The sequence below is a fragment of the Oceanobacillus sp. E9 genome (genome assembly GCF_001741975.1).
Taxonomy (GTDB): domain Bacteria; phylum Bacillota; class Bacilli; order Bacillales; family Amphibacillaceae; genus Oceanobacillus; species Oceanobacillus kimchii.
Genome location: NZ_LSNA01000005.1, coordinates 346030 through 461372 on the forward strand (window position 1 = coordinate 346030; position 115343 = coordinate 461372).

Annotated in this window: 123 protein-coding genes, 6 tRNA genes and 1 riboswitch (1 of these 130 running past the window's edge); of the genes, 107 read left to right on the forward strand and 22 right to left on the reverse strand. The window is 34.0% G+C overall.

The window, feature by feature from the left end; all coding sequences use genetic code 11:
• Positions 1–288 precede the first annotated feature (288 nt).
• The 11 genes from AQ616_RS05340 to AQ616_RS05390 all read left to right on the forward strand — a co-directional run bounded on the left by AQ616_RS05340 (position 289) and on the right by AQ616_RS05390 (position 8944).
• On the forward strand, positions 289–804 hold the full coding sequence (locus tag AQ616_RS05340; protein WP_017797103.1) for a YqeG family HAD IIIA-type phosphatase: 516 nt from the start codon (positions 289–291) through the stop codon (positions 802–804).
• Positions 805–806: 2 nt separating this feature from the next.
• Positions 807–1907: a ribosome biogenesis GTPase YqeH gene (yqeH, locus tag AQ616_RS05345; protein WP_017797102.1), complete on the forward strand. Its 1101-nt coding sequence runs from the start codon at positions 807–809 to the stop codon at positions 1905–1907.
• A gap of 20 nt (positions 1908–1927) precedes the next feature.
• Positions 1928–2758 (forward strand): shikimate dehydrogenase, encoded by an 831-nt coding sequence (gene aroE, locus AQ616_RS05350; RefSeq protein ID WP_069685230.1) that lies wholly within the window; start codon positions 1928–1930, stop codon positions 2756–2758.
• A gap of 2 nt (positions 2759–2760) precedes the next feature.
• Entirely contained in the window at positions 2761–3051 is a 291-nt protein-coding gene (gene yhbY / locus AQ616_RS05355; protein WP_017797100.1) for a ribosome assembly RNA-binding protein YhbY, read from the forward strand.
• Positions 3052–3075: 24 nt separating this feature from the next.
• Positions 3076–3651, forward strand: coding sequence for a nicotinate-nucleotide adenylyltransferase (locus AQ616_RS05360; RefSeq protein ID WP_069685231.1), 576 nt, complete (start codon positions 3076–3078; stop codon positions 3649–3651).
• Positions 3632–4204 carry a bis(5'-nucleosyl)-tetraphosphatase (symmetrical) YqeK gene (yqeK, locus tag AQ616_RS05365; protein ID WP_017797098.1) on the forward strand — a complete coding sequence of 191 codons (573 nt, stop codon included), beginning with the start codon at positions 3632–3634 and terminating at the stop codon, positions 4202–4204. The genes AQ616_RS05360 and yqeK overlap by 20 nt, the downstream gene beginning before the upstream one ends.
• The gene (gene rsfS, locus AQ616_RS05370; RefSeq protein ID WP_017797097.1) at positions 4205–4561 is read left to right on the forward strand and encodes a ribosome silencing factor; all 357 of its coding nucleotides are present in this window, start codon (positions 4205–4207) and stop codon (positions 4559–4561) included.
• Positions 4562–4564: 3 nt separating this feature from the next.
• On the forward strand, positions 4565–5317 hold the full coding sequence (locus AQ616_RS05375) for a class I SAM-dependent DNA methyltransferase (RefSeq protein WP_069685232.1): 753 nt from the start codon (positions 4565–4567) through the stop codon (positions 5315–5317).
• A 105-nt stretch (positions 5318–5422) separates the two neighbouring features.
• Positions 5423–6019 (forward strand): helix-hairpin-helix domain-containing protein, encoded by a 597-nt coding sequence (locus tag AQ616_RS05380; protein WP_017797095.1) that lies wholly within the window; start codon positions 5423–5425, stop codon positions 6017–6019.
• Between the two features lie 47 nt (positions 6020–6066).
• Entirely contained in the window at positions 6067–6627 is a 561-nt protein-coding gene (locus AQ616_RS05385; protein ID WP_017797094.1) for a ComE operon protein 2, read from the forward strand.
• 10 nt (positions 6628–6637) lie between these two features.
• On the forward strand, positions 6638–8944 hold the full coding sequence (locus AQ616_RS05390) for a DNA internalization-related competence protein ComEC/Rec2 (protein ID WP_069685233.1): 2307 nt from the start codon (positions 6638–6640) through the stop codon (positions 8942–8944).
• Between the two features lie 71 nt (positions 8945–9015).
• On the opposite strand, the gene AQ616_RS19150 is transcribed toward AQ616_RS05390, so the two are convergent.
• Positions 9016–9150 carry a YqzM family protein gene (locus AQ616_RS19150; RefSeq protein WP_017797092.1) on the reverse strand — a complete coding sequence of 45 codons (135 nt, stop codon included), beginning with the start codon at positions 9148–9150 and terminating at the stop codon, positions 9016–9018.
• Positions 9151–9478: 328 nt separating this feature from the next.
• On the opposite strand from AQ616_RS19150, the gene holA reads away from it, so the two are divergent.
• On the forward strand, positions 9479–10489 hold the full coding sequence (gene holA, locus AQ616_RS05395; RefSeq protein ID WP_069685234.1) for a DNA polymerase III subunit delta: 1011 nt from the start codon (positions 9479–9481) through the stop codon (positions 10487–10489).
• 72 nt (positions 10490–10561) lie between these two features.
• Here the strand turns inward: holA and rpsT are convergent, their stop codons facing one another.
• Positions 10562–10822 (reverse strand): 30S ribosomal protein S20, encoded by a 261-nt coding sequence (gene rpsT, locus AQ616_RS05400; protein ID WP_017797090.1) that lies wholly within the window; start codon positions 10820–10822, stop codon positions 10562–10564.
• A 216-nt stretch (positions 10823–11038) separates the two neighbouring features.
• Between rpsT and gpr the strand changes: the two genes are divergently transcribed.
• From gpr to AQ616_RS05590, 39 genes are all read left to right on the forward strand, one after another.
• Positions 11039–12142: a GPR endopeptidase gene (gene gpr / locus AQ616_RS05405; protein ID WP_017797089.1), complete on the forward strand. Its 1104-nt coding sequence runs from the start codon at positions 11039–11041 to the stop codon at positions 12140–12142.
• A gap of 104 nt (positions 12143–12246) precedes the next feature.
• Positions 12247–13401: a stage II sporulation protein P gene (locus tag AQ616_RS05410; RefSeq protein ID WP_026133785.1), complete on the forward strand. Its 1155-nt coding sequence runs from the start codon at positions 12247–12249 to the stop codon at positions 13399–13401.
• A gap of 11 nt (positions 13402–13412) precedes the next feature.
• Positions 13413–13715, forward strand: a complete 303-nt coding sequence (locus tag AQ616_RS05415; protein WP_069685235.1) for a hypothetical protein — start codon at positions 13413–13415, stop codon at positions 13713–13715.
• 130 nt (positions 13716–13845) lie between these two features.
• Entirely contained in the window at positions 13846–15654 is a 1809-nt protein-coding gene (gene lepA, locus AQ616_RS05420) for a translation elongation factor 4 (protein WP_017797086.1), read from the forward strand.
• Positions 15655–15746: 92 nt separating this feature from the next.
• The gene (gene hemW / locus AQ616_RS05425) at positions 15747–16919 is read left to right on the forward strand and encodes a radical SAM family heme chaperone HemW (RefSeq protein ID WP_069685236.1); all 1173 of its coding nucleotides are present in this window, start codon (positions 15747–15749) and stop codon (positions 16917–16919) included.
• 85 nt (positions 16920–17004) lie between these two features.
• On the forward strand, positions 17005–18036 hold the full coding sequence (hrcA, locus tag AQ616_RS05430; RefSeq protein ID WP_069685237.1) for a heat-inducible transcriptional repressor HrcA: 1032 nt from the start codon (positions 17005–17007) through the stop codon (positions 18034–18036).
• 88 nt (positions 18037–18124) lie between these two features.
• The gene (grpE, locus tag AQ616_RS05435; protein WP_017797083.1) at positions 18125–18703 is read left to right on the forward strand and encodes a nucleotide exchange factor GrpE; all 579 of its coding nucleotides are present in this window, start codon (positions 18125–18127) and stop codon (positions 18701–18703) included.
• Positions 18704–18737: 34 nt separating this feature from the next.
• The gene (dnaK, locus tag AQ616_RS05440; RefSeq protein ID WP_017797082.1) at positions 18738–20576 is read left to right on the forward strand and encodes a molecular chaperone DnaK; all 1839 of its coding nucleotides are present in this window, start codon (positions 18738–18740) and stop codon (positions 20574–20576) included.
• A 148-nt stretch (positions 20577–20724) separates the two neighbouring features.
• Positions 20725–21852 carry a molecular chaperone DnaJ gene (dnaJ, locus tag AQ616_RS05445; protein ID WP_017797081.1) on the forward strand — a complete coding sequence of 376 codons (1128 nt, stop codon included), beginning with the start codon at positions 20725–20727 and terminating at the stop codon, positions 21850–21852.
• Between the two features lie 60 nt (positions 21853–21912).
• The gene (gene prmA, locus AQ616_RS05450; RefSeq protein ID WP_069685238.1) at positions 21913–22860 is read left to right on the forward strand and encodes a 50S ribosomal protein L11 methyltransferase; all 948 of its coding nucleotides are present in this window, start codon (positions 21913–21915) and stop codon (positions 22858–22860) included.
• 8 nt (positions 22861–22868) lie between these two features.
• Positions 22869–23636, forward strand: a complete 768-nt coding sequence (locus AQ616_RS05455; RefSeq protein ID WP_017797079.1) for a 16S rRNA (uracil(1498)-N(3))-methyltransferase — start codon at positions 22869–22871, stop codon at positions 23634–23636.
• On the forward strand, positions 23633–24985 hold the full coding sequence (mtaB, locus tag AQ616_RS05460; RefSeq protein WP_017797078.1) for a tRNA (N(6)-L-threonylcarbamoyladenosine(37)-C(2))-methylthiotransferase MtaB: 1353 nt from the start codon (positions 23633–23635) through the stop codon (positions 24983–24985). The genes AQ616_RS05455 and mtaB overlap by 4 nt, the downstream gene beginning before the upstream one ends.
• 23 nt (positions 24986–25008) lie before the next feature.
• Entirely contained in the window at positions 25009–25674 is a 666-nt protein-coding gene (gene deoC, locus AQ616_RS05465) for a deoxyribose-phosphate aldolase (RefSeq protein ID WP_069685239.1), read from the forward strand.
• 150 nt (positions 25675–25824) lie between these two features.
• Positions 25825–26001: a 30S ribosomal protein S21 gene (gene rpsU / locus AQ616_RS05470; protein ID WP_010650937.1), complete on the forward strand. Its 177-nt coding sequence runs from the start codon at positions 25825–25827 to the stop codon at positions 25999–26001.
• A 15-nt stretch (positions 26002–26016) separates the two neighbouring features.
• Positions 26017–26463, forward strand: a complete 447-nt coding sequence (locus AQ616_RS05475) for a GatB/YqeY domain-containing protein (RefSeq protein WP_017797076.1) — start codon at positions 26017–26019, stop codon at positions 26461–26463.
• A 200-nt stretch (positions 26464–26663) separates the two neighbouring features.
• Positions 26664–28004, forward strand: coding sequence for an NfeD family protein (locus AQ616_RS05480; protein ID WP_069685240.1), 1341 nt, complete (start codon positions 26664–26666; stop codon positions 28002–28004).
• Positions 28005–28015: 11 nt separating this feature from the next.
• Positions 28016–29008 carry a flotillin-like protein FloA gene (floA, locus tag AQ616_RS05485; RefSeq protein ID WP_017797074.1) on the forward strand — a complete coding sequence of 331 codons (993 nt, stop codon included), beginning with the start codon at positions 28016–28018 and terminating at the stop codon, positions 29006–29008.
• Positions 29009–29044: 36 nt separating this feature from the next.
• Entirely contained in the window at positions 29045–29539 is a 495-nt protein-coding gene (locus tag AQ616_RS05490; protein ID WP_017797073.1) for a hypothetical protein, read from the forward strand.
• 343 nt (positions 29540–29882) lie between these two features.
• Positions 29883–30164 carry a sporulation protein YqfC gene (gene yqfC, locus AQ616_RS05495; RefSeq protein ID WP_017797072.1) on the forward strand — a complete coding sequence of 94 codons (282 nt, stop codon included), beginning with the start codon at positions 29883–29885 and terminating at the stop codon, positions 30162–30164.
• A 21-nt stretch (positions 30165–30185) separates the two neighbouring features.
• On the forward strand, positions 30186–31409 hold the full coding sequence (gene yqfD / locus AQ616_RS05500; protein ID WP_069685241.1) for a sporulation protein YqfD: 1224 nt from the start codon (positions 30186–30188) through the stop codon (positions 31407–31409).
• A 2-nt stretch (positions 31410–31411) separates the two neighbouring features.
• A complete protein-coding gene (locus AQ616_RS05505; protein ID WP_017797070.1) occupies positions 31412–32365 on the forward strand; it encodes a PhoH family protein in 954 nt (317 codons plus the stop codon).
• 64 nt (positions 32366–32429) lie between these two features.
• Entirely contained in the window at positions 32430–34562 is a 2133-nt protein-coding gene (locus AQ616_RS05510; RefSeq protein ID WP_069685242.1) for an HD family phosphohydrolase, read from the forward strand.
• Complete coding sequence (gene ybeY / locus AQ616_RS05515) at positions 34562–35026, forward strand: rRNA maturation RNase YbeY (protein ID WP_017797068.1); 465 nt, start codon at positions 34562–34564, stop codon at positions 35024–35026. Before AQ616_RS05510 ends, ybeY begins: the two co-directional genes overlap by 1 nt.
• The gene (locus AQ616_RS05520) at positions 35016–35378 is read left to right on the forward strand and encodes a diacylglycerol kinase family protein (protein WP_069685243.1); all 363 of its coding nucleotides are present in this window, start codon (positions 35016–35018) and stop codon (positions 35376–35378) included. Before ybeY ends, AQ616_RS05520 begins: the two co-directional genes overlap by 11 nt.
• A gap of 294 nt (positions 35379–35672) precedes the next feature.
• On the forward strand, positions 35673–36575 hold the full coding sequence (gene era, locus AQ616_RS05525) for a GTPase Era (protein ID WP_017797066.1): 903 nt from the start codon (positions 35673–35675) through the stop codon (positions 36573–36575).
• Between the two features lie 98 nt (positions 36576–36673).
• Positions 36674–36820 (forward strand): YqzL family protein, encoded by a 147-nt coding sequence (locus tag AQ616_RS19155; protein WP_017797065.1) that lies wholly within the window; start codon positions 36674–36676, stop codon positions 36818–36820.
• Between the two features lie 31 nt (positions 36821–36851).
• Positions 36852–37622 (forward strand): DNA repair protein RecO, encoded by a 771-nt coding sequence (recO, locus tag AQ616_RS05530; RefSeq protein ID WP_069685244.1) that lies wholly within the window; start codon positions 36852–36854, stop codon positions 37620–37622.
• 352 nt (positions 37623–37974) lie between these two features.
• Positions 37975–38856: a glycine--tRNA ligase subunit alpha gene (gene glyQ / locus AQ616_RS05535; RefSeq protein WP_069685245.1), complete on the forward strand. Its 882-nt coding sequence runs from the start codon at positions 37975–37977 to the stop codon at positions 38854–38856.
• Between the two features lies 1 nt (position 38857).
• On the forward strand, positions 38858–40936 hold the full coding sequence (gene glyS / locus AQ616_RS05540; protein ID WP_069685246.1) for a glycine--tRNA ligase subunit beta: 2079 nt from the start codon (positions 38858–38860) through the stop codon (positions 40934–40936).
• 109 nt (positions 40937–41045) lie between these two features.
• Positions 41046–41675: a transcriptional regulator CcpN gene (gene ccpN / locus AQ616_RS05545; protein ID WP_017797061.1), complete on the forward strand. Its 630-nt coding sequence runs from the start codon at positions 41046–41048 to the stop codon at positions 41673–41675.
• A 33-nt stretch (positions 41676–41708) separates the two neighbouring features.
• A complete protein-coding gene (locus AQ616_RS05550; RefSeq protein WP_069685247.1) occupies positions 41709–42524 on the forward strand; it encodes a pyruvate, water dikinase regulatory protein in 816 nt (271 codons plus the stop codon).
• Between the two features lie 346 nt (positions 42525–42870).
• Positions 42871–44685, forward strand: coding sequence for a DNA primase (dnaG, locus tag AQ616_RS05555; protein WP_017797059.1), 1815 nt, complete (start codon positions 42871–42873; stop codon positions 44683–44685).
• 30 nt (positions 44686–44715) lie between these two features.
• A complete protein-coding gene (rpoD, locus tag AQ616_RS05560) occupies positions 44716–45849 on the forward strand; it encodes an RNA polymerase sigma factor RpoD (protein WP_017797058.1) in 1134 nt (377 codons plus the stop codon).
• Between the two features lie 285 nt (positions 45850–46134).
• On the forward strand, positions 46135–46644 hold the full coding sequence (locus AQ616_RS05565) for a hypothetical protein (RefSeq protein WP_017797057.1): 510 nt from the start codon (positions 46135–46137) through the stop codon (positions 46642–46644).
• A gap of 88 nt (positions 46645–46732) precedes the next feature.
• The gene (gene cccA / locus AQ616_RS05570; protein WP_017797056.1) at positions 46733–47122 is read left to right on the forward strand and encodes a cytochrome c550; all 390 of its coding nucleotides are present in this window, start codon (positions 46733–46735) and stop codon (positions 47120–47122) included.
• Positions 47123–47197: 75 nt separating this feature from the next.
• Positions 47198–47935: a tRNA (adenine(22)-N(1))-methyltransferase gene (locus AQ616_RS05575; protein WP_017797055.1), complete on the forward strand. Its 738-nt coding sequence runs from the start codon at positions 47198–47200 to the stop codon at positions 47933–47935.
• The gene (locus AQ616_RS05580; RefSeq protein WP_069685248.1) at positions 47907–49025 is read left to right on the forward strand and encodes a Nif3-like dinuclear metal center hexameric protein; all 1119 of its coding nucleotides are present in this window, start codon (positions 47907–47909) and stop codon (positions 49023–49025) included. The genes AQ616_RS05575 and AQ616_RS05580 overlap by 29 nt, the downstream gene beginning before the upstream one ends.
• A gap of 27 nt (positions 49026–49052) precedes the next feature.
• Entirely contained in the window at positions 49053–50351 is a 1299-nt protein-coding gene (locus tag AQ616_RS05585; RefSeq protein WP_069685356.1) for a DEAD/DEAH box helicase, read from the forward strand.
• A 24-nt stretch (positions 50352–50375) separates the two neighbouring features.
• The gene (locus AQ616_RS05590) at positions 50376–51269 is read left to right on the forward strand and encodes a deoxyribonuclease IV (protein WP_017797052.1); all 894 of its coding nucleotides are present in this window, start codon (positions 50376–50378) and stop codon (positions 51267–51269) included.
• A gap of 41 nt (positions 51270–51310) precedes the next feature.
• Here AQ616_RS05590 and AQ616_RS05595 read toward each other — a convergent pair whose 3' ends face one another.
• A complete protein-coding gene (locus AQ616_RS05595) occupies positions 51311–51595 on the reverse strand; it encodes a DUF2624 domain-containing protein (RefSeq protein WP_017797051.1) in 285 nt (94 codons plus the stop codon).
• 160 nt (positions 51596–51755) lie between these two features.
• On the opposite strand from AQ616_RS05595, the gene AQ616_RS05600 reads away from it, so the two are divergent.
• Complete coding sequence (locus AQ616_RS05600; RefSeq protein WP_017797050.1) at positions 51756–52124, forward strand: hypothetical protein; 369 nt, start codon at positions 51756–51758, stop codon at positions 52122–52124.
• A gap of 148 nt (positions 52125–52272) precedes the next feature.
• On the opposite strand, the gene AQ616_RS05605 is transcribed toward AQ616_RS05600, so the two are convergent.
• On the reverse strand, positions 52273–52596 hold the full coding sequence (locus AQ616_RS05605; RefSeq protein WP_017797049.1) for a hypothetical protein: 324 nt from the start codon (positions 52594–52596) through the stop codon (positions 52273–52275).
• 80 nt (positions 52597–52676) lie between these two features.
• Here AQ616_RS05605 and AQ616_RS05610 point away from each other — a divergent pair, with 80 nt between their 5' ends.
• The 13 genes from AQ616_RS05610 to phoU all read left to right on the forward strand — a co-directional run bounded on the left by AQ616_RS05610 (position 52677) and on the right by phoU (position 62617).
• Positions 52677–53315, forward strand: coding sequence for an NfeD family protein (locus AQ616_RS05610; RefSeq protein ID WP_017797048.1), 639 nt, complete (start codon positions 52677–52679; stop codon positions 53313–53315).
• Between the two features lie 328 nt (positions 53316–53643).
• Positions 53644–55269 carry a Na/Pi cotransporter family protein gene (locus AQ616_RS05615; RefSeq protein WP_069685249.1) on the forward strand — a complete coding sequence of 542 codons (1626 nt, stop codon included), beginning with the start codon at positions 53644–53646 and terminating at the stop codon, positions 55267–55269.
• A 590-nt stretch (positions 55270–55859) separates the two neighbouring features.
• A complete protein-coding gene (locus tag AQ616_RS05620; protein WP_069685250.1) occupies positions 55860–56195 on the forward strand; it encodes an SCP2 sterol-binding domain-containing protein in 336 nt (111 codons plus the stop codon).
• Between the two features lie 592 nt (positions 56196–56787).
• Positions 56788–56862, forward strand: a tRNA-Asn gene (locus tag AQ616_RS05625).
• Between the two features lies 1 nt (position 56863).
• Positions 56864–56940 (forward strand) — tRNA-Met (locus tag AQ616_RS05630).
• 11 nt (positions 56941–56951) lie between these two features.
• Positions 56952–57027: transfer RNA gene (locus AQ616_RS05635), tRNA-His, on the forward strand.
• A 19-nt stretch (positions 57028–57046) separates the two neighbouring features.
• Positions 57047–57123 (forward strand) — tRNA-Ile (locus AQ616_RS05640).
• 12 nt (positions 57124–57135) lie between these two features.
• Positions 57136–57228 (forward strand) — tRNA-Ser (locus tag AQ616_RS05645).
• Positions 57229–57456: 228 nt separating this feature from the next.
• Positions 57457–57529: transfer RNA gene (locus AQ616_RS05650), tRNA-Phe, on the forward strand.
• Between the two features lie 169 nt (positions 57530–57698).
• Positions 57699–58310, forward strand: a complete 612-nt coding sequence (gene sodA / locus AQ616_RS05655; RefSeq protein ID WP_069685251.1) for a superoxide dismutase SodA — start codon at positions 57699–57701, stop codon at positions 58308–58310.
• Positions 58311–58416: 106 nt separating this feature from the next.
• Positions 58417–59691, forward strand: a complete 1275-nt coding sequence (locus AQ616_RS05660; protein ID WP_069685252.1) for an MFS transporter — start codon at positions 58417–58419, stop codon at positions 59689–59691.
• A 58-nt stretch (positions 59692–59749) separates the two neighbouring features.
• The gene (locus AQ616_RS05665) at positions 59750–61831 is read left to right on the forward strand and encodes a peptidoglycan D,D-transpeptidase FtsI family protein (protein ID WP_069685253.1); all 2082 of its coding nucleotides are present in this window, start codon (positions 59750–59752) and stop codon (positions 61829–61831) included.
• A gap of 129 nt (positions 61832–61960) precedes the next feature.
• Positions 61961–62617, forward strand: coding sequence for a phosphate signaling complex protein PhoU (gene phoU / locus AQ616_RS05670; protein ID WP_069685254.1), 657 nt, complete (start codon positions 61961–61963; stop codon positions 62615–62617).
• A gap of 23 nt (positions 62618–62640) precedes the next feature.
• Here the strand turns inward: phoU and AQ616_RS19860 are convergent, their stop codons facing one another.
• Positions 62641–63198 (reverse strand): endolytic transglycosylase MltG, encoded by a 558-nt coding sequence (locus AQ616_RS19860; protein WP_240490469.1) that lies wholly within the window; start codon positions 63196–63198, stop codon positions 62641–62643.
• A gap of 12 nt (positions 63199–63210) precedes the next feature.
• Positions 63211–63441 carry a hypothetical protein gene (locus tag AQ616_RS05680; protein WP_017797040.1) on the reverse strand — a complete coding sequence of 77 codons (231 nt, stop codon included), beginning with the start codon at positions 63439–63441 and terminating at the stop codon, positions 63211–63213.
• 230 nt (positions 63442–63671) lie between these two features.
• Between AQ616_RS05680 and rpmG the strand changes: the two genes are divergently transcribed.
• The 3 genes from rpmG (at position 63672) to AQ616_RS05695 (ending at position 66373) form a co-directional block, all read left to right on the forward strand.
• Positions 63672–63821 carry a 50S ribosomal protein L33 gene (gene rpmG / locus AQ616_RS05685; RefSeq protein WP_017797039.1) on the forward strand — a complete coding sequence of 50 codons (150 nt, stop codon included), beginning with the start codon at positions 63672–63674 and terminating at the stop codon, positions 63819–63821.
• A gap of 62 nt (positions 63822–63883) precedes the next feature.
• Positions 63884–64459 (forward strand): 5-formyltetrahydrofolate cyclo-ligase, encoded by a 576-nt coding sequence (locus AQ616_RS05690; protein WP_017797038.1) that lies wholly within the window; start codon positions 63884–63886, stop codon positions 64457–64459.
• A gap of 357 nt (positions 64460–64816) precedes the next feature.
• Positions 64817–66373: a rhomboid family protein gene (locus AQ616_RS05695; protein ID WP_069685255.1), complete on the forward strand. Its 1557-nt coding sequence runs from the start codon at positions 64817–64819 to the stop codon at positions 66371–66373.
• Here the strand turns inward: AQ616_RS05695 and AQ616_RS05700 are convergent, their stop codons facing one another.
• A complete protein-coding gene (locus tag AQ616_RS05700; RefSeq protein WP_017797035.1) occupies positions 66374–67237 on the reverse strand; it encodes a hypothetical protein in 864 nt (287 codons plus the stop codon). It lies immediately after the preceding gene.
• A gap of 129 nt (positions 67238–67366) precedes the next feature.
• Here AQ616_RS05700 and AQ616_RS05705 point away from each other — a divergent pair, with 129 nt between their 5' ends.
• The 4 genes from AQ616_RS05705 (at position 67367) to AQ616_RS05720 (ending at position 72239) form a co-directional block, all read left to right on the forward strand.
• Complete coding sequence (locus AQ616_RS05705; protein ID WP_017797034.1) at positions 67367–68824, forward strand: spore germination protein; 1458 nt, start codon at positions 67367–67369, stop codon at positions 68822–68824.
• Positions 68825–68895: 71 nt separating this feature from the next.
• The gene (locus AQ616_RS05710) at positions 68896–69099 is read left to right on the forward strand and encodes a YqgQ family protein (RefSeq protein ID WP_017797033.1); all 204 of its coding nucleotides are present in this window, start codon (positions 68896–68898) and stop codon (positions 69097–69099) included.
• The gene (locus tag AQ616_RS05715) at positions 69099–70076 is read left to right on the forward strand and encodes an ROK family glucokinase (RefSeq protein ID WP_069685256.1); all 978 of its coding nucleotides are present in this window, start codon (positions 69099–69101) and stop codon (positions 70074–70076) included. The genes AQ616_RS05710 and AQ616_RS05715 overlap by 1 nt, the downstream gene beginning before the upstream one ends.
• 216 nt (positions 70077–70292) lie before the next feature.
• Entirely contained in the window at positions 70293–72239 is a 1947-nt protein-coding gene (locus tag AQ616_RS05720; protein WP_069685257.1) for an LTA synthase family protein, read from the forward strand.
• 254 nt (positions 72240–72493) lie between these two features.
• Here AQ616_RS05720 and AQ616_RS05725 read toward each other — a convergent pair whose 3' ends face one another.
• Positions 72494–72676: a DUF2759 family protein gene (locus AQ616_RS05725; RefSeq protein WP_017797030.1), complete on the reverse strand. Its 183-nt coding sequence runs from the start codon at positions 72674–72676 to the stop codon at positions 72494–72496.
• Between the two features lie 146 nt (positions 72677–72822).
• Here AQ616_RS05725 and AQ616_RS05730 point away from each other — a divergent pair, with 146 nt between their 5' ends.
• Positions 72823–73446 carry an MBL fold metallo-hydrolase gene (locus AQ616_RS05730; protein ID WP_069685258.1) on the forward strand — a complete coding sequence of 208 codons (624 nt, stop codon included), beginning with the start codon at positions 72823–72825 and terminating at the stop codon, positions 73444–73446.
• A gap of 45 nt (positions 73447–73491) precedes the next feature.
• Here AQ616_RS05730 and AQ616_RS05735 read toward each other — a convergent pair whose 3' ends face one another.
• The 8 genes from AQ616_RS05735 to comGA all read right to left on the reverse strand — a co-directional run bounded on the left by AQ616_RS05735 (position 73492) and on the right by comGA (position 77679).
• On the reverse strand, positions 73492–73734 hold the full coding sequence (locus tag AQ616_RS05735; RefSeq protein WP_011066312.1) for a DUF2626 domain-containing protein: 243 nt from the start codon (positions 73732–73734) through the stop codon (positions 73492–73494).
• Between the two features lie 124 nt (positions 73735–73858).
• Positions 73859–74230, reverse strand: a complete 372-nt coding sequence (locus AQ616_RS05740) for a competence type IV pilus minor pilin ComGG (RefSeq protein ID WP_069685259.1) — start codon at positions 74228–74230, stop codon at positions 73859–73861.
• A complete protein-coding gene (locus AQ616_RS05745; RefSeq protein WP_017797027.1) occupies positions 74205–74627 on the reverse strand; it encodes a ComGF family competence protein in 423 nt (140 codons plus the stop codon). The genes AQ616_RS05740 and AQ616_RS05745 overlap by 26 nt, the downstream gene beginning before the upstream one ends.
• Positions 74608–74949 (reverse strand): type IV pilus modification PilV family protein, encoded by a 342-nt coding sequence (locus AQ616_RS05750; RefSeq protein WP_017797026.1) that lies wholly within the window; start codon positions 74947–74949, stop codon positions 74608–74610. Before AQ616_RS05750 ends, AQ616_RS05745 begins: the two co-directional genes overlap by 20 nt.
• The gene (gene comGD, locus AQ616_RS05755) at positions 74936–75364 is read right to left on the reverse strand and encodes a competence type IV pilus minor pilin ComGD (protein WP_017797025.1); all 429 of its coding nucleotides are present in this window, start codon (positions 75362–75364) and stop codon (positions 74936–74938) included. Before comGD ends, AQ616_RS05750 begins: the two co-directional genes overlap by 14 nt.
• Complete coding sequence (comGC, locus tag AQ616_RS05760) at positions 75354–75656, reverse strand: competence type IV pilus major pilin ComGC (protein ID WP_017797024.1); 303 nt, start codon at positions 75654–75656, stop codon at positions 75354–75356. Before comGC ends, comGD begins: the two co-directional genes overlap by 11 nt.
• Before the next feature lie 12 nt (positions 75657–75668).
• Positions 75669–76709 (reverse strand): competence type IV pilus assembly protein ComGB, encoded by a 1041-nt coding sequence (gene comGB / locus AQ616_RS05765; protein ID WP_069685260.1) that lies wholly within the window; start codon positions 76707–76709, stop codon positions 75669–75671.
• Positions 76672–77679 carry a competence type IV pilus ATPase ComGA gene (gene comGA / locus AQ616_RS05770; RefSeq protein WP_069685261.1) on the reverse strand — a complete coding sequence of 336 codons (1008 nt, stop codon included), beginning with the start codon at positions 77677–77679 and terminating at the stop codon, positions 76672–76674. Before comGA ends, comGB begins: the two co-directional genes overlap by 38 nt.
• 140 nt (positions 77680–77819) lie before the next feature.
• Here comGA and AQ616_RS05775 point away from each other — a divergent pair, with 140 nt between their 5' ends.
• Positions 77820–78005: a YqzE family protein gene (locus tag AQ616_RS05775; RefSeq protein ID WP_017797021.1), complete on the forward strand. Its 186-nt coding sequence runs from the start codon at positions 77820–77822 to the stop codon at positions 78003–78005.
• Positions 78006–78017: 12 nt separating this feature from the next.
• Here the strand turns inward: AQ616_RS05775 and AQ616_RS05780 are convergent, their stop codons facing one another.
• A complete protein-coding gene (locus AQ616_RS05780) occupies positions 78018–78800 on the reverse strand; it encodes a YqhG family protein (RefSeq protein WP_069685262.1) in 783 nt (260 codons plus the stop codon).
• On the reverse strand, positions 78787–80457 hold the full coding sequence (locus AQ616_RS05785; RefSeq protein WP_017797019.1) for a DEAD/DEAH box helicase: 1671 nt from the start codon (positions 80455–80457) through the stop codon (positions 78787–78789). The genes AQ616_RS05780 and AQ616_RS05785 overlap by 14 nt, the downstream gene beginning before the upstream one ends.
• A gap of 138 nt (positions 80458–80595) precedes the next feature.
• Positions 80596–80687, forward strand: a riboswitch (glycine riboswitch).
• Positions 80688–80858: 171 nt separating this feature from the next.
• On the opposite strand from AQ616_RS05785, the gene gcvT reads away from it, so the two are divergent.
• From gcvT to gcvPB, 3 genes are read left to right on the forward strand one after another with little or no spacing between them, the layout of a single operon-like run.
• The gene (gene gcvT, locus AQ616_RS05790) at positions 80859–81974 is read left to right on the forward strand and encodes a glycine cleavage system aminomethyltransferase GcvT (RefSeq protein ID WP_026133778.1); all 1116 of its coding nucleotides are present in this window, start codon (positions 80859–80861) and stop codon (positions 81972–81974) included.
• A gap of 16 nt (positions 81975–81990) precedes the next feature.
• Positions 81991–83340, forward strand: coding sequence for an aminomethyl-transferring glycine dehydrogenase subunit GcvPA (gcvPA, locus tag AQ616_RS05795; RefSeq protein ID WP_069685263.1), 1350 nt, complete (start codon positions 81991–81993; stop codon positions 83338–83340).
• On the forward strand, positions 83333–84790 hold the full coding sequence (gene gcvPB, locus AQ616_RS05800; protein ID WP_017797016.1) for an aminomethyl-transferring glycine dehydrogenase subunit GcvPB: 1458 nt from the start codon (positions 83333–83335) through the stop codon (positions 84788–84790). Before gcvPA ends, gcvPB begins: the two co-directional genes overlap by 8 nt.
• Before the next feature lie 407 nt (positions 84791–85197).
• Here the strand turns inward: gcvPB and AQ616_RS05805 are convergent, their stop codons facing one another.
• Positions 85198–85572 carry a rhodanese-like domain-containing protein gene (locus tag AQ616_RS05805; RefSeq protein WP_017797015.1) on the reverse strand — a complete coding sequence of 125 codons (375 nt, stop codon included), beginning with the start codon at positions 85570–85572 and terminating at the stop codon, positions 85198–85200.
• 378 nt (positions 85573–85950) lie between these two features.
• Here AQ616_RS05805 and mntR point away from each other — a divergent pair, with 378 nt between their 5' ends.
• Entirely contained in the window at positions 85951–86394 is a 444-nt protein-coding gene (gene mntR, locus AQ616_RS05810) for a transcriptional regulator MntR (RefSeq protein WP_017797014.1), read from the forward strand.
• Between the two features lie 162 nt (positions 86395–86556).
• Entirely contained in the window at positions 86557–87447 is an 891-nt protein-coding gene (locus AQ616_RS05815; RefSeq protein WP_017797013.1) for a patatin-like phospholipase family protein, read from the forward strand.
• Positions 87448–87469: 22 nt separating this feature from the next.
• Here AQ616_RS05815 and AQ616_RS05820 read toward each other — a convergent pair whose 3' ends face one another.
• Positions 87470–87832: an SA1362 family protein gene (locus tag AQ616_RS05820; protein WP_017797012.1), complete on the reverse strand. Its 363-nt coding sequence runs from the start codon at positions 87830–87832 to the stop codon at positions 87470–87472.
• Between the two features lie 314 nt (positions 87833–88146).
• Between AQ616_RS05820 and AQ616_RS05825 the strand changes: the two genes are divergently transcribed.
• From AQ616_RS05825 to spo0A, 26 genes are all read left to right on the forward strand, one after another.
• Positions 88147–88662 carry a YqhR family membrane protein gene (locus AQ616_RS05825; protein ID WP_017797011.1) on the forward strand — a complete coding sequence of 172 codons (516 nt, stop codon included), beginning with the start codon at positions 88147–88149 and terminating at the stop codon, positions 88660–88662.
• A 78-nt stretch (positions 88663–88740) separates the two neighbouring features.
• Complete coding sequence (locus tag AQ616_RS05830; protein ID WP_017797010.1) at positions 88741–89802, forward strand: M24 family metallopeptidase; 1062 nt, start codon at positions 88741–88743, stop codon at positions 89800–89802.
• A 25-nt stretch (positions 89803–89827) separates the two neighbouring features.
• Positions 89828–90385, forward strand: a complete 558-nt coding sequence (gene efp / locus AQ616_RS05835; protein WP_017797009.1) for an elongation factor P — start codon at positions 89828–89830, stop codon at positions 90383–90385.
• Positions 90386–90533: 148 nt separating this feature from the next.
• Complete coding sequence (spoIIIAA, locus tag AQ616_RS05840; protein ID WP_069685264.1) at positions 90534–91517, forward strand: stage III sporulation protein AA; 984 nt, start codon at positions 90534–90536, stop codon at positions 91515–91517.
• Positions 91462–91974: a stage III sporulation protein SpoIIIAB gene (gene spoIIIAB, locus AQ616_RS05845; RefSeq protein WP_069685265.1), complete on the forward strand. Its 513-nt coding sequence runs from the start codon at positions 91462–91464 to the stop codon at positions 91972–91974. The genes spoIIIAA and spoIIIAB overlap by 56 nt, the downstream gene beginning before the upstream one ends.
• Positions 91975–92017: 43 nt before the next feature.
• Positions 92018–92218, forward strand: coding sequence for a stage III sporulation protein AC (gene spoIIIAC / locus AQ616_RS05850; RefSeq protein ID WP_017797006.1), 201 nt, complete (start codon positions 92018–92020; stop codon positions 92216–92218).
• 11 nt (positions 92219–92229) lie between these two features.
• Positions 92230–92622: a stage III sporulation protein AD gene (gene spoIIIAD, locus AQ616_RS05855; RefSeq protein WP_017797005.1), complete on the forward strand. Its 393-nt coding sequence runs from the start codon at positions 92230–92232 to the stop codon at positions 92620–92622.
• A 33-nt stretch (positions 92623–92655) separates the two neighbouring features.
• The gene (gene spoIIIAE, locus AQ616_RS05860; RefSeq protein WP_017797004.1) at positions 92656–93834 is read left to right on the forward strand and encodes a stage III sporulation protein AE; all 1179 of its coding nucleotides are present in this window, start codon (positions 92656–92658) and stop codon (positions 93832–93834) included.
• Between the two features lie 13 nt (positions 93835–93847).
• Positions 93848–94465: a stage III sporulation protein AF gene (gene spoIIIAF, locus AQ616_RS05865; protein WP_017797003.1), complete on the forward strand. Its 618-nt coding sequence runs from the start codon at positions 93848–93850 to the stop codon at positions 94463–94465.
• A complete protein-coding gene (spoIIIAG, locus tag AQ616_RS05870) occupies positions 94462–95097 on the forward strand; it encodes a stage III sporulation protein AG (protein WP_017797002.1) in 636 nt (211 codons plus the stop codon). The genes spoIIIAF and spoIIIAG overlap by 4 nt, the downstream gene beginning before the upstream one ends.
• Before the next feature lie 12 nt (positions 95098–95109).
• The gene (locus AQ616_RS05875) at positions 95110–95664 is read left to right on the forward strand and encodes a SpoIIIAH-like family protein (RefSeq protein WP_017797001.1); all 555 of its coding nucleotides are present in this window, start codon (positions 95110–95112) and stop codon (positions 95662–95664) included.
• A gap of 274 nt (positions 95665–95938) precedes the next feature.
• Positions 95939–96424, forward strand: coding sequence for an acetyl-CoA carboxylase biotin carboxyl carrier protein (gene accB / locus AQ616_RS05880; RefSeq protein WP_069685266.1), 486 nt, complete (start codon positions 95939–95941; stop codon positions 96422–96424).
• Between the two features lie 13 nt (positions 96425–96437).
• Positions 96438–97805 (forward strand): acetyl-CoA carboxylase biotin carboxylase subunit, encoded by a 1368-nt coding sequence (gene accC / locus AQ616_RS05885; RefSeq protein ID WP_017796999.1) that lies wholly within the window; start codon positions 96438–96440, stop codon positions 97803–97805.
• 12 nt (positions 97806–97817) lie between these two features.
• Entirely contained in the window at positions 97818–98207 is a 390-nt protein-coding gene (locus AQ616_RS05890; RefSeq protein WP_017796998.1) for an Asp23/Gls24 family envelope stress response protein, read from the forward strand.
• Positions 98208–98337: 130 nt separating this feature from the next.
• Complete coding sequence (glcT, locus tag AQ616_RS05895; RefSeq protein WP_069685267.1) at positions 98338–99180, forward strand: glucose PTS transporter transcription antiterminator GlcT; 843 nt, start codon at positions 98338–98340, stop codon at positions 99178–99180.
• Between the two features lie 137 nt (positions 99181–99317).
• Positions 99318–101345: a glucose-specific PTS transporter subunit IIBC gene (ptsG, locus tag AQ616_RS05900; RefSeq protein ID WP_017796996.1), complete on the forward strand. Its 2028-nt coding sequence runs from the start codon at positions 99318–99320 to the stop codon at positions 101343–101345.
• 169 nt (positions 101346–101514) lie between these two features.
• A complete protein-coding gene (gene nusB / locus AQ616_RS05905) occupies positions 101515–101895 on the forward strand; it encodes a transcription antitermination factor NusB (protein WP_017796995.1) in 381 nt (126 codons plus the stop codon).
• A 16-nt stretch (positions 101896–101911) separates the two neighbouring features.
• Entirely contained in the window at positions 101912–102769 is an 858-nt protein-coding gene (gene folD / locus AQ616_RS05910) for a bifunctional methylenetetrahydrofolate dehydrogenase/methenyltetrahydrofolate cyclohydrolase FolD (RefSeq protein ID WP_069685358.1), read from the forward strand.
• Positions 102759–104126, forward strand: coding sequence for an exodeoxyribonuclease VII large subunit (gene xseA / locus AQ616_RS05915; RefSeq protein WP_084822435.1), 1368 nt, complete (start codon positions 102759–102761; stop codon positions 104124–104126). The genes folD and xseA overlap by 11 nt, the downstream gene beginning before the upstream one ends.
• Positions 104101–104337, forward strand: a complete 237-nt coding sequence (locus tag AQ616_RS05920) for an exodeoxyribonuclease VII small subunit (protein WP_017796992.1) — start codon at positions 104101–104103, stop codon at positions 104335–104337. The genes xseA and AQ616_RS05920 overlap by 26 nt, the downstream gene beginning before the upstream one ends.
• A complete protein-coding gene (locus tag AQ616_RS05925; RefSeq protein WP_069685268.1) occupies positions 104334–105218 on the forward strand; it encodes a polyprenyl synthetase family protein in 885 nt (294 codons plus the stop codon). The genes AQ616_RS05920 and AQ616_RS05925 overlap by 4 nt, the downstream gene beginning before the upstream one ends.
• Position 105219: 1 nt before the next feature.
• On the forward strand, positions 105220–106029 hold the full coding sequence (locus tag AQ616_RS05930) for a TlyA family RNA methyltransferase (protein WP_017796990.1): 810 nt from the start codon (positions 105220–105222) through the stop codon (positions 106027–106029).
• A gap of 20 nt (positions 106030–106049) precedes the next feature.
• Positions 106050–106499, forward strand: coding sequence for a transcriptional regulator AhrC/ArgR (gene ahrC, locus AQ616_RS05935; RefSeq protein WP_011066272.1), 450 nt, complete (start codon positions 106050–106052; stop codon positions 106497–106499).
• 27 nt (positions 106500–106526) lie between these two features.
• Positions 106527–108221: a DNA repair protein RecN gene (gene recN, locus AQ616_RS05940; protein ID WP_069685269.1), complete on the forward strand. Its 1695-nt coding sequence runs from the start codon at positions 106527–106529 to the stop codon at positions 108219–108221.
• Positions 108222–108475: 254 nt separating this feature from the next.
• Entirely contained in the window at positions 108476–109681 is a 1206-nt protein-coding gene (gene spoIVB / locus AQ616_RS05945; protein ID WP_017796988.1) for a SpoIVB peptidase, read from the forward strand.
• A 252-nt stretch (positions 109682–109933) separates the two neighbouring features.
• Positions 109934–110716 (forward strand): sporulation transcription factor Spo0A, encoded by a 783-nt coding sequence (gene spo0A / locus AQ616_RS05950; RefSeq protein WP_017796987.1) that lies wholly within the window; start codon positions 109934–109936, stop codon positions 110714–110716.
• A 467-nt stretch (positions 110717–111183) separates the two neighbouring features.
• On the opposite strand, the gene AQ616_RS05955 is transcribed toward spo0A, so the two are convergent.
• Together AQ616_RS05955 and AQ616_RS05960 are read right to left on the reverse strand one after the other, a co-directional pair.
• A complete protein-coding gene (locus AQ616_RS05955) occupies positions 111184–112566 on the reverse strand; it encodes an aspartate kinase (protein WP_069685270.1) in 1383 nt (460 codons plus the stop codon).
• A gap of 89 nt (positions 112567–112655) precedes the next feature.
• Entirely contained in the window at positions 112656–112904 is a 249-nt protein-coding gene (locus tag AQ616_RS05960) for a DUF2627 family protein (RefSeq protein ID WP_017796985.1), read from the reverse strand.
• 138 nt (positions 112905–113042) lie between these two features.
• Here AQ616_RS05960 and AQ616_RS05965 point away from each other — a divergent pair, with 138 nt between their 5' ends.
• Together AQ616_RS05965 and AQ616_RS05970 are read left to right on the forward strand one after the other, a co-directional pair.
• Complete coding sequence (locus tag AQ616_RS05965) at positions 113043–115094, forward strand: sigma-54 interaction domain-containing protein (RefSeq protein ID WP_069685271.1); 2052 nt, start codon at positions 113043–113045, stop codon at positions 115092–115094.
• Positions 115095–115270: 176 nt separating this feature from the next.
• Positions 115271–115343: the 5' portion of a Leu/Phe/Val dehydrogenase gene (locus AQ616_RS05970; protein WP_069685272.1), read on the forward strand. It continues 1022 nt past the right edge of the window; only the first 73 of its 1095 coding nucleotides appear in the window; its start codon is at positions 115271–115273; the stop codon falls past the right edge of the window.

Consider the following 115343-nt stretch of genomic DNA (forward strand, 5'->3'; position numbering starts at 1 on the left):
CTACATTAGCTTGTAGATAACTTGTGTATAAAGAGATCAATAACTTCTGTAATATACGTTATATAAACTTTTATAATGTTAGTAAAGTTATCCACAGAATCGATATTAGTAATAATTTGTCGAACGATTCTTCAGATAATATTGATAATTTAGGAATGAAATTTCATCAATTTGCATAGAATTATTGTTTTTATGGTTATTGCTTTAAAAAACCTAGTAAGATGTAATAGGATTAGTTATAATGAGATATTGCATTAGTGATAAGATGGAAGAACATGAGGTGTGAAGATGTTATCTAGATTTTTACCAAATGAACACGTGAAAAGTATATTTGACTTGCAACCGACAACGTTAAAAGAACGTGGTATTAAAGGAATTATAACGGATTTAGACAATACCTTAGTTGCTTGGGATGTTAAGGATGCTACTCCTGAGATTATCAGATGGTTTCAAGAAATGCGTGAAAATGATATTAAAGTAACGATAATTTCAAATAATAACCAAGAACGAGTGCAAGTATTTTCTGAGCCATTAGAAACGCCATTTGTTTATAGTGCAAGAAAGCCATTAAGCAAAGCATTTAAGACTGTGGCTAAAGAAATGGAATTATCTAAGGAAGAAATTGTAGTTGTTGGAGATCAACTCTTAACAGATGTTTTAGGAGGAAACTTTGCAGGATTCTACACTGTTTTAGTTGTTCCTATTGTAGAGACAGATGGTAAAATTACAAGAATAAACCGTACGATTGAACGCAGAATTCTAAATTATATGCGTCGTAAAGGAAAAATTAGCTGGGAGGAATAATTTTGGAGCAATTGATTTGCCAAGGTTGTGGAGTAGAAATTCAAACTTCTGATCCGTCAGAAGCTGGTTACGCACCACAAAGTTCTTTAAATAAGGAAATAGTATTGTGTAAACGTTGTTTTCGTTTAAAACATTATAACGAAATTCAAGATGTTAATATATCTGATGATGATTTTCTACAAATGGTAAGTTCTATTCGTGATACTGACGGTCTAATCGTGCACATTATCGATATTTTTGATGTGGATGGAACATTATTAAAAAGTTTACCTAGAATAACGGGTGACAATCCAATTCTTCTTGTTGGTAACAAATTAGATTTACTTCCAAAGTCAACAAATGTAAATAAATTGAAAAGTTGGTTGCAACGAGAAGCTAGTCAGTTAGGAATAAAGGTAAAGGATATTGCTTTTATTTCTTCAATAAAAGGAACTGGGATAGATTCGTTAAAACAATTAATCGAGGCATATAGAGATAAAGAGGATGTATTTATTGTTGGCACCACAAATGTTGGTAAGTCTACATTTATCAATAAATTGATTGAACAATCAACAGGGGAAGTAAATGCAATCACTACTTCTTATTTTCCTGGTACAACATTAGGTTTTATTGAAATACCTTTGGATGATCATAATGTTTTAGTGGACACGCCGGGAATTGTAAATAAACAGCAAATGGCTCATTACATTTCAGATAAAGATATAAAGACAATCACACCTAGAAAAGAAATTAAAGCAAGAGTGTATCAATTACAGGATCAACAAACATTATTCATTGGCGGATTAGCTCGTTTAGATTTTCTAAAAGGTGATAAGCAGTCGTTCGTATGTTATTTCTCCAACGAGTTATCCATTCACCGGACGAAATTAGAAAAAGCAGATCAGCTGTATAAAGATCATTTGGGAGAGTTATTGTCTCCGCCTCATGCTGAATCCATTAATAACTTACCTGAATTTGTGGGCAAAACGTTTAAGTTAAATGATGAGAAAATGGATATTGTATTCCCGGGATTAGGGTGGATCAGTGTGCAAGGAAAAGGAGCTACTGTACAAGCTCATACTTGGAAAGGCATATCTATTACTGTTCGTAAATCACTTATATAAGTTAGTTGGAGGGGAGAACTTTGACACTATCTTTAAAATTAATTGGTTATCCAATAGAACATTCGATGTCACCATGGATTCATAATGAATTTCTAAAACGTTCAAATCTGGAAGGCTCCTATGAACTTTTTGAAATTAATCCGGATGAGAATTTTGAAAATAATATAGAAAAACTCAAAAGCACTTCTTTAACTGGTTTTAATGTTACGGTTCCATATAAGCAAAGGATAATGAATTTCTTAGATAAAGTTGATGATACCGCAAATCTTATGGGGGCAGTAAATACTGTATCTATTAAAGATGGAGAATGGGTTGGGTATAATACAGATGGACAGGGTTATTTGCGATCCTTATATGCAGCGTATCCTTTTTTGAAAGGAGTAGCAGATAAGCGTGTATTAATCCTTGGAGCTGGTGGAGCGGCAAGAGGTATTTTTCATGCTTTGGTGCAGAAAGGTTACAATAATATAAAAATAGCTAACCGAACGTTAAGCCACGCAGAATTCATTGTTGGAACAAATAAAGATGCAATAGTAATTAGTTTGGAAGAAGCTATAAACGAGTTAAATCAATTTGATTTAATTATTCAAACTTCTGCTGTCGGTATGAATGAACCACGTTCAATTATTGCATTAGATAATATTAATGAAGAAACGGTTGTAAGTGATATCGTATATCAACCGCTAGAGACTCATTTTCTGCAATTAGCAAAACAGCGAACACCTTATATTCACTATGGTCATACTATGTTGTTATATCAAGCGCAAGCGGCATTTGAAATATGGACAGGCACACATGTCAATGTATCTGATATGGATATGCAAATCGAACAAATATTGAAAGGAAGATAATAATGCTAACAGGAAAACAAAAAAGATATTTACGATCTCAAGCAAATCAACTTAAGCCTATTTTTCAAGTGGGAAAAGACGGGGTTAATGATAATATGGTTGTACAAATAGAGGAAGCACTAGAAAAAAGAGAATTAATTAAAGTAAGTGTTCTTCAAAATTGCATGGAGGACAAGAATGTAGTTGCTGAGCAAATTTCTACCTCAGCTAACGCTGAACTTGTACAAGTAATTGGAAATAATATTGTATTATATAAAGAGTCATTGGAAAATAAACAGATTAATTTACCATAACAGAAATATAGAAGGTGAATAGAATTGAGGAAAATAGGTATCCTTGGTGGCACTTTTGACCCTCCACATATTGGTCATTTATTGATAGCAGAAGAAGTTCGAAGAGCAAAACTATTAGATGAAATATGGTTTATTCCGACGAATACACCTCCCCATAAGGAGCACACGACTACAAGTGCAGGTCATCGAACATCGATGTTAAAATTAGCAATTCGTAATCACCCGTCATTTAAATTAAATGATATAGAATTAAAAAGGGAAGGGAAGTCATATACGTATGATACAATTCATGAATTAACAAAATTGTACCCTTCTGATGAATTTTATTTTATTATTGGCGGGGATATGGTAGAGTTTTTGCCTAAATGGTATCGGATAGATGAATTGATAGAAATAATTACATTTGTAGGGGTGAGCCGCCCGGGATATTCTCTGGAAACGACCTATCCTGTTCATTTTGTAGATATTCCTACTATTCATTTGTCTTCTACAATGTTACGAGAAAGATTACAAAAAAGAGAATGGATTCGATACCTACTATCTAATTCAGTAATGCAATATGTGAGGGAGCATCAGTTATATGGATTTGGACGTAATTAAACAAGATGTGAAAGATCAGTTAACCGAGCATAGATTCGCACATACGCTAAGAGTCATGGATACTGCTGTTGATTTATCAAAACGATATAATGAATCTATCCCTAATGCTAAATTAGCGGCTATTTTTCATGATTATGCAAAGTACTTTGATCAAACGATAATGAGACAAATTATTGTAGAAACTGATCTTCCTAACGACTTATTAGACTATCATCATGAATTATGGCATGGTCCGGTAGCGTCGCATATTATAAAAGAAAAATATGGAGTACAAACAAGCGATGTACGTAATGCAATCAAATATCACACAACTGGTAGAGCATGTATGTCTCAATTAGAAAAAATTATCTTTTTAGCCGATTATATTGAACCAGGAAGACAATTTCCTGGTGTGGAAGAAGTTCGGGAAGTAGCATATGAAGATTTGACTAAAGCTTGTTGGATGGCAGCTAAGAATACGACGATGTATTTAATATCAAAGAATAACACGATATATCCGGATAGCATACATGCCTATAATGATTTGCGAAATCAAATTAATGGAGGAATTTAAATGAATAAACAAGAATTAATAAAACATGTTGCAGAAGCATGCGATGATAAACGAGCAGAAAATATTATTGCATTAGATATGAATGAGGTATCTCTAGTTGCCGATTATTTTCTAATTTGTCATGGAAGCAATGAACGACAAGTTCAAGCAATTGCTAGAGCAGTTAAAGAAACTGTAGAGGAAAAGGGATTAAGCATAAAACGAATAGAAGGTTTTGATCAGGCTCGCTGGGTGTTAGTGGATATTGGAGATATTGTTTGCCATATTTTCCATAAAGATGAACGGTATTATTATAATTTAGAAAAATTATGGGGGGATGCAAATCAAATTCCACTACATTTAGGACAGGAACGCTAATTTATGGCGTATAGTAAAATGGCCACTCTTTATGATCGGCTAATGATCGATGCACCATATGATGATTGGGTAGCAGTTATTCAAGAAGTGATTAATTCATATTCTAACCGTCAAGTTAATTCTATTGTAGACTTTGGATGTGGTACGGGAGTAATTACTAGAAAACTTGCTGTTCAAGGATATGATTTAACAGGGATTGATATATCTGAGGACATGTTAGAACTTGCAAAAAAAGAGACGGATCCTTCTCTTTCCATTAGTTGGTTACACCAAGATATAACTAAATTAAATAATATTCCGTACATGGATATGGCCATCAGTTGTTGTGATGTTGTAAATTATATTGTAAATCCTAGTAATTTGGCCGAGTTTTTCAATTCTATATACCGTTCACTAAATAATAATGGACTATTTCTTTTTGACGTCCACAGTTTGTTGCATATTGAAGAAAATTATATTAACAACACTTTTGCAGATGTAACTGATGCGGCTGCTTATATTTGGTTTTGTCAACCCGGTGATCGAGAAGGAGAGATGATTCATGAATTGACTTTCTTTGAAGAGGATCAATCAGGAAAATATGAACGTTATACAGAAACGCATCATCAACGGACATTTTCAGTTGAATTTTATAAAAAATTACTTTTTAATTCTGGATTCAATAATATCCAAGTATTTGCTGATTTTTCCTTTGAAAACAAAATAAATGTAGAAGAAGGGGAAAGAATCTTTTTTTTAGCTGGAAAAAATGATTAATTTTTATGTTTTTTGTGATGTGAGTTAAAGAAGGAGATAAAAGATATTTGTCGAATTGATTATATATCTTTATAAAGTCAGTTTCAGAAGGAGGTGTAAATTCTGTTGCTAAATCTTCTGAAAAAATCCTCGTTTTTCTTGCTTGCAGGATTAGCTGTTTTCTTCTTTATAGTATTTACTAAAAAGCAAGATTCCTCTGCAGAACTCCCTATTGAGACACATGATACCGATGAACTTTTTCAAGATAATTTAAATTCTGTATCAACAAAAGATAAGGAACAGTCATTTGTAGTAGATGTAAAAGGTGCAGTTCAAAACCCTGGGGTCTACACTGTAAAACAAAATGACCGTATTCATGATGTGATTGAATTAGCGGGTGGATTTAGTGTGGATGCTGATCAGTCTCAAGTCAATCTTGCTCAACTTGTTCAAGATGAAATGATTATTGCAGTTCCAGAACAAGGTGATCAAGATACTAATATAAGTGCAGACATGGATAAGGCGAATGAAAAAATACGAATAAATTATGCTTCAGTACAAGAAATAGAACAATTACCAGGTATTGGGCCAAGTAAGGCAGAAACAATTTTTCAATATCGTGAAGAAAATGGATTGTTTCGTGAATTAGAAGATTTATTAAATATTTCTGGTATTGGTGAAAAGACGGTTGAATCATTAAAAGATTATATTCAAATTCCTTAGAGAGAAAAAGCTTTTATAGCAGTGCAATAAAAGGAGACGAGTCTAAGATGGAGAGAATTTCATGGGATCAATATTTTATGGCACAAAGCCATTTACTGTCACTACGAAGTACTTGTACAAGACTTGAAGTGGGAGCTACAATTGTCCGGGATAAGCGGATAATAGCAGGAGGATATAATGGTAGCGTTACTGGAAGTGTACATTGTACGGATGAAGGTTGTTATGTAATTGATGGCCATTGTGTCCGAACAGTTCATGCAGAAGCGAATGCATTATTACAATGTGCTAAGTTTGGGGTGCCAACTGAAGGTGCAGACGTCTACGTTACTCATTTTCCTTGTTTACAATGCACAAAGCAATTAATTCAAAGTGGGATAAAAACAGTGTATTATGCTGAGGACTATCATAATCATCCATATGCGATTGAACTGTTTGCTGAGGCAGGAGTAAAAATTGTAAAAGTCCCGTTACATCAATTGTCAATAGATGTAAATGTTCAAGAAAAAGTACAGTTTATTCAAGAGATTATCGATAAAATCGATGAAGTATCTGAGAATGATACGGAGATTTCCCTTTTTAAAGAAAAAGCAGAGCGCCTATTCAAATAGGTACATATCGATGAAAGGGTATTGGTATTATGCTGCGATAACAACAGGGGCAGCTATTCTTTATGTCAGCTCTAAAGCAGAATGGTTGCCACTGTTAATTATTCTTTGGTTAATTTGGTTAAAGGCACGTAAAGGTTTTCCTTTACTGCCATTTATAATTTCAATTATTTCATTCTGTTTTTTTACATTCTATATACCAGAGATTGAGGAAGTGGCGGAGGAGAAATTCGAACACCTATCGTCACACGTAACTGGTAGTATTGATGGATCAGCTGTTATAACGGATGAATATATGCAATTTCAGTTGGAAGGGTCACATTCTATTTCTAATACCAATTTCTTAGTTATGTACTTTTTTGACCAACCGGCACAATCACAAGCCTCATTTGTTAAGAATGGGGATTTTTTACACGGAGCTTCCTGCGTAATTCAAACCTCTCACGAATCTATAGAAAAACCATCTTCGAGTACAAATCCTGCCCAATTTAATTATCAACAATTTCTACTACAAAAAGATATTCATTATCAAATCATAATTGAAAATTTAAATCAAATACATTGTACTGATCCACAACCATTAAGTCATATATATTTGTTACGCCATCAACTTATTGATTATATGCATGGAAGATGGAGTGATAATACCGTTATGTGGTTAACCTCTATTGTATTTGGTGATGATTCTATGATGGATGAACCTACTGAAGAATTATTTCAACGATGGATTTTATCTCATATAATTGCGATCTCAGGATCAAATATCACATTAATAATTGCCATTGTGCTTCTATTACTTGTAAAAGGTAATATTGTAACAAAAGAGAGGGCACAATTACTTTTAATTTTATTTTTACCTTTATATGGTATATTAGCCGGTGGTGAACCTTCTGTTTGGAGAGCAGTTTGGATGATTACGATTTTACTTGTTATTCAAAAGTTTAAAAAGAAATTCTTGTATATAGATATTTTTAGTTTTGTGTTTTTGTCATTAATAATCTTTGATCCTTATGTTATCTATGAAGTAGGATTTCAATTTTCTTTTGCTGTCACATTTGCCATTCTCCTCTCGGCCAAGTGGGTTTCTTATTCAACATCAACTTTATGGAATATAGTGCAAATAAGTTTTGTTTCTCAAATGGCTATCCTCCCATTACAGTTGCATTATTTCTATATTTTCCAACCGCTATCGATTTTACTAAATGTCATTATTATTCCTTACTTCACTTTGTTTGTCATACCATTGATGTATATTGCTACGTTATTATCATTCTTACCGAAACAAGTGCTTTTTATTTTAGACAATTCTTTTCAATGGATTCATTCTGTTGTAGTTAATTTTCTGGTATGGGTAGATACTTATTTGTCATTTCCTTTGTTTATGAACGGGTTATCTATCACCGCAGTAATTGTTTATTATATTTTTTTCTTTCGGTTTATGTACGAACTGGAAATAAAGAGAATGAAGGTGGCGTTTTTATCAGGAGTGCTTTTTTGTCTCCCTATAATATTTGGAGCATTAAAACCTTACTTAAGCGAAGAGGGCATTGTTACGATGTTTGACATTGGACAAGGAGATGCAATATTAATCGAAACTCCATATAGACAAGATACTTTATTAGTGGATGCAGGCTCAACCTTTGATTTTGAAAGTATGGAGGCAAGTAGAAGTGTGTATAAGCAAATATTACGCCCTTATTTTTATTCAAGAGGGATAACACATTTGGATGCCATTATATTAACACATGAAGACTTGGACCATATAGGCAGCTTGGAGTATATTTTGGAAGAAGTAACTGTTGATACAATAATGGTGAGTTCGTTTTTTGATGATCAGTTAATTAAAAATATTCAAGCTTCATTTCCAAATCAAATTATTAAACGAATTGAAGCTGTTCAGACCATTAGAGGCAACTTTACTAATTTTCATGTTCTTTCTCCAACTAGTGATCATCAATCACTAAATGACAATTCATTAGTATTATATGCTGATTTGGGAGCAAAATGGCTATTTACAGGAGATATTGGAAGCGATGTAGAAAAGACGTTGATAAAGAATCATCCAGAAATGAATATTGATATTCTCAAAGTCGCACATCATGGAAGCAATACATCTAGTGACAGTGTATATATTGAAGAAATTGATCCCGATTTTGGATTGATTTCAGTTGGTAGAAATAATCGATATGGACATCCATCGGTAGAAGTAATTGAAACATTGGAATCAAAAGGTATCGATATTTTACGTACGGATTTGCATGGTGCAATTCAATATTATTTTTCAAATAATCAAGGAACATTTTTAATACATTCTCCATAAACTATCGTTGAAGAGAAAATAAAAAAGAAGAGATACTATAATCCCTTCCTTTTTACGCGATTCATCTTCAGTTATTGACCGATAAAACTAATTGCTACGCCAATTGCAAAGATTAAAAAGAAGAATAGAAATGAAAAAGTAAAACCTTTGATTGAATCAACTACATCATTTCCTTTATACTGTACATCTTTTTCAAATTCGTTCAACTTGTACCCCTCCTATTATCACAATTTAAGTATAAATGAAATACTTTAAAAAATCTACCTCATTGGAAACACATATGAAAGCCAATTTTAGCAAGAGTTAACATCTATACTTTTACTATCATCGGAAAAACTAACGATAGGTAAAAAATATCGTCAATAGGGATGGTTTCTAGAGCTTTTCCTATGGCGTTTAATATAGATGAGCTAGGAGGAGAAGACTTTCAACATAAATTTTAGCGTTTCTCCTCCTATAAAATTAAATATCACTTGCTATTCATTTCATTCCATTTTAACATATGGATATAATGTACATAGGTGTGTGAATGAAATGTCAATAATGAATATTGTAAATGATATTAAGAAATCTGTTCAACCTGTTTATCTTGCATTTGGAACGGAGTCATATTTTTTAGAAGAATTGAAACAAGCTCTAACAAAACAAGTATTAAATGGAGATAAAAGTAATTTATCGTTATATGACTTAAATGAAATTCCAATTCAAGAAGTACTAACAGATGCAGAGACGTTTCCGTTTTTTGAGGAAAAAAAACTGATTGTTGCTACCAATGCATCATTTTTAAAAGCAAAACCGGACAAGCTACCATTTGAACATAATACTTCTTATTTAGAAGAGTATGTTCAAAATCCTCCAGATTATACAGTCTTATTACTTATTGCTCCTTATGAAAAATTAGATGAACGTAAAAAGATAACAAAACACCTTAAAAACAATTCCCAACTTGTGGACTGTCAAGAAATAAAAGAACAAGATGCGAGAAAATGGCTGGATTCAATCATATCAAAAAATAAGATAACAATGGATTCTAAAGCTAAAGATATGTTAGAGGCAGAAGTTGCGAATAATATCCAGTTATTACAGAGTGAAGTAGAGAAGATGGCGTTATATGTGGGAGAGGGGGGACATGTTAGTGAGGCGGATGCTCAACGATTGATTTCTCACACTCCAACAAGCACCTCATTAGCAATGGTGGATGCAGTTATGCATGGAGATATTCAACGAGCAATGAAGATCTATAAGGATTTAGAAAAGATGAATGAAGATCCTATTGCGATGATCGCTTTATTATCTTATCAGTTCAGAATGATCCTTCGAGTAAAATTAATGAAACAAAAGGGATATACACAGTTTCAAATGCAAAAACAAATTGGAGCTCATCCATATGTCATTAAAATTGCAATGTCTAGAGAAAGAAATATTTCACAAGATAGATTAGAACAGATGATTCAGGAACTTGCTGAAACGGATAGTGTAATGAAGCAAGGGAAGATGGAAAAAAGTTTAGCGTTTGAATTATTATTAATGGAATTAGTTGTATAAGTAAAGCCGAATGAATTCATCTCTTAGAATTCATTCGGCTTTTCTAAATGGTCGTATTCGATCCATTTAGTTTTATAATGCATTTATCTGGTTTGCTAAACGAGATTTTTGACGGTTAGCAGCATTTTGATGGATGATACCTTTTTGAGCTGCTTTATCAATGTGTTTTGATGCAGATTGGAAAAGAGATTTCGCATTATCTGTATCGTTTGCTTCAACTGCTTTCTCTACACGCTTAATTTCAGTACGCATTGCAGAAAGTTGTTTGCTATTAGAAACACGTTTCTTCTCGTTAACTTCTACACGTTTAATTGCAGATTTAATATTTGCCATATTCATTCACCTCCTACAAAAGCTTCTATAGATTCCAGATTCGATTATTCAAATACTTCTATTTAAGTTCTCCATTTCTCATCAGGACAACAAGTATTGTACCAAAGCTAACGTTAGTTTTCAATAGAATTGTTGATTGTTAAAGATAAAATAAAGTATGAATTTATTAAAAAGGCTCATTCTAAGAATGGAATTATAATTTGAAAGGATGAGAAGATGGAAGAACAACAAGTCCCTTTCCAGGTTCGTACTGACTTAGCAATTGAAGCGAAGGATATGTACAGTGAATCGAAGCCTGAAGAAACAAGTGATAAAGAGATAAAAGGAGTTACATTTAAAGAAAGAACGGATAAAGATATTAAGATTTCATATGTGGATATTGATAAAGAAGGAGAAAAGATATTAGGAAAAAAACCAGGTTCCTATGTCACTATCTATGCTGATGGGGTGAAAAAACAAGATACGGATCGTCAAAGACAAGCAGCTCAAGTTTTGGCAAAAGAACTAGAAGACTTAATGAGGAAAAATAACGTTACGAAAGAAAGTACATGTTTAGTTGTTGGCTTAGGAAATTGGAATGTTACTCCGGATGCGTTAGGACCGATGACCGTAGAAAAAGTATTAGTAACGAGTCATCTTTTTCGTCTGCAATATGAGACTGTAGCACAAGGCTATCGTGATGTTGCTGCTGTTACTCCAGGAGTTATGGGAGTAACAGGTATAGAAACTAGTGATATTATCTTTGGGATAGTTGAAAAGTATAAACCTGATTTGGTAATAGCAATCGATGCATTAGCTTCTCGTTCTATTAATCGTGTAAATGAAACGATTCAACTTTCAGACACAGGAATTCATCCTGGATCTGGAATTGGAAATAAACGAAAAGAAATCAGCAAAAAAACGTTAGGTATTCCGGTGATCGCTATTGGAGTTCCCACAGTTGTTGATGCAGTTACCATTACAAGTGATACGATTGACTATGTCTTAAAACATTTTGGTAGAGAGTGGAAAGAAAAAGATGACCCATCTAAATCTTTAACTCCTGCCGGTATGTCGTTTGGAAGTAGAGAATTAACAGACGAAGATTTACCAAATATGGAAAAAAGAAAGACAGTTTTAGGAATTGTAGGGGAACTGTCAGATGAAGAAAAGCGAAAACTTATCACCGAGGTTCTTACGCCGATGGGACATAATTTAATGGTAACTCCAAAAGAAGTTGATGGATTTATGATTGATATGGCAGAGGTATTAGCTAATGGTATAAATACTGCATTACATGAAAAGGTTGATGTTGATAACTTTGCTAACTATTCTCGTTAGCTCTATTAAATACTCTATTTTTTATCATTACACGGTTCTACTTTTTAAATTCCTCTCATAGATTAAATTAAGAGTTGGATGGAAAGGTGGAGTCGTGTATTCTTATGAAAAAAAACATCAAGCCCTTTATACAAGTCTTTTCAAGGCGAAGTGGACTATACCTAGCGAGCATACTCGTATTATTTTTAATGATCGGCATCTTAACTACAGTTCAGCCGGCTTATCGCTTTTCTTCAACTATTTTGTCTGATTGGACAAGAAATATCGATGAATTGGTATTCTATAATATGTTAGGAATGGAAAATCGAGCATATAAAAGTTCCTTCCCTGATGATGAAGAGTTGCCTAAGTTATCAAATATATTCTTCCAGCTTGCAACTAATATACAACCAAGTGATCCGAGAAGTCTCCTAGGAAATGAATTACCTGGTTTTTCAATATATGACAGCCAAATTTTAATGGCGAGCGGCGATGATAATCATTTTACAAGCTTTCCTATTGAATCCAATCCTCCTTTGGAAGAAGTGTTGAAGGACCGGGAAGCTGTTGTAGAAGAAGATGTTGATGAAGAGCTTCCTCCTGAAGAAGATGTAGAGCAAACTACTGGTGATCGAGATGTTGTTTTCCTATATACAACACACAATCGAGAATCGTTTTTACCACATTTGCCAGGTGTGGAAGATCCAAACTCTGCGATGCATGCCGAAATTAATATTTCTAAAGTCAGTGAACGGCTAGGACAATCTCTAGAAAGAAAAGGTATTGGTACTTACGTCGATAAGACAGATTTTGGCCAACAACTGAATGAACAAGGGAAAAAATATCATCAGTCCTATGAAGTATCTCGAGAAGCAGTAGAAACAGCATTTTCTGGAAATAAAGATATTCAGTATGTGTTTGATTTACATCGTGATGCGTTACGTAGAGATAAAACTACAATAGAAATTGATGGAGAAAGCTATGCCAAACTGATTTTTGTTGTTGGGACAGCACATGCGAATTATGAAGAAAATATGAAGACTGCTACAGAATTAAATGCACTTATTGAAGAAAAATATCCAGGATTGAGTCGAGGTATTTATCCAAAAGATGGTTCAAATGGAAATGGAGTATATAATCAAGATGTTTCGGGTAATGCATTACTAATCGAATTTGGAGGAGTCGACAATACGATGGAAGAACTGTATCGATCCGCTGATGCGTTAGCTGAAGTATTTAGTGAATATTATTGGGATGCAGAAGAAGTGTCTAATCCTTAGGAGGCGGTAATATGCGTGGTTTAATAATATTGTTGATCATGGTTATATTTTTCCTATCCGGATTTGTATTTGGAATTCAAAAAGATGAACAAGCATCAACAGTAGAAACTACTGAAACCACTCCTGCTGTAGAAGAAACAACTGAGACTGTATCTTCGCAACCATCAATGGAACAAGAAGCAAACGTATATGAAATCGAAGAGGGACAATATTCATTAACAAATAAAACCGCTTCGGTATTAGAAGCTACGGTAAAAAAAGTGTTTGATATCATAGTTGGAATTATGTATGAAATATCCAAAATCTTTTTTTAATAAACCTATTTGTTTATTTAATAATTGAATCTGAAGGCGTCAATTGCTATAATCATCCTAGTAATTGACGTCTTATTTTAATATAGTATATATAGAAACGTGTAGGATTAAAACTAGGAGTGTGCATGAAATGGCGAACAAAAAAAGAAACGTCAGGAATTTTTCGATTATCGCTCATATAGACCATGGGAAGTCTACTTTAGCTGATCGAATACTTGAAAATACAAAAACAGTAACGAAGCGTGAAATGAAAGATCAACTATTAGATGGAATGGATTTAGAACGCGAACGTGGAATTACGATTAAATTAAACGCAGTTCAACTTGCATACACAAGTAATAAGGGAGAAGAGTTCATTTTTCACTTAATTGATACACCAGGACATGTGGATTTCACATATGAGGTCTCTCGAAGTTTAGCTGCTTGTGAAGGAGCAATTTTAGTAGTTGATGCGGCTCAAGGAATCGAAGCTCAGACATTAGCGAATGTGTATTTAGCTATGGAAAATGAGCTTGAGATTATACCTGTAATTAATAAAATCGATTTACCTAGTGCAGATACTGAAAAAGTCAAAAAAGAATTAGAAGATATACTAGGAATTGATGGTGACGATGTTATATTAGCCTCTGCAAAAGCAAATATTGGTATTGAAGAAATATTAGAACGTGTTACAGAAGTCGTACCAGAACCAGCTGGTGATGGTGAAGCACCTTTAAAAGCTTTAATTTTTGATTCTTTATATGATTCTTATCGTGGTGTTATCGCTTATGTGTGTGTGAAAGAAGGTTCAATAAAAGTTGGTGATAAGATTCAAATGATGGCGACAGGAAAAGAATTTGAAGTTAATGAAGTAGGGGTATTTACACCAAAAACGGTTCCTAAAAAAGAATTACACGTAGGAGATGTAGGATATCTGACTGCTTCTATAAAAAATGTGGGAGATTCTCGTGTAGGGGATACCATCACTCATGCAAATCGGAAAGCAGAAGAAGCTTTGCCTGGTTATCGTCGTTTAAATCCTATGGTGTTCTGTGGAATGTATCCAGTCGATTCCAATGATTATAATGACTTAAGAGAAGCTTTAGAACGTCTTGAATTAAATGATTCCTCGTTACAGTATGATCCAGAAACTTCTCAAGCATTAGGTTTTGGATATCGTTGCGGATTCTTAGGTCTATTGCATATGGAAATTATTCAAGAGCGAATTGAGCGGGAATTTGGTATTGATTTAATTACAACAGCACCAAGTGTTATTTTTGAGGTTGAAAAAACAGATGGAGAAGTATTAAATATCGATAACCCATCTGAGATGCCTGATCCTCAAGTAGTAGAACAAATACGTGAACCATATGTTGAAGCAACAATAATGGTTCCGAATGAATATGTTGGCCCAGTTATGGAGATTTCACAGAAAAAACGTGGTAATTTTATTGATATGCAATACATGGATGACATTCGAGTAAATGTCGTATACCATATACCATTATCCGAAATTGTCTTTGATTTCTTTGACCAACTAAAGTCTAATACAAAAGGATATGCTTCATTTGACTATGAATTAATTGGCTATCAACAATCGAACTTAGTTAAGATGGATATTTTATTAAATGGAGATACGATAGATGCATTATCTTTTGTTGTCCATCGTGATTTTGCATATGAGCGCGGAAAACAAATTGTAGAGAAATTAAAAGAGTTAATTCCAAGACAACAATTTGAAGTACCAGTACAAGCTGCGATAGGAAATAAAATAGTAGCGAGATCAAATATTAAAGCAGTGCGTAAAGATGTTACTGCCAAACTCTATGGTGGAGATATAACACGTAAACGTAAACTATTAGAGAAACAAAAAGAAGGAAAGAAACGAATGAAAATGGTTGGATCTGTAGAAGTACCGCAAGAGGCATTTATGGCGGTATTGAAGATGGATGATAACTAATAGTATGATAAAAAGATTTATAAATGGATATAGAGGGGACTGGTAGAATGATATCTATCAGTTTTCCTTTTTATTAGAAGGGTTGATTAATTTTGAATTCAATAAAGGCAGTATACATACACATTCCATTTTGTAAACAAATATGTCATTACTGCAATTTTGTTAAATACTTTTATATGGAAAATAAGGCTGACGATTATGTTGAAGCACTCATCCGTGAAATAGATTGCACAGTATCAGGATATAATGTTCATGTAGATACAATTTATATGGGTGGAGGCACACCTACCGCTTTAAATGTTGAACAACTCAAAAAATTATTTGGTTTTTTAGATAGAAAATTTAATTTAGGAACTTGTAAAGAGTTTACGATTGAAATAAATCCCGGTGACATCGATCAAGAAAAAGCTCATTTACTTTCTTCGTATGGAGTTAACCGTGTTTCGTTCGGTGTACAAGTAATGGACGATGACATGCTACGTAAAATCGGTAGAATGCATTCTGTGAAAGATGTATATGAAACAGTCAATCTATTAACCAAAAATGAATTCCATAATATAAGTCTGGATTTAATCTATGCATTACCAAACCAAACAGTAGAACACTTTGAACAAACATTAAATGATGCGCTTCAATTTGGATTACCACATTATTCAACCTATGCATTACAAATCGAACCGAAGACGGTATTTTATCATAAGCAGAATAAAGGTCAGTTACAACGCCCTCCAGAGGATGCAGAAGTGGAAATGTATCGCATATTGCAACGGGAGATGAAAAATCGTGGAATAGAGCAGTATGAAATAAGTAATTTTGCAAAACCTGGGTATGAAAGTAACCATAACCTTACATATTGGAATAATGATTATTATTACGGGTTTGGTGCAGGAGCTCATGGATACATTCCAGGTAAGCGAACATCAAATATTAAACCATTAGGTACGTATATCCGTTCTGCTAGTGAAGGAAGTGCAATTGACGAAATTGAAACAATCACTATTAAAGACCAAATAGAAGAAGAACTTTTCTTACAGCTACGTAAAACATCTGGAATTAGTAAAAAGATGTTTCAACAAAAATATGGAGTATCTCTCGAAAAATTATATGCAAATGAATTGCAGGTGCTATTAGAACAAGGTTTATTAAGATTGAAAGATGGGAACTACCGTTTAACGGACAGAGGAATGCTATTAGGGGATCAAGTATTCTCGAAATTCTTAATGATGCAATCTTTTGATGATAAAATTATTCAATTAGAAAGCTAAACTGTTTGACAAAGAAAAAGGGATTTGATAATTTATTTATAGAATTAGCACTCAATAATCAAGAGTGCTAACAGAGGTGATCATCATGTTAACTGAAAGGCAACTGATCATTTTACAAGTCATTATTGATGATTTTATTGAAACTGCACACCCCATTGGGTCACGTGCATTATCAAAAAAGGAATACCTTCCGTATAGTGCAGCTACTATCCGGAATGAAATGGCGGACTTAGAAGATTTAGGTTTTCTTGAAAAAACGCATACTTCATCAGGAAGAATTCCTTCAGAAAAAGGTTATCGTTATTATGTAGACCACCTTATAGGTCCAGTGATGAACCAGCATGAAGCGGGAATATTACGTAATTATACTGACGGAGAGTTTTTCGAATTTGAACAAGTAGTACAAATGACTGCAGAAGTATTATCTGAACTAACAAATTATACTTCGATAATTTTAGGGCCAGAAATGTTTGAAGCTACGCTGAAACAAATTCAAGTATTGACACTTTCTGATCATACCGCTGTAGCGATCCTAGTAACCAGCACTGGTCATGTAGAGCACCGATCTTTTGCCCTACCTAAAGGCATAGCTTCTTCGGATTTAGAAAAATTAGTGAATATTTTAAATGACCGGTTAAGAGGTGTGCCGATTATACGATTAGGTGAGGTTATTTCCAGTGAGGTTGTACAACTAATGAGACGCTATATAGTTGATTCTGAGGCTTCTTTTGATTTACTTCGAGCATTCTTTATGAACGAACATCCTGTTAAATTGTATTTTGGCGGGAAATCGAACATTCTAATGCAGCCTGAGTTTAACGATGTTGATAAAATTCGATCGTTTTATGCCTTAATAGAACAAGAAGATGAAATAGCAAATCTCTTAAAAAATACACATCATGGTATAAAAGTGTCGATTGGCAATGAAAATGAAGTAGAAGCAATCAAAGATTTAAGTCTCATAACTGCATCCTATCATGTTGGAGAAAATCTTATGGGCACAATTGCCTTATTAGGGCCAACAAGAATGGAATACAAAAAGGTGATTTCTTTAATGAAAGGAATTTCCGATGAAATGACTAACACTTTAGATAAGTGGTATAAGCGAGATTCTTAGCTAAAATTCTTTTAAAACGTCTTGGTTTTCTAATTAGTGCAATCATGATATAGTCAATGATGGAAATTGAAAGCGAGGTGCCACTCAAATGAACGATAAAAATGATCAAGTTACTTCTGACCAAGTGCAAGAAAACGAACAAGAAGTAATTGATGTAAACGAATCCGTTGATCAATCAGAAGAGAATGAAACGGAGCAACCTCAAGAAGAGGCTGTTGAAAATGATGAAATTGCAAAACTACAACAAGAAAAAGATGAAACTTACAATCGCTTAGTGCGTCTTCAAGCAGAATTTGATAACTATAAGCGAAGAACGCTAAAAGAAAGAGAGGCGGATCGTAAGTATAAATCACAAGATTTAATCACGGAACTTTTACCAGCTATGGATAACTTTGAACGAGCTTTACAGGTTGAAGTGACGGAAGAAAACAAGAGCATTATCGACGGTATAATGATGGTGTATCGCCAACTACAAGAAGCTTTAACATCGCAAGGTGTTGAGCCAATCAAAACCGAGGGTGAGGCTTTTGACCCGAATCTTCATCACGCAGTAATGCAAATTGAGGATGAAAGTGTGGAATCCAATGTAGTTGTAGAAGAATTACAAAAAGGATACCAGCTTAAAGATCGTGTTATTCGACCAGCGATGGTAAAAGTGAATAAATAATTGAAAGTTATTGCAGTTAAGGAGGAAATAAACAATGAGTAAAATTATTGGAATTGACTTAGGAACTACAAATTCATGTGTATCAGTAATGGAAGGTGGCGAAGCTGTTGTCATTCCGAACCCGGAAGGTAACCGTACTTCTCCATCTGTAGTTGCTTTTAAAAATGGTGAACGCCAAGTTGGTGAAGTAGCTAAACGACAAGCAATTACAAACCCAAACACTATTCAATCTATTAAGCGTCACATGGGTACAGACTATAAAGTTAAAATTGAAGATAAAGAATACACTCCTCAAGAGGTTTCTGCGATTATTCTTCAATACATTAAGTCTTATGCGGAAGATTACATTGGTGAAAAAGTGGAAAAAGCGGTAATCACAGTACCAGCATACTTTAATGATGCAGAGCGTCAAGCTACAAAAGATGCAGGTAAAATCGCAGGTCTTGAAGTAGAACGTATTATTAACGAACCTACTGCAGCAGCATTAGCATATGGTATTGACAAAGAAGATCAAGATCAAACAATCCTTGTGTATGACCTTGGTGGTGGTACATTTGACGTGTCTATTCTTGATATTGGTGATGGTACATTTGAAGTAGTATCTACTGCAGGTGACAATCGTCTAGGTGGAGATGATTTTGACCAAGTGATTATTGATCATATGGTACAAGAGTTTAAAAAAGAAAACGGAATTGATCTATCTCAAGATAAAATGGCTACACAGCGCTTGAAAGATGCAGCAGAAAAAGCGAAAAAAGATTTATCTGGTGTAACACAAACACAAATCTCTCTTCCGTTTATAACAGCAGGAGAAGCTGGTCCGTTACACTTAGAAATGACTATGTCCCGTGCGAAATTTGACGAGATTTCTTCAGACTTAGTTGAACGTACAATGCAACCAACTCGTAAAGCATTATCCGATGCAAGCTTATCAAAAAGCGACATTGATAAAGTAATTCTTGTTGGTGGTTCTACTCGTATCCCGGCTGTTCAAGAAGCTATTAAGAAAGAATTAGGTCAGGATCCTTCAAAAGGTGTAAATCCAGATGAAGTCGTAGCACTTGGTGCTGCAATTCAAGGTGGAGTTCTTCAAGGGGATGTAAAAGATGTATTATTACTTGATGTAACACCATTATCATTAGGTATCGAAACGATGGGGGCAGTAACTACAAAATTAATTGAACGTAATACTACTATTCCAACTAGTGCGTCTCAAACATTTTCTACTGCAGCTGATAATCAAACAGCAGTTGATATTCATGTCCTTCAAGGTGAACGTGAAATGGCTGCAGATAATAAAACACTTGGACGCTTCCAATTAACTGATATCCCACCAGCACCACGTGGTATGCCACAAATTGAAGTTAGCTTTGATATTGATGCTAATGGTATTGTTAACGTACGTGCAAAAGACCTTGGTACGAATAAAGAACAATCAATTACAATTAAATCTTCATCAGGTCTTTCTGATGAGGAAGTAGATCGTATGGTAAAAGAAGCTGAAGAAAATGCAGATGCGGATAAACAACGCCGTGAAGAAGTAGATTTAAGAAATGAAGCAGATCAACTTATCTTTACAACAGATAAAACAATCAAAGACTTAGATGATAAAGTTTCTGAAGAAGATAAACAAAAAGCAGAATCTGCTAAAGATGAATTGAAACAAGCGCTTGAGTCCGGTGATATGGAACAAGTGAAAGCGAAAAAAGAAGCATTAGAAGAGCATGTACAACAATTATCTGCTAAACTTTATGAGCAAGTACAACAAGAAGCTCAACAAGCTTCTGGTGAGCAAGGTGAAGAAAGTGGTAAACAAGATGATGATGTTGTAGACGCTGATTATTCTGAAGTAGACGATGATGATAAAAAATAATAGCTGATGAAATAAATGAAAAGTCAAAGTCAGGATTCTCTTGACTTTGACTTTTTTAGGGATTTATGGAAATAACTATTTGCTTTAGACAAATAGTTGATGATAAGATAAAACTTATGCTATAAGTGTGTCGGGAGAGTGATGTAAGGTGAGTAAACGAGATTATTATGAGATATTAGGGATTGATAAATCTGCATCTCAAGATGAAATAAAGAAAAGCTATCGTAAATTGGCTCGTAAGTACCACCCAGACGTGAATAAAGAAGAGGGTGCAGCGGATAAGTTTAAAGAAGTGAAAGAAGCTTATGAAGTACTTAGTGATGACCAAAAACGTGCTCAATATGATCAATTTGGTCATTCAGGACCTCAAAGTCAAGGCTTTGGAGGCTTTGGTGGTGGAGCACAAGACTTTGGTGGCTTCGGAGATATATTTGATATGTTCTTTGGAGGCGGAGGTCGCTCACGTGATCCAAATGCTCCACAACAAGGTAATGATTTGCAATATACAATGATTTTAAACTTTGAAGAAGCTATCTTTGGAAAAGAAACGGATATTGAAATTCCAAAAGAAGAATCTTGTGACACTTGTAATGGATCAGGTGCAAAACCAGGAACAAAACCACAAACATGTTCCCATTGCAATGGTGCTGGTCAGTTAAACCAAGAACAGAACACACCATTTGGACGTGTAGTAAATCGCAGAGTATGTAATTATTGTCAAGGTTCCGGTAAAATAATACCTGAAAAATGTAATACTTGTGGTGGTTCAGGAAAAATCCAGAAGAAGAAGAAGATTCATATCACCATTCCAGCAGGCATTGATGAAGGTCAACAAATTAGAGTAGCGGGTAAAGGCGAAGCTGGTATAAATGGTGGCCCGGCAGGAGATTTATTTGTCGTAATTAAAGTACGACCACATGATTTCTTTGTACGTGAAGGAGATCATATTTTCTGCGAATTGCCTCTGACCTATGCGCAAGCTGCTTTGGGTGATGAATTAGAGGTTCCTACGGTACATGGAAAAGTAAAAGTTAAAGTTCCTGCTGGGACACAAACTGGAAAAACTTTCAGACTTAAAGGTAAAGGTGCACCGAATGTAAGAGGTAAAGGGCATGGAGATCAGCATATTAAGATCAAAGTGATGACACCTACTAACTTATCTGAAAAACAAAAAGAACTACTTCGAGAGTTTAATGAACTTGGTGGAAATGAGTCAACTGATGAACAAGATGATAATATTTTCCAACGCTTTCGTAGAGCTTTTAAAGGAGAATAACGGTACAAAATTTTTTGTGCCGTTTACATAGATATTTTTTCCTGGACGGGTGGTAACTAAATGAAATGGTCAGAGATAAGTATTCATACAACAAATGAAGCAATTGAACCAATTTCGAATATACTACATGAAACTGGTGCAAGTGGTCTTGTTATTGAGGATCCATTAGATCTTGAGAGGATGGAGCGTGCTCAGTTTGGGGAACTTTATGACCTTGACCCCACACTATACCCTGAAGAAGGAGTACGTATAAAAGCATATCTTCCTATGAATAGCTTTTTAGGAGAAACGGTTGAAGAAATAAAACAGGCTATAAATCAATTGTTGCTCTATGACATTGATTTAGGTAAGAATGAAGTCTTGTTAAGTGAAGTTCATGAAGAAGAATGGGCAACGGCATGGAAGAAGTATTATAAACCGGTTAAAATATCGAATCGTATTACAATTACTCCCACATGGGAAGATTATACACCAGTATCTAGTGATGAATTGATTATCGAATTAGATCCTGGTATGGCTTTTGGTACGGGAACACATCCAACAACAGTTCTAAGTATTCAAGGATTAGAAGCGTATGTAAATCCAGGAGATTTAGTAATGGATGTAGGTTGTGGATCAGGTGTTTTAAGTATAGCTGCTGCCAAATTAGGGGCGGAAAAAGTGTATGCTTACGATCTTGATGAAATAGCTGTAAAAAGTACAAAATTAAACTCCAAGTTAAATCAGATTCATGAATCAGTTATGGTAAAACAAAATAACTTGCTAGAGGGTGTTCAGCAAGAGGCAGATGTCATCGTATCCAATATCTTAGCAGAAATTATCGTACGTTTTGTCGATGATGCATGGAGTAATTTAAAAGAAGGCGGATATTTTATCACTTCTGGAATTATCCAAAATAAAAAACAATTTGTAAAAGATAAATTGACGGAACAAGGATTTGAAGTTATTTCTCTAAACGAAATGGAAGACTGGGTTTCAATTGTTGCTAAGAAGCCAAGTGAAAAGTAGGTGAAGAGATGCAAAGATACTTTGTATTACAAGAAAATGTTACTCGGAACTCAATACGTATTACAGGAGATGATGTCCATCATCTACAACGAGTAATGCGATCACAAGTTGGTGAGAACATCATTTGTAATTCTGAGAACGGACAAGCTGCTTTATGTCGTATTACGATGTTAACGGATGATTATGTGGATGTAGAAGTAATAGAATGGTTAAAAGACACGAATGAATTACCGGTACATGTTACGATTGCTCAAGGGATACCAAAAGGGGATAAGTTTGATTTGATACTTCAAAAGGGTACGGAATTGGGTGCTACAGCATTTATCCCTTTCCAAGCTGAACGTTCAATAGCTATTTGGAATGATGAGAAAAAGTATCATAAAAAAGTAAAGAGATTTCAAAAAATCCTAAAGGAAGCAAGTGAGCAAAGCCATCGGAATCGGATCCCTACGTTATATCCGGTTATGAATTTAAAACAACTTTTGGATGAAGCTCCTGCTCACACTGTAAAATTATTTGCGTATGAAGAAGAAGCAAAAACAGAGAAGATGACTTCAAAGTTGGTGAACTCGCTACAAAACATTTCATCTCATGATAAAATAATTCTCTGTATTGGTCCTGAAGGCGGGTTTTCAAATGAAGAAGCAGACCAATTAATAGAAAATGATTTTATACCTATCCGCCTTGGAAAACGTATTTTACGCACAGAAACAGCCGCTTTATATGCTCTATCGAGTATTTCCTATCAATTAGAAGAATTGAGGTGTTTAACATGACCACAGTGGCTTTTCATACACTGGGCTGTAAAGTTAATCATTATGAAACAGAAGGAATCTGGAGGATGTTTAAAGAAGAAGGTTATGAAAGAGTAGACTTTGATCATAATTCGGATGTGTATGTGATTAATACTTGTACGGTTACTAATTCTGGTGATAAAAAAAGCAGACAAGTCATCCGCAGAGCGATTCGTAAAAATCCAGATGCAGTGGTCTGCGTAACTGGGTGCTATGCTCAAACTTCACCAGGTGAAATAATGGAAATCCCTGGCGTAGATATAGTAGTAGGTACGCAAGATCGTAAAAATATTTTTTCTTATATTGAAGAACACCAGAAAACAAAAGAACCTATTAATGGTGTTTCAAACATAATGAAAAATCGCGTCTTTGAAGAAATGGATGTCCCAGTTTTTACTGATCGTACGCGTGCATCATTGAAAATACAAGAAGGTTGTAACAACTTCTGCACATTTTGTATTATTCCATGGTCCAGAGGATTATTACGATCTAGAGATCCAAAGAATGTGATAGAGCAAGCTAATAAATTAGTAAAAGCAGGGTATAAAGAACTTGTTCTAACTGGTATTCATACAGCTGGATACGGAGAAGATATGAAAGACTACAATTTTGCTATGCTACTCAGAGAACTAGAAGAAGTTGAAGGATTAGAGCGAATTCGAATCAGTTCTATTGAAGCTAGTCAAATTACGGATGAAGTCATTGACGTGCTAGACAAAAGTAATAAGATTGTCCGTCATCTTCATATACCGTTGCAGTCAGGATCCGATAGTGTTCTAGCTCGAATGCGAAGAAAATATTCTACAAGTTTTTATAAAGAAAAAGTTAGTAAACTGCAAAGAGCATTACCTGGATTAGCGATTACTTCCGATGTAATTGTTGGATTTCCGGGTGAAACAGAGGAAGAATTTCAACAAACTTATTCCTTTATAAAAGAAATTGGATATGCAGAACTACACGTATTTCCATTTTCGAGAAGAACAGGAACACCAGCTGCTCGTATGGAAGATCAAGTTGAAGACACTATCAAAGAAGAACGCGTTCATCATTTAATTGCACTTTCTGACCAACTTGCGAAAGAATATGCCTCAAGATATGAAAATGAAGTATTAGAGGTTATACCAGAAGAGCGACTAGATGAGGACAAACCAAATATATTAGTTGGCTATACTGATAATTATATGAAAGTACAATTTGAAGGTACACCTGACTTAATAGGAAAAATTGTTAAAGTCAAAGTAACTAAATCAGGATATCCTATTAATCAAGGAATCTTTGTTCGAGTTATGGAACATTCAACACACAGTAAAGCAAAAGTTTATGGTGCTTAACTTATTTGAAAGGAAGAGATTTAATGGATTTAGCTAAATATATCGATCATACGCAACTAAAACCAGAAACAACAAAGGAAAGTATTGTGAAGATTGTGGAAGAGGCAAAGCAACATGAATTTGCTTCAGTTTGTGTTAATCCGCATTGGGTGTCATACTGCCATAATGAATTAAAAGATACACCAGTTAAAGTTTGTACAGTAATTGGTTTCCCATTAGGGGCAACTTCTACAGAAACAAAAATATTTGAAACTAAACAAGCTATAACGGATGGCGCTACAGAAGTCGATATGGTAATCAATGTTGGTGAATTAAAGTCAAATAATGATGAATTCGTTGAAAAAGACATTCGTGCAGTTGTAGAAGCAGCTAAAGGAAAAGCTTTAACAAAAGTAATTATCGAAACTAGTCTTTTAACAGAAGACGAAAAAGTACGAGCTTGTAAATTAGCAAAAAATGCAGAAGCTGACTACGTAAAAACTTCTACTGGATTCTCTGGCGGTGGAGCAACTGTGGAAGATATTCGCCTCATGCGCGAGACAGTAGGTCCGGAAATGGGTGTAAAAGCATCTGGTGGTGTTCGCGATCTAGAGCAAACAAAAGCTATGATTGAAGCGGGTGCGACTAGAATTGGAGCTAGCTCGGGTGTGGCAATTATTTCAGGTGAACAAGGATCACCCGACTACTAAAATCTGTACAATTCTTTGTTCCCAATTTTTAATATTAGATACAAATAACCGTTGACCTGTAAACATGTTTATATTATACTTTAAAAAGGCATGAGAGTAGATTCATGCTTGTATAAATTGGTTTTGTGCTTCGGAGGGAGGGAAATTAGCATGTCAAATACAACTCGCGTTCGTAAAAACGAGTCTCTTGAAGATGCTCTTCGTCGCTTTAAACGCAGTGTGTCAAAAAGCGGTACACTACAGGAATATCGTAAACGTGAACACTATGAAAAACCTAGTGTAAAACGTAAGAAGAAATCAGAAGCTGCTAGAAAACGTAAATTCTAAAGTAGGTGCAAGCGTATGACGTTACTTGATCGTCTGAATCAAGATATGAAGCAAGCGATGAAGAACAAAGATAAAGAAAGCCTTAGCGTTATTCGCATGGTAAAAGCTTCTATTCAGAATGAATCGATAAAACTTGGTAAAGATACACTTTCTGAGGACGAAGATTTAACAATTCTGTCTAGAGAAGTTAAACAAAGAAAAGATTCCCTCCAAGAATTCAAGAATGCTGGAAGAGAAGATTTAGTAGAAAAAATCGAAAAAGAACTGGAAATACTTAATACGTATTTACCAGAACAACTTTCAGATGATGAGTTAAGATCGATCATTCAGGAAACGATTCAAGAAGTGAATGCTACATCGATGAAGGATATGGGTAAAGTGATGGGCGCTGTTATGCCGAAAGTAAAAGGTAAAGCAGATGGCTCTCAAATAAAAACAAAAGTGCAAGAAGAATTGCGCTAATTAAAAGAGATCATCCTAAACTGGGATGATCTCTTTTTGATGAAATCTAAATAATGTTTATTCGTTGCTAAGGTCTGACTTTCTCTACTGTTCAATTGTATGGTACTATCAAGATGTACCGAATACGCGAAAAAAGATGAATCCTTTTAACTGATTGCTTCGTATTATAGGTATAGGTGATTTATAGGGGGTGATTTAAGTTGATTGGAAAGCGGATTAGATATGCTGTATACATAACTTTCATTGTGATTCTTTTCTGCATACCTTTTGCATCTGAAAATTCCGTAGATGCAGAACAAGGGGAAGGAGAAACCGTCTATATTATTCCAATAGAAAACGAAGTAGAGCGAGGTTTAGAAGCCTTCTTGAATAGAGCAACAGAAGAAGCGATGGAAAATGGTGCAGATCATATCATTTTTGAAATAGATACACCAGGAGGGAGAGTAGATTCGGCAGGTAAAATCGGTTCGCTGATTCAAAGCTTAGTTGTTCCTTCCACATCGTATATAGTTAACGAAGCACTATCAGCTGGGTCTTATATCGCGTTATTTTCTGATAATATCTACTTTAACCCACATGCTACTATGGGAGCAAGTGGGGTAATTAATCAAGATGGAACAGCTGCAGATGCAAAAGCTCAATCTGCTTGGTTAGCACAAATGAGAAGTGCTGCTGAATCACAAGGGAGAGATCCGATTTTTGCAGCAGCAATGGCAGATAGTAGCATTGACCTTCCAGAATTTGGTGCTCCGGAAGGGAAGTTTTTAACTTTAGGACCAAGTGATGCTGTAGAAGTAGGTTATGCAGAAGGAATAGTAGATGATCGAAATGAGTTACTTTCAGAACTAGAATTAAGTAATGCAAGTGTAGTAGAAGTCGAAACATCTTTTGCAGAAGAACTAGCTCGCTTTCTAACGAACCCTGTAGTAATCCCCATCCTACTATCCGTTGCGAGTCTTGGTTTAGTAGTAGAATTGTATTCACCTGGTTTTGGTGTGCCTGGAACAATGGGATTAGTTGCACTGTTATTATTTTTCTATGGACATATTGTAGCTGGTCTTGCAGGTATGGAGGCAATTATTCTTCTATTGATTGGTGTCGGTTTAATTATTGCTGAATTTTTTGTTACAAGCGGTATTCTGGGCTTTATTGGTATAGCCGCCGTAATAGGTTCTTTGTTTATGTCCGGTTACGATCTTGGTCATATGTCTCTTAGTATAGGTATAGCCTTTTTAATTGCCGTAATTGTTGGGGTAATCTTGTTTAGAAGAATTGGAATGGATAAAGGAGTTTTCCGCCATATTATACTAAGAGATAGTACTGCAACAGAGCAAGGATATGTGTCTTCCGTTAACCGAATAGAACTAGTAGGACTGGAAGGAACAGCATTAACATCGCTGCGCCCATCAGGGATTGGTCTTTTTGAAGATGAACAAATTGACGTAGTGTCAGATGGTTCATTTATAGGGAAAGGACAACATCTTAAAATCATTCGTGTAGAAGGTGTACGTGTAGTAGTAAAGGAAATCAAAAAAAATTAGGAGGCGTATAAATGGATAGTAATGTAATTTTACCAATAATAATTATAGCAGCGGTACTTATCGCTTTAGCAATTTTGTTTACATTTGTCCCAGTAGCACTTTGGATTAGTGCACTTGCTGCAGGGGTTAAGATAAGTATTTTCACTCTAATTGGGATGCGATTACGTAGAGTTGTACCTAATCGAGTAATTAACCCACTAATTAAAGCACATAAAGCAGGGTTGAATGTAAAAACAAATCAATTAGAGAGTCACTATCTTGCTGGTGGTAATGTAGACCGAGTAGTGAATGCATTAATTGCGGCACATCGTGCAAATATTGATTTGCCTTTTGAACGCGGTGCAGCTATTGACCTTGCTGGTCGTGATGTTTTAGAAGCTGTACAAATGAGCGTTAACCCAAAAGTAATTGAAACACCATTTATTGCAGGTATCGCTATGGATGGTATTGAAGTTAAGGCGCTTGCTCGTATTACAGTGCGTGCAAATATTGATCGCTTAGTCGGTGGTGCAGGTGAAGAAACAATCATTGCTCGTGTTGGTGAAGGTGTTGTAAGTACAATCGGTAGCTCCGACCATCATAAACAAGTATTAGAAAATCCAGATTCTATCTCACAAACGGTGTTAAGTAAAGGACTTGATTCTGGTACTGCATTTGAAATTCTATCTATTGATATTGCAGATGTAGATATCGGTAAGAACATTGGTGCAATCTTACAAACTGACCAAGCAGAAGCAGATAAGAATATTGCACAAGCAAAGGCGGAAGAACGACGCGCAATGGCTGTTGCACAAGAACAAGAAATGGTAGCACGTGTTCAAGAAATGCGTGCGAAAGTGGTGGAAGCAGAAGCAGATGTACCACTTGCTCTAGCTGAAGCATTACGTTCTGGAAAAATGGGTGTTATGGATTACATGAATTACCAAAACATTGATGCTGATACAGATATGCGTGATTCTATTGGTAAATTGTCTAAAGAGAACAAAGATGATGACCAACAGTAATACCTTTTCTAATTGTGGATGTAAAGGAGGGATATAATGGACTGGATTTTTGAAAACCTATTTTTAGTTTTTGTTATTATTTCAGGTATTATTGCAGTACTTGGAGATGGCAAAAAGAAAAATCAGGAAGAGCAAAAAAGAAAAACTCCACCTCAAAAACAGTCCAACTCTGCTCCTAGAACTACGCAGCGTCAACCTAGAGCAGAAAGAGAGGTTTATGCCGAACAAGAAAGACCCACTATATCAGCAGGCAATATTCAGGAACAACAGCAAGAGCAAATGAAGCGTATTGCTAATAAATATAGTGCCCAGGTACAGAATGTAGAGGATCTGGAGAAGAAAGATACTTCGACAATTTTACCTACAAACAAAAATGAAAATCAAGGTATAAGCCAGCAAGAAATGAAGCGTCGAGTTACAAGTAATCTAAGCGCAGAAGGTCTTGTAAATGGTATAATTATGTCAGAAGTTCTAGGCTCTCCAAGAGCAAAGAAACCATATCGAAGTGTGATACGTGATCGTTCACATTAGATAGGCTAATAATATTATTAATGCAAATCCCGATTATCGTTATGGATAATCGGGATTTTTTGTGTTTGATTTAGCAGAACTCCAATTAATCAGCATGTTTACATGTAACAACTCAACTTAAAGAAGACTTGACTTAACTATAAAGGATAAGTGGTTTAAACTCTCTAAATATTAATTTAAGTTTAACAAGCTTTCGTTGGAGGAAGAATATCCTTCCACTACATAAAATTTCACTTTATATGCTTTTTTCTTATTTCTTTATTTGCTAATTACATATAGTGATCGGTTCTTGTTCTTATTATTGGAGTTTTCTCATACATATCTATGTGAGGGGGGATCATCATTGGCTAAATGGCATCAGCGAATTCGTTCACTATTAATTGAACAATTCTCTCTTCCTTCTGATGTTATTCTAGAAATGCCTAGAATAACAATCATAGGGCATATTCATTTTTATATTGAAAATCATCAAGGGTTAGAGGTTTATTCCAATAACGAATTAAAATTAAAGGTAACGAATGGTTATGTACAAATTAAAGGAGATGCATTTGTATTAAAGATGATGTTACCGAAAGAAATTATGTTGGAGGGTACCATTCATGAGGTGAAATTTTTACCGGATTAACTCGTAGAATAGGAGGTTCCAATGAAACGTAATTATGGCAAGAGGATAAGAGGATATGTAACAGTTCGAGTCTCTGGCGAAAAGCCGGAGCTATTTTTCCAAAAATGTGCAAATGAAGGTATTTTAATTTGGGATGTTAAAAAGGTCTCTTCAAAAGCTTGTATTGCTAAATTAAAGTTACAAGATATTAAGAAACTAAAGCAATTACGTAGAAGAACAATATATAAAATCTCTTTTGAAGAGAGGAAAGGATTACCATTTGGATTTTCTCGATTCTTAAAAAAACGATTCTTAGTAATAGGTATTATAGGTGGAGTGTTATTTTTTTTATTTTTATCTAATTTGTTATGGTCTGTTAATATAACTGGTGTACCGAAAGAAATAGAGGAGAAAATTAAAGTACAATTAGATAGCTACGGCATTCATCCTGGTGTTTGGTTATTTTCTGTGGATACACCAAAAGATATTCAAAGGAATTTATTAGATGATGTTCCAGAATTGTTATGGGCAGGTGTTGAAATACAAGGGACAACCCTTTATTTAGAAGGGGTGGAAAAGATAATCGTTGAAGAATTAGATCCTGGTGAACCGGGAAATATTGTTGCTGCTAAAGAAGGAGTTATAACGAGGATGTATGTTTCCAATGGAGAACCAGTAAAACAAATCAATGATTATGTTAAACCAGGAGATTTACTCGTATCAGGAGATATAAGTTATGAAGAAGATCAAGACGAAGATGAAAATGAGTCAGATAAGAATAAAACCGAACCAATTGCTGCTGAAGCAGAAATATTTGCAAATACGTGGTATGAAGTTACATTAACTGTACCCTTGTCTTATAATTATGAACAGTTAACAGGTAATAATAAAAATAAATATTATATGAAAATGGGACAACTTCAATTCCCGATATGGGGATTTCGTGATCCAGATTTTAAACAAACACAAGTAGAATTAAATGAAAAACCGATCCAGTTTTTAAAATGGCAATTACCAATTTCAATTATAGAATCTGAAATAAATGAAAAACAATTACATGAAGGCGAAAGAACGAAGGAAGAAGCAATTGAAGCAGGTAAACAGCAAGCGGTAAAACAATTAGAGAACGAACTGGGTCCTGATGCGGAAATATTGTCAGAAAAAGTTTTGCATGAACGTATCGAGCATGGTAAAGTAAAATTAATCGTTTATGTTTCTGTAGAAGAAAATATAGTAAAAAATGAACCTATTCGCCAAGGAGACTGATTATGTCCGAACGCTTAACTGATTTAGATTTGCAATTAAATGGTACCAACGAAACTTTAGGTTTATTTGGTACAAATGATAAGCACCTACAACAGCTAGAAACATTGCTCGATGTGAATATTGTATCACGTGGAGAAGCTGTTAGTGTTTCTGGTTCAGAACAAGCAACACAACAAGTAAAAGAGATTCTTTTAGCAATGTTAAATGTTATCCGTAAAGGACAAACGATAACTGAACGTGACGTTGTTTACGCTGTAGAGTTGTCACGCAAAGGTAAAATCTCACAGTTTGAGACTTTATTTGAAGATGAAATAACTAAGAATTATAAAGGAAAATCAATTAGGGTAAAGACGCTTGGACAAAAAAGCTATATACAATCAATTAAAGGTAACGATTTAGTATTTGGGATTGGTCCAGCGGGAACTGGGAAAACCTATCTCGCTGTAGTAATGGCAGTACATGCATTAAAAAATGGACTAGTTAAAAAGATTATACTAACTCGTCCTGCTGTAGAAGCAGGTGAGAGTCTAGGGTTTTTGCCAGGGGATTTAAAAGAAAAAGTCGATCCTTATTTGCGACCCCTTTATGATGCACTGCATGATGTTTTTGGATCAGAACATACATTACGTCTCATTGAACGAGAAACAATAGAGATTGCCCCTCTAGCGTATATGCGAGGAAGAACATTAGATGATGCATTTGTTATATTGGATGAGGCTCAAAATACAACTCCTGCTCAAATGAAAATGTTTTTGACTCGTCTTGGTTTTGGTTCGAAAATGATAATAACAGGTGATATCACACAAATTGATTTACCAAAAGGAGTTACATCCGGACTACAAGTTGCAGAACAATTACTTTCTAAAGTTGAAGGTATATCCTTCATTCACCTCAGTCAAACTGATGTAGTTCGCCATCCACTTGTCCAAAAAATTATTGACGCATATGAAAAATGAAAATTTATACAAAAGTAAGACCCGTAAAAAGGGTCTTATTTCTATATCATTGGGGTGAGATTACGTGAAAGAAAAATGGGCAGAAAGGTACCAGTTGTTTAAACAGAAACATTCAACAATTATTATTATTCCACCAGTGATTTTATTAGGGTTATTCTTGTTTATACTGATGTGGGATAACGTACAGACAGAAACTTATGAAATCGAGAGGTTTAGTAATGCTAATCAAACGATACGATCACCAATTACAATCGAAGATGAAGGTGAGACAGAAAGAAGGACAAGAGAAGCTGTACAATCTGTACCAGATCGATATGATATCTCAGAAGAAGTAACAGAAGAGCGATTAAATTATATTACTGAATTATTTGATGCAGTTGATAAATTTTATGAAGAGCAAGTTGAAGAAGCAAATGAAGACAATGATGTACCTCCACTGACCGATCAAGACAAAGCAATTCAGTTAAAACAATTGTTATCGAATGAAATTAGCAATGAAATCAATGATCAAACTCTAATTACAATCCTTTCCCAATCAGATGAAGATTTACAACAAGCCCAAACGATCTTTATGGAGGCTCTAGAAGAAACTTTAAATAGGGGAGTACGGACTGAAAATATACAGACTGCGATAGCTAATGTAGAACAAACTGTAGAATACTCAGATTTCAATGAAGAATTAACATTAGCGCTCAATGATTTAGCTACGTTTGCAGTAACGGAGAATTCCTTTTTTGATTATGAAAAAACCTCCCAGGATAGAAAAGATGCTGCTACAACAGTTGATCCAGTTATGATACGAGCTGGAGAGGTTATCGTTCGAGAAGGTCAAACAATCACGAATGAAATCTATGAAAAATTAGACATAGTAGGTGTACTAGACTCTGAAAGAAATATTTTTCCATTATTAGGGTTGAGTTTGTTAATAGCCATTATTACAATATTTATAGCAGTTGAGTTATATCGAAATGCAAAAGAAAATGATTGGAATATGAAAAAGGTTGCAGCGGTATTATTAATCAGTGTAGTCACTGTCTTGCTAATGAAGGTCACTAGTATATATACAACGCAATCAAATCAATTATTTTTTGTAACACCAATTGCCACAGCAGCAATATTACATAAATTACTGTTACATGAGCGGATTGCAATAAAAATGGCAATATTTTATTCCATTATTGCAACAGTTATTTTTAATGGTCAAATTGCCGGGGCGTTGAATGTAGAGGTAGGGATATACTTTTTAGTCTCGCAAGTAGCAGCGGTTGGCTTACTATTTAATGTTAAAGATAGATATGCAATCCTTAAGTCTGCTTTTGGGATGTCACTTATTCATATTGCAACTATATTATTATTTATATTTTTATCGTTTGAAAAATATACATGGATGGATATTATTATTCAATCCAGTTTTGGAATAATTTCTGCATTCTTTGCTGCAGTACTAGCAATGGGAATGCTACCTTTATTTGAAAGCTTATTAGGTGTTTTATCAGATATGAAATTACTCCAATTGTCTAATCCCAATCAACCACTATTAAAAAAATTATTAACTGAAGCACCAGGCACGTATCATCATTCTGTAATGGTAGCTAATATTAGTGAAACTGCATGTGAAGCAATAGGGGCTAACGGATTATTGGCAAGAGTTGGGGCATATTATCATGATATAGGGAAAACAGTAAGGCCACAGTATTTTATTGAGAATCAGGTAGCCATGCGCAACCCTCATGATTTTATGCCACCAAAAAAAAGTGCTGATATTATTATTAGACATCCTTATGATGGTGCTGATATGTTAAAAGAGCATCGAATGCCGAAGGAAATTATCGATATTGCGAAGCAGCATCACTCTAATTCCTTACTAAAATATTTTTACATGAAAGAAAAAGAAGAAAAACCTGAAGTAGAAGAAAGTGAGTTCCGTTACCCGGGTCCAAAACCAAAACTAAAAGAGACGGCAATAATTTGCATCTGTGATTCAGTAGAAGCAGCAGTCCGTTCTTTAAAAGAACCAACTGAAGAAAAAATAGAAGCAATTGTTTCTGGTATTATCCGTGATAAAGTTGCTGATGGACAATTAAATGATAGTCCTTTAACATTAAAGGAACTTACTGTAATTCAATTTACTATTTGTGAATCATTAAAAGGAATATTTCACTCTCGAATTCAATATCCGAAAGAGGAGGAAAACTAATGCACATTGACTTTCATGATGAAACAAACTCTGTATCGGAGGATTATATTGATTTAATTCAACGATTATTGGATTTTGCAGCTAAAAAAGAAGGTGTTACTTCGGAAGCTGAATTATCCGTTAACTTTGTTGATAACAAAGAGATTCAGGTTTTAAATCGCAATTATCGTCAGAAGGATACTCCAACAGATGTTATTTCTTTTGCAATGCAAGAAAGTAATGAAGATGAGATGGAGATAATCGGAGCTGATGGACCACTCGTATTAGGAGATATTGTTATCTCCGTGGACAAAGCAAAAGAACAATCCATTGAATATGATCATAGTCTAGAAAGAGAGTTAGGATTTTTAGCAGTACATGGATTCCTACACTTATTAGGATATGACCATATGAAAGAAGAGGATGAGAAGAGAATGTTTTCTCGACAAGAAGAAATACTAGGTGAATTTGGCGTTGAAAGGTAAACGAAGAAAAATAGGTTTCCGATTTGCTTGGAATGGTCTTAAAGAAATTGCTTCGACAGAATCCAATTTCCAACTACATTTAATTTCCGCGGTAGTTGTAATATTATTTGGTATCATGATTGGTTTATCGAATGTAGAGTGGGCAGTCATTATGCTCACGATTGGACTAGTGTTAGTTACAGAGATGATTAATAGCTCCATTGAAAAAGTAATGGATTATGTTCAACCCGAAATTCATCCAGCAGTAAAACTTATTAAAGATGTTTCAGCAGGTGCAGTTTTAATAGCTGCCCTAACTGCAGTAGTAGTTGGTATCATGATATTTGCTCCAAAAATAATTGAACTTTTATAAAGAATAGTTGTGTAAGCCAAATTAAAATTGGAATAAAAGGTCTAAATCTTACATGAGGTTTGGACTTTTTTAATATTTTCAATACTCGATCGAAAAAAATCCTTAATTAATATGTAAACATGTCATGAAGCCTTAAATAATGCAACATGTATTGCTAATTTGAGTATTCGTAATAGAGTTACACTCTATCGCAAATAAAAGAAAGTTTTTAAAGGTTTTGTCGATTTAATGAAACTGAAATCATTTTATAGTATGATATAAATTAATAAAATTTAACGTCTCGGAGGATACAACATGGAAACAAATTTTAAATCAGGGTTTTTATCAATTATTGGTCGCCCTAATGTTGGTAAATCAACATTTATGAATAGAGTAATTGGTCAAAAAATTGCAATTATGAGTGATAAAGCACAGACAACAAGAAATAAAATACAAGGTGTATTTACTACAGATGATGCACAAATGATTTTTATTGATACCCCTGGAATTCATAAACCGAAACATCGACTTGGGGATTTTATGGTTCAAATTGCAGAAGATACATTAAATGAAGTTGATAGCATTTTATTTATGATAAATGCAAATGAAGGATATGGAAGAGGAGATCAATATATTATTGATTTGCTGCAAAAAGTTAATAGTCCAGTATTTCTTATTATTAATAAGATTGATTTAATTCACCCGGATAAGCTATTACCACTAATAGAAAAGTATAAGTCGCTTTATGATTTTGAAGAAATTATACCGATATCTGCTCTAGAAGGAAATAATGTCGAGCACTTAGTCGATGTCTTGAAGAATCATTTACCAGAAGGTCCTCAATATTATCCGGAAGATCAAGTTACAGATCATCCAGAACGATTTGTGATTTCTGAGTTAATTCGAGAAAAAGTATTGCATTTAACTAAAGAAGAGGTTCCTCATTCAATTGCAGTAGTAATTGAGAATATAGAGAAGAATGAGAATGAAAAGTTACTCATTCAAGCAACAATTGTGACTGAAAGAAGTTCTCAAAAAGGAATATTGATTGGAAAGCAAGGAACGATGTTGAAAAATATTGGAAAACAAGCACGAAGAGATATTGAAGCGTTACTTGGTTCTAAAGTATACCTAGAGCTATGGATTAAGGTGAAGAAAGACTGGAGAAACAGACAAAACCAACTACATGAATTTGGATTTAGAAACGACGAATATTAAACATGGAAATATTTAATACTTATGATTTGATTTAGAAAAGCCATTCTATAAATAAGTTACATTTTCAACTTAATAATTAAAGAAAGGTGGGGTTTCTTGTGGTAGATTTAACATGGAAGTTGTTTAGTCATACAGGAAACATAGAAACCTATTTATTGATGAAAGAATTAGAAAATGCAACAATGGATAATGATGGACAGGCTAAAGAATCAACAGAAGTATCTTCTACTGAAACCAATATATAGCTCATCTTGTGAAGAAAGTAAGGTGGAGCGAATGCTTGAAAAAATTGATGGAATTATTATTAAAACACAAGACTATGGAGAAACGCATAAGTTAGTCACTATTTTCAGTAATAAAATAGGTAAATTTAATGCTTTGGCAAAAGGAGCCAAAAAACCAAAAAGCAGAATGGCTGCTGTTACGCAGCCATTCATTAATGCTCGGTTTTTTGTATATATCGGTACAGGATTAAGTACGATACAACAAGGCGAAGTGCTTGATTCTTTTCGCATCGTTCGAGAAGATATTTTTAAAACAGCTTATGTATCATATATCGCAGAATTAACTGATAAACTGCTTGATTCTAAGGATAATGATCCATATTTATTTGAACAGTTTTATCAGACATTATTATGGATAAATAATCATGATGAAGTTGATATACCTATAATTATGTATGAATTAAAGTTATATAAAAAAGCAGGGTTTGCTCCTATACTTCACCAATGCAGTAGATGCGGTAAGCGAGAAAATTTAATAAGATTTTCAATTAGTGAAGGTGGTATGTTATGTCAACAATGCGCTTATTTTGATCCAGAAGCGATTACTATTTCGGGAAAACTATCTCGATTATTGTACCTCTTTAGTGAAGTAGATTTGAAGCGAATTGGAAATATCCGAATGAAAAAAGCCAATGTTCAATTGATAAGAAAGATACTATATGAGTATTATGATCAGTATGGTGGATTTTGGATTAAATCACGTAAAGTATTGGACCAATTAGATTTATTGAATGTAACGGACGGTAATTCTCCAACTGAATGAAGTTTCAATTTATGTAATTATTGACAAATATGAACCGTATAGAGTATTATTTTTACATATTTAAAAAATAAATTTTATTGCAGAGAAGAAGAAGAGTATTAAGGATTTACTATGGTTAGCGACTCTAGGATAGTGAAAGCTAGAGGATAGTACCCTTAAGAAGGAACTTTTGAGCAATGAACTATAAAGTGGCTCAGGTACCATGAGCAAGTAGGGTGGAACCGCGGTAAAACCGTCCCTATGTCTATTATAGACATAGGGACGGTTTTTCTTATAAGAAGAGAAAAAAGTGTGCGGGATGACGGTCTTTAATTCCTGTAAGTCTCGCATTATAAAATAAGGAGTTGACAATATGAATATTCAAGAAATGATTTTAACATTACAAAATCATTGGTCAGATCAAAATTGTATACTTATGCAAGCTTATGATACAGAAAAAGGTGCAGGTACGATGTCTCCAATGACATTATTAAGAAGCTTGGGCCCTGAACCTTGGAATGTCGCATATGTGGAACCATCTAGGCGGCCAGATGACGGTAGATATGGGGAAAATCCTAATCGATTATATCAACATCATCAATTCCAAGTAATAATGAAACCATCACCGGATAATATTCAAGAACTATATCTAGAGTCATTAAAAAAATTAGGGATTAACCCATTAGAACATGATATACGATTTGTGGAAGATAATTGGGAGAATCCTACATTAGGTGCAGCTGGATTAGGGTGGGAAGTATGGCTGGACGGTATGGAAATTACACAATTTACCTATTTTCAACAAATTGGTGGACTTGAAGCAAATCCCGTTACTGTAGAACTAACATATGGAGTAGAGCGTTTAGCATCGTATATTCAGGATAAAGAGAATGTATTTGATCTTGAATGGAATAATGGTGTTACCATTCGAGATATCTTTTATCAACCTGAATTTGAACATTCCACATACACTTTTAAAGAGTCGGATACGGAAATGCTTTTCAACTTGTTTTCAATGTATGAACAAGAAGCAAAGCAAACCATGGAAAAAAGACTTGTATTCCCTGCATATGATTATGTTCTTAAATGTTCACATACATTTAACTTGTTAGATGCAAAAGGAGTTATTTCAGTTACCGAAAGAACTGGTTATATTTCTAGGATTCGTAACTTAGCGAGAAGTATTTCCAAAATATATGTTTCCGAACGTGAAAAATTAGGTTTTCCGATGCTTCAAGAGAAAGGAGCTAATTAAAATGGCACGTGATGTATTAATTGAGATTGGATTAGAGGAATTACCAGCACGTTTTATTGATGATGCAGAATTACAATTATATACAAAAACAAAAAAATGGTTAGAGGAAAATCGGGTATCTTCAGACAACGTTGAATCTTATTCAACACCGAGAAGGCTAGCTGTTTTAGTGAAAAATATGGCTGAAAAACAAACATCCATTGAAGAGGATGTAAAAGGTCCAGCACTTAAAATTGCCAAAGATGAAGAAGGAAATTGGACAAAAGCAGCGCAAGGATTTACGAAAGGACAAGGATTATCAACAGATGATATTATTGTTAGAGAAGTAAAAGGCAATTCCTATATTTATGTTACAAAGCATATTGAAGGAAAATCTATTCAAGAATTATTGCCTGAATTCAAATCGATTATTGAATCCATAACTTTTGGCAAGAATATGCGCTGGGGTAATGAGACTATACGTTATGCAAGACCAATTCGTTGGTTGGTGGCTATGTATGGAGATGAAGTCATTCCATTTGAAATTGCCCATGTAGCTACAAATAATATAACGTATGGACATCGATTCTTAGGTGAAGAAGTAACATTACAGCAACCGGCTGAATATGAGAAAACACTAAAAGATAATTATGTGATTGCAAAAGCAAAAGAAAGAGAAACACTGATTGTCGAACAACTGTCAAATCTGGAAAAAGAACATGGTTTTGAAATTCCAGTGGATCAGGAGCTACTGGAAGAAGTGCGTAATTTAGTAGAATATCCTACTGCATTTGTTGGGAAATTTGAAGAAGCTTATCTAGAAATTCCTTCTGAAGTGTTAATTACTTCAATGAAAGAACATCAACGCTATTTTCCAGTTCACAAAAATGGGAAGTTACAGCCTTACTTTATAGGTGTTCGTAACGGAGATGATTATCATATTGAAACAGTTTCCAGAGGTAATGAAAAAGTATTAAGAGCTCGTTTAGCTGATGCAGAATTTTTCTATAATGAGGATCGTAAGCAATCCATCGATTTCTTCCAAGAGAAACTAACGAAAGTAGTTTTTCAAGAAAAGCTAGGTACTTATTCCGAGAAGGTAAAGAGAATGAAGCAAATTGCAGATCGCATTTCAGAAAAACTTTCCTTAGCAGTAGATGACAGAAAAAAAATTGAGCGGACAGCAGAAATTTCTAAGTTCGATTTAATGACAAATATGGTCAATGAATTCACGGAATTACAGGGAATTATTGGTGAAAAATACGCGAATCATTTTGGTGAAGATAAAGCTACGTCACAAGCTATAAAAGAACATTATCAACCCAAACATGCTAAAGATGATTTACCACAATCGGTAATCGGTTCCGTGGTTAGTGTAGCGGATAAGTTAGACACAATTGCTGGTTGCATTGCTGTTGGCTTAATACCAACCGGTTCACAGGATCCATACGGGCTTAGGAGACAAGCTGCTGGTATATTGCGGATACTACACAATGAAAAATGGAATCTTACAGTAGAAGAATTAATCGATATTGCATTAGAGGTCTTCCAAGCATCCAGTGTAACGATTAGTGAGAAAACGACCAAAGAATTAATTGAATTTTTCCGTTTGCGAACAGTATATCTAATGAAAGATGCAGGTTTAGAAGTAGACGTTATCCACGCTGTAACTGATCAAAAGATTGGAAATATATTTGTATCATTCGATAAGGCACAAGAATTATCTGGTAAACGAAATGATGAAACATTCAAACCAATCCAGGAAGCTCTCGTCCGAGTCTTAAATTTATCGAATAAAGTAGAAACAAATGAATCGATTAGTGAAGAAAAATTAGAAACAGAATCAGAGAAAAAACTTTATGCGCGTTATTTAGATGTCAAAGAAGTATACCAAAATCAACTCATGCATAATGAAACGAAACTAGCGTTAGCTACACTTGCTCAACTTTCAGCTCCAATTCATTCGTTCTTTGACAACAATATGGTGATGGCAGATGATATAAAAATACGTAATAACCGTCTTGCATTAATACAAGCACTTGCATCTCTAATCCTTCCATATGCTGATTTAAGAAAAATTGAATGGAAACAACAATTTTAGATGGAAAAATAGATGCTTGTTGGTATCATAACTGATACAATTAATGAAGGAAAAAGGTCGCAATCAAAATTAAATAGCAACAAATAGTTGCTATTTGGGTGGTGAAAAAATGGACTTAACAAAACGACAACAGCAAATAGTAGAAATCGTAAAAGCTGATGGTCCAATTACTGGGGAGCATATTGCAGACCGACTAGATTTAACTCGAGCTACCCTTCGTCCGGATTTAGCTATATTAACAATGGCGGGATTTTTAGATGCAAGACCACGAGTAGGGTATTTCTATACGGGAAAAACCGCTTCAGAGTTACTATCTGAAAAAATTAAGAAATATAAGGTGCATGAATTTCAACAGGTGCCTGTGGCAGTCAAAGAAAGTGTGTCTGTATATGATGCAATTTCAACTATGTTCTTAGAAGATGTAGGAACATTATTCGTTGTTGATGATCATGCTTGTCTTACTGGTGTATTATCAAGAAAAGATTTACTTAGAACAAGTATGGGGCACCAAGACTTAACCAGCATCCCAGTGCATATTATAATGACACGTATGCCAAACATTACAGTCTGCCGTAAAGATGATTTGTTAATTGACGCTGCTCATAAATTAATATCAAAACAAATCGATGGACTTCCGGTTGTCAAGGACAGTGATCATGGATTAGAAGTAGTAGGTAGAATAACAAAGACGACAATGACTAAGTTGTTAGTAGAACTAACTACGGATGAAAATATATAATGATTATTGATTCTTAAGAGAGGGGTAATATGGATGTCTACCCAACCAATTATTTATGTTCTTTCTGACTCTGTGGGAGAAACTGCGGAATTAGTAGTTAAAGCAGGTTTGAGTCAATTTAAAAATGGAGATTATAAAATTCAACGAGTTCCATATGTAGAGGATAAAGAAACGATAGATGAGTTTCTTATACTTGCGAAAGATACCGTTAGCATAGTAGGATTTACACTAGTTGATCCTGAATTAAGGGCATATGTAAATCAACAAGCCCAAAAATTAGAAGTAGAAGCCATCGATATTATGGGACCAACAATGGATGCAATGGGAAGAGTTTTTAATCGAACTCCCCGTTTAGAGGCAGGGTTAGTTCATAAATTGGATGAAGACTATTTCAAAAAAATAGAAGCCATCGAATTTGCTGTTAAGTACGATGATGGTAGGGATCCAAGAGGTATAGCACGCGCTGATATCATTTTGATAGGAGTATCTCGGACTTCTAAAACCCCATTATCGCAATATCTTGCTCACAAGAGAATTAAAGTTGCAAATGTACCAATTGTACCTGAAGTAGATCCCCCAGAAGAATTGATGATGGTTGATCCGAAAAAATGTATTGGTTTAAAGATTACAGCAGAAAAATTGAATAGTATTCGAAAAGAACGACTAAAGGCACTTGGACTTGGCGATCAAGCATCGTATGCGAATATGAATAGAATCGAGCAAGAACTAGCATACTTCCAATCTATTGTCGATAAAATTGGTTGTCAGGTCATTGATGTTTCTAATAAAGCTGTGGAAGAAACCGCAAATCAAATATTGCGGTTGAAACAAGAAAATAATGCATTATAAACAGTAAGATGACATTCTGTCGTAAAAGCAGAATGTTTTTCTTTTTACTAGATTATGAGGCAAAATGATAGATATCCATTAAAAAATATATTATAATAATCATTCGTGTGAGCATAACAATACAAAATCCAATTCTGAAAAGTAAAACATTAAGAAGAAAGAAGGATTCTACTACACTTTTGTAGAATCTAAAGAAAGGTAATTAGCGAAAAAAATATTATGAAAGCCTTCTGAGAGTTACTTTTAGCATTTAGAAGGTGTTTTTTTCGGAATAAGAGAAAAATATGTCGAAAACTGAAGGATTTTTTTAAGATGTCACGAATAATATTATAGTATGGTGGTAAAGATGACCAATCAAGTACCAGATGAAATCATTGAACAAGTGAAAAATGCTAATGATATTGTTGATATTATTGGAGAATATATTCAACTGAAGAAACAGGGGCGAAATTATTTTGGCCTTTGTCCGTTTCACGGGGAAAAAACACCTTCTTTTTCGGTATCTCAAGAAAAACAAATTTTTCATTGTTTTGGATGTGGAAAAGGTGGTAATGTATTCACCTTCTTGAAAGAAATAGAAAGTTTTACATTTTATGAATCGCTACAGTTCTTATCAGAGAAGCAAGGAATTGAATTGCCTCAATCATCTATTAAAAAAGAATCCTCTTTATCAGATGAGGATCAACAAGTTCTTACAGCAAATGATTGGCTTATGAAGTTATATCATCATTTACTGAAGTACACGAAAGATGGTAAAGAAGGTTATCAATATTTGAAAGAACGTGGTATAACTGATGAAGCAATGGAGGACTTTCAGATTGGCTATGCTCCGAATATAAAAGACTTTACTTTAGAGTTTCTTACCAAGAAAGGATTTAGTAAACAATTACTTGTAAAAAACGGTATTTTATCAGCACATAATGAACATGATGTAATAGACCGTTTTCGTGGGAGAGTAATATTTCCAATCCGGAATGCTATAGGGAAAACAGTTGGTTTTGTTGGGCGTGCGTTGCATGATGGTGTAGAACCAAAGTATTTAAATAGCCCTGAAGGCGGGTTGTTTCAAAAAAGTAAAATATTATTTAATTTTGATTTAGCAAAAAAGCATATCCGAAAAGAAAATGAAGTTATTTTATTTGAGGGGTCTGTTGATGTTATTAGTGCTTATCAAGCTGGTTTAAAAAATGTAGTGGCTACATTAGGTACAGCTCTGACAGAAGCCCAAGCAAAATTATTAAACCGTTACGTAGAAACAGTAATACTTTGCTATGACGGAGATGATGCAGGACTTAATGCGGCCTACAAAGCTTCTCAATTACTTCGATCGGTAGGATGTGATATAAGAATTGCAAAAATGGATCCTACTGATGATCCAGATAGTTTTATACGAAGTAATGGTATGGAGGCTTTTCAGAACCGGATTATACGAACAAGTGATACGTATATGACCTTTTATATGAGATATTTTCGCAGAGATTATAACTTAAAAGTAGAAGGAGATCGGATTGCTTATATCGAAAAAGTACTAAAAGAACTTTCGATGATTGAGAGCACCCTAGAACGGGAATATTATGTCCAAGAGTTGCATAAAGAATTTAATTTATCTCATGATTCTTTAATGACACAATTACAATCGTATCGTAATAATCAACAGGATTATAGGGATAATCAGAGGTATAACAGATATACTAATAAAAGTATTTCATCATACCAAACCAAGCTTCATCCTGCTTATATTAATGCAGAAAAAAAATTAATTGCATATATGTTGCAGGATTCGTATATTACTGAAAAGGTACAAAACGATTTAGGAGCGGCATTTAATGTTAATGATCACAAAGTAATTGCTACGCATTTATATGCTTATTATGAGGAGGGTAATCCTCCAGATATAGGATTATTTATGGAAAGATTATCCGATGATCATTTGAAGAAACAAGTTGTTGAAGCTGTGATGATGACGGATATTGCAAATAGTACAGATGAAGAAATTGATGATTACATTCGATTTATCTTAAACGAAAGTAATCAAAATGTAAGTATTAAATCCTTGAAAGAAAAGCAAAGAATTGCAGAGCAAGAAAACAATCCAATGGAAGCTGCTAAAATAGCAATGGAAATTATTGAAATTCAAAAACAGCGTAAGCACATGGACTAAAAATTATTTGATTTGGAAGGAGGGGGACTCATGGCCGAACAAAAGCCTTCGCATATGAAAGAAGAAGTAACAGAAACAACGGAAGTAACTACTTTAGAACAAGCTAAGAATAGACTTTTAGAAATTGGAAAAAAACGCGGTTCATTAGCCTATGAAGAGGTGGCAGACGGTTTATCTAATTTCGAACTTGAACCCGAACAAATGGATGAATTTTATGAGTACCTAGAAGAACAGGGTGTTGATGTGATAGGTGAGTCGGAGGATGACCCCGAAATGCAGAAAATCGCTAAAGAAGAGGAATTTAATCTTAATGATTTAAGTGTACCATTAGGCATTAAAATTAATGACCCTGTTCGAATGTACTTGAAGGAAATTGGTAGGGTAAATCTATTGTCTGCTGCGGAAGAGATCGATCTTGCTTCACGTATTGAAGAAGGCGATGAAGAAGCAAAAAGACGTCTTGCTGAAGCGAACTTACGATTAGTAGTTAGTATAGCTAAACGTTATGTTGGAAGAGGAATGTTGTTCTTGGACCTTATCCAAGAAGGAAATATGGGTCTTATCAAAGCTGTAGAAAAGTTTGATTATCGTAAAGGATTTAAATTTAGTACGTACGCAACATGGTGGATACGTCAAGCAATTACTCGTGCAATAGCTGACCAAGCAAGAACAATTAGAATACCAGTTCATATGGTTGAAACGATTAATAAGTTGATTCGGGTACAAAGGTCTTTACTTCAAGACCTTGGACGGGAACCTACTCCAGAGGAAATTGGAGAAGAAATGGAGCTAGGTCCGGATAAAGTAAGAGATATTCTTAAAATTGCTCAAGAACCAGTATCATTAGAAACACCAATTGGAGAAGAAGACGATTCTCATTTAGGAGACTTTATAGAGGATCAAGAAGCGATATCACCATCAGATCATGCGGCTTATGAATTACTAAAAGAACAATTAGAAGATGTTTTAGATACGCTGACAGATCGAGAAGAAAATGTCCTGCGATTACGATTTGGACTAGATGATGGGCGAACAAGAACATTAGAAGAAGTAGGAAAAGTCTTCGGAGTAACTCGTGAACGAATTCGACAAATAGAGGCTAAAGCACTCCGTAAGTTAAGACACCCAAGTCGAAGCAAGCGTCTTAAAGACTTTTTAGATTAAATCAAGAGGTTGGGACATAACAAAAAGTTTTGGTCAAAAGACGGATGATAGTTAGAATAAGCGAAAGAAATATACGGATACTTTTATGGGAAAAGGCTTAGGCGAGATCTTGATGTATAATCATCCGCACCAGCCGCCTTAGGATAAGCGGAGTATATTTCTAAAGCAGATTTTCAATAACCAATCATTCGGATTTATCTTTTGCATAAATACTTTTGGCCCAACCTCTATGTATATCTAAAAAATGGGGTGATCCGGATTTCAAAAGAAAAAACGAAACTTATCATGAATGAAATTAGTTATTGGAAAGAACATCGTTTATTACCCGAGAGATATTGTGATTATCTCCTTGCATTATATTCACAAGGTGGAGAAATAAAAGTAGCAGAAGGCAAACGAAAGAAACATCGAATTGCCTTTGTATATTTTAGTTTAATACTGGTAATGCTAGTAGTTGTATCAACACTTTTTATTTTTTATAATCATTCACAATTACAATTTTTATTATTAGCATTCGGATTAATTTTTAGTGGAATAGGAATTATATTTTTTCGTCCACATCAACAACTTATTTCTTTTATTGGATGGATATCGTTTTTATTGTTCTTATTACAATTATCAATATTGCTAATTCAATTATTTTTTAATCCGTTAATTGTTATTATTATGGTAAGTTTTCAATTTTTTCTATGGTATATCATAGGATATATCCTTAAAGATCGTATTTTAAGAATGGTTGGTCTAATTGCTCTTTTATCTATGTTAATTTATGTCGTTTTTTTAAATTTTCTATGATAATCCTTTAAAATTATTAGATTTTAAAGTACACTATATATAGTCTTTTATATATGCATTAAGGGGATTACATAAGGGAGGAAGCATAATGAAAAAAAACCCGGTTATACCATATGCGATTATTGCTGTTATCGGGATCCTTGCTGTAATTATTATTTCAGTAGTTGGAATTGATCAAAGACAAGCTATTCAAGACGCTGAAGAAAATGGTGGGGAAGAAACCGAGCAATCTGAAGAAGGCGGTGGAGAAACTGCTGGAGGAGATGGAGATGCAGTATTCCAAAATAATTGTGCAATGTGTCATGGATCTGATTTAGCTAGTGGATCTGCACCTGCTTTAACTGAAATCGGAAGCAAATATTCTCAAGAAGAAATTGCTCAGATTGTACAAGAAGGTATAGGGAATATGCCAGCTCAATCTCAAGTACAAGGTGAAGATTTGGAAGCATTAACGCAATGGTTAAGTGAGAAACAGTAATTATAAGTTTAAATGAATGAAAGCTTTCTGCTGAAAATCAGAAAGCTTTTCTTAATGTAGAAGGTGAATAAGGTAATGGGTAAGAGAGTTAGTTTATCAAATCGTTTAAAAAAAGTAGCATCTTATCTTCCTGAAAATGCGAACTTTGCTGATATTGGATCAGATCATGCATATTTAGCTGCATATGTTTGCCAGAACAACCCAAATGCTAAAGCAATTGCCGGGGAAGTCAATATTGGCCCTTTAGAAAGTGCGAAAGATACAATTAACGAATATGGACTGCAAAATCAAATCGATGTTCGTTTAGGAGATGGTCTAGAAGTTATTAGACCAGGGGAAATCAAACAAATTGTAATTGCAGGTATGGGTGGGTCGTTAATTACATCTATACTAAATCAGCATAAAGAAATTGCTTTAGAAGTGGATAGAATGGTGTTACAGCCTAATGTAGATGCTAAAGAATTACGCCAGTGGTTAGATGATCACAAATATCTGTTGATAATGGAAGAAATTATAGAAGAACAAGGTCATATTTATGAGATTTTAGTTGCAGGGAAGGACAAATCAATTAAATCTCCTTATAATGATCTGGAAAAAGAAAAGCAATTATACTTTGGTCCATACTTATTACAAGACAGAAATGATGCATTTATGAAAAAATGGCAGATAGAGAGAGAGAAATTAGAACGTATAGTTAAACAGATGAAGCAAGCAAAACAGATCGATCACGATAAAATTAATCTATTTACAAAAGAATTGGAATGGATGCGGGAGGTCTTAAACAATGAAAAAAACAACATGGAAACACGCTGATTTTTTTCAAGCAATGGATGTTTGGGCACCGAAACATTTAGCCTATGATTGGGATAATGTAGGTCTACAAATAGGAACTTATAACGCTATTACGAGTAGGGTTCTTATTACATTAGATGTTACTGAAAAAGTCGTAGATGAAGCAATAGAAAAGGGCATAAATTTAATTATTGCGCATCATCCACTCTTATTTCAGCCATTAAAACAAATTAATATGGATACACCTAAGGGAAGAACAGTTCAAAAACTAATAAAGAATGATATTACTGTATACGCATCTCATACGAATTTAGATGCAGCAGATGGCGGAGTTAATGATATGTTAGCTAAAGAGTTAAAACTTATTCATCCAACGCCATTAGTTTCAGTATATAATGAGAAGAATTATAAAGTAGTTATTTATGTTCCAACAAGCCACTTGGAAAAGATTCGACAAACATTCGCTGATTCTGGAGCAGGTCATATTGGAAATTATAGTCATTGTACATTCCAAAGTCCGGGGCAAGGGACATTTAAGCCATTGAATGGTACTAATCCATACATTGGGGAAGAAAATAAAATAACACATGTTGACGAATATAAAGTTGAAACAATTGTTCCTGAAAGTAAACTTTCAGATGTTATAATGTCAATTCTCCATGCGCATCCTTATGAAGAACCCGCTTATGATATTTATGCTTTAGAAAATGAAACTACAGATTTTGGAATTGGTCGTATAGGCAACTTAACAGAGCCAAGCACATTAGATTCTTTTATTCAAACGGTAAAAACTCAATTTCAGCTCGAAGGAATCCGTATTTCAGGAAATAAAGATAAAATAATTAAACGAGTAGCTATTTTAGGAGGAAGTGGCGAAAGATATGTTTCCCATGCTATGCGTCAAAAAGCAGATGTGTATATCACTGGAGATATGACTTTTCATATGGCTCAGGACGCAGCTGAAATGGGATTAACTGTTATAGATGCTGGACATTATATTGAAAAAATTATGAAATATTATACAAAACAAACGTTAGCACAAACAATGAATTTGGACAAAGATTTTATAGAGATATCTGAAATAAATACTGATCCATTTCAGTTTGTATAGATGAAGATAGGAGGTCATTACGTGGGTATGAAATTTGAAGATTTACAATTAAACCCCATTGTAAATGATGTTATTGAGCGATTAAAATTTAAAAAACCTACAGAAATTCAGGAAAAAGTTATTCCTGCTATAATAAAAGGTGATAGTGTAGTAGGACAATCTCGCACAGGATCTGGTAAAACGCATGCATTTTTATTACCTCTTTTTCACAAATTAGAAAGTGATAGAAATGAAGTTCAGTTTGTGATAACCGCACCTACTAGAGAGCTAGCAACGCAATTATATGATGAAGTAAGAAATATAATTACCCTAGCTGATAAGACGAATGAATGGAATGCAAAGTTACTAGTTGGTGGTACAGATAAACAAAAAATGACAGATAAATTAAAGACACCCCCTCATATTATCGTAGGAACACCAGGTAGAATTTTAGATCTTGTTAAAAGTGGAGCTGTGTCTATATATTCAGCAAAATCTTTTGTTGTTGATGAGGCAGACTTAATGTTAGATCTTGGATTTATTGAAGAAGTCGATCAATTATTAGTTCGATCGAAACAAGATATTCAGTTGCTTGTTTTTTCTGCAACTATTCCACAACGGTTACAGCATTTTTTCAAAAAGTATATAAATAATCCATTAATTATAAAAATTAATGAACACTTTTCACCAGAAAAAATGGAGCATAGATTAATTCGAAAAAAACATCGAAATGAAGCTGAAATTATTTGGGAAATTTCTCAGTCCATAAATCCGTACCTTACACTTATATTTACAAATGGTAAAAAACAAGCAAATGAACTTGCAGATGAATTATTAGATTATGGATTAGAAGTAGGAGTTATTCATGGAGGTTTAACCCCTAGAGAAAGAAAACGAGTTTTAAAGGAAATTCAAAATCTTAGATATCAATACGTTGTGGCTACTGATTTAGCTGCGAGAGGAATTGATATTAAAGGTGTTAGCCATGTTATAAACGCTCAAATTCCAAAAGAAGAAGCTTTTTATATTCATCGAGTTGGTAGAACTGCTAGAGCTGGTTTAGAAGGAACAGCCATAAGTATATATGATGACAATGATTTGTTATTAATTCAACGATTAGAGCAAAAAGGCTTAATATTTGAATTTGTAGAAGTGAAAAATGGAGAATGGAAAACAGATCCTTCGTGGAATGAACGACAACGTCGTCAACAAGTAGATACTTCCATCGATAAAGAGGCTTGGAAACGAGTATCTAAACAGAAAAAAGTAAAACCTGGTTATAAGAAGAAGCAAAAACGCCAACAACAAGAGATCAAACGACAATTAACTAAAAGAAAGAAAAAGTAGGGTAAGGAAAGAGGAGGAATCAAAATGGTAAAGATTGGTTCACACGTTTCAATGAATGGCAAAAAAATGTTACTAGGCTCAAGTGAAGATGCTGCTCTATATGGAGCAAATACCTTTATGATATATACAGGAGCCCCTCAAAATACAAGAAGAAAACCTATAGAAGAGTTGAATATTGAAGCAGGGAAAGAACATATGGAAGCTAATGGAATTCAAGATATTGTTGTACATGCACCATATATAATAAATATTGGTAATTCTATCAAGCCTGCGACTTTTGAGTTGGGAGTTAATTTTTTAAAAAATGAAATTGATCGTACAGAGGCATTAGGTGCTAAACAAATTGTACTTCATCCAGGAGCACACGTTGGAGAAGGTGCTGAAAAAGGAATTCCGAAAATAATTGAAGGTTTAAATGAAGTTCTTGATCCAAATAGTACTGTCCAAATAGCATTAGAAACGATGGCTGGAAAAGGTTCTGAAATAGGACGTACGTTTGAAGAATTAGCTCAAATTATTGATGGAGTAACTCACAATGACCGTCTATCTATTTGTATGGATACATGTCATATTCACGATGCGGGTTACAATGTAGTAGAAGATTTTGATGGAGTATTAGAGCATTTTGATAAGATCATTGGTATAGATAGATTAAAAGTTATCCATGTGAATGATAGTAAAAATGAGCAAGGTGCCCATAAAGACCGTCATGAAAATATTGGCTTTGGTTATATCGGCTTTGATGCTTTACACAAAGTAGTTCATCACCCACAATTATCAGATCTACCTAAGATTTTGGAAACACCATTTGTAGGTATGGATAAGAAAAATAAAAAACCTCCTTATAAACATGAAATAGAAATGTTAAAAGAAGGTAATTTTGATAATCAATTAAAAGATAAAATATTGGAAGCGTAAATTAGTGAAGTTGATTATAAATCTTTATGATCAGCTTCTTTTTAATTAAAGAGATGTCCTAATCCGTAAGATTGAATAACTTCATCCATTAAAGCTTGAGCTTGTTGCGCTGTCTGTGGATCTGTAATCGAAGATAATTCATGAAACATACGATCACGGTCACTTGCTTTAAATGGATCAGGGGAATTGGTTCTCAAATAGTTAATGATTTGTCTTGCTTGGTGTTCAGTTATGTGAAAATTATACTGTTTGCTGTAATGTAGTAACTCACCAACCGTCAAATTGCGTACTTTACTTTTAACCATTTCTTTAATAAAAAATGACATATTCTTCTCTCCTTTTCACACTCATATATAGATATGCAAAAAAATAAAAAATGACAACATTTAAGATTGGATAGATAACCACATTTTAACAGTTTCGAATAGTAACTGTCTCCATAAAATAAGGTCGTATCAAAATATACGTTGGAGGGAGGATTTTATGATGGAAGATGAAAGAAAAAATCATACAGAGGATGCACCGCATTATGGGGATGATGAACATCCTTCTTTTATTGGACATGACTTAGATAGTAAGAGAAATGAAGAATATGCACAAGAATTTACTGCTGATGATCTAAGGGATAGCGAAGTTCCAGAAGAAGACGCAAATCCAGGGACATTTTATGGTTGGGCAGGGATCGCGCTAGCCTTGATTTCATTCTTTGTTTGGCCAATAATATTAGGGTCTGCAAGTATCATCTTCGGTTTTGTAGCTAGAAGTAGAGATATAGATGTACTTGGAAATATCGCAATTGGATTAGGAGTAATTTCAATGGTGATGTCTTTATTCGTTATCCCGTTTCTTTTTTAAGGCTGTTCAATCAGCCTTATTTTTTTACTTAGAAAATGACAAAATTTGTATACTATATACAACTAATTAGCTTGACAGCCACGTCCAGCCCAAACGCTCAGAAACTAGGCGATTTCGTGAAGTCGTTCTAGTTCTTTTAATACATTTTTTACTCTTTCTCTAAAGGAAAATAATAAACATGATCTATTTTTATTTCAGTTGGTTCTGTAGTTGGATTTAAATTCCGAAATTCTTTCAGCAGTTTGTCGATTTTAATCTCTGAGGTTCTTCCTTGATGCAGGCTTTCGATTATGCTTAAAACGGTATCTCCAGGTAGTACTTTTACTGGTATGATATTAAATTGGGCATGTTGACTTCGAACACTTGGTTCTTTTGTAAAATCGTTATTATTAATATTAGTTAAATCTTGAAATATACTTATGAGAACCAATATAATTAATATGGATAATAATAATTTTTTAAAGGGATGCATAGTTGTCTTGTCTCCTTTTATGAAACCTTTTTGTACTTAGATCGTAATTATAGATAGAGAGAGGAAGGGGCGAGTAGAGTATGGATTTATTTGATGTACAATGGATTGGTTTTCTTGCGTTATTTTTAGGAACATTATTCTTATTAGGTGAAGTATTAGTAAATATGCGTGGAATATTTGGTTTATTAGGAATTGGATTTATTTCTGTTTATTTTACAGCTTATTTAGATACAGACTCAGTCTTACTTATCGTTATTGTTTATTTTATTGGTTTATTACTAATAATTATTGACGGGAAAATTGTTAATGATGGAACTCTTGCAACACTGGGTCTTGGTACAATGATTGCTGCTGTAGCGCTACCACAACCAGATTTAGCAAGTGGGTTATATGCAGTTATTGCGCTACTTTTCGGTACAGGATTATCATTGGTATTTTTAAAAGTTTTTAAACGTAGGAAAATGTGGACAAAATTAGCTCTTATGGATCAGTTAACGAAAGAAGCAGGATACAGTTCATTATCAAAAGAGTATGAAGATTTATTAGAAACAGAAGGAGAAGCACTAACAGACTTTAGACCTTCAGGTACAGTTGAGATAAATAAGAAACATTATAGTGCAGTAACCGGCGGACAATGGTTAGAAAAAGGTTCAAAAGTGAAAGTGGTAGAAGTTGATGGAACCAAAATTCGAATTGAAAAAATAGATTATAGTGAGTAGATAAGTTTTAAATCCCGAAATTAAATCTTTCTTTTTGATAAAAGAGGTTTGATTTCGGGATTTTTGTGCTACAAGTAAATGAATTATAAAAATCTGATTTTGTAGCTTTTTGTAATTGGAAATTAATTATAAATGAAAGGGCACATATAAAGAAATAATTGTACAAAAATAAGGTAACTAAAGCTGTCATTAATAATTTGTAAAGAAATGTTAAGAGTATGTAAATTTTTCAAAAGTACCTTTACAAAGAGTATAATATCATCAATAATGGATAAGGCACAAAATTCTACAAGAAAAAACATAAGCCTTAGAAGGGATGAAGTAATACGTGGATATCGATGTACAAACACTATTAATTGAATTTATCGGAGGTTTAGGAATATTCCTGCTAGGTATTAAATACATGGGTGATGGTTTACAAAAATCAGCAGGCGATCGTCTTCGAGATATTCTGGATCGCTTTACAAGCAATCCGTTTCTAGGAGTACTCGCTGGTATAATTGTTACTGTACTTATACAAAGTAGCTCCGGAACAACAGTATTAACTGTTGGGCTGGTAAATGCAGGTTTTATGACTTTAAGACAGGCTATTGGGGTAATTATGGGTGCCAATATCGGTACTACAGTAACTGCATTTATCATTGGTATTGATTTAGGTGAATATGCATTGCTTATAATGGCTCTTGGTGCTTTCTTATTATTCTTCTTTAAGAAACCAATCGTCAATGCAGCAGGACAAGCTGTATTTGGTTTTGGTTCCCTCTTCTTTGGTTTAGAATTAATGAGTAGTGGAATGTCGCCACTTCGCTCTTTAGAAGCGTTTCATGAACTTACTGTATCAATGAGCGAAACTCCAATCTTAGGAGTAGTAATTGGAACGGTATTTACATTAATTGTTCAAAGTTCATCTGCAACAATAGGGATATTACAAGGATTATATTCTGAAGGCGCAATTGAATTAGGCGCTGCTCTACCAGTATTATTTGGGGATAACATAGGAACAACAATAACTGCAATTATTGCTAGTATTGGTGCATCTGTAGCTGCAAAAAGAGCGGCATTAACTCACGTAACTTTTAATTTAATAGGAGCAACTGTCTTCTTATTACTGTTAATACCATTTACAAATTATGTTGCATTTTTACAGGATTGGCTCAATCTAAATCCAGAAATGACAATTGCTTTCGGGCATGGAAGTTTTAATATTGCTAATACAATTGTACAATTTCCATTTATAGCAGCTCTTGCCTGGTTTGTAACTAAACTTATACCTGGTGATGACACAATCATTGAATATAAACCAATGCACTTAGATCCAATATTCATCCAACAATCTTCATCTTTAGCATTGGATCAAGCAAAAGCTGAAGTTGTAAGAATGGGTAGCTATGCGCATAAAGGTCTTGAAGAAACACATTTATATGTGACAACACAAAATGAAAAGAATTCTGAGATGGCGTTGCAAGTTGAAGGTGCCTTAAATAATCTAGATAGAAAAATCACGGATTATTTAGTTGAAATTGCGTCAACATCTTTATCAGAAGTTGAAAGTGCTGAGCACACTGCTCTTATGAACACTGTACGAGACATTGAACGTATAGGTGATCATTTTGAGAATATAGTGGAATTGATTGATTACAAAATGTCAAACAAAGTAATTTTAACAGACCAAGCTATGGAAGACTTAAATAATATGTTTGATTTGACTGCTATGACAGTAAAACAGGCAATTGAATCATTAGAACTTAAAGATAGAGAAGCAGCACTAGAAGTTATTCAAAAAGAAGATCAAATTGATAAAATGGAGCGCAAATTCCGTAAAAGTCACATCATTCGTATGAATGAAGGTCTATGTAACGGATCAGCAGGTATTGTCTTTGTTGATATTATTAGTAACCTTGAAAGAATTGGCGACCATGCTGTGAATATTGCAGAGAATGTATTAGGTGAATAGGAAAATTAATTATAAAAAATCGTAGAGAGGTGAAAACTTCTCTGCGATTTTCTTTATAAATAATAAATTTACTATTAATTTTTAGGTATTACTTTTTTGTAGGCTAGTACAGGTTAAAAATGAAGACAATTTTTATTTTTTACATACTATTCATATGCAGAAAACGCGATTATTTGACCATTTTTATATAGTGAATCATCAGTTAAATGTACCAAAATAATGTCTTAAAAAATTAGTGAATGCGCTTGAATTTGATTCATTAAGAAGTGTTTCTATATAATTTATTCTTAACACTTAAGTCCATATCATCTTAAGTTATTTGGTATTAAAGCCGAATGTTTCATTGGTAGATTCCAATTGCAGACAGTTCCATTTTAGTAGGTACGGATAAGAATTAATTTTTCCTATTACTGAAACATTTCATTAGTTATTCGTTATTTAATTAAACTTGCCAATTATGAAATTGACTCATGTTAGCAATCAACTAATTTTAATTTTTTTGCCGTAACCAATAAATAATGATGTTAGATAAATTTGTCTTTTCAGATCAATCTGGTATTAGTAATATAGAAGTAAAGGAGGGTTATTAAATGGGGGAGATAGAGAAATTAGTAGAAGAATTAGAAAATCAATTAAAGATTAATCCGGAGATTGTGAATGAAATTGAAAGTGTGGTAAAAGTGTCTTTAAAAGATACAAAGGAAGAGTATATTCTCTTTCTAAAAGGAAAAAATCCTTATGTTACTCAAGAAAAAATAAATAACGTAGATTGTCTGATTCAAATAGATACAAAAGATTTCATTAAACTTGCAAACAACAAATTGAATACGACTATGGCTTATATGACGGGAAAATTAAAGGTGAAAGGTAATATCGCCATAGCACTTAAATTACAGGAAATACTTCAAAAATATAATGCATATTAATTAATGAAACAGAAAAGTTTTGATTGAAATTTTAAATAGTGTCTATGAATTTGAATAGCTTCCTTTATCACAGTCAAGCTCAAGCTCAACTAGGGAAAGTTTATTCTTCCTAGTTGATTTTGATTTGTTTCGCCATATTCTCCATGTAGTTCAGTTGTTGTAGCAAAGATTAACCTCCATCAAGTTTCAATTCTTCAAACTTAATTTACTGAACTCTTTAATCTGTGTATCAATTCTATAATTACTAAGAGTGGTTTATTAATGTATAGGAAGTATTAGGGAAGTAGAACCTGGCCTTTAACTTACGCTATTTCTACCCAATATATATAGTATAATAAACTAATATATTGAAGTAGGAAATATTCAAAATAAAAGAAATTTGACCGGGTTTAACTGAAAAAAATAAAAAAATGCATAATCTATTAAAATTTATGTTGAAATATGAAAAAAAACGTGCTATTATAAATTTTGCAGTCGAAAAACGAAATAAAAACTTTTGCAAAGACGCAAAAAAATGTTTGACAGATTTTGTTAAACATGATAAATTATATTTCGTTGCTGTTATTACATAAACAAGACTTTTAATGATTATTCCACAGTAGCTCAGTGGTAGAGCAATCGGCTGTTAACCGATCGGTCGTAGGTTCGAATCCTACCTGTGGAGCCATGGCGGTGTAGCTCAGCTGGCGAGAGCGTACGGTTCATACCCGTGAGGTCGGGGGTTCGATCCCCTCCGCCGCTACCATATAAATCATGGCGGTCGTGGCGAAGTGGTTAACGCACCGGATTGTGGCTCCGGCATTCGTGGGTTCAATCCCCACCGGTCGCCCCATGATTAAAATTAAGTAGAAGGACCCTTAGCTCAGTTGGTTAGAGCTATCGGCTCATAACCGATCGGTCGCAGGTTCGAGTCCTGCAGGGTCCACCATTTAACCAATTCGGAGGTATACCCAAGTCCGGCTGAAGGGATCGGTCTTGAAAACCGAGAGGCGGGTCAAACCGCGCGGGGGTTCGAATCCCTCTACCTCCTCCATACATATTTTACATCGATTATAGCGTGTAGCTTAGTCGGTAGAGTTACAAGTGTAACTTCTAGTGATGTAGACTTCTCTCTATAAACTTGAAGATGCAGGTGTTATCACTTAGTAAAAACAATTGTAGTGTGGAAGTGTGACTTACTGATGAAAATTTGATATAAGAACGGTATATAAATTAATATCAGAATTAGTTTAAATTAAATTAGTTAAAATTAATTTAATATGGCTTGGTAGCTCAGTCGGTAGAGCAGAGGACTGAAAATCCTTGTGTCGGCGGTTCGATTCCGTCCCGAGCCACTTTTAAAAACAAGCAAAAGCTTGTTTTTTTGTATTTGAAGATGAAATCGAATACAAAACATTGGAAATATAAAGCATATCGTTTGCAACTGCTTAAAAGCTTTGATAATCTTTTTACTATAAAGGGACATAAACCTTTACATCATTTATTTTGAGGAGGAAGATAAACATGGCAAAATTTGAATTACCTGAATTACCATATGCATATGATGCATTGGAGCCAACAATCGACAAAGAAACAATGAACATTCATCATACGAAACACCACAACACGTATGTAACTAAATTAAATGATGCATTGGAAGGACAGGCAGATCTTCAAAGTAAGTCTGTAGAAGAATTAATAAGCAATCTCGATGCAGTCCCTGAAAGTGCAAAAACTGCAGTACGCAACAACGGTGGCGGACATGCTAACCACAGTCTATTTTGGAAGTTACTATCACCAAATGGTGGCGGTGAGCCAACAGGTGAATTAGCTGATAAAATTAATGCTAAATTTGGCTCATTAGACAAATTCAAAGAAGAATTTGCAGCAGCTGCAGCAGGACGTTTCGGTTCTGGCTGGGCATGGCTAATTGTTAACAACGGAGAACTAGAAATTACAAGCACACCAAATCAAGATTCACCATTAATGGATGGTAAAACTCCAATTTTAGGACTTGATGTTTGGGAACATGCTTATTACCTTAAGTATCAAAATAAACGCCCAGAATACATTTCAGCATTCTGGAATGTAGTTAATTGGGATCAAGTAGCGAAAAACTACGAAGAAGCTAAGTAATATACAACTATAAATTAAAACACGTGAAATGAATTTCACGTGTTTTTTTTGTATAGATACGCCTCCTTCGCAAAAAATAAAGTTTGAAAAGAAGGAGTCGTTTATGATGTTCCAACAAATAAACAATTATTATCAAAAACATAAAATTGAAAATCGTGACTTAGTTATTCTTTTATTGATTGGTGGATTATATTCAGGAGGTATTTTCTTATCTAATACATTTGTTAACGTTTATATCTGGAAACAATCTGGAGAATTAATAACAATAGCTAATTATAATTTAGCTAGTTATATTTTCCAGGCACTTGCGTTTGTATGGGCAGGGAAGTTATCCAAAGCCATTGATCGCATACTTATTTTACGCGTTGGTATACTATTTCTTTGCCTATTTTTTGTTTGTGTCTTGTTTATTGGGGAGTTGGCAGCTTATTATAACTTTATACTAGGGTGCTTAATCGGTATTGGTTACGGATTTTTTTGGTTAGCATTTCATGTTATGACTTTTGAAATTACGGAGCCGGATACAAGAGATATGTTCAATGGCGTGTTCGGCATTTTAAGTTCATTTGCAGGTATGGTTGGCCCATTATTAGCAGGCTTTATCATTGCGAATATGGTAGATGATGTCGGATATAATGTAATCTTTGGAATTTCTTTTCTGTTGTTCGCTTGTGCAGTGATCGCGAGTTTTTTCATCGTAAGAAAAGGGTCAAAGGGATTATTTGCTATAAAGCATATAGCAAAAGAAAGGAAAAGAAACAAAAATTGGAAAAGGGTTTTACATTCTCATTTTTTTCAAGGATTAAGAGAAGGTATTTTTGGGTTTTATATCACAATTTGGGTGTTTCTCGTTACAAATAGTGAACTCGCCCTTGGGACGTTTAATATGTTTTTATCCGGTTTATCGATTGTCTTTTATCTAATTGCAGCAAAATATATTAAACCACATTTAAGGAAAAAATCGATATTAGTAGGTGGATTGTTATTATTTGCTTCCATATTTATCATCATTTTTGAAGTGAATTATACATTATTGATGGTATATGCTGTAGTTATAGGGGTTGCCTATCCAATCTTGAATGTACCATTTGTTTCGATGACTTTTGATGTAATTGGAAAAGCATACAAAGCTGCTGAAATGCGTGTGGAATATATAGTTATACGAGAAATCTTCTTAAATTTAGGCAGAGCATTATCGATAACTGTTTTTATACTAGGGATTATATTTTTTGAAGAAGAACAAATTATCCCAACTTTGCTGATTGTTTTTGGAGCTGGTCACCTTGTTATTTATTTCCTCATTAAAAATATCCATATAGGAACCAAAAAACCAAAAGAAATTTTAATAAAAGAGCAAATTACAGACGAAAAAAAACGTTAATTATGGTAAAATCAAACAGAGGAAAATATTGTACTAAATTATTGGGGGAGAAGAGATATTGAGTAAGGATAATAAAAAGAAACGAGCCCAACTTCCCTTTCGGATAAATATATTATTTTTTGCAATCTTTTTGTTGTTCTCTGTATTAATTTTGCAACTAGGGGTTGTACAAATTTTGAATGGGGAGGCTCACCAAGAAGAAATTGAGCGAACAAATATTGACACGACGAGTGTACCTGTTCCGAGAGGAAAAATATTAGACACAAATGGAAATGTAATTGTAGATAATAAAGCGATGTATTCTATTACTTATACGCCACCAAAAGGCGTACAAGCGAAAGATCGCTTAGAATTAGCTCAAAAGTTAGCAGAGTATATTGATATGAGTCAGGAAGACCGGTTAAAACGTATTACGGATAGAGATAAGCGGGAATATTATTATTTACTTAATCAAAAAGATGTAGACGAGAGGTTAGAGGACCTAGATACTTCCGAAATGGACAATGCAGATGTATATAACCATACATTGGATTTGATTACCGAAGAAGAAATTAGTGATTTCTCTGATGATGATATGGAAATTATCGCTATAAAAAAAGAATTGGATAAAGCTTACTCATTGACTCCACAAGTTATAAAAAATGAAGATGTTACTGCTGAAGAATATGCAACTGTTGCAGAGAATTTGGATAAATTACCAGGGATAAATGCGACCACAGATTGGGATCGAGTATATCCTTACGAGGATACCTTAACGAGTCTGTTGGGAAGTATAACAAGTCAGCAGCAAGGAATTCCAGCTGAAGATGTGCAAGCTTATTTAAGTAAAGGATATAGCCGGAACGATAGAGTAGGAAAAAGTGGTTTAGAACAGCAATATGAAGATTTCTTGAGAGGTAGAAAAGAACAGATTCAATATGAGACGAGAAAAGATGGTACGATAGTAGGAACGGAAACCGTAGTTGAAGGGCAACGAGGAAAAGACCTCGTTTTAACGATTGACATGGAATTTCAAGAAAAAGTAGACGAAATAGTATTAGAAGAATTTAAGGATGCTAAAGAAAAATATCCTGGGCCTAATCAGTACCTAACGAACGCTTTTGCAGTAGTAATGAATCCAAAAACAGGCGAGTTACTGGCAATGTCTGGCGTGAATTATGATAAAGAAAAGGGAGAATACAATGATGCCGCATTTATGGCGTTAGCAAGTGCATATGAACCAGGTTCTTCAGTGAAAGGTGCCAGTGTATTAGCAGGATATGAATCGGGTGTGATTTCACCAGGACAAGTGTTTTTTGATAATCCAATTCGAATTGCTAGTACACCAGTAAAAAAATCAGTTAGAAATTTAGGTCATGTAAACGATTATCAAGCTTTGGAAAAGTCTTCAAACGTCTACATGTTCTATATCGCTTTACGAATGATGGGAGAAAACCGACATCCATATCCAGATAACTCTAGCCTTAATGCAAGTTGGAGTGAATACAACAATGCACTAAATGATTTACAAAATTATTTTAATCAATTTGGTTTAGGTGCCTCTACGGGTATTGATTTTCCGTATGAATCTACTGGAGTTCGTTCAAATAGCGCACCCAATCCTGGTAATGTTCTGGATTTTACAATTGGACAATATGATACGTATACGACTTTACAATTAGCACAATACGTTTCAACGATTGCTAATGATGGCTATCGTGTACAACCACATTTCCTAAAGCAAGTTCATGATCCAATTGCTTCATTTGATGAATTAGGTCCAGTGTATTATACAAAAAATACGCAAGTAATGAACAGAATAGATATGAGTCAATCTGAAATTGAACGCGTACAAGAAGGTTTTAGAAGAGTATATAGTACAGGAACAGCAAGCAGTTATTTTTCAGGCACAGATTATACTGCTGCTGGGAAGACGGGTACAGCTGAAACATCCATTTATGAAGATGGGAAAAAGCTAGCTGATACTAATAGTCTTTCACTGGTTGGCTATGCACCATTTGATGAACCAGAAGTTGCGTTTGCTGTAATAGTTCCACATACTGGGGAAGGAAATGGAATAAATAATAAAATTGGCAGACGTATCCTTGATGCTTACTTCGAAGTGAAGGAAGAACAAGATGAAGAAGAAGCAGTTGATTGATAAAAAACAGTGAATCCAACATGGATTTGCTGTTTTTTTATAAATGATTACATAGAGTTTACAAACGATTAATATTCAACCTTTATAATTGGGTACATATATAAACTATTTATTATGGGAGGAACTTATATGTCAACACGAAATCAGTTCCAAGATGAGCTTCAAGAACTATATGCGGATATCCTTCATATGGCGGATTTAGTTGGTGAGGCATTGGACAAATCAATGGAATCATTAATTCAACAACAGCAAGAAATGGCAGAGAATGTTATAGCTAAAGATAATGAAATTGACAAGTTAGAACAAAGTATTAATGATAAAGCGATTTTACTTATTGCAAAACAACAACCTGTAGCAACAGACTTAAGAAGAATTGTATCTGCATTAAGGGTTATGATAGATATTGAGCGAATGGGGGATAATGCGAAGAATATCGCTAAATCAAGCATAAGGCTACTTGATAACCCTTCAAGTGTACCTCCTGATCTTTCGCATATGCACCATCAAGTCAAAAAGATGCTTCACACAGCAGTATTGGCATTTGAGCAAGAGGATATTTCGCTTGCTGGAAAGTTAGCGGAGTTGGATGATGAAGTAGATCGTGTCTATAAGCGTGTAGTTAGTGACCTGTTATACGAAACAGCTACTCGACCTGATCAAATAGAATATGTAATGCAAATGTCCTTTTGCGCAAGATACTTGGAGCGATTCGCAGACCATATCACAAATATTGGTGAAAGCATATTATATATGGTCAAAGGAGAAAGTGTGAATTTAAATAAATAGCACAGCATTTCGCTGTGCTATTTTTAATTATAGCTTGTAATTACTTCCGCTATTTCAAAATGAGACATATCGCTTGTTAATTCAAATGTGCCTGGCTTCACGTTAATTGCATAATCATTATCTTCTAAGTAGTCATTAAAGTCAGAAGCACTTTCAATAATATCTTCATTTTCTAGTATATCGCTAATTTGAGAAGAAGCCATTCCAGTTTCAATAGTAAGCTTATATTCTTTTGGAGAATCTTCTTCAGATTCTTCTTCATTGGATGAATCTTCTTCAGTTGTTTCTTCTTCCTCTTTATTATTATTTTCGGTTTCTTCTTTATTCTGTTCAGCGTCTTCATCTGATGATTCACTGTTGGTATCAGTATTTTTTTCTGAATCGTTTCCATTTACACTATAAGATATGTATTCTTCTTGGGAAAGAACCGCGTAACCTTGATCTTCTAATACAGGAATGAGTTCTTCTGCTTTAACATCTTCAATAGGTGTTTGCGAATCTTGTACTAGATAGAATACAATCAGAATAATTAAGGCACTTGTAAACAAACCAAGTGAAAAAGCTTGAATATGATGTTTCATTGATTTACTCCTTTAATTATTGATAAGATTACTATTTTCTCTTTTATGATCAGTTAAATCACTAGGTAATAGTTCTTCCTCAAGTACTTTGATTTTCTTTTTTAATTGATATGTATCTTGCATCGTTGTAATCGACATTTGTTCTAACTGTGATTCTACTTCTTCAATTCTATCATTCATAAAATAAGATAGAATGAATAGAACAATTGCAACCACGATAATAGCGATTATCGCATAAAACATTTTATTCCCTCCTTCATATTCATTAATAGTTATACCATAAAAAGACAATGGAATCATCATTATTCTACTAATTTTTATCATTACTATAATTATGGAAATAAGTTAACAGCTGATTTTCATCCATTATTGCAGTAAACAATCTTGATAATTACTGGAAAGTTTGATAATATAATTAAAGTCTGTACGATTATGTATGAAGAGGCAAGTTGAAAAGTTTGGAGGGATAAAATATGCGCGTAAATATAACTTTAGCTTGTACGGAAACGGGAGATCGTAACTATATCTCTACAAAAAACAAGCGTACAAATCCTGAACGTATTGAGCTTATGAAATACTCACCACGTCTAAAAAAACACACGTTACATCGTGAAACAAAATAATGTTAGTAAAAAACTCTTATCGTTTGGATAGGAGTTTTTCTATTATTAGAGGGTGTGTAAATATGAGAAAGCAAATATTAAGAAAAAATATGATCCAACAATTAAAAAAATTACCTGAAGATGAAAGAAACGCTATCCAGTTAAGTCAACAGCAATTATTATTTCAATCAAGTCTTTGGAAAAATGCGTTAACAATTGGAATTACAGTTTCTAAGGGATTTGAGTGGGACACAAAACAAATCATTCGGCAAGGATGGAAAGAAAATAAAATTATTGCCATTCCTAAATGTAATCCGTTTGATAAAACAATGACATATCATCAAATCACCACTTTTGAACAACTAGAAGTTGTCTACGCTGGTATAGAGGAACCTGTTATTGAACTTACAAGTCCTGTAAAAAATGAAATACTTGATTTATGTATTGTTCCAGGTATTGTATTTGATAAAAATGGTTATCGTATTGGGTTTGGTGGAGGTTATTATGATCGAATGTTACCGAGTATAAAAGCTCCCACATTGTCAATTTGTAGTGAGTTACAGATTGTCTCGTCCTTACCTAAGGAATCACATGATCTACCGGTAGATTATTTGTTAACAGAAAAGTTAATTTTTCTATGTATAAGTAAATCATTCTAGAAAAAACTATTTACATAATAGAGTTAGGAAGGAATGATTTATTAATGCGTCCTCTCATTTCGGTTGCATTATTTATATCTTTGATTTTAATCGTATTAAAGTGGAGGTATAAATTATTTAATGCGCTATTTGCCATAAGTATTATACGTAAGATAGCAGTTAGGTTAGCTATGAATTTTCCAGGTGTTCAATCAAAAATTTTTGGTGAATCAACTAGTCGCTATAATTATTAAAAACGAAGAAGATGAGTATATAGGATTTCACACTCATCTTCTTCGTTTTTTAGAATGATCCACCATGATAATCCTGTGCAAAAGATATTCCCTTTTGGTATGATAATCATGGGGAGGTTGGTGTATGTACCTAAACGATTTATATTTGGAATACCAATTAGCTTATCAACTATTTCAGCAAGGATTTGAATTAATTAATAAAAATGAGGAGACAGACGAGCTTTGGTTCGAGAGATTTCAAAACAACACTTCATTCATCATTCGGTTATTGCCTAAACGGTTTGATTGGCAAAATCAACTCAAACAAGATGTAACAAGTACATATCAACGGATTCATCAAATGAGAAAAAGCTTCAAAGGAAAACATATTGAAGCAATTACGGTTTATACATCGAGTGAAGAACCAATTGGTGATGATTGGCAAACATTAAAAAAACCGATTACTTCAAATGCAAAAAAGCCTTTTACGATGAATGTGTATTTTTTACATGAAACAGAGCGTTCTGATGAAATTGAACGTTTACGAGAAAAAACAGGTCTAGATTTATCTTTAGAAGAAATAGACGAATTGGATAATGAAGAAAAAGAAAGAAAAGTTGCTTATTTTAAACAAACTATACTTCAAGATTTTAATAACCGAATTGAAAAAAGAAGAAAAGTATTTTCAAATGGAAAACCATTATTTACATATATTTTAATAGCACTTAATATATTTTTTTTCTTACAACAAATAAATAATGGCGGAAGTGAGAACATTGATACGCTTATTGATATGGGAGCAAAATATAATCCACTAATTATGGAAGGTGAATGGTGGCGACTATTTACTTCCATGTTCCTACATATAGGTTTTGTCCATATCTTAATGAACATGGTTGCATTGTTTTATTTGGGAACAGCTATTGAAAGGATATTTGGTAGAACGCGATTTTTAGTTATTTATTTTCTTGGCGGAATAGCTGGTTCGATAGCTAGCTTTGCTACATCTATTAGTATCTCTGCCGGGGCATCTGGAGCAATATTTGGATTGTTTGGTGCCTTGCTATTCTTTGGTTTAATTTATAAAGACGTATTTAAAGATACAATGGGTATGAATATTATATTTATACTAGTATTAAACCTCGTCATTGGGTTTTCTATCCCAGAAATAGATATGGGTGCTCATCTCGGTGGTTTACTTGGCGGCTTTCTAATAGCTGCTTGTCTACATGTACCAAGTAAAAAGAATGGTAAATATCAATTAGGAGCAATTATCGCATTTATTGTTTTATGTGCCGGATTATTAATGTATGGTATTGATAATAACGCTTCTTCTCTAGAATTTAAATTAATTGAAGTAGAAGAAAAACTAACTGATAATCAATTTGAAGAAGCAATTGAAATATCTACCGATGCATTAAATGAATTAAAATCGAATAAAGATAATAAGTTGATGGCTTATTTTCTTTTCCATCGTTCGTATGCATATATACAGCAAGGTGAAATTGAATTAGCACAAGCTGATTTAGAAGAAAGTTTAGGATATGAAGAAACTATTCCTGAAGCGTACAATAATTTAACTATCATATATGCAAATAATTTTGAATTTGATAAGGCGAGAGAAGTAATCGGCGAAGGTCTAGAACGATTTCCTGATAATCAAGAATTATTAGATCTTCAGCAGGACTTATCCAATTATTAATCATTTAAGAGTAGCTTTTGGCAACCGCTGAATTAGCTGCTCTTTTTTTCCGTTTAGTTCATATAGAACAAGTAAGTGTTTTGCTTCTTTGTCGATTAAAATTAATGGTACAAAGCTGCTAAGTTTATCATTTGGTGGGTCAAGAGCAGGGATAATGTAGTTTTTATATAGTCCTTCCCACAATTGTCCAATCACTTGATCTGATTCTTGCTTAGTCATATTTGGTAATGGAGTATCTTCATATATAAATAAATTTGTTAATGGTATAGCATAATAGTTAGAGGAATTTACGTTAAAATATTGCATGAGTTGTTGCCAATGATAAATTAATTGTTGATTTGTAGTCCGATTTAAGACTTCTTCCCATTCCTTTTCGTATTCGTTAGCTGGTTCTTTAAATGAAGCAATTGGTTCAGAAGGGGAGTCAATAACATACAGTTCATCTTGAGACATATGTTGAATACTTCTTATTGTATTGTTATCAATATGGATCTCTCCCTGATGAAATGAAATACTTTCATAATGATTTGAGTCATGTCCAATAAAATTTTCTTGAATATCAATCTTATCAGTATCTTGTTGCCATTTACTGCGTACTCCTTTTAGTCTGCCATTTACGAATAATAAGGATACATCTTGTCGCATAGCTAATTCCGCATCACTTTGTGAATTTATATTCCATTGCATTTCGTATCGATTTGTATCTTCTTCTCCTATAAGTAAAACTTTTGTATCTGCATAATTAAAAGTGTGTGTATCATCTAACGGAAAAAAGCTAATTGCTTGTTTGTCTATATTGATAATATAAATTGTAGTCACAAATATTAAACCGCCTATGATTGGAAGGATATATTTTTTCCACATCTTACTCATCCTTTATCGCTTGTCTATATGTTTATATATGTTTTTAAAAAAGAATATATGAAGGATTCTAGTATAGAAATTATAGTTCGTTATAAACTAGTCATATCTTATAGTCACAGGTGGTAACGAATGAAACAGGATAAAAGACCAATTGATCATAAATTAACAAACAACGTTACATTCCTAAAAAGTTATTTAGGGGTTGAGAAAAGTTTTGATTTAATTTATTTAGATTTAAATTATGCAGGGAAAGATATGGCTATGTTCATGGTTGATGGATTTGCCAAAGATGATATATCGTTATATATCATGCAAACATTGGCTGCGCTAAAAGAACATGAACTGGATAAAGATACGTTAACCAAACTACTTAAGAGATATATCCCCTATATAGAAATTGAACCTATAGATAATATTTATCAAGCCGCTGATTTTGTATTAGCCGGAGCAACAGCTTTATTTGTAGATGGTATAGATAAGGCAATTATTATTGATTCGAGAACTTACCCTGCACGCTCCCCTGAAGAACCAGATCTAGAAAGAGTAGTTCGTGGACCAAGAGATGGATTTGTAGAAACATTAGTATTTAATACCGCATTAACAAGAAGACGAGTACGCGATCGTTCACTTCGAATGGAATATTTACAGGTAGGGCGACGGTCAAAAACTGATGTAGTCATAAGTTATATAGAAGATATTGCAGATAATAAACATATAGAAAAAATCAAATCGATATTAGAAAAAATTGACACAGATGGACTACCGATGGCAGAAAAAACAATTGAAGAGTTTTTAAGTGATCGTTATTGGAATCCTTATCCATCTGTACGATATACAGAAAGACCAGACACTGCTGCTGCACACTTATATGATGGCCATATCTTGTTAATTATTGATGGCTCACCTAGTGTTATGATAACTGCAACAACGTTTTGGAATCATTTACATCATGCGGAAGAATATCGTCAGAAACCTACTGTTGGTGCATATTTAAGAATGGTTCGTTTTTTTGCAATTTTATTTTCAATGATATTATTGCCTCTATATTATTTAATGTCTTCACATCCAGAGTTATTACCCGCTGCTTTAGAGTTTATTGGTCCAGATGATCCTGGAGTAATACCTCTACTTCTCCAATTTCTCATTGCGGAGATAGGGTTAGATATGTTAAGGATGGCTTCCATTCATACTCCATCTGCATTAGGAACGGCACTCGGATTGGTTGCAGCAATTATGATAGGTGAAGTCTCTGTCCAGGTAGGGTGGTTTACCAACGAAGTGGTTCTTTACATTGCTACTGCTGCAATTGGTTCTTATGCAACTCCTAGTTATGAGCTAAGTATGGCTAATCGAATTGTACGTATTATTTTATTATTAGCGACCGCCAGTTTTGGTGTGATTGGTTATGTAGTGGGTATAACTTGTTGGCTATTGTACATTACAAAAATGAAGACGTTTAAAATACCTTATTTTTGGCCATTTATGCCATTTTCACCAAATGCATTACGGGATGTTATCATTCGTGTGCCAGTACCGATAAAGCATCGCCGACCTGAAATATTAAACCCTAAAGACCCGGATCGTTAACTGATTCGGGTTTTCAATTGTTTAGTTCCCATTAATTAAAGCATTTGATATAATAGTGAATGGTGATTAATTTGAAAACAATGATTGATGTTCGTAATTTATTAAAACGTTTTGGTGCGTTTATTTATACTGGCGATCGACTGGGAGATTTGGAATTAATAGAACTTGAATTAGATGATTTGTATCAATATGGATTTATTACTCAACAAGAATTTCTAACGGCAAAACTTTGCATTAAAAAAGAAAAAAATAATCATTTAAAGGGGAATGGGTAGTGGACAAGCATTTATTAGTGGGTATTGATATTGGGGGAACTACGGTTAAGATAGGTTTTATATCTGAAAATGGGAAGATAGTACACAAATGGGAAGTATCTACGAATCTAGCGGATGGTGGAAGGCATATTGTCCCAGAAATCTGGTCGTCTATTGAGTCAAAAATGGAGCATTTATCCTATTCTCTATCATCGATAATTGGACTAGGTGTGGGAGCACCAGGTTTTATTGATGCAGAAAAAGGATATGTTCATGAAGCGGTTAATATCGGTTGGAAAAATGTTGCTTTAGCTGAAGCGTTTCAACAATATGCAAAAGTTCCAGTTTATGTTGAAAATGACGCGAACATTGCAGTGCTTGGTGAAAATTGGGTTGGTGCAGGAAATCAAGCAGACAATTTAATTGCTATTACATTAGGTACTGGAGTAGGCGGAGGAATCATTGCCAATGGTCGAATTTTAAATGGAGCAAATGGAATGGCAGGAGAATTAGGCCATATGATTGTGGAAGAGAATGGGGCACCTTGCAATTGCGGCAATCATGGTTGTCTAGAAACGATTACTTCTGCTACAGGTATTGTAAGACAAGCATTAGAAAAAATCATTGAAATACCTCATTCAAAATTAGCAGAAGCTTATAATAAAAATAGAGAAATTACATCTAAAGAAATTTTTGAACTAGCATCTGAAGGTGATATAGCAGCAAAATCGATTGTTGATCATACTGCTGATGTTTTAGGCAAAGTCTTAGCTAACATGGGTGTAATTATAAACCCTTCTAAAGTATTAATTGGCGGGGGAGTTTCCAAAGCTGGAGATCAGTTAATTGATGCTATACAGCAAGCTTTTGAAAAACATGCGTTACCAAGAGTGTCAGAAGCATGTTCAATTAAAACTGCTCAATTAGGAAATGACGCAGGTATTATTGGAGCAGCATATTTAGCATATTCTTCAAAAAATAGCACATTTTTCACTTGATTTTTTTTTATTTTCTACTAAAATAGTAACTTATGAGTACAGTGTAAAAAAATCTTATAAAAGTGAAACTTTAATGGCATGATATTCGTCTATATTAATAAGTATTTTATTAATTGTAGTTTACAATTGCTAAAAATGTGGAATATGATTCATAATGAGGAATTGTACTATGAAATTTAATTTAGATGAATGAGTTAAGAAACTAGGAGGAGAAATATGAAATTCTTCAAAAAACCCAAAGTGCCGTTGTATATATTAGCAGCGATACTATTTGGTCTAAAAACGTATATTGTATATAGATTTATGTTCAACATTGGAATTGACAATTCTATGCAAGAGTTAATTTTATTTATTAATCCATTTGTGTCTGCATTCTTAATATTTACGATTGCGGTGTGGTTTAATAAGACTTCAAGGCAAATGAAATATATTCGCTATATGGCATTATTTGCTTCCTTGATTGTTTGGGCGAATCTCGTATTCTATCGTCAGTTTACAGATTTTATTACGATTCCACAATTATTTATGGGAAGCAATATGGGAGATTTAGGGTCAAGTATTTTAACGCTAATCAAACCATATGATGTATTATTCTTTGCTGATGTTATTATTATTTGGATTTTAAGTAAGAAATATGAAGGTACTTTATCTGTTCAATATCCAAAGAGTGGAAAAGTAGGAGCAGTAGCATTTTCTTTAGTTCTACTTGCAGGAAACTTTTTCTTAGCAGAGATGGAACGTCCACAATTATTTACTCGTGCGTTTGATAGAGAGTATTTAGTTAAAAATATTGGTTTATTTAATTATCATGTATACGATATTGTTGTTCACTCAAAAACCGAGTCACAGCGCGTATTTGCAGATGGAAATGAAATTCCTGAAATTGAGGAGTTTATTGAGACGAATATTGATCATAAACGAAGTGAAGAAATGTTTGGCATTGCTGAAGATAAAAATGTAATTTTTATTAATGCAGAGTCACTTCAAGAGTTTGTAATTAATAATGAGGTAAATGGAGAAGAAATAACTCCTTTCTTAAACGGTTTAGCTGAAGATGAGGATACGTACTACTTTGAAAACTTCTATGAACAGACCGGCCAAGGAAACACCTCAGATTCGGAGTTCTTAGTTGAAAACTCTTTATATCCATTATCTCGTGGTGCTGTATTCTTTACGCATGGCGGAAATGAATATAATGCATTTCCAGAACTTATAAAAGAAGAAGGGTATACTTCTTCTGTATTACATGCCAATAATAAAAGCTTCTGGAATCGTGAAGGAATGTACGATAGTTTAGAAATTGACAACTTTTATGGTGAAGAAGCTTATGAGGTTTCAAATGAGAATTCAATTGGTTGGGGATTAAAAGATAAACCATTCTTTGAACAATCGATTAAGTATTTAGAGTCAATGGAACAACCTTTTTACAGTAAGTTTATAACTTTAACAAACCATTTCCCATTTGAAATGAATGAGGAAGATACGTCTATTGATAAATTTGATTCAAACTCAAATACACTTAATAATTACTTCCCAGCAGTAAGGTATATGGATGAAGCTATTGAACAGTTCTTCCAAGATCTAAAAGATAGTGGATTATATGAAGATTCTGTAATAGTGATTATGGGTGATCATATTGGAATTAGTGCAAATCATAACCGTGCGATGGCACAGTATCTAGATAAAGAGGAAATTACTCCTTATGATCAAGTACAGTTACAACGTGTTCCTTTATTTGTTCATATTCCTGGTCATGGTGAAGGAAAAGTTATGGATGAAGTAACAGGTCAAATTGACCTTAAACCAACTATGCTTAATATGTTGGGTATCGAACAAGAAAAAGATATCTCTTTTGGTAACGACATGTTTAGTGAAGATCGAAAAGATTATATAGCACTTCGTAATGGTGATTTCGTTAGTGAAGACTATATCAAAACTATGGGTGTTTGTTATGACAGAGAAACTGGTGAACCTGTAGATGATGTTATTGATGAAGAAACATCTTCTGAACAAGAAGCAGAACAACAAAAGGAACAAGTGGCGAGTGCATGTGATTCTATTCAAGAAAAAGTTGACCAAGAATTAGCTTATTCCGATTCCATTGTATATGGAGACTTATTCCGATTCGTAGATTTTGGTAAAGATCAAGCAAAAGAAGAATAATTAAAACTAACAAAAACCTAACAACAATGCGATTGTTGTTAGGTTTTTGTATTGCACGAAATTATAAAATTTGTGTGTGAATTAAACCAGCACAACCGTAAAGAGCCTAGTCGTACTTATACCCCCTAAGTGAAAGTTATCATCGGTACGTTGCTAAACTAAAGGAGGGTCTTGTGCTTTTGTTTTCATACTAATATAGACATTAAAAAACAACAATAATGCCAGAAGCAAAATGTTGTTTTTTTCCATGGTTATTATCCAATAATCTCTTTGATAATCGTAGCGATTGAAAAGAATCCAAAAGCTACAGCAGTAATAGCTGAAAATAATAGTGCAAACATGTTTTTATACTTTAGCTGACGAATAACGGAAATAACAGCTAATAAAGTGACTCCTAAAAGTAATACTCCAAGGATAATGTGATAATACGCTTCCATCTTTTATTAACCTCCTCATTCCGACCCCTTTTTTGTTGAGTCGAAAGGAATATATGTATTATTATGTAACTAACGATTATCAATTATTATTTTATAGTATTCCATCTTTTTTGTCGAGTTATTATAAAAAATAAGGAGAGAATTTTATGGAAATTATTGCTAGACCAGTGGGGATGGTACAAGCGAATTGTTATATTCTTAAAGAAGGAAGTAATGGGATAGTTGTTGATCCAGGTGGAGATGCAGAAATAATCCTGTCTATAATTAAAGAACATAACTTAGATATTAATGCTATTTTATTAACTCATGCACATTTTGATCACATTGGAGCTTTAGAACAGATTCGTCAGAAAACGAATGCACCAGTTTATTTGCATCAGGCAGAACATGAATGGTTAAGTGATCCAAATTTGAATGGTTCTTATAAATTAATCGGTCAATCTATTGTAGCAGCACCTGCAGAATTTAGTGTGGTAGAGGGTGGATTAACTATAGGAGAGTTTTCAATGCAAGTATATCATACACCAGGACATTCTCCAGGTAGTGTAAGTTATATATTTCCTGAACAACAGTTAGTAATCAGTGGTGATGTCCTGTTTCAAAAAGGAATAGGTAGAACTGATTTACCAGGAGGAGATATAGACGTGTTAGAACATTCGATTCGAGAAAAACTATATCAATTACCCGAAAAATACCAAGTTTTATCTGGTCACGGTCCAATTACAACTATACAAGCTGAAAAAGTCGGAAATCCTTTTTTTCAAGCTTGAGAACATAAGAAAAAACCACATGATTCATGTGGTTTTTTCTTTGTTTTAATGTCCAAACCCAGGTACAAGTATAAATTCGGAATACCAAGTATATCCAATTAGAAATACAGTACAATATGCACCAAATAAATACATGTACATTCGTTCGGATAGTTTTAAATAGCCTAATGTAAGGAAAAACGCCGTTTGAGCCAGGAATAGAAGTGCAGTATTCATCATGTCACCGACATAAAACATTACTGTAAAAATACCTGTCCAAAAGGCAAGAACACGAAACATACGATCCATGTCTTCCCCCTCCTTTGTAGGTAACCTTTTCATAGTTATTATATACGAGCTGGATAAGATTGTAAACGTTTCTATGAACAATTATATTTGAAGTTGTAATTAGAGTAACCTAATTGATGATTTTTTATTCATCAATTGCATAAAAATGTTCATAGGAATAAAAGGGGTCTTCCTCCAAAAAAATAGTGAAGGATAAAGAAAAAATATGTTGCTTTCTTGATTTTATCTGTACTTTAACTTGTCCATCAGGATAAGAATAATATTTAAGTTTTTGTGTATCCATAAATTCCTCTAAATCATTTTCAACGTCTACCTTGCTCATTTGAAACAATGTTTCTGACTGGAGTAGTTTTAAATGAAAATCGGTTATCTTTTTATCATGATGATTATAAATAGTCAATAGCGTTAAACTTAAGAATAGGAAGCTAATAATCCAAATAACATAAATAAATAGAAATCCTTGTTCATTATTAATAAAAACTAATTGTTTTTTCATATTGATCTCCAGAACTCGTTGTTAATATAATTTGAAATCCAAATTCTAACGGTTGGAAGTATAATTCAGCTATGTTTCTTAAATAAATTTCAAATCCTTTTCCATCTACTTGGCGTCGGATTAAATTCCCAAACTGTTCGTAGGTAACGGTTTGTTCATTTAAATCACTTGGAACAGTCAATACCAGTTTGTCATTTGTTGCCACTGCATGAAGAGAGCGAATAACATCATCACGTATAAATTGAAAAAATTGATGAACAGACAACTCTTCCTTTGCAGATGGAGTTTCTATGAAATGTAACATATAACTTATAAAAGGAAGTGTAATTAAGATAATTGTCATCATCAATAAGTGACTAATTAGCGAGAAACCTCGATTATCTTGGAGATTTACCATGCAAACAATACTCCTCTTGTCGATGTTTTATATTTACCCACTGTGCACATCCTGTGAGTATTCTTTGTTCTGTTTCAAAATCAAACGTTACTTCTGTTTGAGAGTTTTCCAATAAGAATGTAGATTTTTCGTTTTGAAGATCATTCCAGAAGTTTGATTGTAGCTTATCATGTAACTTATAAGCTATTGTACGTCTTTCTTGAAGCACGAGTTGTTCTTTCATTAGAAGAGAAAAAAGAGGAAGAAGCGATATGATAATTGTAAAAAAGAGTAAAGTAGCTATTATTACTTCAGTAAAACTAAAGCCATTAGATTTCTGCAATATAAAAACGCCCTTTCCCCAGAGGGAAAATTAATTGATATGTTTTATTGATTCCATAGACACTTATTGTTCGCGGCTGAATAACTGTGCCATTCGAATTGAAATAAATTTCTCTTTTACCAAATGTATCAATAGATAATCCTGCTGGATATGGACGAACTTCATTGGTATTCAGTCCTTCAATTATTCTGTATTCATCAGCATAAAAACGAATTAAAACACGTTCATTTTCATACATTCTTGCTCGTGATTGAATATATAGGACATCATATTTAAGTAACTCGAAAAACTGCTTCTCTTTTAATTGATTTAATTGAGTCATTTGTGAAGGTGCGAAGAAGGTTATAATAACCATTAAAATGGCTAAAGAAAATAATACTTCGATGAGCGTAAAGCCATTTTTGCTAAGAGGCATTTACTTTGCCGTTCGAATAAGTTAGTGAATTATTATTTGGACAAGTTAATTGATCTTCGGTAATAAAATCATTTTCTACTAATTCATCCAAGGAATTAGGGTGTTGTCCAGTCTCTAACAAAAATGTATCTACTTGAGCTTGAACAACACTGATCAAAGCTTCACAACCCTTAGAATGAACTTCCCCACTTTTTTCTCCTATATTAGGAATGATGAGGATTATCAATACGGAAATGACCATGAGCACAATTAACATTTCAATGAGTGTAAAACCAGCTTCTTTTTTAAACATATGATCTACTCCTTAAATTGAATTCATTATTTCAAACATTGGAGAGAGGACACTAATATAAATGAAAATAATAAAAGCTCCTACTATAATAAAAAATATAGGTTGAATATACGTAATTATCTTATTTAATTGGTAATACATTTCTTCCATAGATAATTCAGCATATACGTGTAAGTCCTTAGCAAGGGTCTTTGCGTCAACTCTAGTAGACATAATTGCTCTTAATTGTTTTTCTATAAAGTAAAAAGATGTAAGTAGACTCTCTAATGATTTTCCTCTTGCTAATTGTAAGTGCATCTGTTTTGAATAATACGTAATAATTGGTAATTTATCTTGATAAGCCATATAGGAAAGTAATGTATGAAATGACATATCTGCTTGAAGAAGGGAACTTAATTGCGTAGCAAAATGAAAAGATGTTTGTTTTCGATAGTAACTAGCAAGAAGAGGGATTTTAGAAATGATCTTTATCTTCAGGTCAGTAGATATCTTTTTTTTAAATACAGACCAATATACAAAGGCTATTAGGATGAGAAATAACACAATAAGAATAAAATAACCAGCCCATTGTAACGTGAAAAATATGAGTTGAAGAGGAGGGGAGAGGTTGCTTACAAAAAGAAATTGAAAGGATGGAAGTACTTGATTATATACGAAATATAATATAATACTAAAAGTTATAATCAGAATAAGTGGGTATCGGACTACTTGTTGAAAACGTTTCTGATAGTTTATTCGATTTTGGTATAGATGTATACTTTGCTTTATCCGACTTTCTAAATTACCATTATCTCTTACAACATAAAGATGTGTAACGATAGAATGGTGAAAATGAACGTTTTCAAGTGCTTCATCTAGATGTAATCCATTCTTCAGGTCATTCTTAATCATATCAGTAACATGTTTATATTCATCATAGAAAGAAAGTGTTTCTAGGGATTCAGAAATTGTTAATCCTTTCGATAACATTCTACTTAGAATTTGTAAAAAACGAAGTTGCTTGCTTGAAGATAGCTTATGTGACTGGATAATCTTTCTTAGATATAAAGCCATATGCAAAAGCCTTCTTTCGTAGGTATTCAAATGTAAAACGGTATTCAAGGTGACTCCGTTGATTGTATATTACTTCTGACAATTGTTCTCCCTCTAACAATTCCATAATTGCAGCTCTTCTTTGTTCCCCTCTATATTGTATCGGTAATAGCTGAATTGCTCCAATCGCTAAAAGACTTTGTTCAAGATCAATATCCTTCAATCCCATTTCTTTAAGACGAAATATAGTACCAACAGCATTCTTTGCATGTAACGTACTGAAAACGAGATGCCCTGTTAAAGCAGCCTCAAAGGCAAAATGAGCGGTCTTGCGATCACGGATCTCTCCAACCATAATAATATCCGGATCATGCCGAAGTGCTGCTTTTAATCCAGCGTGGTAGGAGATGCCTGCTTTTTCATTAATTTGAATTTGTAATACATTATCCATCTTTTTTTCAATTGGGTCCTCTAGTGTGATTGTTTGACATGGGTTTTCTGCAAGTATGGACTCTAATAGAGCGTATAAAGTCGTTGATTTACCACTTCCAGTCGGCCCTGTTAGTAAAATGATACCTGCTTGATTTGATAACCATTCTTTTTTTATGTGACGGATTTGATTTGGAAAAAGAAACAATTGCTGCTCTAACTGATGAGATTGTTGTGGGTGGATTCGTATTGCTATGCTCTCTAATAAATAGTGGGGGAGGGTAGAAATACGTAAAGAATATGTGTCCGACGTTTCTGTCCAGATAATTGTACCGTGTTGAGGTATTCTGGACTCACCAATATCCATACCAGAAATAAACTTATAATAAGTAATTAATAATCGATATTGATTTGAAGAAATCTTTCGATGTAGTGTACGTCTTCCATGAATACGAAAATAAATTTCCGTCTGTGTAGTATAAGGATAAAAATGTATGTCCGAAGATTGTAATGAGACCGCAGATTGAATGAGGGAGTCAGAAAGTTTTTTTACTTCATTCATTCATCTACCTCCTTTCTAAGAATTTCTGACTATAATATACTTTCTACATAATACGATATAATCCTGCTTGTATTTAAAAATATTTTGAATAATTGTTTATGAACTGGTCAAAATAACTAGTAAATAAAGGCGGTGTGTTTATGAATGGGAATGACTATTTACGGTATATGACGGAACAAGTAATTACTTATATCGACCTGCCAAAAGAAGAAAAACAAAAAAGAAGAAATACTCATCAAAAAAAGCAAAGTTTATATCAGAGTCGTTGGTTTGGAGTTTTACCATTTACATTTAAATTATGGTATAAAAAAAGAAATGGAAAATGATCCATTTCTTTTTTAGTGTAGGGAGTTATCTTTTAAATAAAATATACCACCGTTAATAACTTTAATTTGAATTGTTGGTTGATATCTTTTTTTTAAATCTTCCAATTCCTGCATGTAACGTTTATGTTCTAAGTTATCTTCATAAAAGTGTGTCAGCGTCTTTTTTTCTTCATTCCAAACTTCAAATGAATCTTTAGCCCAATTATGTTCTTGATTTTCAATATAAGTGGTTATTGTATCTTGAATACGTTTAAAACCACTCTGTAATTTAATTATGGGAGACATCGTAAAACAATAATCGGAAATCGATTTTTCCAATGGAATTTTCTGTAGTTTATCCATGGCATCGACAACCATTCGACCGTTTACTAACTGCAACCCCATTGATAATATTTCATCTTTTTTGTATCTACCACTATAACTAACTTTAATATTGGTAATTAACCACGGATATAAAGGAGTTTTTTCCGCTGTATGTATTACCTCGAATAATTTTGTCAGACGCTCACCTTGTTTTAATTTATTTAATATTTGATGTAAGCGAGGGCTGCCGAAATGGATCCATTCACCTTGTTCATCTTTCTTATCAGGATTAGTTATCATAGACAGTTTCATCGGCTCACCTTGACGTCCTATCTTTTTTATATAATGCCAGTAAAATGGTCGGTTCATTAGTTCTCGATCCATTTCTTCTGTTAGCTGAATGACCATTTTCCCATCTATATTTTCCTCAATCAAGCAGTTTTTTGTTTGAAAATATTCACTTAGAAAGGAATTTAAATCATGAATTGCCATACTTTTGCTCCTCCTCCATTTTGTTATCTGATGGATTCGCTTGTTCTATTATGGAAGTTAAATTGTCTAATTTAATCCTTACTTCTCCACTAGAACTTGATTCATTATATATAGATTCCATTTCAGATTCTAAACTTTTCACATTTAATTCAGCTAATATAGCATCTAAATTTCCAATTACATTCTGGAATAAATCAATTTTTTCATATAATAGGGAAAGCATATGTTCTTCGATCGTATTTTTAATCACTAAATTATATATTTGTACGTCTTTTTCTTGACCAAATCGATGAATCCTTCCTATCCGTTGCTCCAGTCGCATCGGATTCCATGGTAGATCATAGTTGATCATATTATGACAAAACTGAAGATTAATACCTTCTCCGCCAGCTTCCGTAGCTATCAATACTTGAGCGTGATCTCGGAACAACTGTTTCATCCAGTCTTTCTTTCCACGTTTAAATCCCCCACGGAATGGAACGGAAGTAATCCCGTGTTGTTGTAAAAACCACTGCAAATAATATTGCGTAGCTCTGTATTCCGTAAATACGATAACCTTCTCATCCCCTAAAGATTGAATTAATTTGACCATTTGTTCAGCTTTTATATGTTGTTCTAGGGATTCTAAATCAGAAATTATTTTTTTTAAAGGGTGTTCTACATCTTCAATATCTTTTACGAATTTTACTAATGACATATAGCATGCTTCACGAGAAGAACAAAATTCACGTAAATAGGTAATCTTTGAAAATGATGACATTCCAAATGAAAGTTGAACTAATTGATCGTATAATTGTTGGAATTCTTTTGGAAAGTCCATCCACACCGTTTCTATTTTTCTTTTGGAAGGTTGTAAAGCTGTCTCTTTCCGTGTATTTCGTATCATCACTTTTTGAACAAGTTGTTTCAAGTATGGATCTTGTTCCATTCTCTTTCTGTCTTTCCCGTATTTTTCAGTAAACGTTTGATAGTTTCCTAAATGTCCTGGCTTTAATATACTGATTAAGTTAAATAACTCGAGTAATTTATTTTGAACTGGTGTAGCAGTAAGTAATAGACAGTATTTCTTCTTTAATTCTCTTACGAATTGATAGTTTTTCGTTTTCTCGTTTTTTAACTTGTGTGCTTCATCTATGATGATTAAATCATAATCAATATCTAGAATTTCCTCACTGTTTGGAGAGCGTTTTGCAGTATCGATAGATGAAATGACTACATGGTTATCTACCCAGCTGTAGTTTTTCCGATGTGCAATAGCTGGGATAAAAAACTTATCATTTAGTTCTTTTTCCCATTGGTTTACTAATGAAGCAGGTACAAGAATTAATACTTTTGAAACTAATCCCCTTACCATGTATTCTTTTAATATTAAACCAGCTTCAATTGTTTTTCCTAATCCTACTTCATCAGCAAGTATAGCTCTTCCGTCCATTTCTTCGATAACTTGTTCGGCTGCCTCTCGTTGGTGATCTAAGATTTGAAGATGCGATAAATGATTTATAGAACGAAGCCCTTTAAACGAAGGGCTCATCGTTTGCTTTTCTGCTTCATATGCCATAGAGAAAAGTTTCCAGCTTGTTAGATTTTCTTCTCGCTGGATTGCCTCATCCAGGTCTATGATAAATTGTTCGTCTTTGTTGACTTGGATAGAATCCATATGTTATCCCCTTTTCTTGTTAATAAAATTTGGTTTTTTCTATAAAATCTATAGTATCTGTGTTATAATCCAATTGAAAATAGATTTTCCTTTATTTTGGTACTTAGTATATCCAAAATATACATATTTCATCAGCGGAAGATTACAAGGGGAGAGCTTACTATTTAAAGTAACGCCGAAGGAGCAAGTGAAGAGCGAATCTCTCAGGCAGAAAAGACTCTTGTATGACGCACCTCTGGAGAGTGTTTACGCAAGTAAACCACCCACGAAGCAAATATTCGTTCTTTTTTGAAGAATGAATATGCAACTTTCTGGTTTAAGGACAGAGATTTCTTCACTATGGAGGAGTCTCTATTTTTATGCGCTTTACTTTTCATCAAACTAAAATAGGAGTGGATGGAATGAGTGAACAAAAACGTACACCAATTTTTCCAGAATATGCATCGCATGGTGCAAAAACGATTGATTTTGGAGGATGGGATTTACCTGTACAGTTCTCAGGTATTAAACATGAACATGAAGTAACCAGAACAAAAGCAGGTCTTTTTGATGTATCTCATATGGGAGAAATTTCGGTGAAAGGACCAAAAAGCAAATCGTTTTTGCAATACGTATTAACAAATGACATTTCCAAATTGGAACCAGGTAAAGCACAATATACTATTATGTGTTATGAAAATGGTGGTACTGTTGACGATCTAATTGTTTATATGTTAGATGATGAAGAATATTTGTTAGTAGTAAATGCTGCAAACACGGAAAAGGATGCAAATTGGATAATACAGCAAAATTCGTATACGAACGATGAGGTTGTCGTTGAAAATGTATCTAATCAGTATGTTCAGCTCGCAGTACAAGGGCCAAAAGCTGAAGATATACTACAAAAATGTACAGAAGAAAATTTACAAGAAATTAAATTTTTTAGATTTAAGAATAATGTAGCTTTACGTGGAATAGAGGCAAAGGCACTTATTTCACGCACTGGGTATACAGGTGAAGATGGTTTCGAAATTTATATTGATGCTTCATCTGGAGCTGCGTTATGGAAATTGCTTCTTGAAAAAGGAGAAGCTGAGGGATTAGAACCAATTGGATTAGGTGCTCGTGATACATTACGATTTGAAGCTAATTTAGCATTATATGGGCAGGAATTATCAAAAGATATTTCTCCAATAGAGGCTGGTTTAGGATTTGCAGTAAAAGTCAATAAAGAATCGGATTTTATAGGAAAAGAAGTATTAAAAAATCAAGTAGATAATGGTATTAATCGTAAATTAGTAGGAATTGAAATGATTGATAAAGGGATTCCAAGACATGAATATGTGGTACTTAAAGACGATAAAGAGATTGGTTTTATAACTTCTGGAACCCAATCACCGACACTGAATAAAAATGTCGGATTAGCTTTAATTAATACCGATTATACAGAGATAAGTACAGAGGTTGACGTAAAAGTTCGAAAACGTATATTGAAGGCTAAAATTGTTCCAACACCATTTTATAAACGGGGAAGATAAGGGGGAGAACCAACCAATGGAATTTCGTTACTTACCGATGACTAATCTAGATAAGCGGGAAATGCTTGACGCAATTGGAATTCAATCCACGGAAGAACTTTTTTCTGACATTCCAGAACATGTTCGTTTTAAGGGTGAAATGAATCTAAAAGCCCCTATAAGTGAGTATGAACTAACAAAAGAATTAACAGAGCTTGCTAGTCGCAATATTCATACAAAAGAATACACATCATTTTTAGGAGCAGGTGTGTATGATCATTACATTCCTTCTGTAGTAGATCATGTAATTTCTCGTTCAGAGTTTTATACTGCGTATACACCATATCAGCCAGAAATATCTCAAGGGGAATTACAGGCAATCTTTGAATTTCAAACAATGATATCCGAATTAACAGGATTACCGGTTGCAAACTCTTCTATGTATGATGGAGGCACAGCCTTGGCAGAGGCAGTCAATCTTAGTGCTGCTCACACAAAAAGAAAAAAAGTACTGGTATCAAAAGCGGTTCATCCGGAATATCGTGCAGTTATTGATTCTTACACAAAAGGCCAATCAATTGAAGTTATAGAAATTGATACTGTAAATGGAATCACTGATTTAACCCAACTAGATCAAGCACTAGATGATACGATTGCTGGTGTAGTTGTTCAATACCCTAACTTTTTTGGCCAATTAGAACCTATGAAAAAAATTGAACAATTACTTGAAAACCACCAGAAAACAATGTTAATTGTCTCAAGTAATCCCTTAGCTCTTGGATATTTAACCCCTCCGGGAGAATTTGGAGCTGATATTGTAACAGGTGATACACAAGTTTTCGGCATCCCAGCGCAATTTGGTGGTCCTCATTGTGGGTATTTTGCAACTACAAAAAAACTAATGCGTAAAGTTCCAGGTCGTCTCGTAGGAGAGACAGTTGATGAAGAAGGCACAAGAGGATATGTGTTAACTTTACAAGCTCGGGAACAACATATACGACGGGATAAAGCAACATCCAATATATGTTCAAATCAAGCTCTAAATGCATTAGCTAGTTCTGTCGCAATGAGTTCAATTGGTAAGCATGGATTACGTAAATTGGCCAGCGTAAATATGCAAAAAGCAAGATATGCAAAGAAAAAAATTCTTGAAGCTGGAATAGAGGTTGCTTTCGATGGAGCTTTCTTTAATGAGTTTGTTATAAAAGTTCCAGGTTCTGTCTCAAAAATAAATAAACATTTATTAGATAAAGGTATTATTGCTGGATATGATCTTGCTAAAGATGATAAGTCATTAGAAGGATATATGTTAATAGCGGTAACAGAGGTACGAACAAAGGAAGAAATCGATCAATTTGTGAAAGAATTGGGGGATGTTCATGTCTAAGAAAGATTTTCCACTAATATTTGAGAGAAGTAAAGAAGGTAGAACCAGTTATAGTTTACCAGAGTTAGATGTTGAATCATTTGATTTAGAAGAGGAATTAGGTTCGGAATATGTACGACAGACTCCTCCAGAACTTCCTGAAGTGAGTGAACTTGATATAATACGTCATTACACTGGTTTATCAAATCGTAATTATGGAGTTGATTCCGGGTTCTATCCACTTGGTTCATGTACTATGAAATATAATCCGAAGATAAATGAAGATATCGCTAGATTAGATGGATTTAGTCATATCCATCCGTATCAAGATGTCAGCACTGTTCAAGGTGCAATGGCAATGATGTTTGATCTTCAAGAATCGTTAAAAGAGATAACTGGTATGCATGAAGTATCCTTACAGTCTGCGGCTGGAGCACAAGGTGAATGGACTGCGTTAATGATGATCCGTGCATTTCATGAGTCTAATGGAGACTATGGACGAACTAAGGTTATTGTTCCGGATTCTGCTCATGGAACAAATCCAGCTTCTGCAGCTGTTGCTGGTTTTGAAGCTGTTACAGTTAAATCGAATCAAGAAGGATTAGTAGATTTAGATGATTTAAGACAGGTAGTAGGGGACGATACAGCAGCTCTAATGTTAACAAACCCTAATACACTTGGATTGTTTGAAAAAGATATCTTGACAATGGCTGAAATAGTCCACGATGCTGGTGGTAAGCTATATTACGATGGGGCTAATCTGAATGCAATCATGGGTTATGTTCGTCCAGGAGATATGGGGTTTGATGCAGTACATTTGAATCTTCATAAAACGTTTACTGGTCCACATGGTGGTGGAGGACCTGGGTCAGGTCCAGTTGGAGTTAGTGAAGAATTAGCTTCATTTTTACCGAAACCATTGATTGTTAAAAACAAAGATAGTTATGATTTTGATGAAAATCGACCACAATCTATTGGAAGGGTTAAACCGTTCTATGGGAATTTTGGAATAAACCTACGTGCTTATACGTATATTCGGACTATGGGATCAGAAGGGCTTAAAAAGGTCAGTGAATATGCTGTATTAAATGCCAATTACATGATGAGACAGTTGGAAGGTACATTTGAACTTCCTTACCCACAACATTGCAAACATGAATTTGTCTTATCAGGTAGTAAGCAAAAGAAACTCGGGGTTAGAACATTAGACATGGCAAAACGATTATTAGACTTTGGTTATCATCCACCTACAATCTACTTCCCATTGAATGTAGAAGAAGGATTGATGGTAGAACCAACTGAAACAGAATCGAAAGAAACATTAGATGGATTTATAGATACGATGCGCACAATAGCTAAGGAAGTTGAGGAAAACCCTGAAATTGTTCAGGAAGCACCCCATGAGACAATTGTAAAGCGTATGGATGAAACAACTGCTGCTAGAAAACCTGTACTTAGATACAATCCATAAGCAGTTCTTTATTAGTGCGAGTAAAACTCTTGTTACATTAAGAATAAACCTATCAAAAGGGATTGGAACAAAAATATTCACTCAAAAGATAGATCCGAATGATTAGCTTTTGAAAACCCTCTGCAGAAATATACTTCGCTAATACAGCGGCGGCTGACGAGCCTCCGGTAGCTAAGCAATCCGGAGTCTCACCTAGGTCGTCTTCCCACAGGAGTCTCTGTATATTTCTTACGCTTTGAAGTCGTACCTGCGGAAAGCGTCGTCTGCAATGGAAATCAAACAGCGCAACATTAGGATTTTACACCAAATATATTAATTATGAATTGATTCAATGAGTTAAATTACTTCTATTAATGAAAAGTAAAAACCGAACAACATCAAATGATGGTTCGGTTTTAATCTTTCTGCTATTTTTTTGTCTTGATTTTACCCGTCCACTTTTTAAATCCACCCTTAAGCTGATAGATTTCTTTGTAGCCTTTTTTATGAAGTAATTGAGCTGCTCTTGCTGAGCGTGAACTTCCTTGGCAATATAAATAAATTGGTTTATCTTTACGCATTTCTACAAGACGTTGTTTCATTTGAGTCATTGGGATATTTCTTGCTCCTAAAATATGACCTCTATCAAATTCTTGAGGCTCTCTAACATCAATTAATTGTGCTTTTCGATATCCTTCACGAAATTGATCTTCGGTTAATACTTTTAAATAATTCTTCTGTCTATAATATCGGAATAGACTCACCGCTAATAAAACGACTAATGCTATAATTAAAATTTCCATTCTAGGTCCCCCGTAATTCTAGTCTACATTATCATTATATGGGTAGAGCGTCTATTTTTCAAAGTTTTTATTTAAAAGGAAAGAATTTGGACTTCATATCTTTTAGTAGACAGCAACGACCACGTCCTATGCAAGCGTCGAGAAACTAGAAGACTTCAGGAAATCGCACTACACCATCGGTTTGTCACCTCTCCGTGATTAACTCAATAGTCCTAAAAAATAGGATACACTCGCTATGTTTCTAACGGCCGGTCGCATTTTGTGTTTCTTGAATAAAAACTTGAGTCTGACCCAACAATCATGTATGCTCATAGTATAGAAAAGAAAAAATGTTGCCTGTGATAAAAAATATTTTCACCTATTTAAGGAGCGCGTTTTATGCCTACACCTAGTATGGAAGATTACATTGAAATAATATATAACTTAATTGAATCAAAAGGATACGCTCGTGTTTCAGCAATTGCTGAGGCCTTGGATGTTCATCCGTCTTCTGTCACAAAAATGGTACAAAAACTAGATAAGGATCAGTATCTTGATTACGAAAAGTACCGTGGTTTTGTATTAACTACTAAAGGTAAGAAAATTGGAGAACGTCTAGTATTTCGTCACGAATTATTAGAAGAGTTTTTAGAAATAATTGGAGTAAATGATGAAAATATATATGAAGATGTTGAAGGAATTGAACACCATCTAAGTTGGAACTCTATTGACCGTATTGGGGACCTTGTAAATTATTTTAAAAAAGATGATTCACGCGTAAAAGATTTAAAAAAGGTAATTAAAGAAAGTGACCAGCAAGTAAACGAGGTAACAGAAAATTAATAAATGAGAGCCGAACTTTTAGAGAGGATGTTCCTTATAATAGTTCGGTTTTTAAATTTACAGAAAAATCTGTTCGATATTATCATACTTTATACTTGTTTATTGGAATAACTCTTAACATCTGTGCTTATATATGAAGTAACAACTGTATGGAGAGATGTTATGAATATAGATGGTGTTTTTTCTGGAGGAGGAGTAAAGGCTTTTGCGTATGTAGGTGTATTAGAAACCTTTAAGGAACATCATATTGAATTCGAACGAGTTGCAGGAACATCTGCTGGAGCAATTATTGCTTCAATGATTGCAGCAAGATACTCAATGGAAGAAATTAAAGAGCTTGTAAATGAATTAGATCTTTCTTCTTTAGCAGATCCACCTTTGCTTACAAAGTTCTTACCGCTGACAAAATGGTTTTTTCTATATTTCCAGCTTGGAATTAATAAAGGAGATAAACTTGAAGCTTGGTTGATGGAGGTTTTAGAACGGAAACACATTAAAACCTTTTCTGATATTAAAGAAGGTTATTTAAAAGTTGTTGTGAGTGATTTATCCTTAGGGAAATTAGTAGTGATTCCTGATGATTTAGAAAGAGTTTATGGTATAAAGCCTGAATATTTCCCTGTTTCGAAAGCTGTACGAATGAGTGCGGGTTTCCCGTATTTCTTTATGCCCAAGAGAGTACCTGGAAGGTATAAACAAAAAAGTATTGTTGTTGATGGAGGATTACTCAGTAACTTTCCAATGTGGATTTTTGATCAACCTACAAATAAACCACTTCGGCCGTTATTAGGTGTGAAATTAACCGAAATAACACAAGAGATTGGTCCAAGAAAGATTGATAATGCAATTGGTATGTTTCAAGCTCTCTTTTCGACTATGAAACAGGCGCATGATTCTAGATATATTTCTACTAGCGACAAGAAGAATATCATTTTTGTACCTGTTGAAGGAACAGCAGCCATGAATTTCTCATTAACAGAAGAAGCGAGACAAAAATTAATTATTTCCGGAAGAAATAGTACAGAAAAATTCTTGAAAAAATGGCATGGATAACACTCAACAAAAAAAGAACCGCTCAATATGAAGCGCGGTTCTTTTTTTTCGATTTACTTCCTTCAATTACACGTAAGTGACTTGCTTTTTTTGTTCGTTTCTTTTTATGTGTTGCTTTTTTTGGTATAGGAGAAGAGGTAGAATTATATTTAGTCTTCGATTGCTTCACTGCTTGTTTATACTTTTTTCGATCTTCCGTATTTGTTGGGGAATTACGCCTAACAAAAAAGTAGTAAAGTAAACCAAAAATTGCTGCTCCGATTACAATGGTAACTAATATTCTAGAAAGGAATGAAATTGTATTCCCGAATAATTGTGAAAAAAGCCCAACGGCGGCTAATCCAATTATAATATACACCAATATAGTCATAGATTTATTTCTCATTTACACCCCTCCTAATCAATTTATACATACAGAGACTTATACATAAGTTGGTTGCAATTAATTACATTCCTTACTTAGAATTTTTCTACTCGTTTTAAGTAAGGTTAGTAAACAGATATCTTCTTTTAATGATATACCAATTTCCGATATTTGAACACGATTTGTATGATCAGATGAATCATTATTGATACTATATTCTTCCCTATACATTATTATTTATGCAATGATTGATTGTCTTTATAGTAAAGATTTTTAGTATAAAATGTGATAGTTCACCATCGATTGGCAATACTAATCGATGGAGGTGTAACTACATGAGTTCTGGGAAACAAAATCATTCCAATCAAAATGAGGATCGGCTCACATTACTTGCAAGATCGTTATTAACTGGATTTATCGGCGGTATTCTATGGAGTTTAATAGCTAGTATATTTTATTACTTTAATTTCATGGAGGTATCACCTAAATCGTTATTATTAACTTCTTGGGTTAATGCTAGTTGGACAGATAGCTGGTTAGGGAACTTTTTCACAATTATTATAGCAGGTATAGTATCTGTAGCTATTGCATTTCTTTACTATATATTGTTAAAGAAAGTCTATTCATTATGGGTAAGTATTATATTTGGAATAGCTGTATGGGCAATCGTATTCTTTGTACTTCAACCACTTTTTCCAAATGTTCCACACCTAACTGAATTATCGTTAAATACATGGGTTACAACAATATGTGTGTTTATTTTATACGGTACGTTTGTAGGTTACTCAATATCTTATAATTATGAAGACTGGCAAAAGGCAAAGCATCCTCAGTCAGAAAGCTCCCAATAATTATTCAAACTATTGATTTTGTGTTAAACTAAAATACAAAAATAGATAGTTTTCTGACTACATAGGAGGATGGGAGAATTGACTAAAGTAGAACAATTAAGAAGTCGTATGGAAGAACATAATGTTGAAGCTATAATCATTAATAGTCCGTATAACAGACGGTATATTACAGGTTTTACTGGGAGTGCGGGTACTGCTTTGATTACTGCGAATAAAGCAGTATTTATCACAGATTTTAGATATACAGAACAAGCTTCTTCTCAAGCCTCAGGTTTTGATATCGTAGAACATAAAGGTGGAATAGCAAAGGAAGTTAGTAAATTAGTTAGTGAAAATAATGTAAAAAGATTAGGGTTTGAAAAGGATTATACAACATACTCAGAGTATTTATCTTACCAAGAATCTTTTTCTGCTGAACTTGTTCCTGTAAGTGGCTGGATTGAAGAATTGCGCATGTTCAAAACACCGGATGAATTAGAAGTGATGAAAAAAGCTGCTAAAATTGCCGATGATGCATTTTCTCATATTCAAAACTATATCAAACCTGGGGTGCCTGAAATTGAGATTTCAAACGAATTGGAATTCTTTATGCGTCGTCAAGGGGCAACTTCTTCTAGTTTTGACACCATTGTAGCATCTGGACATCGATCTGCCTTGCCGCATGGTGTTGCTTCCGATAAAAAAATCGCATCTGGTGAACTTGTTACTTTAGATTTTGGTGCCTTGTATAATGGTTATTGTTCCGATATTACTCGAACGGTAGCAGTAGGAGAAATATCTGTCGAACTAAAGCAAATATATGATATAGTATTAGAGGCGAACCTTCGTGGAGTGAAAGGTACAAGACCAGGAATTACTGGTAAAGAAGCTGACAGTCTCACAAGAGATTATATTTCAGAGAAGGGTTACGGAGAGCAATTTGGACATTCTACAGGACATGGACTTGGATTAGAGGTTCATGAGAGCCCTGGATTATCTTACCGATCTGATATAATTTTAAAACCTGGAATGGTAGTCACCGTAGAACCAGGGATATACGTACAAGGACTTGGAGGTTGTCGTATCGAGGATGATATCGTGATAACCGATACAGGAAACGAGCGGTTAACTTTTGCTCCAAAAGAATTGATTCAGCTTTAATACCCATACATAGGGAGGAACAAGAATGATTTCAGTAAATGATTTTAAGACAGGACTTACAGTTGAAGTAGACAATGATATCTGGCAAGTCATCGAATTTCAACATGTGAAGCCAGGAAAAGGTGCTGCTTTTGTAAGATCTAAGCTACGCAATTTACGAAGCGGTAATATTCAAGAAAAAACGTTCCGTGCAGGTGAAAAAGTTGCCAAAGCACATATAGAAAATCGTAAAATGCAGTACCTTTATGCTTCTGGAGATGCACATGCATTTATGGATACGAATACGTATGACCAAATAGAAATCCCAGGTAAACAAATCCAAGAACAGTTAAAATTTATCAAAGAGAATATGGAAGTTTCTATCATTAGCTATGAGAATGAGATTCTAGGTGTAGATCTACCGAATAATGTTGAACTAACAGTAACGGAAACAGAACCTGGTATTAAAGGAGATACTGCGAGTGGTGGATCCAAACCCGCAACACTTGAAACAGGATTGATTGTTCAAGTTCCATTCTTTGTAAACGAGGGTGATGTATTAGTTATCAACACATCCGACGGTAAATACGTATCTAGAGCTTAAGTATATATCTTCTAAAGCCTTAAAAAGTCTTAATGACTTTTTAAGGCTTTTTTTAGTCCATATAAAACAAGGTTACTTCCAATTGGTCATATTATATCTTCTATCACATACATTTAGTATAAAGATTATGTAGAGATGAGGAAATATTATGGACAAGATCTTACGACTCTTCCCTATACATTTACAGCGCCGTATAAAAGAAAAAATTATCCATAATGAAGAAGAACTTCAAGAGATTAGAATTCGAATAGGAAGACCTATCGAATTGATATTTGATAAAGACACAAAGTGGCTTAAAGATACAATACCTCAAAAAAGTGATGGCAATTATTTATTAAATCAAATAAGTGAATACTCTCTATATCGCATGGAAGATGAACTACGATCAGGATATATAACCATAGAAGGTGGTCATAGAATTGGAATTGCTGGTAGGGTAAATACTTCAGGAAAAGGTGTCAAGGCATTACAGCATATATCCTGTTTTAATATCCGTATTGCAAAGGAAAAACGGAATGCTGCAATAGAGGTGTTTCGATATATTAACCAAAATAACTACTATTTTAATACCATGGTTATTGGTCCCCCACAATCCGGAAAAACAACAATGATTCGTGATTTAACCAGGATGATTGCAACGATAGATCAACCGATGAATAGGTCAAAAAAGGTTGGAATAGTGGATGAAAGGTCTGAAATTGCTGCGTCATTACAAGGTATTCCTCAACATGATGTAGGAACTCGGACTGATGTTATGGATGCCTGTCCAAAGGCAGAAGGAATGATGATGCTGGTCCGTTCGATGTCACCAGATATTATTGTTGTCGATGAAATCGGGACCGATCATGATGTAGATGCATTATTAGAAGCTATTCATACTGGTGTAACCATTATTTGTACCGCTCACGCCAACCAATGGGATGATTTAAATAGTCGACCATCTATGCAAAAGTTAATCGAACAGCAGGTATTTGAACGATATATTTTACTGGGAAAAGGGACAAACATTGGTAAGATACAAAAAGTTTATAATTCTGCTGGTGATGAAATTAAATTGTCAAAGAGGAGTCCTATACATGAAGTGGATTGGAGCACTGCTTTTAATCGGGACAGCAACCACCATCGGATTTGAATGGAGTAATGGACTGAAGCAACGACCAAAACATATACGACAAGTGATTAATGCTTTACAAGTATTAGAAGCAGAAATGGTATATAGTCAAGTTTCATTACAAGCTGCTTTTTTAATTATTTCCAAAAAAAGTCCTGAGCCGATTCGTTTGTTTTTTCAAGGTATGGCTGAACAAATGGATAAAATACCATTTGATTTTGATCAAATTTGGGAAAAACAAGTAAGTCTATTACTAAAAAATTCTGCATTGCAATCTAGTGATGAAGAAATCTTACTTCAATTTGGAAAATCGTTAGGACAACACGATATTGAACAACAACAAAAGCATATCCATCTAACAAAAGTTTATTTAGAAACCCAGTTGAGTGAAGCACAAGATGCTTATCAACATTATGGAAAGTTATCTAAAACACTAGGGATTCTATGTGGCCTGTTTTTAGTATTGCTATTTATTTAAGTTATCATCATATCTCGATGGGTGGGAAGAAAGGGGCAAATGCATGTTTTTAGACGCATCGATACTATTCCAAATTGCAGGGATTGGAATAATAGTAGCACTCATTCATACAATCTTGAAACAAATGGGTAAAGAAGAAATTGCTCAGTTTGCGACATTAATCGGTTTTATCATTGTCCTTGTTATTGTCGTAAATGGATTATCAGATTTATTCCAACAAATTAAATCGGTATTTTTATTCTAAGGGGCTTTCTAATGGATATACTCCAAATTGTATTATTAGGTGTTGTGGCAGCAATTCTTTACATTTTACTAAAAGAAGTTAATAAATCACTTGCATTTTTCTTAATTTTAATTACAGGGATCATTATATTTTTTTCCGTAATTCAACAAATTCAAATTATTTTCGAAACAATTCGTTCCTTAGGAAATCAGGCGAATATCCAAACGCTCTATCTGAATACGATTTTAAAAATTATTGGCATTTCATATATTGCAGAAATAGGATCACATCTTACAAAGGACGCAGGGCTAGATTCGGTATCAAAGTATATTGAACTAGCAGGGAAGATATTTATATTGTTATTAGCAGTTCCTATCATAACTACAGTTATTGAAGCAATTGTTGGCTTTTTACCAAATGTCTAAAAATATCAAGCCTGAAGGGAGCAATTGAAGTGAATGAAGTATTCAACAGGAATTCGTGTGATTCTCTTCACTATATTGTTTATGTTTATTGGACAAGCTCCTATTTCTGCTGAACCAATCCCGACTATAGAATTAAAGGATGCATTACTAGATGAAATATCAATAGAGGGGGTTCAGACCTATTGGGAGGAAATTGTCGATGAATATGGACAAGCTATACCAGATTTAGAAAAAACAAGTTTTTACGAATTTATAAAAGATATAAACTCTTTTTCTATCAAGGATATCCTTACACAATTCCTGCATTACCTTTTTCACGAGTTGATTCTAAATGGAAAATTATTAGGTAGTTTGCTTATGCTTACTTTATTTGCTGTTATTTTACAATCGATGCAATCCGCATTTGAAAAGACAACAGTTAGTCGAGTGGCCTATTTCGTTATATTCTTAGTATTAATTTTTCTAGTGTTGAATAGTTTTTATTTAGCAACCTCCTATACAAAAGAAGCGATTGATACCATGAAAGGTTTTATGATTGCACTACTACCACTTGTTTTAGGAATGATGGCTAGTTTTGGAAATGTTGTTTCGATATCCTTCTTTCATCCCATAATTATTTTTCTGATTAATTTTAGTGGTGTCTTTATTTCAGTATTTGTTTTGCCACTATTATTCTTGGCGGCGATGCTAGTTATTATTAGTGGTTTAAATGAAAATTACAAAGTTACTCATTTAGCCAATCTTTTTAAATCTGTAGCTTTAGGTACACTCGGGGTATTTCTGACTATTTTTTTAGGCGTTATTTCTGTCCAAGGAACCGCATCAGCCATTCAAGATGGGGTTGCAATGAAAACTGCAAAATTCGTTACCGGTAATTTTATTCCTGTTGTTGGTCGCACATTTACTGACGCAGCAGATACCATTTTGAGTGCATCATTAATTTTAAAAAATGCGTTAGGGATTGCTGGTCTAGTAGTTATATTATTTATTGTTGCATTTCCTGCAATAAAAGTTGCTGCTATAGCGTTAATTTATAAGATTGCTGCTGCTGTATTACAACCGATCGGCGGTGGGCCAATTGTACAAGCATTAAATACAATCAGTACGTACATCCTTTACATTCTCGCTTGTTTATTAGCCGTATCACTTATGTTTCTCTTGGCAATTGTAATTATTGTGGCGGCCAGTAACCTTACCATACTTTTACGATAGGGAGATAGAATCAATGAATATACTAATCGATTGGGTAACTCAAATTATCATATTTATTATAATAGCATCTATCATTGATTTACTTATTCCTGCAAATGATCTTAAAAAATATGTTCGTTTAGTAACCGGATTGGTATTAATTTTAATTATTTTACAACCAGTTTTTCACTTATTCAATACAGATATAGATACTGTCATATCAAGTTCTATCAGTGAAATGGAACAACAATATAATTCAACTGATTCTTTAGAAAATCAGATAGAATTTCAAAAAAATGAAATAGAAGCGAGTCAAGATGCATATATTTTAGAACAAATGGCTGTCCAATTGGAAAATGTTGCCGAGGACCCCTTAAAGGAGGAATATAACATGATGGTAGAAGACATCGAATTCCGATTTACAGAGAAGAGTGAAGTTACCTTTGAGGATCTTACAGAAGTCATTGTATTTATTAAAGAAGCTGAACAAGGGGAGGGAGCGGTGGATACAGTTGAAGATGTGGTAATTGATTCAAATTCGGAGAAAACACCTCCGAAGATGGATTTTTCGGAAATGGAGATGCTTCTTATGGAATTATGGGAAATTACTGATAAAAAAGTAACCGTTTATTGGGAGGGAGGGACATCTTGAAAAATAAAATAGATTCTTTTTTCAGGCCGAACAATGAACAAAATGATAAGGAAAATAAGGACAAGAAGCCATCTAAGAAAATTGGTTATTTAATAATATTAGGTTTAACAGGATTGTTACTGCTTTTTATAAGTAATATGTTCTCATCGAGTGAAGAACCAGAAATCAGTCAAGAACCACCAAGCGACCAATCAGAACCAACCGGAGGAGAAGAAGAAATGGCGGGGACTGATATTTCAGAATTGGAACAAGAGTTGTCTGGTCAATTGGCCACGATGCTCAACAAAATACAAGGTGTGAATGATGCTGAAGTAATGGTAAACCTTGATGCGACAAGTGAACAAATTTATGAAAAGAATCAAACGAGAGGTCAACAAACTACAGATGAGACAGATCAAAATGGTGGCTCTAGAGTAGTTGAAGATCAAACTGAAGAGAGTCAAGTAGTTTTGTTTCGTAGTGGTGATCAAGAAATACCACTACTTGTACAAACAAAACAACCAGAGGTTAGAGGAGTATTCGTTGTTGCAAAAGGGGCTGAAACACCATCTTTAAAAAATCAAGTAATAGAAGCAGTTTCACGTGTACTTGATGTTCCTACGCATAAAATTTCAGTAATGCCAAAAAATTAAGGAGGAATTTATATGTTAAAAAAACAAACTGTATGGTTATTAACAATGCTTAGTCTAATGGTTGTTCTTAGTGTTTTCTACATCTTCTCTCCAAATGGTGACGATTTAGCTTTTATTGATGATGGACAAGGTGGTTCAGAGGAAACAACTGCTCCTACAGATGGAGAGGAAAATGCTGAAATAGAAAGTACTAATAATGTTGGAAGTGATGAAGTATTTACAACTATTCGAATGGAAGTTCAAGATGAGCGAAGTAAGCAAAAGAGTCGTTTAACAGATGTAGTAGCTTCGGGATCTTCTAGTGCGGAAGAGAAAGATGAAGCATTAAAAGAAATTGATCAATTAGAAGAATTATCCTCAAAAGAGAATATTTTACAAGAACAAATACTAGGTGCAACTGGTTATGAAGATGTTCTTGTTCGCACAGATGGTGATAAAGTTCATGTACATGTAAAAGTGGAAGAACTATCAGACGAAGAAGCTGTAAATATTATGCAAATGGTTCGAGATGAATTTGGTAGGGATATTACGACTGAAGTTAATTTCCAACCTACCACAGGAGAATAATTGTAAGATTTTTAGCTCTAGCTAATCGACGGATGTTTTCTTCCGTCGTTTTTTTATGGTTATATATAATTATTTATCCGCATAAAGGACACGTGGATTCCTTCATGGCAAAGCATTTTTATTACTGATATAATTAAGTTAAATTGTTAGAAAATATAGATTTACTTGATGTTTACCCTGATTGTATCGTAATATATTAAGAGGTAATATTAGTACCTAATCGTAAAAGCTTGAACAAAAGATGTAGATAAAATACAAGCGAGGAGTGCCGGTTATGTTAAATGTAGAAGAGTTAAGGGAAATAATTAGAATGGTCGATGAATCATCTATAACAGAATTTTCATATGAAACAAATGGGACAAATATATCGATGAAAAAGTTTAGTAATCAACAACAAGTATCACAGCCAAGTCCTACTATAACAGAAGTTACTAGTCAACCAACTGTGGAGAAAGAACCGCAAATGAGAGCTGAAGAAACGAAAGAGGCAACAAAAGAATCATCAAGTGCTCAAGTAGATTATGATTATGAAATTACTTCACCGATGGTTGGTACATTTTATTCCGCTTCATCACCGGAGAAAGATGCTTTTGTGAGCAAGGGAACAAAAGTGGATCCTAGCAGTGTTGTTTGTATTGTCGAAGCAATGAAACTGTTTAATGAAATCGAAGCAGAAGTATCAGGAGAAATCGTGGAAATATTGGTTGAGAATGGAGAACTCGTTGAGTATGGACAACCATTATTCAGAGTAAAGAAGTAAGGGGATGGAATAATTGATTAAGAAGCTATTAATAGCTAATAGAGGGGAAATCGCGGTTCGTATTATTCGTGCTTGTAAAGAAATGAATATCGAAACGGTTGCCATATACTCAGAAGCCGATAGCGAATCTCTACATGTACAATTAGCCGACGAAGCATATTGTATTGGTCCAAAATTAAGTAAAGACAGCTATTTAAATATAACGAATATCATGAGTGTAGCCACATTAACAGGAGTTGATGCTATTCATCCAGGATATGGTTTTTTAGCTGAAAATGCTGATTTTGCAGAGATATGCAGAGCTTGTAATATCACTTTTGTTGGCCCTACTCCAAAAGCAATTCAACAAATGGGAATCAAAGATGTTGCAAAAGAAACAATGAAAAATGCCAATGTACCCGTTGTTCCAGGTTCAGAAGGTATTGTCGATACAATAGAAGATGCAATCGAAGTGGCTAATGATATTGGCTATCCTGTTATTATCAAAGCTACTGCTGGTGGTGGCGGAAAAGGAATTCGTGTTGCTCATAACGAAGAAGACCTTGTCAAAGGAATGGAGATAACGCAAAAAGAAGCAGAAACAGCTTTTGGAAATCCAGGAGTTTACTTGGAGAAATTCATTGAAGATTTTCGTCATGTTGAAATTCAAATACTTGCTGACACTCATGGTAATGTTGTTCATCTTGGAGAAAGAGATTGCTCAATTCAACGAAGGCTACAGAAATTAATTGAAGAATCACCTTCTCCTGCACTAAATGAATCCATTCGTGCTAAAATGGGAGAAGCATCTGTAAAAGCAGCTAAAGCAGTAGAATATGTTGGTGCTGGTACCATTGAGTATATTTTTGATAGGAAAACAAATGAGTTTTATTTTATGGAAATGAACACTAGAATACAGGTAGAGCACCCTGTAACTGAAATGGTAACGGGTATTGATTTAATTAAAGAACAAATTAATGTCGCAAATGGTGAAAAGTTATCTGTTGATCAGTCAGATATAACGATGGAAGGCTGGGCTATTGAATGTCGCATTAATGCAGAAAATCCATACCAAAACTTTATGCCATCTGCCGGTGAGATCGAAATGTATTTACCACCTGGTGGATTAGGAGTGCGGATTGATTCTGGTGCGTATAGTGGATATCGAATTCCACCATATTATGATTCGATGATTGCAAAGTTAATAACATACGCTTCAACTAGAGAAGAAGCAATTAGTAAGATGAAACGAGCATTAGATGAATTTGTTGTTGAAGGAGTCTTTACAACAATTCCTTTTCACTATCAAATTATGAATCACCCAATATTTCAAGAAGGTGATTTTAATACCAATTTCCTTACTGAATATCCGATTTTGCAAGAAACAGATGATTCCGAATAAGGAGTGAATGCAATGAGTGAACAACCATTATTAGAAGTAAGTGATCAAAATGAATTAGGGAAGGTAGAGATTGCACCTGAAGTATTAGAAGTAATTGCTGGAATAGCAGCTACGGAAATACCAGGAGTATATGCAATGAGAGGTAACTTTGCTTCAGGCGTTGCTGAACGTTTCGGAAAAAAATCACACAGTAAAGGTGTAAAAGTAGAATTAAAAGAAGACGGAGTTTCCATTGACATTTATGTTATTTTGAAATTTGGTCAACCTATTCCAAAAGTAGCGCAGGATTTACAAACGAATATTCGTCAAACCATCTTTTCTATGACAGCCATTGACTTACAAGAAATAAATGTTCATGTTGTCGGTATACACATGGAAGATGAAGTAGAAGATTCCGAGTAAATAGTCTATAAACACAGGTCATCCAAATATGACCTGTGTTTTTTATAAATAAGCTTAATAATTTTTATAAATTTCTTTCTTTTATGTTACAATTATACTTATTCAAAGATTGTTATGGGAGAAAGGTAATATGTCTGATTTTATAGTTAAGAAGCCATTGAATAATAATGTATTAATAGCTTTAGATAATTATCAAAATGAAGTGGTATTAATTGGTAGTGGTATAGGTTTTCATTATAAAAAGAATGATACTATCAAAGAAGAATTTGTTGAGAAATTATTTGTTTTACGAGATCAAGAACAACAAGATCAATACAAAAAAATAGTACCTCAGATAGATGATTATTTACTTCAAAAAATAATTGATTCCATTGATATGATTCAAAAAAGGTCTAGTGAAATATTAAATGAACAAGTCCATGTTGCTTTAACGGACCACCTTTTATTTGCAATTAATCGTTTAGAGAAAGGGATGGCAATTATAAATCCATTCTTATCTGAAACGAAAATCCTTTATCCTTTCGAATTTGAAATTGCCTCAGATATTGTTGATTTTTTAAACCAACAATTAGAGATTAGTTTACCGGATGGAGAAATTGGTTTTATTGCGTTACATGTACATAGTGCTATTTACAATAAAAAAATATCAGACGTTAATCGATACTCTCAATTAATTACACAATTAATTGATCTAATTGAGAGTAAATTAAATATTGAGATTGACCGAGCAGGTATTGAATATATCCGATTGGTTCGTCATATCCGATATACCATTGATCGATTGGTAAAAGGAGAAGTTGTACAAGAACCAAAAAAAATTGCAGAGTTACTGAAAACGGAATATCCAATATGTTATAATTTGAGCTGGAAATTAATGAAAATTATGCAACAAACAATTAAAAAACCAGTATATGAGGCAGAAGCTGTTTATTTGACGATGCATTTACAACGTCTTTATCAAAAATATGAATAGATAGATGAAGTGCTACTGATACAATGAGGCATGAGTAAATACATGCACAATCGTTAAGTTAACCAACTTAACAATTGTTTGCAATTGATGCTCATGCTTTTTTATGTTTTACCGTACTTGCTAGAGGGGCGATAAAAATGTTTAAGAAAGTATTTGGTGTATTACAAAAAATAGGAAAAGCTCTTATGTTACCAGTTGCATTGTTGCCAGTTGCTGGCTTATTACTAGGTATTGGGAATGCATTACAACAGGATACGATGTTAGAGTACCTTCCTTTTCTTCAAATGGATTGGATTCAGCTAGTTGCCACCGTAATGGAAGATGCAGGTGGTATTATCTTTGATAACTTACCATTACTATTTGCCATTGGTGTTTCTATAGGGTTAGCAAGTGATGGTGCGGCTGGATTAGCTGCATTAGTTGGTTATCTGGTTTTAAATCAAGTGATGGGATCTTGGATTGGTGTAACTTCTAAAATGATTGAATCTGATCCAAGTTTTGCTACTGTTTTAGGTATCCCAACTTTACAAACAGGAGTATTTGGTGGAATTATTGTCGGTCTGATTGCTGCATTTTGTTACAATCGATTTCACGATATTCGGATGCCATCTTTCTTAGGATTTTTTGCTGGGAAACGATTTGTTCCAATAGCTACTGCTGGAGCTTCATTTGTTATAGGCATATTGTTAATGTTTATTTGGCCCCCGGTACAAGAAGCTATGAATGGTGCCTCTTATTGGCTAATCGAAGAGGGAACGTATGTAGCAGTGTTTTTATTTGGATTAATTAAGCGATTATTAATTCCGTTTGGACTTCATCACATTTTTCATGCGCCTTTTTGGTATGAATTTGGATCTTATACGACTGAAGCAGGTAATATTGTGCGGGGGGATATGACAATTTTCTTTGCACAATTAAAAGATGGAGTGGAATTCACAGCTGGAAACTTTATGGCTGGAGAATTTCCAATTATGATGTTTGGTTTACCGGCTGCAGCTTTAGCGATGTATCATGCTGCTAAACCAGCTAAAAAGAAATTAGTTGCTGGGTTACTTATTTCAGGTGCACTTACTTCTTTCTTAACAGGAATTACAGAACCTCTTGAATTTTCATTTATGTTTGTATCACCATTATTGTTTCTGCTCCATGCAATTTTAGATGGTTTATCCTTTGTTCTAATGACTTTCTTTCATGTAAATATAGGGTATACTTTCTCAGGGGGAGCAATTGACTTTGTTCTTTTCGGTATTTTACCTGGACAGGAACCTTGGTGGATAGCAATTATACTTGGGTTAATCTTTGCGGTAATATACTATTTTCTATTCCGTTTCTTTATTAAGAAGTTTAACCTATTAACTCCAGGGAGAGAAGATTCTGATGAAAATATCTATAGTACAAGTTCTGAGAATAATGAGTTAGCATATGAAGTATTAGAAGCAATAGGTGGACTACATAATATTACGCATTTGGATGCTTGTATTACCAGATTACGCGTATCTGTTGATTCTATTGAGCAAGTTAATAAAAACAAATTAAAACAATTAGGAGCATCAGGTGTCTTAGAAGTGGGAAATAATATACAAGCAATTTTTGGACCTCGCTCCGAAACGATCAAAGGACAAATACAAGATATAGTTTTAGGTAAGACACCTCAACCAGAAGTAAATACTAGAGGTACATACGAGGAGAATGTTGGTTCAATGAATGATGAAACATTTGTATCACCATTAACTGGTCAATTGATACCAATAACGGATGTTTCTGATCCAGTGTTCTCTGGTAAAATGATGGGCGAGGGTTTTGCAATTATTCCTAAAGAAGGAACGATTGTTTCTCCTGTAGGTGGAAAAATCATTAATATTTTTCCTACCAATCATGCAATTGGTGTACAATCAAATTCAGGAAAAGAAATATTAATTCATGTCGGATTGGATACAGTAAATTTAAAAGGAAATGGATTCAATATGTTAGTTAATGAGAACCAATTTGTTGAAGCTGGACAGCCATTATTAAAAGTAAATCTAGACTATTTAGAAAAACAAGGATTTTCAACAGTAACTCCAGTTGTATTTACAAACATACATGATTCAGTATACGTAAAAATACAAGAGAAAAATGTTGAAAAAGGTCAATCCGATATTCTAACCTTCAAAAGGGTACAATAAGAGTCGTCTAAGTAAAATATCTTTTACTTACGGCTTTCTTTTTGTTCACTAAAAAATGATCGGATATGCTAAAATCGTATATATGATATGGTTGAATCCTAGCCAAGCAAAAGAGAAACGTGTTATTATTTTAACAGTATATGAAGGAATTAGAAGGAGTCAAAATAGAATGAATCGACACAAAGCAAGAGAAAAAGCTTTTCAGGTCTTATTTCAGCTAGACATTAATGAGACGGAATTAGAAGACGTAATGGAAACTCTAAAAGAAAAGGAAAGAAACGATGTGTTCTTGAGATCGTTAGTTGAGGGAGTTATACAGCATAAAATCGTAATTGATGGGAAGATCTCAGCACATTTAGAAAAATGGACAATAGATCGGATAGCTTCTGTGGAAAGAACGATACTTCGAATGGCTATTTTAGAAATAATGTACATCGACGATATTCCGCAAAATGTTTCTATTAACGAAGCAATCGAACTGGCACATACATTTGGGGATGAACAATCAGGGAAATTTGTGAATGGTGTATTATCAAAAATTATTGCATAAGGGAGAGAAAAAACCAATGACTACGTTGTTAAATGGCAAAGAATTATCTGAAGAATTAAAGCAAAAAATGAAAATAGAAGTAGATGAATTAAAAGAAAAAGGTCTGACTCCACATTTAACAGTAATATTGGTTGGAGATAACCCTGCTTCCAAATCCTATGTAAGAGGAAAAGAAAAAGCCTGTGCGGTGACGGGGATTTCTTCTAATTTAATTGAACTGCCTGATGATACTACTGAAGAGGAACTGTTAAGTATCATTGATGAACAAAATAACGACGATAGTGTTCATGGCATTTTAGTTCAGTTACCATTACCAGATCAAATGGACGAACAGAAGATTATACATGCAATTTCTCCTGCGAAAGATGTAGATGGATTTCATCCTATTAATGTTGGAAAAATGATGACGGGTGAAGATACATTTATACCATGTACTCCGTACGGTATTTTAACGATGTTGCAATCAAAAGATATCTCTCTTGAAGGAAAGCATGCTGTTATTATAGGCAGAAGTAATATTGTTGGAAAACCAATTGGATTGCTTTTACTACAGGAAAATGCAACAGTTACGTATACGCACTCACGTACAAAGAACTTGCAAGAAATTACAAAACAGGCAGACATACTAATTGTTGCGATGGGACGAGCTCATGCAATTAATGCTGATTATATTAAAAAAGATGCGGTTGTAATTGATGTAGGCATTAATCGTAAGGATGATGGAAAACTTACTGGAGACGTAGATTTTGAAAATGCAAAAGAGAAAGCATCTTTCATAACTCCTGTACCACGTGGTGTTGGTCCAATGACGATAACCATGCTATTAAAAAACACAATTAAAGCTGCAAAAGGATTGAATCACGTTGAAAGATAAATATTTGACGGTAACAGCCTTGACTAAATATGTAAAAAGGAAGATGGACTCTGATCCACATTTGCGTGATATTTGGTTACGAGGGGAAATTTCAAATTTTAAGCACCATAGTCGAGGCCACATGTATTTGACGATAAAAGATGATTCTGCTCGTGTTCAGGCGGTTATGTTTGCTTCCAGTAATCGTAAGTTACTCTTTCAACCTGAAAATGGAATGAACGTCCTTATTCGTGGTGAAATCAGTGTATTTGAAGCTTATGGTCAATATCAGTTGTATATTCATGAAATGGAGCCTGACGGAATCGGTTCATTGTATCAAGCATTTGAACAATTAAAAGCAAGCTTACATAAACAAGGATATTTTGCAGAGGAATATAAAAAATCAATTCCTCGTTATCCAAAAAGTATTGCCGTGATCACTTCTCCAACTGGTGCAGCAATCAAGGATATTCTCATAACAATGAAACGCCGTTATCCTTCTGTAAAAATAACGGTTTTTCCAGTACTTGTTCAAGGAAATCAAGCTCCAGCATCTATCGTTCGAGCCATACACCAAGCAGACGATCTATCGTACGATGTTATTATTGTTGGGAGAGGCGGAGGATCGATTGAAGAATTGTGGAGTTTTAATGAAGAGGAAGTTGCAAAAGCAATTTTTGAATCGAAAACGCCAATTATATCCGCTGTTGGACATGAAACAGATACAACGATAAGCGATTTTGTAGCTGATTTACGTGCTCCTACACCAACTGCAGCTGGAGAATTAGCAGTACCTTCCCAGATCGAACTTATGGATAAAATAGAGATACAAAAAAGGCAATTAGCACAGCAGTTAAAGCAATATATTAATCAGAACAAAACAAGACTTCGTCAATTAAGCCAAACCTATGCGTTTAAATATCCGCATCAATTAGTAAAGCAAAAGGAACAACAATTAGATTCAACCATGGATAATCTTCAACGAATAATGAAAACAAAAGTTTCTGATGACAAATTAACACATGATCACTTAAAAAAAAGACTATCCAGTCAACATCCACAAAGGGAACTTAAATTAGCTCTTGATAAATTACGTCAATTACACTCCCTTCAAAATAAGACGATGAATAATTATCTTGAACAACACTCTCAACGATTATATTCGCAAATAGATAAATTAAGTTTGGTTAACCCGTTAGAAATTATGAAAAGAGGATACGCATTACCATATGATGAAAACGGGGAGTTAATAAAATCAGTTAAAAATGTGAATATAAATGATACGATACAATTAAAGGTTGCAGATGGTGAAGTGGTTGGAAAAGTATCCGAAATTAAGGAGGCGACAGAGAATGGCAACGAAGGATTTAACGTTTGAACAAGCCATAGAAAAATTAGAAGGAATCGTTTCTAAATTAGAAGAAGGAGACGTTCCACTCGAAAAAGCTATCGAATATTATCAAGAAGGTATGAATCTTTCTAAACTTTGTAGTGAAAAGTTGAACCATGTACAAGATAAAATGGTACAAATAATGAATGAACAGGGAGAATTAGAGCCTTTTGATATACAGGAGGATCCGTCGTCGTGAATGAAAACTTACAAAGATATTTGGATGAATATCGTGACAAACTAGAACAAACATATAATGCTTATTTTTCACAATTAGATATTCCAACCAATCTAAAAGACTCCATGTTATATTCGTTAAAAGCTGGTGGAAAGCGACTAAGACCGATATTAATGTTTGCTAGTTATGAGGTTTATGGAGAAACACTGGATAAAGTTATGTCTTCAGCAGTAGCATTAGAAATGATTCATACGTACTCGCTCATTCATGATGATTTACCAGCGATGGATGATGATGATTATCGCCGAGGTAAATTAACGAATCACAAACAATTTAATGAAGCTACAGCAATACTGGCTGGAGATGCATTACTAACATATAGTTTTCAATTGATTAGTTCGGACGCACTACTCTCTTCAGATGAGAAAGTTCAATTAATACGTATTTTATCTGAAGCAAGTGGACCTGCTGGGATGGTTGCTGGTCAAATACTGGATATGGAAGCAGAAAAACAAGCTGTTTCATTAGATGAAATGGAAGAAATTCATGCATTGAAGACCGGCGAGTTAATTCGATTTGCCATTTTTGCTGGTGCATATCTTGGTGGAGCAACAGACAATCAGTTAAAACATTTAACTGATTATGCCTATTATTTAGGGCTAATATTCCAAGTACAGGATGACATCTTGGATATTACTGGAGATATATCGAAAATTGGAAAATCTGTCGGTAGCGATGAACTAAATGAAAAGAGCACGTACCCGAAACTATTAGGATTAGATGGCGCTATCGAGCAGAAAAATCAATATGTAAAAAAAGCTTTTAAAAGTCTACATTTAGCTGGGGCAGATAATTCTTTACTTACCGAATTAACAAAGTATTTCAGCGAGCGAGATCATTAAAATGAAAAAGAAAAAAAGAGCTGATGAGTTACTTGTAGAACGAGAGTTAGTAGAGGATATTGAGAAAGCGAGAAGGTCTATTATGGCTGGAGTTGTTTATACAGAAAACGATAGAATAGATAAACCGGGAACTATTATTTCTAGTGAAACCCCGTTACGTGTAAAACATAAAGATAATCCCTATGTTGGTAGGGGCGGAAAAAAGTTAGACAAGGCATTGCAGGAATTTGATGTAAATGTATCTGGTAAATTGTTTATGGATGTTGGCTCATCCACGGGAGGGTTTACGGATTGTGCATTACAACATGGCGCAGTTAAAAGCTATGCAATTGATGTTGGGTACAATCAATTAGATTGGAAGCTTCGAAATGATAACCGTGTTATTGTAATGGAACGGACAAACTTTAAAGACGTTACACCTGAGTTATTAAATGAAGGTCTTCCTAATTTTGTATCTATAGATGTTTCATTTATCTCCTTAAAGCATATATTCCCAGTCCTTAATAAGATTCTACAACCAAATAGTGATATAATTGCACTAATAAAACCACAATTCGAGGCAAAACGTGAACAAGTAGGAGAAAAAGGAATTGTTCGTGATCCAGCGATACATCATGAAGTCTTAGATAAAGTGATAGTATACGCAAGGCAGAGCGGTTTTTCTTTGTTGAATTTAACTTACTCACCTATTACGGGTACAGAAGGAAATATTGAGTTTCTGCTACATTTAGGATGGGAAAAAGAATACAATATGGATGCGTCTATATCCTACGAACATGTTATAGAAGAAGCACATATGTATTTGAGTTAAGGAACTGAGGAGGTGTAATCATGAGTAAATTACAGCGGCATATTAAAATTAGAGAACTAATCACAGAGAATATAATTGAGACACAAGATGAATTAGTCGACTCCTTAAAAGCGTTAGATTTTAATGTTACTCAAGCAACCGTATCACGCGATATTAAAGAACTACAATTAGTAAAAGTTCCTACAACAACGGGGCAATATAAATATAGTCTACCGGCAGACCAACGTTTCAATCCATTACAAAAGTTAAAACGACTTATTGTTGATACTTTTGTAAAAATTGAACATGCTAGTCATTTTATTATTCTTCACACATTACCTGGAAATGCGCATGCTGTTGGTGTATTAATTGATAATCTAGACTGGGAAGAGATTATGGGGACAATTTGTGGGGATGATACATGTTTAATCATTTGCAGAACTCCTGAACAAGCAGAAATGATTAAAAATCGCTTTATTGAAATGTTATAAGTTAGAAACAATGGGGTGGATAGAAAAGTGTTAACCGAATTATCAATTCAAGATTTTGCTATTATCGATGACATATCTATTACTTTTAATGATGGATTAACTGTATTAACAGGTGAAACTGGAGCAGGTAAATCCATTATAATTGATGCGATTCAATTGTTAGCAGGTGGGAGAGGATCGGTAGACTATGTCAGACATGGTACGAAAAAAGCAACAATTGAAGGATTGTTTTTTATTTCGAACAACCATCATCCTATATATCGTACAGGTAATGAATTTGGGATAGAAATACAAGATGAACAAGTAGTATTACAACGTATCATTACTTCTTCTGGTAAAAGTATTTGTCGTGTTAATGGCAAGTTAGTTACATTAGCAATATTACGTGAATTTGGGAAAACATTGATCGATATTCATAGCCAACACGAGACTCAGTCATTAATGGATGTTGACCATCATATTGACTTTCTAGATATGTACGATTATAAGGCAATTGAAGAGACAAAGACAGAATACAGGAAAATATATGATGCGCTTGAAACAGTAAAGCGTAAGTATCGTAAGCTAAATGATAATGAACAAGAGATGGCACAGAGACTTGATTTGTTACTATTCCAACAGCAGGAATTGGAGCAAGCACATTTACAGCCTGAAGAAGATAATGAAATAGAAGAAGAAATTCATCAGCTTGCAAATTATGAGAAACTTCATAAAGCATTAAATGATGCTTATTATGCCTTATATGGCGAACAACGTGGTCTTGATTTTGTTAAACAAGCCCAATTAGCATTGGACAGTAATCAAGATGTCGATCCTTTTATTACTGAAAAAAATGAAGAAATTGCAAACCATTTCTATGCTTTAGAGGAGTTAGCATATTCATTACGAAATCATTTAGATGAGCTTCAATATAATCCCGAACGATTAAATGAATTAGAGCAAAGAAAAGATGAATTAAATAAGTTAAAACGCAAATACGGAACGACAGTAGAAGAAATGTTAGCTTATTTAGCAAAAATTGATGAAGAAGTAGAACAGATTACAAATCGTGATACACATGTTAACGCATTAGTTGCGGAAATAGAAGAACTGGAAAAAGATGCAATGTTAGAAGCCGAACAGCTTCATCATTTACGCAAATTGGCAGCAGAAAACTTGGTAAATGAGATACATCAAGAGCTGAAAGATTTATACTTAGAGAATGCATCATTTGCGATTGATTTTGAAGATGCCGCACCACTTAAGTTAACAAAAAAAGGGTATGATAAAGTCCGTTTTTTGATTTCGACGAATGTTGGTGAACCGTTAAAAGACCTGTCTAAAGTAGCATCAGGTGGAGAATTATCGAGATTTATGCTTGCACTTAAAAAGATATTTTCGAAACATCAAGGCATTACCAGTGTTATTTTCGACGAAGTGGATACGGGAGTAAGTGGACGGGTTGCGCAAGCTATTGCTGAAAAAATGCATCAAGTATCTATAGATTCTCAAGTTTTATGTATTACTCATCTTCCCCAAGTAGCGGCAATGGCAGATACACATAAGTTTATTCGTAAAAATGAAAAAGCGAATCGAACGTATACAAGTGTTCAGGAGTTAAATGAAAGTGAACAAATCGATGAATTGAGTCGCATGATAACAGGTACCAAACTTACTGATACTGCAAAAAATCATGCAAAAGAAATGCTTGAGCTTGCTTCAAACTTTAAAGTGAAAAATTAAAATAAATAGGATAAAATCAGCCAAAAACCGGAAAATAAACTTACCGGTTTTTTTATTTTACCTCGATTAACAAATATAACTAAACTTCTTATATGCATATAGCTGATACATCAAGCTATGTAAGCTATACAACCTCTTTTACAGGAAAAGATACACATTTCACATAGGTTGTTCCAGTTTAAAGATTTGTCGATTGCAGAAATTATAAGTACATAAAAAGAACAAATCGATGGTTGAAAGAGGAGAGTGATGACGTGCAAAATAGACCAAAAAACTTCATAAAGCGATTTGTACTATTTTTAGTAACTTCCTTTATACTTTCTTCTATGTTTATTTTTCCAGAAATGACCATAGCTGATCATATAGATTCAGAACTAGTCCAGTCGACTAGTGCAACGAAAGAAATTCAAAAAATCTTCCCTTATGCTGTTCCAGCACCAAAAAAGAATAATGAGGAAGAACCAATTCGAAATTTGCAGGATGTTAAAGTAATTCCTGGGGGACAGTCAATTGGAGTTCAACTAGAAACAAAAGGAGTTCTCGTAGTTGGTCATCATTTGGTAAATGGAAATAAAGGGGATATTTCACCAGGGGAAAAAGCAAAGATTAATGTAGGTGATGTTATCGTTAAAATAAATGGTGAACAAATTAAAGAAATGAATGACATTAAATCTTATGTAGAAGAAGCAGGGAAAAGTAAAAAAATGATGGATGTTACCGTAAAAAGAGGCAAAGATACAATTGACACGAAACTTGAGCCTGTATTAGATGAAAAAGAAAAACAATACAAAATAGGGCTTTATATTAGAGATTCAGCAGCTGGTATAGGTACGATGACATTTTATGATCCGGTAAGTGGAAAGTATGGTGCATTAGGTCATGTGATCTCTGATATGGATACAAAAAAACCAATCGAAATAGAAGATGGGTCCATTGTTCATTCTTCAGTAACTTCGATTGAAAAAGGAGATAATGGAATTCCTGGAGAAAAACAGGCAAGATTTGAAGAAGCGGACCATCGAATTGGTTCCATAAAAAGAAATACAGATTATGGGATATTTGGTGTGCTAGAGAAAGAAATTGACCATGAGAAATACAACAAACCTTTTCCGGTTGCATTATCACATGAAGTAGAGGAAGGACCAGCAAAAATTTTAACAGTCATAAATGGAGAAGAAATTGAGGAATTTGATATTGAAATTGTAAGTAGTGTGCCGCAAAATAATCCATCTACAAAAGGAATGGTTATTCAAATTACAGATCCAAAATTATTAAAAGAAACAGGTGGAATTGTTCAAGGAATGAGTGGAAGTCCAATCATTCAAAATGGAAAAGTAATTGGGGCAGTAACTCATGTTTTTGTAAATGATCCAACATCAGGTTACGGTGTTCATATTGAATGGATGTTGCAAGATGCAGATATTATACCGCACCGAGATGAAAAACAAAAAGTTGCTTAAAAAATGCTTGTAGTGGTTAATCCATTACAAGTATTTTATTTTTGCTTTTAAATGAAGTACAACTACTAACAATTAAAGATTTTTCGACAACATTCTTATTTTAATATCGAATCATATCGAAAACATGAGAAAAACGAAGTATAATTGAATAAATTTAAAATAATTTAAAGTTTTTTAATTAAAAAGAGGATATTTTATACTTTTGTAGAATATGTAAATTGTGGATCAAAAGATAAAGGGAGGAAATAACTGGTGGAGAAAATTTCTGTATGTTTAGTCGATGATAACAAAGAACTTATTGAGATGATGGAAGATTATTTTACCGATCAACATGATATTGAAGTTATTGGAACTGCTTTTAATGGAAGAGATTGTATTAGTATGTTGGAGGAAAAAAATCCAGACGTATTAATATTAGATATCATCATGCCGCATATTGACGGATTAGCGGTATTAAATAGCATTAAATCGATGGATTTAGCTTCGAAGCCGAATGTAATTATGTTAACAGCATTTGGGCAAGAAGAAGTGATGAAAAAAGCAGTCGATTTAGGAGCGTCTTATTTTATTCTGAAACCATTCGATTTATCAAATTTAGCAGATCAAATTCGACAAGTTCAAGGAACGAAAATAACGTCCAGCCCGACAATATCTAAAACAACGAAAGTAGAAAAAAAGAAACAGGATCTTGAAGCAAATATCACGAATATTATTCATGAAATTGGAGTTCCTGCACATATTAAAGGTTATATGTATCTAAGAGAAGCGATTACAATGGTATATAATGACATTGAATTGCTTGGTTCTATCACAAAAGTACTCTATCCGGATATAGCAAAGAAATTTAATACTACTGCCTCACGGGTAGAAAGAGCGATTCGTCATGCTATTGAAGTAGCATGGAGTCGAGGAAATATTGATTCCATCTCTGCACTATTTGGTTACACCATTAATATTTCAAAAGCTAAACCAACCAATTCTGAATTTATTGCAATGGTGGCTGATCGGTTACGATTAGAACATAAAGTTAGCTAAGTCGTTTGTATGTTGTACATACGCACAATAGGGCGATAAACTATGTACGAAAAAGAAAAGATAAGACGTTCTTCTTAATTAGATTGACATCTGATGGAGAGGGACGTTTTGTTTTGTTAATTTTTTCTGTGCTTTGCATAAGCTTACTACATAACCAATAACTCCTAATAAATAACCAATTAAAGATCGGAAGTGAGGGGGTATGAAAGTTTATATCAAAAATAAGTTCAATTATTGTAACGATTACACAGCCGATTATCATTACTAAAGGCATTGATATAGAGCGTGTGTCATTTGTACTTTTTAATTACTCACTCTACAACCTCCTTTTAATCATTTTGGAATGGAGAAAAGCATTGACGAGAATACGGTACCTAAAAGGTGAATTATTCCCGTAGATGCTGTATCACTTTATTGCTTACTTACCCTATTAAAAATGGTGCAACAAATAAAAAAACACCACTGCATTAAACAGTGATGTTTTCTATCTTTTGGTTCACTTCAAAAAACTCATGATATAGTGATTGAATAGCTTTGTCAATATCTTCGGCATGAATTCCAAACATCATTGATACTTCTGAGGAACCTTGATTAATCATTTCAATATTTACTCCTGCTTTAGAGAATGATGAAGTAGCTCTGGCAGCGACTCCAATCGTATTTACAAGACCTTCACCCACTACCATAATAACAGCTAAGTCTCGATGAATACTAACTGTATCAACATGTAGTTCATTTTTAATACGGTCAATCACTACACGTTCTTTTTCTGGAGTAAATTTGTGGTCTCTAAATATAACAGACATATCATCTATTCCTGATGGAGCGTGTTCAAATGAAATGCCTTCATCTTCAAAAATATTGAGTAGTTTACGACCAAACCCGACCTCTCTGTTCATAAGGAATTTACTCACATAAAGACTGCAAAATCCAACATCACTCGCAATTCCTACCACACAATTGTCTCTCGCATCACGCTCTGATACGATCATTGTTCCAGGGGCATTAGGATTATTGGTGTTTTTGATACAAACGGGAATTTGTTCACGAAAAGCAGGAATTAGTGCTTCATCATGGAAAACGGAAAAGCCAGCATATGATAATTCACGCATTTCTTTATATGTTAACACATTAATTTCCTTAGGATTATTTACTATTGTTGGATTAACCGCATATACAGAATCAACATCAGTAAAATTTTCATATAGAGATGCTTTTGTTCCTGCAGCTAAGATAGAGCCAGTAATGTCCGAACCACCTCGAGAAAATGTAACGAGCTCTCCATTTTCTGCATATCCAAAGAATCCTGGAACGACAACTACTTTTTTAATATCACGTAGTTTTTTAATAATCGGAAAACTTTCAGGGAGTAATTGTGCATGGCCAGGTTCATTGCTAACAAATATACCTGCATCCTTCGGGTTCATATATGTAGCTTCGATACCTATATGTTGAAGGTACGCACTTACTATTTTTGCAGAGCTATCTTCACCAATCGCTTTAATTGCATCCATTAGTTGATCTGGAGTTAATTTCTTGTCTAAATCTTCTTTAATTGTTTGTTTAATGTCATCAAGTATACTGGAGTGTAAGTTTAAATCTTCTACTATTTCTTTGAAACGCTCTAATATAATTGTTAACGTCTTCTCACTTTGCTCGACTTGGTTTCGTTGATAGCTTGAAGCAAACTGTATTAATAGATCAGTAATTTTGACATCCTCTTTAAATCTTTTACCTGGTGCGGATACAACAACAACTTTTCTGGAGGGATCCGCCTTGATAATATTTGCTACTTTCTGAATTTGTTCTGCATTTGCTACTGAGCTTCCTCCAAACTTTGCTACTTTCATTTGTAATGATCCCCCTGTATCGAATTTATTTTATTAATATAACATATTTTATGGAAGATTAAAGTAATTTTAATGAAAAAAGACGGAAATTATCCGTCTTCTTTTGTGTCAATATACTGCTGTTGTCGTTTTTGCTTTTTCCTATCTCGATAAATAATGAATCCACCTAAGAATGCTACTCCTAATATAAATAGGATAAGTCCGACTATAAATTGAATACTACCATAGAAAAAAATTGCATAGAAATCATCAAACAACGTATCACGCATTAGTTTTATGCCAATTGCTGCGATAATACCAGGAATAAATATAACAATAATAGCTAGTAGACGTTGCATCGGTTAACTCCTTTATGTAAATACATATTCACCGTAAGTATATCAAATTCTAGAGAAAATAGAAAAAATAAAAGTTTGCTAATAAATGCAGAATATCATAAGATGTAGATATGCAAAATAATGCAAGGTGGAGAGATGATGAAACAAGTATTAATTGTTGGTGGAGGTAAAGGTGGTACTGCATTATTCAATTTACTGCAGGCAACGAGTCGAATGAGCATAAAAGCAGTTGTAGATTCAGACTTAAATGCTCCAGCTATACAACTGGCAAAAAATGCAGGTATTCCAGTAAGTGCTAATTGGAAGGATTGGATTTTTGAAGAAATTGATATTGTATTAGAAGCTACGGGTGTTGAAGAGGTATTAGATGAAATAATTGATGTACGACCGAGAAAGACCGTAGTAGTTCCGGGGGCAGTGGCTAATATAATATCTGAATTACTTTATGAGAAAGAATACCTTGTTGAGAAAGTAAAATCACAAGCCAATAGATTGGAGCTTATCTTAAATCATATTCATGATGGAATGATTGTCATTGATAAAAATGAAAAGGTAGAACTATTAAACAAACGAGCAGAGCGGATTCTAAATAAAAATGAGTCTGATTATAAAGGAAAGCATATTTTTGAACTGTTACCTTCGAGCAGGTTACCAAATGTATTGAAATCTCAAAGAAGAGAATTAAATCAAAAAACAATATTAGATAATGGAAAGAAAGTAATATCTACTCGAATCCCAATTATTAGTAAAACTGGTGACTTAGTAGGTGCTTTTGCAGTATTTAAAGATATTACAGAAGTTGTTAAGCTTGCTGAAGAAAATACAGATTTAAATGAGATCAAAACGATGCTTGAAGCAATTATAAAATCCTCGGATGAGGCAATTAGTGTAGTAGATGAAAAGGGAAATGGTTTAATCATTAATCCTGCTTATACTCGAATTACCGGATTAGCGGAAGCGGATGTTATTGGAAAACCGGCTACTGTAGATATCGCTGAAGGAGAAAGTATGCACTTGAAAGTATTAGAAACTCGGCGAGCAGTTAGAGGTGTACATATGAAAGTCGGTCCTCATAACAAAGAAGTTATCGTTAATGTTGCACCTATAATCGTACAGGGGAAAATTAAGGGTAGTGTTGGGGTTTTACATGATGTATCAGAAATACAATTATTAACAAAAGAATTAAAGCGTGCTCGGCAAATTATCCGTAATTTAGAAGCTAGATATACATTTGACGATATAATTGGAACCTCTTCGGAAATGAAGCTAGCACTGGAACAAGCAAAAGTAGGTGCGAAAACACCGGCTATTGTATTACTTCGTGGAGAATCAGGCACTGGAAAAGAATTGTTTGCTCATGCGATTCATAATGAAAGTGATCGTAAGCATAATAAATTTATTCGAGTAAATTGTGCTGCACTATCCGAATCCCTATTAGAAAGTGAGTTATTTGGGTATGAGGAAGGAGCTTTTACAGGTGCAAAAACTGGTGGAAAAAAAGGATTCTTTGAGGAGGCGAATGGCGGAAGTATTTTCCTAGATGAAATAGGTGAATTGTCATTAACCATGCAAGCCAAATTACTTCGTGTACTTCAAGAGAAAGAGGTAGTTCGTGTAGGTGGATCTACTCCTATTTCTATAGATGTACGAGTTATAGCAGCAACGAATGTAAATCTAGAAAAAGCGATTATGAATCGATCGTTTCGAGAAGATTTATATTATCGAATAAATAAGCTGCCAATAACCGTACCTGCAATAAAAGAACGAATATCAGATTTACCTGAGCTTATACAACATATCATTTATAAAATGAATAATGAATACGGAAGAGATGTCGAGAGAATATCAATGAAAGCTACTGAACAATTAATGAAGTATCATTGGCCTGGCAATGTGCGAGAATTAGAAAATGTAGTCAGTAGAGCGATGATATTTATGGATAATACAGAAAAAGTACTTGATGTGGAGCATTTACCTAATACCATTTCTAATAAACAGGAAGATGCATTTGTAAATGTAACAGCAGAAGGGGATATAGTGAAGTTACAAGATGCATTGGATATTTATGAAAAACAGTATATTAATATGGTGTTTCAACGATGCAATAAAAATAAAACGAAAACAGCAAAAGAATTACAAATTTCAGTGCGTAACTTATATTATAAGTTGGATAAGTACAATCTTGAATAATTTTTCCTGCAAAAAATTGCAGGAGTGAAATTTCTTGCGTATTTATATTGTTTTACATCCATATATACTTGATATTTTAGTTGGCATACAATTTGCTAGTTACTATTGAAAGGAGTGATGTAGACTAAGTGTACCGATTTAATCGCACTGTGAATTCACTTTTAGGAGGATTAATAATGGAAATCTTTACAAGCTTACAAAAATATGACTATGAACAATTACTTTTTTGCCAAGATAAAAACTCAGGTT

Excerpts from the sequence above, each read along its gene's own strand:
- AQ616_RS05340 (WP_017797103.1), top strand. The coding sequence starts at position 289 with ATGTTATCTAGATTTTTACCAAATGAACACGTGAAAAGTATATTTGAC.
- yhbY (WP_017797100.1), top strand. The coding sequence starts at position 2,761 with ATGCTAACAGGAAAACAAAAAAGATATTTACGATCTCAAGCAAATCAA.
- yqeK (WP_017797098.1), top strand. The coding sequence starts at position 3,632 with ATGGATTTGGACGTAATTAAACAAGATGTGAAAGATCAGTTAACCGAG.
- rsfS (WP_017797097.1), top strand. The coding sequence starts at position 4,205 with ATGAATAAACAAGAATTAATAAAACATGTTGCAGAAGCATGCGATGAT.
- AQ616_RS05375 (WP_069685232.1), top strand. The coding sequence starts at position 4,565 with ATGGCGTATAGTAAAATGGCCACTCTTTATGATCGGCTAATGATCGAT.
- AQ616_RS05385 (WP_017797094.1), top strand. The coding sequence starts at position 6,067 with ATGGAGAGAATTTCATGGGATCAATATTTTATGGCACAAAGCCATTTA.
- AQ616_RS05390 (WP_069685233.1), top strand. The coding sequence starts at position 6,638 with ATGAAAGGGTATTGGTATTATGCTGCGATAACAACAGGGGCAGCTATT.
- holA (WP_069685234.1), top strand. The coding sequence starts at position 9,479 with ATGTCAATAATGAATATTGTAAATGATATTAAGAAATCTGTTCAACCT.
- rpsT (WP_017797090.1), bottom strand. The coding sequence starts at position 10,822 with ATGGCAAATATTAAATCTGCAATTAAACGTGTAGAAGTTAACGAGAAG.
- gpr (WP_017797089.1), top strand. The coding sequence starts at position 11,039 with ATGGAAGAACAACAAGTCCCTTTCCAGGTTCGTACTGACTTAGCAATT.
- AQ616_RS05410 (WP_026133785.1), top strand. The coding sequence starts at position 12,247 with ATGAAAAAAAACATCAAGCCCTTTATACAAGTCTTTTCAAGGCGAAGT.
- AQ616_RS05415 (WP_069685235.1), top strand. The coding sequence starts at position 13,413 with ATGCGTGGTTTAATAATATTGTTGATCATGGTTATATTTTTCCTATCC.
- lepA (WP_017797086.1), top strand. The coding sequence starts at position 13,846 with ATGGCGAACAAAAAAAGAAACGTCAGGAATTTTTCGATTATCGCTCAT.
- hrcA (WP_069685237.1), top strand. The coding sequence starts at position 17,005 with ATGTTAACTGAAAGGCAACTGATCATTTTACAAGTCATTATTGATGAT.
- grpE (WP_017797083.1), top strand. The coding sequence starts at position 18,125 with ATGAACGATAAAAATGATCAAGTTACTTCTGACCAAGTGCAAGAAAAC.
- dnaK (WP_017797082.1), top strand. The coding sequence starts at position 18,738 with ATGAGTAAAATTATTGGAATTGACTTAGGAACTACAAATTCATGTGTA.
- prmA (WP_069685238.1), top strand. The coding sequence starts at position 21,913 with ATGAAATGGTCAGAGATAAGTATTCATACAACAAATGAAGCAATTGAA.
- AQ616_RS05455 (WP_017797079.1), top strand. The coding sequence starts at position 22,869 with ATGCAAAGATACTTTGTATTACAAGAAAATGTTACTCGGAACTCAATA.
- mtaB (WP_017797078.1), top strand. The coding sequence starts at position 23,633 with ATGACCACAGTGGCTTTTCATACACTGGGCTGTAAAGTTAATCATTAT.
- deoC (WP_069685239.1), top strand. The coding sequence starts at position 25,009 with ATGGATTTAGCTAAATATATCGATCATACGCAACTAAAACCAGAAACA.
- rpsU (WP_010650937.1), top strand. The coding sequence starts at position 25,825 with ATGTCAAATACAACTCGCGTTCGTAAAAACGAGTCTCTTGAAGATGCT.
- AQ616_RS05475 (WP_017797076.1), top strand. The coding sequence starts at position 26,017 with ATGACGTTACTTGATCGTCTGAATCAAGATATGAAGCAAGCGATGAAG.
- floA (WP_017797074.1), top strand. The coding sequence starts at position 28,016 with ATGGATAGTAATGTAATTTTACCAATAATAATTATAGCAGCGGTACTT.
- AQ616_RS05490 (WP_017797073.1), top strand. The coding sequence starts at position 29,045 with ATGGACTGGATTTTTGAAAACCTATTTTTAGTTTTTGTTATTATTTCA.
- yqfD (WP_069685241.1), top strand. The coding sequence starts at position 30,186 with ATGAAACGTAATTATGGCAAGAGGATAAGAGGATATGTAACAGTTCGA.
- AQ616_RS05505 (WP_017797070.1), top strand. The coding sequence starts at position 31,412 with ATGTCCGAACGCTTAACTGATTTAGATTTGCAATTAAATGGTACCAAC.
- ybeY (WP_017797068.1), top strand. The coding sequence starts at position 34,562 with ATGCACATTGACTTTCATGATGAAACAAACTCTGTATCGGAGGATTAT.
- era (WP_017797066.1), top strand. The coding sequence starts at position 35,673 with ATGGAAACAAATTTTAAATCAGGGTTTTTATCAATTATTGGTCGCCCT.
- recO (WP_069685244.1), top strand. The coding sequence starts at position 36,852 with ATGCTTGAAAAAATTGATGGAATTATTATTAAAACACAAGACTATGGA.
- glyQ (WP_069685245.1), top strand. The coding sequence starts at position 37,975 with ATGAATATTCAAGAAATGATTTTAACATTACAAAATCATTGGTCAGAT.
- glyS (WP_069685246.1), top strand. The coding sequence starts at position 38,858 with ATGGCACGTGATGTATTAATTGAGATTGGATTAGAGGAATTACCAGCA.
- ccpN (WP_017797061.1), top strand. The coding sequence starts at position 41,046 with ATGGACTTAACAAAACGACAACAGCAAATAGTAGAAATCGTAAAAGCT.
- AQ616_RS05550 (WP_069685247.1), top strand. The coding sequence starts at position 41,709 with ATGTCTACCCAACCAATTATTTATGTTCTTTCTGACTCTGTGGGAGAA.
- dnaG (WP_017797059.1), top strand. The coding sequence starts at position 42,871 with ATGACCAATCAAGTACCAGATGAAATCATTGAACAAGTGAAAAATGCT.
- rpoD (WP_017797058.1), top strand. The coding sequence starts at position 44,716 with ATGGCCGAACAAAAGCCTTCGCATATGAAAGAAGAAGTAACAGAAACA.
- AQ616_RS05565 (WP_017797057.1), top strand. The coding sequence starts at position 46,135 with ATGAATGAAATTAGTTATTGGAAAGAACATCGTTTATTACCCGAGAGA.
- cccA (WP_017797056.1), top strand. The coding sequence starts at position 46,733 with ATGAAAAAAAACCCGGTTATACCATATGCGATTATTGCTGTTATCGGG.
- AQ616_RS05575 (WP_017797055.1), top strand. The coding sequence starts at position 47,198 with ATGGGTAAGAGAGTTAGTTTATCAAATCGTTTAAAAAAAGTAGCATCT.
- AQ616_RS05580 (WP_069685248.1), top strand. The coding sequence starts at position 47,907 with ATGAAAAAAACAACATGGAAACACGCTGATTTTTTTCAAGCAATGGAT.
- AQ616_RS05585 (WP_069685356.1), top strand. The coding sequence starts at position 49,053 with ATGAAATTTGAAGATTTACAATTAAACCCCATTGTAAATGATGTTATT.
- AQ616_RS05590 (WP_017797052.1), top strand. The coding sequence starts at position 50,376 with ATGGTAAAGATTGGTTCACACGTTTCAATGAATGGCAAAAAAATGTTA.
- AQ616_RS05595 (WP_017797051.1), bottom strand. The coding sequence starts at position 51,595 with ATGTCATTTTTTATTAAAGAAATGGTTAAAAGTAAAGTACGCAATTTG.
- AQ616_RS05600 (WP_017797050.1), top strand. The coding sequence starts at position 51,756 with ATGGAAGATGAAAGAAAAAATCATACAGAGGATGCACCGCATTATGGG.
- AQ616_RS05605 (WP_017797049.1), bottom strand. The coding sequence starts at position 52,596 with ATGCATCCCTTTAAAAAATTATTATTATCCATATTAATTATATTGGTT.
- AQ616_RS05610 (WP_017797048.1), top strand. The coding sequence starts at position 52,677 with ATGGATTTATTTGATGTACAATGGATTGGTTTTCTTGCGTTATTTTTA.
- AQ616_RS05620 (WP_069685250.1), top strand. The coding sequence starts at position 55,860 with ATGGGGGAGATAGAGAAATTAGTAGAAGAATTAGAAAATCAATTAAAG.
- sodA (WP_069685251.1), top strand. The coding sequence starts at position 57,699 with ATGGCAAAATTTGAATTACCTGAATTACCATATGCATATGATGCATTG.
- AQ616_RS05660 (WP_069685252.1), top strand. The coding sequence starts at position 58,417 with ATGTTCCAACAAATAAACAATTATTATCAAAAACATAAAATTGAAAAT.
- phoU (WP_069685254.1), top strand. The coding sequence starts at position 61,961 with ATGTCAACACGAAATCAGTTCCAAGATGAGCTTCAAGAACTATATGCG.
- AQ616_RS19860 (WP_240490469.1), bottom strand. The coding sequence starts at position 63,198 with ATGAAACATCATATTCAAGCTTTTTCACTTGGTTTGTTTACAAGTGCC.
- AQ616_RS05680 (WP_017797040.1), bottom strand. The coding sequence starts at position 63,441 with ATGTTTTATGCGATAATCGCTATTATCGTGGTTGCAATTGTTCTATTC.
- rpmG (WP_017797039.1), top strand. The coding sequence starts at position 63,672 with ATGCGCGTAAATATAACTTTAGCTTGTACGGAAACGGGAGATCGTAAC.
- AQ616_RS05690 (WP_017797038.1), top strand. The coding sequence starts at position 63,884 with ATGAGAAAGCAAATATTAAGAAAAAATATGATCCAACAATTAAAAAAA.
- AQ616_RS05695 (WP_069685255.1), top strand. The coding sequence starts at position 64,817 with ATGTACCTAAACGATTTATATTTGGAATACCAATTAGCTTATCAACTA.
- AQ616_RS05700 (WP_017797035.1), bottom strand. The coding sequence starts at position 67,237 with ATGTGGAAAAAATATATCCTTCCAATCATAGGCGGTTTAATATTTGTG.
- AQ616_RS05705 (WP_017797034.1), top strand. The coding sequence starts at position 67,367 with ATGAAACAGGATAAAAGACCAATTGATCATAAATTAACAAACAACGTT.
- AQ616_RS05720 (WP_069685257.1), top strand. The coding sequence starts at position 70,293 with ATGAAATTCTTCAAAAAACCCAAAGTGCCGTTGTATATATTAGCAGCG.
- AQ616_RS05725 (WP_017797030.1), bottom strand. The coding sequence starts at position 72,676 with ATGGAAGCGTATTATCACATTATCCTTGGAGTATTACTTTTAGGAGTC.
- AQ616_RS05730 (WP_069685258.1), top strand. The coding sequence starts at position 72,823 with ATGGAAATTATTGCTAGACCAGTGGGGATGGTACAAGCGAATTGTTAT.
- AQ616_RS05735 (WP_011066312.1), bottom strand. The coding sequence starts at position 73,734 with ATGGATCGTATGTTTCGTGTTCTTGCCTTTTGGACAGGTATTTTTACA.
- AQ616_RS05740 (WP_069685259.1), bottom strand. The coding sequence starts at position 74,230 with ATGAAAAAACAATTAGTTTTTATTAATAATGAACAAGGATTTCTATTT.
- AQ616_RS05745 (WP_017797027.1), bottom strand. The coding sequence starts at position 74,627 with ATGGTAAATCTCCAAGATAATCGAGGTTTCTCGCTAATTAGTCACTTA.
- comGD (WP_017797025.1), bottom strand. The coding sequence starts at position 75,364 with ATGCCTCTTAGCAAAAATGGCTTTACGCTCATCGAAGTATTATTTTCT.
- comGC (WP_017797024.1), bottom strand. The coding sequence starts at position 75,656 with ATGTTTAAAAAAGAAGCTGGTTTTACACTCATTGAAATGTTAATTGTG.
- comGB (WP_069685260.1), bottom strand. The coding sequence starts at position 76,709 with ATGGCTTTATATCTAAGAAAGATTATCCAGTCACATAAGCTATCTTCA.
- comGA (WP_069685261.1), bottom strand. The coding sequence starts at position 77,679 with ATGAATGAAGTAAAAAAACTTTCTGACTCCCTCATTCAATCTGCGGTC.
- AQ616_RS05775 (WP_017797021.1), top strand. The coding sequence starts at position 77,820 with ATGAATGGGAATGACTATTTACGGTATATGACGGAACAAGTAATTACT.
- AQ616_RS05780 (WP_069685262.1), bottom strand. The coding sequence starts at position 78,800 with ATGGCAATTCATGATTTAAATTCCTTTCTAAGTGAATATTTTCAAACA.
- AQ616_RS05785 (WP_017797019.1), bottom strand. The coding sequence starts at position 80,457 with ATGGATTCTATCCAAGTCAACAAAGACGAACAATTTATCATAGACCTG.
- gcvT (WP_026133778.1), top strand. The coding sequence starts at position 80,859 with ATGAGTGAACAAAAACGTACACCAATTTTTCCAGAATATGCATCGCAT.
- gcvPA (WP_069685263.1), top strand. The coding sequence starts at position 81,991 with ATGGAATTTCGTTACTTACCGATGACTAATCTAGATAAGCGGGAAATG.
- gcvPB (WP_017797016.1), top strand. The coding sequence starts at position 83,333 with ATGTCTAAGAAAGATTTTCCACTAATATTTGAGAGAAGTAAAGAAGGT.
- AQ616_RS05805 (WP_017797015.1), bottom strand. The coding sequence starts at position 85,572 with ATGGAAATTTTAATTATAGCATTAGTCGTTTTATTAGCGGTGAGTCTA.
- mntR (WP_017797014.1), top strand. The coding sequence starts at position 85,951 with ATGCCTACACCTAGTATGGAAGATTACATTGAAATAATATATAACTTA.
- AQ616_RS05815 (WP_017797013.1), top strand. The coding sequence starts at position 86,557 with ATGAATATAGATGGTGTTTTTTCTGGAGGAGGAGTAAAGGCTTTTGCG.
- AQ616_RS05820 (WP_017797012.1), bottom strand. The coding sequence starts at position 87,832 with ATGAGAAATAAATCTATGACTATATTGGTGTATATTATAATTGGATTA.
- AQ616_RS05825 (WP_017797011.1), top strand. The coding sequence starts at position 88,147 with ATGAGTTCTGGGAAACAAAATCATTCCAATCAAAATGAGGATCGGCTC.
- efp (WP_017797009.1), top strand. The coding sequence starts at position 89,828 with ATGATTTCAGTAAATGATTTTAAGACAGGACTTACAGTTGAAGTAGAC.
- spoIIIAA (WP_069685264.1), top strand. The coding sequence starts at position 90,534 with ATGGACAAGATCTTACGACTCTTCCCTATACATTTACAGCGCCGTATA.
- spoIIIAB (WP_069685265.1), top strand. The coding sequence starts at position 91,462 with ATGAAGTGGATTGGAGCACTGCTTTTAATCGGGACAGCAACCACCATC.
- spoIIIAC (WP_017797006.1), top strand. The coding sequence starts at position 92,018 with ATGTTTTTAGACGCATCGATACTATTCCAAATTGCAGGGATTGGAATA.
- spoIIIAD (WP_017797005.1), top strand. The coding sequence starts at position 92,230 with ATGGATATACTCCAAATTGTATTATTAGGTGTTGTGGCAGCAATTCTT.
- spoIIIAE (WP_017797004.1), top strand. The coding sequence starts at position 92,656 with ATGAAGTATTCAACAGGAATTCGTGTGATTCTCTTCACTATATTGTTT.
- spoIIIAF (WP_017797003.1), top strand. The coding sequence starts at position 93,848 with ATGAATATACTAATCGATTGGGTAACTCAAATTATCATATTTATTATA.
- AQ616_RS05875 (WP_017797001.1), top strand. The coding sequence starts at position 95,110 with ATGTTAAAAAAACAAACTGTATGGTTATTAACAATGCTTAGTCTAATG.
- accB (WP_069685266.1), top strand. The coding sequence starts at position 95,939 with ATGTTAAATGTAGAAGAGTTAAGGGAAATAATTAGAATGGTCGATGAA.
- AQ616_RS05890 (WP_017796998.1), top strand. The coding sequence starts at position 97,818 with ATGAGTGAACAACCATTATTAGAAGTAAGTGATCAAAATGAATTAGGG.
- glcT (WP_069685267.1), top strand. The coding sequence starts at position 98,338 with ATGTCTGATTTTATAGTTAAGAAGCCATTGAATAATAATGTATTAATA.
- ptsG (WP_017796996.1), top strand. The coding sequence starts at position 99,318 with ATGTTTAAGAAAGTATTTGGTGTATTACAAAAAATAGGAAAAGCTCTT.
- nusB (WP_017796995.1), top strand. The coding sequence starts at position 101,515 with ATGAATCGACACAAAGCAAGAGAAAAAGCTTTTCAGGTCTTATTTCAG.
- folD (WP_069685358.1), top strand. The coding sequence starts at position 101,912 with ATGACTACGTTGTTAAATGGCAAAGAATTATCTGAAGAATTAAAGCAA.
- AQ616_RS05920 (WP_017796992.1), top strand. The coding sequence starts at position 104,101 with ATGGCAACGAAGGATTTAACGTTTGAACAAGCCATAGAAAAATTAGAA.
- AQ616_RS05930 (WP_017796990.1), top strand. The coding sequence starts at position 105,220 with ATGAAAAAGAAAAAAAGAGCTGATGAGTTACTTGTAGAACGAGAGTTA.
- ahrC (WP_011066272.1), top strand. The coding sequence starts at position 106,050 with ATGAGTAAATTACAGCGGCATATTAAAATTAGAGAACTAATCACAGAG.
- AQ616_RS05955 (WP_069685270.1), bottom strand. The coding sequence starts at position 112,566 with ATGAAAGTAGCAAAGTTTGGAGGAAGCTCAGTAGCAAATGCAGAACAA.
- AQ616_RS05960 (WP_017796985.1), bottom strand. The coding sequence starts at position 112,904 with ATGCAACGTCTACTAGCTATTATTGTTATATTTATTCCTGGTATTATC.
- AQ616_RS05965 (WP_069685271.1), top strand. The coding sequence starts at position 113,043 with ATGAAACAAGTATTAATTGTTGGTGGAGGTAAAGGTGGTACTGCATTA.